Below are 115,343 nucleotides of genomic sequence, written 5' to 3' on the forward strand. Positions count from 1 at the left end.
GGGCCCCCCCCCCGCGGGGGCCCGCCCGGGGCGGCGGCGCCCCCCCCCGCCCCCCGGGGCCCCCCCCCCCCCGTCTGTCGTCCGACTCGGCCCCCGTGACGCGACCGCGGCCGTTTGTCGTCCCCGCCTCGGACCTCCGAGTAGTGCCCGTGGCCGTCGGCCGGCGGCTCAGCCCTCTGTGACATGACCGCGGCTGCCCGCAGTGCCGACCCAGCTCTCCGTGCCGTGTCCTCGGCTGCTCGCAGTGTCGGCTCAGCTCTCCGTGCCGTGTCCTCGGCTGCTCGCAGTGTCGGCTCAGCTCTCCGTGCCGTGTCTGCGGCTGCCCGCCGCTCCGCTCAGACCTCCGCCGGTACCTGCGGTCGCAGCAGGACCGGCAACCGGGTCGTACGCGGCTTCGCCGGGACCTCGGCGACGGCCCGGGGCAGCGCCTGATCCACGCCGTGCACCACGGACAGATGCCGGTCCGCCCGGCTGAACGCCGTGTACACCCAGGGCCGGCTGAGAGCCTGCGCCGCGTCCCCGGGCAGCACCACGACCACCGCGGGCCACCGCGCCCCGACGGCCTGGTGCGCGGTCAGCGCCCACCCGTGCCGCACGGACTGCTCCACCCGCTCCTTCGGTACGACGACGGGGCCGCCGGCACACGTCAGACGCAGCCCCTCGGCGTCGGCGTTCACCACCTGACCGGGGACCGTACGGCCCGGGGCGGGCGAGTACGCGATCCGGTCGCCGGGGTCGAAGCCGCCGAAGCGGCCGGGGCCCGGGTTGAGCCGTTCCTTCAGCGCCACGTTGAGGGCACGGGTGCCGGCCGCGCCGCCGTGCCCCGGTGTGATCACCACCGTCTGCTCGGCCGGGACGCCGATCACCCGCGGCACCGAGTCGGCGACGAGCTGCACGGTCCGGTGCACGGCCTCGCCGGCGTCCCGCACCGGCACGATCACGACCTCCTTGCCGGGGGCCTCCACCTGGTTCAGCTCGCCGATGCCGATGCCCGAGACCAGCTCGCCCACGGGACCGGGGTCCGGCCGCCGCGAGACGATGTGGGGGCAGGCCCGCGCCGCGAGCAGATCGGCGAAGACCCGCCCCGGGCCCGCCGACCACAGCACCGCCGGATCCCCGGCCAGCACCAGCCGCGCGCCGTCCGGCAGCGACTCGGTGAGCAGGGCCCCGGTCTCGACGTCGAGTTGCGGCGCGTCGAGTACGACGAGGAGATCCAGGTCCAGGGCGCCGTCCGCGTCCCGCCCGGGCCCTTCGGCACCCGACAGGAGCCCGGCGACGGTGGCCGCGCGGGGGGCGTCACCCGGCTCGGTGTTTTCCGGCTCGCCGGACGAGGTGTTCCCTGATTCCGTGGACCGCGTCAGCAGCGAGGTGAACCGCTCCCGCCCGACCGGACTGTGGGCGGCGGCCCAGACGCGCAGCCCGAAGCCCGCCGCCGCGCGCAGCAGTGCCGCCGGTTCTTCGAGGGACGCCTCCCCGCCGGTGTGGAGCACCAGGCCGTGCCCCGCGACCGCGCGGATCAGCTCGCCGGTGGACCCCTTGGCGGCACCGGCCAGCTCCCACTCCGCCGCCGAACCGTCCTCCTTCGGCATCGAGTTGATGATTCTGGCCAGCCCGTCGGCGAGGCTCTCCTCGGCGAGCGCGTACCGCTCCAGGCCGATCAGCACCCGCACCGGACGTTCCTCGGCCACCGAGTCCTCGTCGTCGGCGTCGTCCGTGCGCTGCACCGGGACCGCGGGCTCGTCCAACGCGTCCTGGAACACCAGCACTTCACCCTCCGCGATGGCGCTCTGCGTCGCCGCGTCCGGGTCGGGCACACCTTGCTTGGCCAGCGCGGCCGTCAACGTCGCGGCCTCCAGGGCCGTGTGCCCGGCCAGGGCCGCCTGCTCCAGGAGCCAGCCGATGACCGCCCGGCCCCGGCGCTCGTCGTCCGGCGCGCACTCGGCGCCGAGCAGGGCCCGCGCGAACCCGTCGGCCTGCTCGGGCCGTACACCCGGGACGCGCAGCAACTGCCAAGGATCCTCGCGGAGTTGTTCGTCCGCGATCTCACCGAGCACCTCCGCGACCTGGGCCGCGAGCGTCTCGGGCGCGCCGCCCTCGGCCAGCACCCGCCGTACGGACTCGACGGTCTCGGTCGCGGGGGCGCCGGGCGCGACCGCGACGGGCTGGGGGCGCCGCACCGCCTCCGGGGCGGCTGACGGGCGTGGGGCGGGCTCCGGCTCGGCGAAGGGGGTGAGCACGGGTTTCTCGCCGCTCTCCACGGCCCGTACCGCCGCGAGCAGTTCGGCGGCCGTCCCGCTGAGCTTGGTCCCGGCCACGATGGGCCCGGCCTTCTCCGCCTTCCGCCGCTCGATCCGCTCCCGCTCCAGCCGCTGCGCGAGCAACTCGGCGGCGGCCTCGGACAGTTCGGGGGCGGCAGCCGCGGTCTCACCGGTGCCTTCGGTGCCTTCAGCGCTCTCGGTGCCCTCCGCGTCCGCGTCCCCGGCACCCTCGCCGGCGTCCGTGCCCGTGTCCTCGGCGGCATCCGCCACGGTGCCCTGTATGGCCTCCGTGCCCTCGGCCGGCGAGGTCTCCGTGGTCTCCGGGTCCGTGCTCACAGCGTGCTCCAGTCGTGATCGGGATAGCGGTGCAGAGGCGCCGACACATCGTCGAGCGCTCGGCAGATCTCGTCAGGAAGACTAAGCGCCTCCACTGACAACGCGGCCGTGAGCTGCTGCGCGTTGCGCGCGCCGACGATCGGGGCGGCCACCCCGGGCCGGTCGCGGACCCAGGCGAGGGCGACCTGGAGGGGCGTCACGGCGAGCCCGTCCGCGGCCGTCGTCACGGCGTCCACGATGCGGGTCGCCGTGTCGTCGAGGTAGGGCGCGACGAAGGGCGCCATGTGTGCGGAGGCGCCGCGCGAGTCGGCCGGGGTCGCGTGCCGGTACTTGCCGGTGAGGACCCCGCGCCCGAGCGGCGAGGAGGGCAGCAGCCCGATGCCCAGGTCGAGCGCGGCCGGCAGCACCTCGCGCTCCACGCCCCGCTGCAACAGCGAGTACTCCAGCTGCGTGCTCGCCAGCCGCGTCCGCGTGCCCGGCGCCGCCAGCTGCCAGGTCGCCGCCTTGGCCAGCTGCCAGCCGCAGTAGTTGGAGACGCCGGCATACCGCGCCCGCCCGCTGCCGACCGCCAGGTCGAGGGCCTGGAGGGTCTCCTCCAGCGGGGTGAACGGGTCGAAGGCGTGGATGTGCCACACGTCGACGTAGTCCGTGCCGAGGCGGGCCAGCGAGGCGTCCAGCGCGGCGAGCAGATGGCCGCGCGAGCCGTCGAAGCGGCGGTCGGGGTCGGGTACGCTCCCCGCCTTCGTCGAGATGACCAGATCCCGGCGCGGCACGAGCCCCTCTATGAGCCGGCCGAGCAGATACTCGGCCTCGCCGTCGCCGTACACGTCCGCCGTGTCGACGAGGGTGCCGCCGGCCTCCCAGAACGCCTTCAGGAGGTCCGCGGCGTCATGCTCGTCGGTGTCGCGCCCCCACGTGAGGGTGCCGAGTCCGATCCGGGACACACGAAGGCCGGTACGGCCGAGATGCCTCTGCTCCATGAACGCCGAGATTACTGGCCTGAACCTGCGGTGTGGGGGCCTGTGGACAACCGATTCGCACGATGATCCACAGTGGGTCGCGCGGCACGCTCCGTGACCACTCACCGGCACCCCTCCTGTCCACCCGGACCGCCTCGCGCTAGGGTCGGCACAACAGCGACGTTACTGATGGGTAAGGGGTCTGCCATGCAGCTCGGGATCAACCTCGGCTACTGGGGTGCCGGAATGGACGGCGACAATCTGGCCGTGGCCCAGGAGGCCGACCGCCTCGGCTACGCCGTGTGCTGGGCCGCCGAGGCCTACGGTTCCGACGCGGCCACCGTGCTCACCTGGGTCGCCGCGCAGACCGAGCGCATCGACGTCGGCTCGGCCATCTTCCAGATCCCGGCCCGCCAGCCCGCGATGACCGCGATGACCGCCGCGACCCTCGACTCCCTCTCCGGGGGCCGCTTCCGCCTCGGCCTCGGCGTCTCGGGCCCGCAGGTCTCCGAGGGCTGGTACGGGGTCAAGTTCGACAAGCCGCTGGCACGCACGCGTGAGTACGTCGAGATCGTACGGAAGGCGATGACCCGGGAGCGGCTGTCGTACGACGGCGAGCACTGGACGCTGCCGCTGCCCGGCGGCCCGGGCAAGCCCCTCAAGCTGACCGTGCACCCGGAGCGCGAGCACATCCCGCTGTACATCGCGGCGATCGGCCCGAAGAACCTGGAGCAGACCGGCGAGATCGCCGACGGCGCGCTGCTGATCTTCCCGTCCGCCGAGCACCTGGAGGACACCGCCGTCAGGCACCTGCGGGCCGGGCGCGAGAAGGCCGGCAAGACACTCGAAGGCTTCGACATCGTCCCGACGGTCCCGCTCGCCCTCGGCGAGGACAAGGACGTCGAGAAGCTCGCCGACACCTTCCGGCCGTACACCGCGCTCTACGTCGGCGGGATGGGCAGCCGGCAGCAGAACTTCTACAACAAGCAGGCCCGGCGCATGGGCTTCGAGGAGGCGGCGACCGAGATCCAGGACAAGTACCTGGCCGGCGACAAGGACGGCGCCGCCGCCGCCATCCCGCACGACCTGATCGACAAGACGACGCTGCTGGGCTCCGTGGACCGCATCGCGGACCGGATGAAGGAGTACGCGGCGGCCGGTGTCACCACCCTGACGCTCGCCCCCGCGGGCTGGACCCTGGAGGAGCGGATCGCCGCGCTCCGCGCCGGAACCGAGGCCCTGGAGCGCGCGGGACTCGCGTAACGGGACCGCGCCGTACGGAGGTTTTCTACGGCCGTGGTGGGGGCTCGGGGGGTCTTCCCCGCCACGGCCGTCACGGGGAACAACGCGCGGCGGCCCGTGCGGTTACGCCCCCGTCGCGACATCGGCAGTCCTCCTTTTGGCGGAGTTGTCCGCTCACCGTCCAGGACGTCGTCACCTAGCTGGTTCGCGCAGGCCCTACAGCCAGCCGCGCCGCTTGAACGTCCGGTACAACGCCACCTCCAGGGCGGCCATCAGCAGGATCACCGCCGGATACCCCCACAGCCAGTGCAGCTCCGGCATGTGGTCGAAGTTCATGCCGTAGACGCCCGCGATCATCGTGGGGACCGCGGCCATGGCCGCCCACCCGGAGATCTTCCGCATGTCGTCGTTCTGGCGGACACTGGTCTGCGCGAGATGCGCCGACAGGACGTCCGAGACCAGCCGGTCCAGGCCCTCCACGGACTCGTTGACCTTCATCAGGTGGTCGTTCACGTCCCGGAAGAACGGCCGTGCCTTGTCGTGCACGAACGGCACCCGGTCTCCGGCGGGGCCGACGCCCGCGAGCCGGGCCAGCGGCTGCGCGAGCGGTCCGGTGGCCCGGCGGAACTCCAGGATCTGCCGCTTGAAGGTGTAGATCCGCGACGCCGTGGTCCGCGAGCCGCCGCCGGCCGGCGAGAACACCGCCGCCTCCAGCTCCTCCAGGTCGGTCTGCAACTCGCCCGCCACGTCCACGTAGTGGTCGACCACCGCGTCCGCGATCGAGTACAGCACCGCCGTGGGCCCGTGCCGCAGTACCTCCGGCTCCTCCTCAAGACGGTGCCGTACGGCCGCCAGAGGGGCCTCCTCGCCGTGCCGGACGGTCACCACGAAGGAGTCGCCCACGAAGACCATGACCTCGCCGGAGGTGACCACGTCGTCGTCCGCCTCGTAGCCCACCGGCTTGAGGACCATGAACAGCGAGTCGTCGTAGACCTCCAGCTTGGGCCGCTGATGCGCGGTCAGGGCGTCCTCGACGGCCAGCGGGTGCAGGGCGAACTCCTGGGTGACCTTGTCGAACTCCTTCTCCGTGGGCTCGTAGAGGCCGATCCAGACGAAGGCGTCGCCCACCCGCCGGCAGTGGTCCAGGCCGTCGGAGAAGTCGCCGGGCCCCTCCGTCCGGCGTCCGTCACGGTAGATGGCGTAGTCGACGATCACGGTGCGTATTCTCCCGCCGTCCGGCAGAAGCCGCACCTTGGCGTGCGCCTACCCTTGGCGGCATGCCCACGTTGATCCTTGTCCGGCACGGACGTTCGACCGCCAACACCGGGGGAGTGCTCGCAGGCTGGACACCCGGCGTCGCCCTCGACGAGCGCGGCAACGCCCAGGCCGCCGCGCTCCCCGGACGGCTCGCCGCGCTCCCGATCGCCGAGGTCGTCACCAGCCCCCTGCAACGCTGCCGGGAGACCCTCCAGCCCCTCCTCGACGCCCGCCCCGACCTGCGGCCGCACACCGAGGAGCGGATCGGGGAGTGCCACTACGGCGACTGGTCCGGCCGCAAGCTCGCCGAACTCATGGACGAGCCCCTGATGGAGGTCGTCCAGACGCACCCGTCGGCCGCCGCATTCCCCGGCGGCGAGTCGATGCGGTCGATGCAGACCCGCGCGGCCGAGGCCGTACGCGAGTGGAACGCGCGCGTGGAGCGCGATCACGGCGCCGACGCCCTCTATGTCATGTGTTCGCACGGCGACATCATCAAGTCCCTTGTCGCGGACGCACTCGGACTTCATCTGGACCTCTTCCAGCGGATCTCCGTAGAACCGTGTTCCATCACCGCGATCCGTTACACCCGTCTCAGGCCCTTTCTCGTACGGCTCGGGGACACCGGCGATCTCGCCTCCCTGGCACCGCGCGAGGAGCCCCCGGGCGACGAGGCCACGGTCGGGGGCGGCGCGGGCGCACCGTGATCGTCGGCCGCAGTAGGGTGAAGCGGTCGCAGTAGCGCCGCACTTGTCAGCAGTCGATTCCAATGGAGACAGGACGTGTCCCGTCAGGTGTTCCTCTACGACCCGCCGGACCGCTTCGTAGCCGGTACGGTCGGTCTGCCCGGGCGCCGTACGTTCTTCCTCCAGGCCGCCGCAGGCCCTCGGGTGACCAGCGTGGCCCTGGAGAAGACACAGGTCGCCGCGCTCGCCGAGCGCATGGACGAGCTTCTGGACGAGGTCGTACGCCGCAGCGGCGGCAACGCGGCCGTCCCCGCCGTCACCCCCACCGAGATCTCCGACACCCGCCCGCTGGAGACCCCCGTCGAGGAGGAGTTCCGCGTCGGCACGATGGCGCTCGCCTGGGACGGTGAGGAACAGCGCATGATCGTCGAGGCGCAGGCCCTCGTCGAACTCGACGCCGACACCGACGAGGACCTCGCCGAGGCCGAGGAGCGACTGCTCCAGGACGAGGAGAACGGACCCCCGATGCTGCGGGTCCGCCTCACCGGCGCCCAGGCCCGCGCCTTCGCCAAGCGGGCCCTCGACGTCGTCAACGCCGGCCGGCCCCCGTGCCCGCTGTGCAGCCTCCCGCTCGACCCGGAAGGACACGTATGTCCGCGCCAGAACGGATACCGCCGCGGAGCGTGACCACGGCCGAGCTGCTCGCCAAGGGTGAGTTGACAGTGCGCGGACGCATCCGCGAGGCGTCGAACGCGGTGCTGTACTGCTCCGTGGCGTACGAGGGCCGCGAGGCGTCCTGCGTGTACAAGCCCATTGCCGGGGAGCGGCCCCTGTGGGACTTCCCCGACGGCAACCTGGCCCAGCGCGAGGTCGCCGCCTACGAGGTGTCCGAGGCGACCGGCTGGGGCCTCGTGCCGACCACCGTGCTGCGCGACGGGCCGTACGGCGAGGGCATGTGCCAGCTGTGGATCGAGGCGGCGGCCGAGTCCGAGCTGCTGGCCCTGATCGACGCGGAGGAGCCCGAAGCGGGCTGGAAGGCCATCGGGTTCGCCGAGGTCGCCGAGGGGAAGACCGCCCTCCTGGTGCACGCCGACGACGAGCGGCTGCGCCGGCTCGCCGTCCTCGACGCCGTCATCAACAACGCCGACCGCAAGGGCGGCCATCTGCTGCCCGCCGACGAGGGGCGCCTGTACGGCATCGACCACGGCGTCACCTTCAACGCCGAGAACAAGCTGCGCACCCTTCTGTGGGGCTGGGCGGGGGAGCCGCTCACTCCGGAGGCCGTCGACGTCCTCCAGGGGCTCAGGGAGGCGCTGGGGGCCGGTGGCGGGCTCGCCGCGAGGCTCGCCGAGCTGATCACCGCCGTGGAACTGGGTGCCACGCGCGCGCGTGTCGACGCGTTGCTGGAGTCCGGGAAGCATCCCGAGCCGAGCGGGGAGTGGCCGGCCATTCCGTGGCCACCGGTGTAGCGGCACACCGGCCGGAACCGCGCAAGAGCGCCTTCCCGGTCATCCGGCCTGGTCCGGTTCGTATGCGGAACATCCGTCCGGTTACGCTCATGACATGTATGCCTGGCCCGCTTCTGAGGTCCCCGCCCTTCCCGGCAAGGGCCGCGACCTCCGGATCCACGACACCGCGACCGGCGGTCTGGTCACCCCTGACACCGGTCCCGTCGCCCGTATCTACGTGTGCGGCATCACGCCGTACGACGCCACCCACATGGGGCACGCGGCGACCTACAACGCGTTCGACCTCGTGCAGCGCGTGTGGCTCGACACCAAGCGGCAGGTTCACTACGTCCAGAACGTGACCGACGTCGACGACCCGCTCCTGGAGCGCGCCGAGCGGGACAACGTCGACTGGGTGGCCCTCGCCGAGAAGGAGACGGCGCTCTTCCGCGAGGACATGACCGCCCTGCGCATGCTGCCCCCGAAGCACTACATCGGCGCGGTCGAGGCGATACCCGGCATCGTGCCGCTCGTCGAGCGCCTCAGGGACGCCGGTGCCGCCTACGAACTCGAAGGCGACGTCTACTTCTCCGTCGGGTCGGACCCGAACTTCGGCAAGGTCTCGAACCTCGACGCCGCCGCGATGCGACTGCTGTCCGCCGAGCGCGGCGGCGACCCGGACCGCCCGGGCAAGAAGAACCCGCTCGACCCGATGCTCTGGATGGCCGCCCGCGAGGGCGAACCGAGCTGGGACGGCGGCTCGCTGGGCCAAGGGCGCCCCGGCTGGCACATCGAGTGCGTGGCCATCGCCCTGGACCACCTTGGCATGGGCTTCGACGTGCAGGGCGGCGGCTCCGACCTCGCCTTCCCGCACCACGAGATGGGCGCCTCGCACGCCCAGGTGCTGACCGGCGAGTTCCCCATGGCCAAGGCCTACGTCCACGCCGGCATGGTCGCCCTGCACGGCGAGAAGATGTCGAAGTCCAAGGGCAACCTGGTCTTCGTCTCCGCGCTGCGCCGCGCGGGCGTCGACCCGGCCGCCATCCGGCTCGCCCTGCTCGCCCACCACTACCGCGCCGACTGGGAGTGGACCGACGGGGTGCTGGAGGACGCCGTCGCCCGGCTCGGCCGCTGGCGTGCCGCCGTCTCCCGCCCCGACGGCCCGTCCGCCCTGAAGCTCGTCGAGGAGATGCGCGAAGCCCTCGCGAACGACCTGGACGCCCCGGCCGCGCTCGCCGCGGTCGACCGCTGGGCGGCCGTCCAGCAGGACCGGGGCGGCAGCGACGAGGGCGCCCCCGGCGTCGTCTCGCGCGCGGTGGACGCCCTGTTGGGCGTGGCGCTCTAGCAACGGCGGACAGCACAGGGGCGGTTCCTCTCCGGTGAGAGGAACCGCCCCTGTTCCACGCCCTGTTGACCGACGGACTCACTCCTCGGAGGAGTCCTCGTCGTCCGCCTCGGGCCCGGCCTCGGGCTCCGTGTCCGGCTTCGCGGGCCTCGTCGGCTTCGTACGGCCGCCGGGGTTGTCGCGCAGATACGACGCGCTGTCACTCCCGTCCGCCGTGGCGTGCCCACCCGGCGACGGACTGCCGCCGCCGTCCCTGCGTCGGAGATAGCGCTCGAACTCGCGGGCGATCGCCTCGCCCGACGCCTCCGGCAGCTCCGCGGTGTCTCGGGCCTCCTCCAGCGTCTGCACGTACTCGGCGACCTCGCTGTCCTCGGCGGCCAGTTGGTCCACGCCGACCTGCCAGGCACGCGCGTCCTCGGGCAGCTCGCCCAGCGGGATGCGCACGTCGATCAGGTCCTCCAGGCGGTTCAGCAGCGCCAGGGTGGCCTTCGGGTTGGGCGGCTGCGACACGTAGTGCGGCACCGCCGCCCACAGCGAGACGGCCGGTACGCCCGCGTGCGTGCACGCCTCCTGGAGGATGCCGACGATCCCGGTGGGACCCTCGTACTTCGTCTCCTCCAGGTCCATCCGCTGGGCCAGGTCCGCGTCGGACGTGGTCCCGCTGATCGGCACCGGACGTGTGTGCGGGGTGTCACCGAGCAGCGCGCCCAGGATCACCACCAGCTCCACGCCCAGCTCGTGCGCGAAGCCCAGCAGTTCGTTGCAGAACGAGCGCCAGCGCATGGACGGTTCGATACCTCGGACGAGTACGAGATCGCGCGGCTTCTCGCCGCCGACCCGGACCACCGAGAGGCGGGTCGTGGGCCAGGTGATCTTCCGCACCCCGGCGTCCATCCACACCGTGGGCCGGTTCACCTGGAAGTCGTAGTAGTCCTCGGCGTCGAGCGCCGCGAACACCTCGCCCTTCCACTCCCTGTCCAGATGCGCGACCGCGGTGGAGGCGGCGTCGCCGGCGTCGTTCCAGCCCTCGAACGCGGCCACCATCACTGGGTCGATCAGCTCGGGAACCCCCTCCAGCTCGATCACCCAGCGCCTCCTTCCGATCTGCCCTCGCGTACGCCCCAACCTTACGGCGTCCGACGGGGGCGCCCGCAGCCCCCTTGCACGGGGGAGTGACCCCATGCCTGCCCCGTCCGAGAGGCTCGAACACACAAGATCGCCAACCTGTGCGGGCCCATCCCGGCCGGTCACTCCTCCGATGGATCAGCGGGCCGGTCCGCTCGATCACAGGGTCGAACGCAGCCACTGCTCCACACTCGCGATGTGCACCGTCGCCCACGACCGCGCCGCCTCCGCGTCCCGGTCGCGCAGCGCGCCCAGGATCGCCCGGTGCTCGTGCAGGGTCCGGCTCACCGCGTCCTCCTGTGTCAGGCCGCGCCAGATCCGGGCCCGCGTGGTCGGCCCGGACAGACCGTCGAGCAGCGAGCAGAGCACCGAGTTGCCGGAACTCTGCACGATGCCCCGGTGGAACTCCAGGTCGCACGCGACCAGTTCCTCCACCGAGGGCGCCCCGCCCAGCGCGTCCAACTGCGCGGAGAGCGCGTCCAGTTGCTGCTCGCTGATCCGCAGGGCCGCCATCGCCGTCGCCGCGGGCTCCAGAATCCGCCGTACGGCCAGGAATTCCAGCACCGTGTCGTCGCGGTGGAAGTCCACGACGAAACTCAGCGCCTCCAGCAGGAGTTGCGGATCGAGACTCGTGACGTACGTGCCGTCGCCCTGCCGCACATCCAGGATGCGGATCAGTGACAGGGCGCGCACGGCCTCCCGCAGGGAGTTGCGGGACAGGCCCAGTTCCGCGGCGAGTTCGCTCTCCTTCGGCAGCCGGTCCCCGGGACGCAGCGCGCCGGAGACGATCATTCCCTTGATTTTCTCGATCGCCTCATCGGTGACTGCCATGGCCGGCCTCCCTGTTGCTCAGACATCCGATGTATCAGGCACATTATGAGGGTTCAGTGGGCTGAACGGGAGTGGAAATCCACAGCTCAGGCAAGTGATTCGAGCTCCGCGACCACCGCTTGCTCGTCCAGCGTGCCGAGTGTCCGGTTCCGCATCAGCACCCGGCCGTCCACGACCGTGTCCCGCACGTCCGCCGAGTGCGCGGCGTACGCGAGCGTCGACCACGGGTCGTGCAGGGGCCGCAGATGCGGCGCGCCCAGGTCGAGCACGATCAGATCGGCCCGCTTGCCGACTTCCAGAGACCCCAGGTGCTCCCCGAGCCCCAACGCCCGCGCGCCCTCGATCGTCGCCATCCGTACGGCCTGCTCGGCACCGACCGCCGTCGGGTCGCCGCCCGCCTTGTGCACGAGCGCGGCCTGTCGTACGGCGCCCAGCACATCCAGCGAGTTGGAGCTGACGGCCCCGTCCGTGCCGAGACCGACGGTCACGCCCGCGCTCAGCAGCCGCGGCACCGGCGCGATCCCGCAGCCCAACTTCAGGTTCGACACCGGACAGTGGGCCACCGACGTGCCCGTGCGGGCAAGGGCCGCGATCTCGGGACCGGTGAGATCCACGGCGTGCGCGAGCAGCAGATCGGGACCCAGCAGCCCCAGTGAGTCGAGCAACTCCACCGGCCGTTTGCCGTACTTGACCTCGACGGTGGCGACCTCGGTCGGGTTCTCCGCCGCGTGGATGTGCAGCAGCGCGCCGAACTCCCGTGCCAGGGCGGCGATGTCGACGAGCTGGTCGGGGGCCAGGGTGTAGGTCGAGTGCGCGAAGAGGATCGGACGCCGGCCGGGGCGTGCCTCGCCCCGCGCCGCCAAGTCCCGTCGCGCCCAGTCCAGTCGGTCCTCGTACGCGATGCCGTCCGGCGGCTCCGGTACGTCCATGAAGGTGGGCCCGGTGTGCAGCCGCCAGCCCGCCTCACGGGCCGCCTGCTCGGCCGCCTCGTGGAACCAGTACATGTCGAGCGCCGAGGTCACCCCGGCCCGCACGCTCTCCGCCACCGCGAGCCGTACCGCCGCCGCCACGTTCCTCGGCGCCAGCAGCTCGGCCTCCCACTTCAACACCCGCTCCAGGAAGCCCTGGAGCGTCACGTCGTCGGCGCGACCGCGCAGCAGCGTCATCGCGAGATGCGTGTGCGTGTTGATGAGTCCGGGCAGGACGAGACAGCCCTCGGCGTCAATGGACTCGTCGGCCGTGAACCGTGCTGTCAGTTCCTCGGCGGGTCCCACGGCGACGATCTCGCCCTCGTGGACGGCAACCGCCCCGTCCCGTACGACAGTTCCGGTCTCGTCGACGGTGAGCACGTCACCGCCGTGCACCAACAGGTCGATGCTCATGCCGCGAACTCCCCGGATTCCTCCGCCAGCAGCCGCAGCGCCTCCAGCGAGACCACCGCGCCCCGCTCGACACCGGCCGCCACGACGTCCCGGTGCGGGTCGTACCCGCCGGTGGTCTCCGCGTCGACGAGTTCATCGGCGTTGGCACCGTCGACGACCAGCACCCCACCCGCGACCAGACCGCGCAGCGAGGCCGTCACCAGCAGCGCCGACAGCTCCATCTCGATCGCCGCGAGCCCGGCACCGTCGTAGGAGAAGAGCGGGATCAGTCCGGGCTGGAAGGCCGCCCGGGTCCAGACGATGCCCCGGTGGTGCGGGGCGCCGGCCTCGCGGGCCGCGCGCTGGAGGGCGAGGACCGCCTCGGGGGCGGCGACGGCCGGGTACTCCGGCGGGAGGAGCTGCTGGGTGACACCGTCGTCCCGTACGGCCGCCTCGGCGATCACCAGGTCGCCGTCGCCGATGCCAGGCTTCATCGCGCCCGCAGTGCCGAAGCGCAGGAAGGTGCGGACCCCCGCGTCCGCCAGTTCCTGGAAGAGCAGGATCGCACCCGGTCCGCCCACCCCGTGCGAGGCGACGACGACCGGCAGGCCCTTCCAACTCCCGCTGAACACACGGTATTCGCGGTGGTGGGACACCTCCTCGGCACCGTCGAGCAGCGCGGCGACGGCGGCGGCGCGCGCCGGGTCGCCGACGACGACCGCGTGCGCCGGAAGCCCGGTTCTCGGTATGCGGGTGATGGGCAGCAGGTCCTGCGTCATGTGGTGGCTCCGGAAGGGGAGTTGACGGTACGGCGACGGCGGCGGGCCGTCGAGAGGAAGAGGGCGACGAGGGTCACGACGTACGGCGCGGCGTCGGTGGCCTGTTGGGGCAGGCCGACGCCCTGGAGGCGGAAGCCGGCGGCCTCGGCGAGACCGAAGAGCAGCGCGGCGAGCAGCACGCCGACGGGTGCCGCGCGGCCGAGCATGACCGCGACGACCGCGATCCAGCCCCGGCCCGCCGTCATGTTCTCGGAGAACAACGTGACGTTGCCGAGCGCGAGTTGGGCCCCCGCGAGCCCGCACAGGACACCGGAGACCAGCACCGCCGCGTACTTGTACTTCGCCGGGCTCACCCCGAGCGTCGCCGCCGCGTCCGGTGCCTCACCGACCCCGCGCAGCCTGAGCCCCCACACATGCCGGGACAGCATCAGCGCGGCCACCGCGACCGCGACGAACGCGAGATACGCGAGCGGGGTGAAGCCACCGACCAACGGCAGCCCGGCGAGTGACGGATCGTCGAAAGTGCCCTGCACACCGAAGACCGTACGCAGCAGGAAGCTGGTCAGGCCAACTGCCAGGAGATTCATGGCGATTCCGAGAACCACCGCGTCCCCGCGCAGAGTCACCGCGCCCACGGCGAGGATCAACGAATACGCGGCTGCCGCGAGGGCCGCCGCGAGCACGCCGAGCCAGGCGCTGCCCGTGAACCAGCTCGTGGCCACCGCGGTGAAGCAGCCCATCAGCATCATGCCTTCGAGGCCGATGTTGAAGACCCCCGCGCGTTCGCAGAGGGCACCGCCGAGCGCGGCCAGCAGGATCGGGGTCAGCGCGCGCAGCGCCGACATCAGCAGATCGGAGTCGAAGAACATCACGCGGCCCCGCTTTCCTGAGTACGCCTGCTGAACCACTTCGTCGGGAAGCGCAGTCGCGCCGCCAGGAACACGATCACGATGGCCTGGAGCACCTGTGTCAGCTCGCGCGGCACCTCGGTCGTCCGCTCCATCGCGAGACCGCCGACCGCGAGGACGGCGAAGAAGAAGGACGCGATGACTGTCCCGAGCGGCGCGGCGGCTGCCAGCAGTGCCGCTGTCAGACCCGTCCAGGTGTAGCCGGGCGCGGTCAGCGAGCCGTCGACGAAGCGGTACGGGAAGCTCAACACCCCTATGGCGCCCACGAGTCCGGCCAGCGCGCCCGAGACGGACATCAACTTGAGCGTCAGGCCCCGGCGTTCGACGCCCGCGTAGGCGGCGAAACGGGAGTTGAGGCCGGTCATGCGGATCTCGTAGCCGAACGCCGTGCGCTTGTCCGTGAACCAGTACGCGGCTGCCGCGAGCACCACCAGGATCAGTCCGATGGTGACCGTCGAGTCGCCGAACGCGGGCAGTGCCACTCCGTCCGGCATCGCCCGGGTCTGGGGGAGGCTGGAGCCGGGTTCCTTGAGGGGGTAGCGCGCCAGGTAGGAGGCGAGCGACACCGCCGGGTAGCTCAGCAACAGGCTGCTGACCAGGAGCGGAACACCGAGGCGGTTCTCGCACAGGGCGGCCAGCGCGGCGTACGAGGCGCCCACCGCCATGCTCGCGAGCAGCGCCAGTGCGACGGTGAGCGGTGCCGGCAGCGGGGAGTAGAGGCCGGTCACGGCCGCCGTGATGCCGCCGAGGACCATCTGTCCGTCGCCGCCGAGGTTGATCAGCCCGGCGCGCAGCGGGATCGCCAGCGCGAGCGCCATGCCGAGCACGCTGGTGCCGGTGCTCAGCGTGGAGCCGATGCCGTCCGCGCCGAGCGAGCCGGTGAGGACGGCGCCGTAGGCCGTGACGGGGTCCGCGCCGGTGCCGAGGAGGAACAGGGCGCCGATGACCAGGCCCGCGAGCACGGAGAAGGTGATGGGGGAGCGCAGGGCGCCCGATATACGTGTGCGTGTCATGTCAGTCGACGGCCTCCGCCGGCGCCGCGGCCCCGCCTGCCATGGCGAGTCCCAGTGCCCGTTCGTCCGCCTCGTCCTTCGTGTACGTCGCCGTGACCCGGCCCTCGTACATGACCAGGACCCGGTCCGCGAGGCCCCGGATCTCGCTCAGTTCGGCGGAGACGAGGAGGACGGCGTGACCGGCGTCGCGGTAGGCGACGATCTGGTCGTGGATGTTCTGGATGGCGCCGATGTCGACCCCGCGCGTGGGCTGCTCGACGAGCAACAGCGGTGCCTCATGGGCGAGTTCGCGGCCGATCAGCAGCTTCTGCAGATTGCCGCCGGACAGTGCGGAAGCCGGTACCTCGGGGGTGGCCGCCTTGATGCCGAACCGCTCGATCAGCCGCCCGGCGTGGGCGCGTACGGACGCGGGCGGCAGAAGTCCCTTGGTGGACAGGGACGTTCGGTGATGGCCCATCGCGAGGTTGTCCGCGACGGACGCCGCCGGTGCCGTACCGACCGCGTGCCGGTCCTCGGGGACGTAGGCGAGGCCCCGCGCGCGGCGCTCGGTGGCCGAGGCGTGGGTGATGTCCTGTCCCTTGAGACTGACCTGTCCGGATGCGACCGGCCGTAGCCCGGCCAGGGCCTCGATCAGCTCGCTCTGGCCGTTGCCCGCGACGCCCGCGATCCCGACGATCTCCCCGGCGTGGACAGCGAGTCCTACATGGTGGACGGAGTCCGTGGTGAGGTTCTTCACGTCGAGGACCACGTCACCGGGTGTCCCGGGCGCGTGGACGCGGTCCAGGTCGACCGCGCGGCCGGTCATCGCGGCGGCGATCTCGTCGGCGGAGGTCTCCGCGGTGACCAGGCGGGCGACCACCCGGCCGTCCCGCAGCACGGTCACGTTGTCGCTGCCTTCGAGGACCTCGCGCAGCTTGTGCGTGACAAGGATCACCGTACGACCCTGCGCCGCCAGCGACTTGAGCACCGCGAACAGGGCGTCCGCCTCGGCCGGTGTCAGCACGGCGGTCGGCTCGTCGAGGATCAGCGTGCGGGCGCCGCGGTGCAGCAGCTTCAGGATCTCCACGCGCTGGCGCAGCCCGACCGGCAGGTCGCCGACCCGGGCGTCCGGATCGACGGCGAGCCCGTGCTCCTCGGCCAGCTCACGCACCCGGCGGCGGGCCGCGGCCCGGTCCACCAGGCCGAAGCGGCGCGGCTCGGCGGCGTAGACGACGTTCTCCGCGACCGTCAGCGAGTCGAACAGCTTGAAGCTCTGGTGGACCATGCCGAGCCCGGCGGCCATCGCCGCGCTGGGGTCGCCGAACGTGACCTCGCGCCCGTCGATCCGGATCGACCCGGCGTCGGCGCGCTCCATGCCGTAGAGGATCGCCATGAGGGTGGACTTGCCGGCGCCGTTCTCGCCCATCAGGGCGTGGATCTCGCCCCGGTGGACGGTCAGGCCGACGGAGTCGTTGGCGAGCGTGCCGGGGAACCGCTTGGTGATTCCCCGGAGCTCGACAGCGACTTCGGTACTAGCCGGCCGCGGGGTCATCGACCTTCAGCTCTCCGGACACGATCTGGTCGCGCAGCGCCTTGACCTTCGCGAGGACGTCCTTGTGCTGGGCGATCACGCACTTCGACGAGTCGACACCCGCCTCCAGACCGGTGAGGCTGATGCCGCCCTCCTTCAGGCCGTACGACACCGAGGTGCCCGTCCTGCCCGCGAGGACCTGCTCGACGCCCTTCTCCACGGCGACGTCCGTCTTCTTGATCACGTTGTCGACGACCGTGCCGGGGGAGGAGACGCACTGGTTGACGTCGACGCCGTACGCGAACGCGCCCTTGGCCTTCGCGGCCTCGAAGACGCCGTAGTTGCCGGCCGCCGCTGCCGCCATGATCTGGTCGGTGCCCTTGGAGAGCAGGGAGTTGGCCTGCTCCTTGGCGCGCGCCGAGTCGTCGAACGGGGACTGGCCGCCGACGAAGCGCGTCGACGCGGACGTCTTGGCGGCGACCTTCTTGGCGCCGGCCGCGAACGGGTCGCTGTAGCGGCGGAACTGGGGAGTGTCGAGCACGTCCACCGCGCCGACCTTGCCGCTCTTGCTGAGCAGCCCGGCCTCGGCGCCCGCGAGGTAGACACCCTCGTGCTCACGGAACACAGCGCAGGTGACGTTCGTGAACGTCTTCGTCGTGCACGCGTCGATCATCAGGAACTGCTGCTTGGGGTGCGCCTTGGCCTGCTGCGCGACGATGTCGGCGAACTCGAAGCCGACCAGCACGATCACGTCCGGGCTTGCGTCCACGGCGGCCTGCACGTTCTGCTGCTGGGACGCGGTGTCCGTGGACTCGTAGACCTTCTCGGTCCCGTTGTGCGTCTTCGCGGCGGCCTTCACACCGGTGACGGCGAGCTTCAGGAACTCGTTCTGCCCGATCGCGTCCGGCGTGACCAGCGTGAACGACTTCCCGCTGCTGCCGCTCGCGCTGTCCGAGGCGTCGGTCTTCGCGGCGGCGTTGCAGGCGGTGGCGGCGGTGACCATGAGCGTGGTGACGGCGACGAGCTGCACGGTACGACGTGATCTGCGGAGCATGAGGACCTTCCGGGGCTACGGCAAGGCGCGCTCCGGCGGGAGCGCGTGCGACCAGATGGTGAGACGAGAGGAGACAGGGGCGGACGCGAGAGGGACAGGTCAGCGTCGACAGCAGTCGCTCGCGCAGCGGCCGTGATCGAGGAAACGGCGCATCGTCAACAGCACACGTCCTCCTTCGTCTCGGCCTTCGGGCTGCGGGTGCTGGACTTTAACATTCGTTTTGAGACACCTGCTCGACTGTCTCGAACTGTGGTTCTCCAAGGTCATGTACGGTGTCCGACACCATCGGAACAGCAGGAGTGTCCCGTTATGTCCCAGGAATTGCGTGCGGTCGACTGGACCGGAAGCGGTCTCGCGCTGATCGACCAGACCCTCCTCCCGCACCGCAACGAGACGATGACCGTCCACGATGTGGACACCCTGGTCGACGCGATCCAGCGCCTCGTGGTGCGCGGCGCGCCCGCGATCGGAGCGGCCGGCGCATACGGCGTCGCGCTCGCGGTCATCGAGGGCGAGCGGGAGGGCTGGACCGAGGCCGAGGTACGTTCGGCGGTCGCCCGCGTCCGCGAGGCCCGGCCCACCGCGGTCAACCTCATGGTCTGCGTGGACCGGGTCATGACCCGCTTCGGCGAAGGACTCGACGCGGTGCTCGAAGAGGCCGCCGCCGTCCAGCGCGAGGACGTCGCCGCCAACCGCGCGATGGGCGCGTTCGGCGCGGACTGGCTGGTCCAGAAGGTGGGCGTGGAGCGGCCGTTGAGGCTTCTGACGCACTGCAACACGGGCGCGCTGGCCACGGCAGGCTGGGGCACGGCACTCGGAGTCATCCGCGAACTGCACGCGCGTGGCCTGGTGGAGGTCGTCTACGCCGATGAGACGCGCCCCCTCCTTCAGGGATCGCGCCTGACGGCTTGGGAGTTGGTCCAGGAGGGCATCCCGCACTACGTCCAGGCCGACGGCGCCGCCGCCGGCACCATCCTGCGCGGCGAGGTCGACGCGGCCATCGTCGGCGCCGACCGCATCGCGGCCAACGGCGACACCGCGAACAAGGTCGGCACGGTGGGCGTCGCCCTGGCCTGCGCGGACGCCGGCATCCCGTTCCTGGTGGCGGCCCCGACGACCACGGTCGACCTCTCCACCAAGACCGGCGACGAGATCCACATCGAACTCCGCGGCGAGGCCGAGGTGTTGGAGTGGGCGGGGGTAAGGACGGCTCCGGCGGAGTCGCGCGGCCACAACCCCGCGTTCGATGTGACCCCGGGCCGCTTGGTGACCGGACTGGTCACGGAGCGGGGCGTGTTGGAAGTCTCGGCAGGCGAACTCCCGGCCGACCACTTGAAGTAGGCAAGCACCCGCGCCCCTGTTTTTAGGGGCGCGGGGAACTGCGCGACCAGCCCCCACCGGACCCGCGGTTCGAGCAGAGAGCTCAGCCCTGCGTCAGTTCCAACTCCAGCAGCCACTCCACCACTTCAGTGTGATGCCGCGCCTGACGAGGATCCGCCCCCCACACATACAACCCGTGCCCGGCGACGACAACGGCCGGCATCCGAGGATCCCGAGCCGCCTCCAGCCGATCCCCCAACACCTTCATGTCCTGGCTGTTGGCGATGACAGGCAAGGTCACCTCGACATCATGCGCAGGCTGACCGACACCCTTGAGCATCTCGACGTCCTTGAACACGATCCCGCCCGGCGCACGCCGCCCCATGGCGACGGACGCCACGGTGTGCACATGGACAACCGCCCCCGCACCGGTCAACGCGGCGACACGGGCGTGGAGTTCGGCCTCGGCGGACGGCTTGCCACCACGAACGGCGGCACCCTTCGAGTCCACCAACACCACATCGTCCGGAGTCAGTTCACCCTTGTCGTGCCCGCTGGCCGTCACCGCCAGCCGCAGGGGATCCCGGCCCACCACCACGGACAAGTTGCCGGAGGTCCCCCGCATCCAGCCGAACGAGGCGAAACGGGCGGACTCGGCGGCGAGTTGAGCCCCCGCCCCCCTCAGGCCGAGGTCACTGATCTCGCTGGTCACGTGGTGCTCCTTGAACTGGTGATGTCGATCTCGTCGAACGCCCCCGCCTGCGCGTGGTCGCCGACACCTTGCTCGAAATACGGCTCTCCCGGCCGCCGTACACCCACCGCGTGCCAGCCCGCGGCGACGGCCGCGTCCAGCTCGCCGGGCCGGTCGGAGAGGAAGAGTAGCCGGGACGGCTCGATGCCGGTCGCCGCCGCGATACGGCGGTACGACTCCGGTTCCTGCTTGGGCCCGGCGTTCTCCGTGTCGTAGAGCCCGGAGACGAGCGGCAGCAGATCGCCCTCGGGGCTGGACGTGAACCACGCCCGCTGCGCGGCCACAGAGCCGGACGAGTAGACGTACAGGCGCAGGCCCGCCGAGTGCCAGGCGCGCAGGGCCGGTACGACGTCGTCGTAGAAGTGCGAGACGAGGTCGCCGCGGGCGAAGCCCTCGGACCAGATGATGCCCTGGAGGGTCTTGAGGGGGGTGGCCTTGCGGTCCTCGTCGAGCCAGGAGTTGAGGGTCTTCTCGATCTGTACGGCGTCCGCGTCCGGGTCGCCGGTCAGCTCGCGGACCTGTGCGATCGCCCGGGACACGGCCGGATCGTCGGCCCGCCCGGTGAGCAGCGCGGCGAAGCGCGAGCGGGAGTACGGGTACAGCACGTCGACGACGAAACCCGTGGCGCTCGTGGTGCCCTCGATGTCGAGCACCACGGCGTCCACGTCGAACGGCGAACTCACGCGGCGGCCTTGTCCCGCTGGTAGCCCGCGTCGATCGTGTCGTAGTCGGGGAAGCGCGAGGCGATCGTCGAGCCGGTGAAGTTGCCGACCCAGCCGTCCTCCTCGTGGAAGAAGCGGATCGCGGTGAACGCGGGCCTGGTGCCCATGTCGAACCAGTGGGTGGTGCCGCGCGGCACGCCCAGCAGGTCGCCCTTCTCGCAGTAGACGGCGTGCACTTCGCCGTTGACGTGCAGGTAGAAGATGCCGGAGCCGGAGACGAAGAAGCGGACCTCGTCATCGTCGTCGTGCGTGTGCTCCTGGAGGAACTTCGCGCGGGCGCCCGCCGCCTTCGCCGGGTACTCCGGGTCGTCGCTGGGGTGCAGGCCGAGGACGTCGACGGTGGTGAAGCCCTCCTCGGCGTTCAGCTTGTCGATCTCCGGGCCGTAGGCGGCGAAGACGGTGTCGCTGTCGGCGTCGGCCGGGACGTCCTCGCGGATCGGCCACTGCTCGTAGCGCACACCGAGGGGGGCGAGCGCGGCGGCGATCTCGACGGGGTCGGCGGTGCGGCGCACGAGGGCCTCGGGGCCGGACTCGGACCAGGTGGTGAGCAGGGTCATGGGAGCAACTCCGGAAAGTGGGAGGGATGTCCGAATATCGAGACGGGCATCGGGCGGGCGGGAAGGAGAAGCGGAGGCGGCGGGGCGACGGCGGCGGCGAGCGGGTCAGCCGGGACAGCGTGCGTCGGGACAGCACCGTGTGCAGGTCATACATGGTGTCGTCGCGCGAAGTGTCGTCATCGGGGCCTCACTGTGCCGGGTCGGGAGCCGGTTCCTCGATGGTAACCGCCGCCGGTGAACGGACCCGGTGTGACGTAGTCGTTGTCTCACCTGCTGAGAAACCGCTTCCACCCCTTTGACCAATGGCCGAAATCATTCTCATGATCTGTTTATGAAGACGCTGCTGCTCGTGCGGCGGCTGTACGTGGACTTGCTCCGGTCGACCACAGCCAGCTGTCGCTGACCACATCCGGAGCCCCGCGAGCCCTTGGTGCCGCGGCCCACCACCCGTTCCGCGGTGGCTGATTCCCTTTCCCGTGCTCCGGGTCACGCATGCCCCCTTTCGTCCCTTCCGTACCACCTTGCACCTGGAGCTCCTCATGTCCCGCATTCGCGTCCCCCTCGCCGCGCTCTCACTCGCGTCCGTCTCCGCCCTCCTCCTCGCGGGCTGCTCCCAGTCCGGCGACGCGTCGAAGAGCACGGCCGACACCGCCGCCTCGGCCTCGGCCGCCACCGGCAAGAAGCCGGCGCCCTTCAGCAAGGGCACGGTCAAGGTGGCGCTCGTGCGGCAGAGCGGCGCCGGCGACTACTTCGAGCAGTGGGGCAACGGCGCCAAGGCGCAGGCCAAGGCCCTCGGCATCGACCTGACCGTGTACGACGCACAGGCCGACAACGCCAAGCAGGCCACCGACCTGTCCTCGGCGATCAACTCCGGCGCGCAGGCGATCATCGTCGACCACGGCTTCCCGTCCACGATCCAGCCCGAGATCGACCAGGCGGTGAAGAAGGGCATCAAGGTCGTCGTCTACGACGTCGACCAGACCAACAAGGCGGTCATCAGCACCGAGCAGGACGACGCGAGCATGGCGCAGGCCGTCCTCGACGTGATGGCCAAGACCGTCGGCAAGAACGCCAAGGTCGGCTACGTCAACGTCGCCGGCTACGCGGCCCTCGACAAGCGCGACTCCGTCTGGAAGTCCACGGTCGACGCCAACGGCTGGAAGCAGCAGTTCAAGGTCGGCAAGGTCACCGACTCCACGGCCACCGACAACGTTCCCCTGGTCTCCGCCGCGCTCACCCAGCACTCCGACGTGACGGGCGTCTTCGCCCCCTACGACGAACTGGCCAAGGGCACCGTCCTCGCCGTCCAGAACAAGAAGCTCCAGGACAAGGTGAAGGTCTTCGGCGCGGACGTCTCCAACGCCGACATCCAGAACATGACCGCCGCGAACAGCCCGTGGGTCGCCACGGCGGGCACGGACCCGTCGGCGGTCGGCGCGGCAGTCGTCCGTACGGCCGCCCTGGAGCTGGCCGGTCAGCTGAACAAGACCTCGGTCGACTTCCCGGCCGTCGCCATCACCCAGGACTTCCTGCGCAAGAACAAGATCGCGAACATGGACCAGCTGCGCGCGGCCCTGCCCGCCCTGAACCTGTCCAAGGTGAGCACCGCGGACTGGATCCCCAATGTCGCCCACTGACACGGCGGTCGACGCCGCGGTCTCTCTCCGCGACGTCAGCATGGCCTTCGGCGGCAAGACGGTGCTGGCCTCCGTCTCGCTCGACATCGCACCGGGCAGCGTGGTCGCGCTGCTCGGCGCGAACGGCGCCGGCAAGTCCACGCTGATCAAGATCCTGTCGGGCGTGCACACGGACCACGGCGGGGAGGTGCGGGTCGCCGGGGAGCCCGCAGCTCTCCAATCCCCGCTCGCCGCCCGGCAGTTGGGCATCCAGACGGTCCACCAGCGGATCGGTGAGGGCATCGTGCCCGGCCTGTCCGTCGCCGAGAACCTGGTCTTCGAGGAGCTGGCGCAGAAGCGCGGCAACCCGTTCCTGAACGGCCGCCGCGTCCTGGCCCGCGCCCGCGAGATCCAGGCCGCGCTCGAACTCGACTGGAGCGACGCCGTGTTGCGCCGCGACGTCACCGAGCTCGGCATCTCCGACCGCCAGTTGCTCATCCTCGCCCGCGCCCTCGCCACCCGCCCCCGGCTGCTCATCCTCGACGAACCCACCTCCGCCCTCTCCGCCGCCGAGGCGGAGCGGCTGTTCGCCCTCGTCGAGAGGATGCGCGACGACGGCATCGCGGTCCTCTACGTCTCCCACCGCCTCGGCGAGATCGACGCCCTCGCCGACCGCCTGGTCGTCCTGCGGGACGGCCGTCTCACCGAGGACCAGGTCAAGCCCTTCGACTGGGACAGCGCCCTGCGCGCGATGCTCGCCCAGGCCCACGAGGTGACGACGGCCCGCCCGCAGCGCACGGGCGAGCACGGCGACCCGGTCCTCACCCTGCACGGCGTCCACCTCTTCGAGGGCCGGGCGCCCCTGGACCTCGACCTCCGCGCCGGTGAAGTCACCGGTGTCGTAGGCCTGTTGGGCGCAGGCAAGACCGAGCTCGCCCGCGGCCTGTTCGGCGCCGAGCCCTTCGCCACCGGCACGGTCGCCCTCGACGGCAAGCCCTACGCGCCCCGCCGCCCGGCCGACGCGATCCGCGCCGGCGTCCACCTCGTCCCCGAGGACCGGCACGCCGACGCGCTCGTCCCCGGCTGGTCGGTGGCGCAGAACATCTCGCTGCCGTTCCTCAAGTCCCTGTCCCGGGCCGGACTCGTGAACACGGCCAGGGAGGACGCCCTCGGCCGCGAGACCATCGACGCCCTCGGTGTCGTCGCCCGCGACGAACACAGCACGGTCGAGGAACTCTCCGGCGGCAACCAGCAGAAGGTCGTCGTCGGCCGCTGGCTCGCGCACACCCCGCGCGTCCTCATCCTGGACGAGCCGTTCCGAGGCGTGGACATCGGCGCCCGCCGCGACATCGGCCGCCGCGCCCGCGCCCTCGCCACCGAAGGCGCGGCCGTCCTCGTCCTCTCCGCCGACGTGGACGAGGTCCTGGAGGTCGCCGACCGGGTCGTGGTGCTGTCGGCCGGTGAGGTGCACCTCGACGCGTACGGCGAAGCCGCGGAACGCGACCGCGTGATCCAGACCATCTCGGCGTCCGTGTGACCCCGGCCCACTCAGGAAGTACGCCATGACCACCACCCAGAGCCCCGAGACCGCACCGAAGGCGGCGGGCCGTCCCGCCGTCTCCACCGCCGTGCTCGTCCAGAACGCCGTCATCAAGTACGGCTTCATCTTCGTCACGGTCGTGCTCTTCCTGTACTTCGCGCTGACCGAGGGCTCCTTCCGCGAGTCGGCGACCCTGCTCGACACCCTCCGGTACGTCTCCGTCGCCGCGATCCTCGGCCTCGGGGTCACCCTCACCATGGCCGTCGGCGGAATGGACATGTCCGTCGGCGCGGTCGCCGGGCTCGGTGTCACCGTCGCGGCGAAGACGATGGTGACGTACAACCAGGTCGGCACGGTCGCGATCCTCGCCGTCATCGCGGCGGGCGCGCTGGCCGGACTCCTCAACGCCCTGCTGATCGTGGTCATGAAGATCCCCGACATGCTGGCCACCCTCGGCACCATGTTCGTCATCCAGGGCACCAAACTCATCCTGGTCGACGGCCAGTCCATCTCCGCCGGCATGACCCAGTCCGACGGCACGACCGCCCCCGGCAAGTTCACCGACGGCTTCCTGCGTATCGACCGCGGCACCCTCCTCGGCATCCCCATCTCGGTGGTGATCTTCGGCGCGCTGACGGTCATCGCCTGGGTGTTCCTGGCCCGCACCCGCTGGGGCCGCGTGCTGTACGCCATCGGCGCCAACCCCGAGGCCTCCCGTCTGGCGGGCATCCGCGTCGGCGCGTACCGGGCCCTCGCCTACGTCCTCTCCGGCGTCCTGGCTTCGATCGGCGGCCTGATCCTGGCGTCCCGGATCGGACAGGGCGACGTGAGCGCCGGTACCTCGCAGCTGCTGGAGGCGGTCGCCGTGGCACTGGTCGGCACCTCGGTGCTGGGCCGGGGCCGCCCGAACGTCTGGGGCACGGCCCTCGGTGCCGTCCTCATCGGCATCATCACCACCGGCCTGACCATCAAGGGCCTGCCGTACTACACCCAGGACGTCGTCGAGGGCGCGGTCCTCATCCTCGCCCTGGTCTTCAGCTTCACCCTGTCCAAGCGCCGCACCGCATAAGGAAGTTCGAGGAGTTCGTACGATGGGCTACCGCATCCTGGAGACCGACGACATCCCGGCGTACCTGCACGAGCGCGGCCACTGGGCGGACGTGACCGACATCCACGTCCGTGAGGTGTCGGACGGCAACATGAACCGGGTGTTCCTCGCGTCGAACGCCGACGGCAGCCACAGCCTCGCCGTCAAGCAGGCGCTGCCGTGGGTGCGGGTGGCCGGCCCCTCCTGGCCGATGAGCCCCGAGCGCGCCGACGCCGAGGCACGCGCGTACGAGCAGGTAGCCCGCGTCGCCCCCGACAAGATCCCGGCGATCCACGGCTACGACGCCGACAACTACGCCCTCGTCATGGAGGACATGTCCGACCTGGAGGTCCTGCGCACGGTCCTCAACGAGGGCGCGTCCTACGGCCCGGACACCTCGGCGCGGATCGGCGAGTTCGTCGCCCAACTCGCCTTCGCGACCAGCGACTTCGGCATGGCGTCCGCCGACCGCAAGGCGCTGATCGCGGCCTCGGTGAGCCCCGAGCTGTGCGAGATCACCGAGGACGTGGTGCTGTCCGAGCCGTACATCGAGCACGAACACAACCACTGGCTCCCGGAGTTGGCCGACCTTGCCGCTTCCTTCCGTGCCGACGCCCGCCTGCGCACCGAGGTCGCCGACCTCCGTTACACGTTCATGACCAGCGCGCAGGCCCTGCTCCACGGCGATCTGCACACCGGCAGTGTCATGGTCGGCGAGCGCGAAGGCACCCCGGTGGTACGGGTCTTCGACCCCGAGTTCTCCTTCGTCGGCCCGATCGGCTACGACCTCGGGCTGTACTGGGCCAACGTGCTGGTGTCGGAGGAACGGGCGCGCGCACTGGGCACGTTGTCCGACCACGGCGACCAACTCGGTTTGTCCTGGACGGCGTTCGAGACGGAGTTCCGCCGCCTGTGGCCTTCGAGGGTCGACACCTTCTTCGACGACGCGTACCTGGACCGCTTCCTGCGCAAGGTCTGGACGGAGTCACTGGGTTACGCAGGCACGGAAATCATCCGCAGAATCATCGGCTTCGCCCACCTGACGGACCTGACGACGTTGCCGGATCCAGTCCCGGCGTCCCGACGGTCACTGCTGCTGGGCCGCGAACTGATCGTGCGGCGTGGGGAGTTGAGCAACGTGGACGCTGTAGGAGCGGTAGTAGAGGCGCCCTGAAGGGGCGCGGGGAACTGCGCGACCAGCCCCCACAAACCCGCAGACGACATACAACGCATACGGCAAGCGAAAGGGGCGGCTCCTCCACCAAGGAACCGCCCCTTCAGCGTCGTACCGCCTACTTCTTGTCGAGCAGGTCCTGGACCTTCGCCCGGACCTCGTCCGTGGCCAGACCCCGGATCGTCAGGGTCGTGCGGCGGCGCAGGACGTCGTCCTGGGTCTCGGCCCACTCGTGGTCGCGGGCGTAGACGACCTGGGCCCAGATCTCGGGGGCGTCGGGGTGGACGCGCTGGCCCAACTCCGGGTTCTCGTTGGCCAGTCGGGCGATGTCGAAGGCCAACGAGCCGTAGTGCGTGGCCAGGTGCTTGGCCGTGTCGGCCGCCATGCGCGGGCCCGGCGCCGGGTTGTCGACGAGGAGACGGTGGGCGACCGCGCGCGGGTTGGCGACACCCGGCAGCGGGAGCTTCTTCGGGAGGGAGGAGATCGGCTCGAAGTCCTCGCCGAGGGGACGGCCGGGCAGCGCCTCCAGCTTCTGCATGACCGTACGGCCGATGTGCCGGAACGTCGTCCACTTGCCGCCCGCGACGGACAGCATGCCGCCCTTGCCCTCGGTCACCACCGTCTCGCGCTTGGCCTTCGCGGTGCTGCCGGGGCCGCCGGGCAGCACACGCAGACCGGCGAAGGAGTACGTGATCAGGTCACGGGAGAGCTGCTGGTCCCGGACGGAGAACGCGGCCTCGTCCAGGATCTGGGATATGTCCTTCTCGGTGACCGCGACGTCCGCCGGGTCGCCCTCGTACTCCTCGTCGGTGGTGCCGAGGAGCAGCATGTCCTCCCAGGGGAGGGCGAAGGTGATGCGGTACTTGTCGATGGGGGTCGCCAGTGCGGCCTTCCAGGGTGCCGTCCGCTTCAGGACCAGGTGCGCGCCCTTGGACAGGCGGATGGACGGCGCCGCGTTCGGGTCCTCCATCTTGCGCAGGTGGTCGACCCACGGGCCGGTCGCGTTGAGCACCAGGCGGGCGCTCACACCGAACTCGTCGCCGGAGGTCGTGTCGCGCAGCTCCGCGCCGGTCACCCGGCCCTGGGTGAAGCGCAGGCCGGTGACCGCGGCGTGGTTGAGGACGACCGCGCCCGCCTCGACGGCCGCGCGGACCGTCATCAGCGCCATGCGCGCGTCGTTCATCTGGTCGTCGCCGTACACGGCGACGGCCTTGAGGTTCTGGGTGCGCAGCTCGGGCACGTCCTGCGCCGCCTTGGCGGGGGACAGGAGGTGGCCGACGCCGTCGCCGAACGCGGAGAGCGCGGAGTAGGCGAAGACGCCCGCCCCGAGCTTCGCCGCACCGTGCGGACCGCCCTTGTACACGGGGAGGTAGAACGTGAGCGGGTTCGCCAGGTGGGGGGCCACCTGGCGGGACACCGCACGGCGTTCGAAGTGGTTCTCCGCCACCAGCTTCACCGCGCCGGTCTGCAGATAGCGCAGACCGCCGTGGAGGAGCTTGGAGGAGGCGGAAGAGGTGGCACCGGCGAAGTCGCCGGCGTCGACCAGGGCCACCCGCAGCCCGGACTGCGCGGCGTGCCAGGCGGTGGAGATGCCCAGGATGCCGCCGCCGATGACGAGGAGGTCGTACGTCGCCTTGGAGAGCTGCTCCCGGGTCTCGGCCCGGCTCGGGTTCGAGCCGGAGGCCGGGTGCGTACCGAGGGCAGGCACGGACTGCAGGGTGGACTTAACGGTCATGTGGGGTTCTTACTCCTCGTCCTCGAGCCAGCCCATGGTCCGCTCGACGGCCTTGAGCCAGCTCTTGTACTCACGGTCGCGCTTCTCCGCGGCCATGTTGGGGGTCCACTCGGCGGCCCGGCGCCAGTTGGCACGCAGGTCGTCGGTGCTGGTCCAGAAGCCGACGGCGAGACCGGCGGCGTAGGCGGCGCCGAGGCAGGTGGTCTCGGCGACCATCGGGCGCACCACGGGGGCGTCCACGAAGTCGGAGAGCGTCTGCATCAGCAGGTTGTTGGAGGTCATGCCGCCGTCGACCTTGATCGCCGCGAGCTCGACGCCGGAGTCCTTCGTCATGGCGTCGGTGATCTCACGGGTCTGCCAGGCCGTGGCCTCCAGGACGGCGCGCGCGAGGTGCGCCTTGGTGACGTACCGGGTCAGACCGGCGATCACACCGCGGGCGTCGGAGCGCCAGTACGGGGCGAACAGACCGGAGAAGGCCGGCACGAAGTAGGCGCCGCCGTTGTCCTCGACCGTGAGCGCGAGCGTCTCGATCTCGGCGGCGGTGGAGATGAGGCCCATCTGGTCGCGCATCCACTGCACCAGCGAACCGGTGACGGCGATCGAGCCTTCGAGGGCGTAGACCGCCTTCTGGTCGCCGATGCGGTAGCCGACCGTGGTGAGCAGGCCGTTGTACGAGTTGACCGGCTTCTCGCCGGTGTTCATCAGCAGGAAGGTGCCGGTGCCGTACGTCGACTTGGCCTCGCCCTCGGCGAAACAGGTCTGGCCGAACAGGGCCGCCTGCTGGTCGCCGAGCGCGGAGGCGACCGGGATGCCGCCGAGCACGTCGCCGAGACGGCCGCCGGTGACCTCGCCGTAGACCTCGGCGGAGGAACGGATCTCGGGCAGCATGTTCAGCGGGACGCCGATGGACTCGGCGATCTTCTCGTCCCACTCCATGGTGTGCAGGTTCATCAGCATGGTGCGGGAGGCGTTGGTGACGTCGGTGACGTGCTTGCCGCCGTTCACACCGCCGGTCAGGTTCCAGATGACCCAGCTGTCCATGGTGCCGAAGAGGATGTCGCCCGCCTCGGCACGCTCCCGCAGGCCCTCGACGTTGTCGAGCAGCCAGCGGGCCTTCGGTCCTGCGAAGTACGAGGCGAGGGGGAGGCCCGTCTCGCGGCGGAAGCGGTCCTGGCCGACGTTGCGGCCCAGCTCCTTGCAGAGCGCGTCGGTGCGGGTGTCCTGCCAGACGATGGCGTTGTGGACGGGCTCACCGGTGTTCTTGTCCCACAGCAGCGTGGTCTCGCGCTGGTTGGTGATGCCGATGGCCTTGATGTCGTCGCGGGTGATGCCGGCCTTCTCGATGGCGGAGGCGACGACTTCCTGGACGTTGGTCCAGATCTCGGTGGCGTTGTGCTCGACCCAGCCCGGCTTCGGGAAGATCTGCTCGTGCTCCTTCTGGTCGACGGAGACGATACGGCCGTCCCGGTCGAAGACGATGCAGCGGCTGGAGGTCGTGCCCTGGTCGATGGCCGCGATGAACGGTCCGGCGGTGTGCGCGTCGGTCACTGTGTGCTCCTGAGGGGTTCCGTGGTCATGAGGACTGGTTCTACTGCTGCTTCAGTGCTCGGAGGTCCGGTTCTCATCCGGTTCTAAGCAAAGGCGACGTTGTAGAGTCCCGCAGCGATCGCGCCGCCGATCAGCGGACCGACCACCGGGATCCAGGCGTAGCTCCAGTCGGAGCCGCCCTTGTTGGGCAGCGGCAGGAGCGAGTGCACGATGCGCGGGCCCAGGTCACGGGCCGGGTTGATCGCGTAGCCGGTCGGGCCGCCGAGCGACAGACCGATGGCGACGACCACGAACGAGGTGATCAGGGCGCCCAGGACGCCGAGGCCGTTGCCCTTGTCGTTCAGACCCTGCGTCAGGATGGCGAGGATCAGGACGACGGTGCCGATGATCTCGGTGGCGAGGTTCTGCACCACGTTCCGGATCTCGGGGCCGGTGGAGAAGATGCCCAGGACGGGTCCCGCGCCCTTCTCCTGAGCCTCCACGGACTTGGCCGCCGGGTCGCCGACGATGTCCTTGTCCGTGAGGTGGGCCTGGAACTGGCCGTAGTAGGCCACCCAGACCAGGGTCGCGCCGATCATGGCGCCGAGCAGCTGCCCGGCCCAGTAGATCGGGACGTTGTCCCAGCCACCGTCCTTGATCGCGAGTGCGAGTGTCACGGCCGGGTTGAGGTGGGCACCGGAGAGCGGTGCCGAGATGTACACGGCCGTCATGACGGCGAAACCCCACCCGAAGGCGATGGCGAGCCAGCCGGCGGCACGGGCCTTTGAGGCCTTCAGCGTGACGGCGGCGCAGACGCCACCGCCCAGCAGGATGAGTACGGCGGTACCTATGGTCTCGCCGATGAAGATGTCGGAGCTGGACACCCGCGACTCCTTTGTCCTTCGTCCAGGGAAGCCGAACCCCGGGTCCCGCCGGGGGTTCGTGCGCCCTCGGGGGTGAGAGCGATGCCGGCCTTTGGCGTTGCCACACTCTAGCGCGTATTGCCGGTAGGTGTTCGACAATGCCGACCGATGGACGGGAGTCTTGCTCCGGGGTTACGGGCGCGTCAAGAGTGCTGTTATCGAAAACACGATCGTTATTGATTGCTGTGGGCTATCGATCCCGCGGTCGATGCGGACGGCTGTCAGGCGGACACCGTGTGTGGTGATTTGGCGTTTTAGCCGACTTTGTCACTCAGGGTACGACTGATACCTGAACGTCCGCATGACGTCCCGGTGGGTTCCCCCTGTGAATCCGCTGAGCTCAGAACCGCCCGGCGCCGAGATCCCGCGACACCGCGCGGGCGCAGTCCCGTACCGCGGCGATCAGCTCGGGGCGCAGCTCGCCCTCCCGGCACAGCCGCTCCACGGCCCCGGTGATCCCGACCGCGCCGACCGGCATGCGCCGCCGGTCGTGGATGGGCGCGGCGATCGACGCGACGCCCTCCCAGGTCTCCTCGACGTCGGCCGCGTATCCACGCGCGCGCGTGACGTCGAGGATGTGCTCGAAGTCGGCCAGGTCGGACACCGTGCGCTCGGTGAAGGGCTTGCGGTCGGCCTCCAGGGCCTCGCTGTGCGCGACCGGGTCGTAGGCCGACAGCACCTTGCCCAGAGCCGTGGAGTGGAGCGGCTGCATGGCGCCGATCTCCAGGACCTGCCGGCTGTCGTCGGGGCGGAAGACGTGGTGCACGATCAGGACGCCCTGCTGGTGCAGGACGCCCAGGTGCACGCTCTCGCCGCTGGAGCGGGCCAGGTCGTCCGTCCACACCAGGGCGCGGGCCCGCAGCTCGTGGACGTCGAGATAGGTGGTGCCCAGGCGCAGCAGTTCGGCGCCCAGCTGATAGCGCCCGGAGGCGTCGTCCTGCTCGACGAAGCCCTCCTGCTGGAGGGTGCGCAGGATGCCGTGGGCCGTGCCCTTGGCGAGACCCAGCGACGAGGCGATGTCCGAGAGGCCGAGCCGTCGCTCGCCGCCCGCGAGCAGGCGCAGCATCGCGGCCGCCCGTTCGAGCGACTGGATGTTCCGTGCCATCGCCGTACTGCCTCCGTCCCGTTCGACCGTCGACGCGCGACGTCGCTGCCGCCGTTCGGCAATGTCGAACACTACCGGTCCATGCCGACCTCTCGCTAATGGTCGGTCAATACCTGTTACGTCATCCGTTACGTCGTCCGTCGCGAGAACCTAGACGGCGTCGACCCGCCCGTCACCCCGGTCCGCCTCATGGACGTTCCGACATCCTCCCGCCCCGCCCCGTTACCCTGGCGACGTGCACGCTCCCCGGGGAGTTCCGTGAGAGGTTCCCGGGGAAGCCGCAGAAGCCGACAGCCGTCGCACTCCAGGGAGCCCCTTCATGGCCTCGTCGCCACTGACCCCTTCTGCCGACAGCCGGACCCGTGTGTCCGCGCTCCGAGAGGCACTCGCCACCCGTGTGGTGGTCGCCGACGGAGCCATGGGCACCATGCTCCAGGCGCAGGAGCCCACGCTCGACGACTTCGAGAATCTCGAAGGCTGCAACGAGATCCTGAACATCACCCGCCCGGACATCGTCCGTTCGGTCCACGAGGAGTACTTCGGCGCGGGTGTCGACTGCGTCGAGACGAACACCTTCGGCGCCAACCACTCCGCGATGGCCGAGTACGACATCGCCGACCGCGTCTACGAACTCTCCGAGTCCGGCGCCCGCATCGCCCGCGAGACCGCCGACGACTTCGGCGCCCGCGACGGCCGCCAGCGCTGGGTCCTCGGCTCCATCGGCCCCGGCACCAAGCTGCCCACCCTCGGCCACATCGGCTACGCCACCCTCCGCGACGGCTTCCAGGCGAACGCCGAGGGCCTCCTCGCGGGCGGCGCCGACGCCCTGATCGTCGAGACCACCCAGGACCTCCTCCAGACCAAGTCGTCGATCCTGGGCGCCCGTCGCGCCATGGAGGCGACCGGCGTCGACGTCCCCCTGCTGGTCTCCATGGCCTTCGAGACCACCGGCACCATGCTCCTCGGCTCCGAGATCGGCGCCGCGCTCACCGCGCTGGAACCCCTCGGCATCGACATGATCGGCCTGAACTGCTCGACCGGCCCCGCCGAGATGAGCGAGCACCTGCGCTATCTGGCCCGCCACTCCCGCACCCCGCTGCTGTGCATGCCGAACGCGGGCCTGCCCATCCTCACCAAGGACGGCGCCCACTTCCCGCTCGACCCGGAGGGCCTGGCCGACGCGCAGGAGCACTTCGTCCGCGACTACGGCCTGAACCTGGTCGGCGGCTGCTGCGGCACCACCCCCGAGCACCTGCGCCAGCTCGTCGAGCGGGTCCGCGAGGCCACGCCCACCGAGCGTCACCCGCAGCCCGAGCCGGGTGCCGCCTCCCTCTACCAGACGGTCCCGTTCCGCCAGGACACCGCCTACATGGCGATCGGCGAGCGCACCAACGCCAACGGCTCGAAGAAGTTCCGCGAGGCCATGCTGGACGCCCGCTGGGACGACTGCGTGGAGATGGCCCGCGACCAGATCCGCGAGGGCGCCCACATGCTGGACCTCTGCGTGGACTACGTGGGCCGCGACGGCGTCGCCGACATGGAGGAACTGGCCGGCCGCTTCGCCACCGCCTCCACGCTGCCCATCGTCCTGGACTCCACCGAAGTCCCGGTCATCCGGGCCGGGTTGGAGAAGCTCGGTGGACGCGCGGTCATCAACTCCGTCAACTACGAGGACGGCGACGGCCCCGAGTCCCGCTTCGCGAAGGTCACCAGGCTGGCGCAGGAGCACGGCGCCGCGCTCATCGCCCTGACCATCGACGAGGAGGGCCAGGCCCGCACCCCGGAGCACAAGGTCGCCATCGCCGAGCGGCTCATCGAGGACCTCACGACGAACTGGGGCATCCACGAGTCGGACATCCTCATCGACACCCTGACCTTCACCATCTGCACCGGCCAGGAGGAGTCCCGCGGCGACGGCGTCGCCACCATCGAGGCCATCCGCCGCCTCAAGGCCCGCCACCCGGACGTCCAGACCACGCTCGGCCTCTCCAACATCTCCTTCGGCCTCAACCCGGCCGCCCGCGTCCTGCTCAACTCCGTCTTCCTCGACGAGTGCGTCAAGGCGGGCCTCGACTCGGCGATCGTGCACGCCTCGAAGATCCTCCCGATCGCCCGCTTCACCGAGGAAGAGGTCCAGACGGCCCTCGACCTGGTCTACGACCGCCGCCGCGAGGGCTACGACCCGCTCCAGAAGCTGATGGCCCTCTTCGAGGGCGCCACCACCAAGTCCCGGACGGCGGGCCGCGCCGAGGAGCTGGCCGCCCTCCCGCTGGACGAGCGGCTCAAGCGGCGGATCATCGACGGCGAGAAGAACGGCCTGGAGACCGACCTCGCCGAGGCGTTGCAGACCCGCCCCGCCCTGGACATCGTCAACGAGACGCTCCTGGACGGCATGAAGGTCGTCGGCGAACTGTTCGGCTCCGGACAGATGCAGCTGCCGTTCGTGCTCCAGTCCGCCGAGGTCATGAAGACCGCGGTCGCCTATCTGGAGCCGCACATGGAGAAGTCGGACGCCGAGGGCAAGGGCACCATCGTGCTTGCCACCGTGCGCGGCGACGTCCATGACATCGGCAAGAACCTCGTCGACATCATCCTGTCCAACAACGGCTACAACGTCGTCAACCTCGGCATCAAGCAGCCGGTCTCCGCGATCCTGGAAGCCGCCGAGGAGCACCGCGCCGACGTCATCGGCATGTCGGGTCTCCTGGTCAAGTCCACGGTGATCATGAAGGAGAACCTCCAGGAGCTCAACCAGCGCAAGATGGCCGCCGACTACCCGGTCATCCTCGGCGGCGCCGCCCTCACGAGGGCGTACGTCGAGCAGGACCTGCACGAGATCTACGAGGGCGAAGTCCGCTACGCCCGCGACGCGTTCGAGGGCCTGCGCCTCATGGACGCCCTGATCGGCGTCAAGCGGGGCGTGCCCGGCGCGAAGCTGCCCGAGCTCAAGCAGCGCCGGGTACGGGCGACGACGGCCGTCACAGAGGCCGAGGAGCGCCCCGAGGAGGGCCACGTCCGCTCCGACGTGGCCGTCGACAACCCGATCCCGACTCCGCCGTTCCGCGGCACCCGGGTCATCAAGGGCATCCAGCTCAAGGAGTACGCGTCCTGGCTCGACGAGGGCGCCCTCTTCAAGGGCCAGTGGGGCCTCAAGCAGGCCCGCACGGGCGACGGACCGACGTACGAGGAACTGGTCGAGACCGAGGGCCGCCCCCGGCTGCGCGGGCTGCTGGACCGGCTCCAGACCGACAACCTCCTCGAAGCGGCCGTCGTCTACGGCTACTTCCCCTGCGTGTCCAAGGACGACGACCTGATCGTCCTCGACGACCAGGGCAACGAGCGCACCCGGTTCACCTTCCCGCGCCAGCGCCGGGGCCGCCGCCTCTGTCTGGCCGACTTCTTCCGCCCGGAGGAGTCCGGCGAGACCGACGTCGTCGGCTTCCAGATCGTCACCGTCGGCAACCGCATCGGCGAGGAGACCGCCAAGCTCTTCGAGGCCAACTCCTACCGCGACTACCTCGAACTGCACGGCCTGTCCGTCCAGTTGGCCGAGGCCCTCGCCGAGTACTGGCACGCGCGCGTGCGTGCCGAGCTGGGTTTCGCCGGCGAGGACCCCGCCGACGTCGAGGACATGTTCGCCCTCAAGTACCGGGGCGCCCGCTTCTCCCTCGGCTACGGCGCCTGCCCCGACCTGGAGGACCGCGCCAAGATCGCCGACCTGCTGGAGCCCGAGCGCATCGGCGTCCACCTGTCCGAGGAGTTCCAGCTGCACCCGGAGCAGTCCACGGACGCGATCGTCATCCACCACCCCGAGGCGAAGTACTTCAACGCACGTTGATCGGATAAGTCGTACACTGGTCGGTCCACCGCAGGCCGGTCGCCCTTGTTGGTATCAGGGGCGGCCGGCCTGATCGTCCCTCAAGGAGGTGCGCCAGGATGACCAGCACGGTCCCCGCGCTCGGAACCCGTACGGCCGAAGGCTCAGCACTGCAGGCCGTACTCCTCGACATGGACGGCACCCTGGTGGACACCGAGGGGTTCTGGTGGGACGTCGAGGTCGAGGTCTTCGCCGCCCTCGGACACACCCTCGACGACTCCTGGCGCCATGTCGTGGTCGGCGGCCCCATGACCCGCAGCGCCGGGTTCCTGATCGAGGCGACCGGAGCCGACATCACCCTCGCCGAGCTGTCCGTCCTGCTCAACGCGGGCTTCGAGGACCGCATCGGGCGGGCCCTGCCGCTGATGCCGGGCGCCGCCAGACTCCTGGCCGAACTCTCGGAGTACGAGATCCCCACGGCCCTGGTCTCCGCCTCGCACCGGCGCATCATCGACCGCGTCCTGGCCGCGCTCGGCCCCCAGCACTTCGCGCTGACGATCGCCGGCGACGAGGTGGCGCGCACCAAGCCGTACCCCGACCCGTATCTGCTCGCCGCCGCCGGACTCGGCGTCGACCCGGCCCGCTGCGCGGTCGTCGAGGACACCGCGACCGGTGTCGCGGCGGCGGAGGCGGCGGGCTGCCTGGTGGTGGCCGTGCCGTCCGTGGCCCCCATCGCCCCGGCCGCCCGGCGCACCGTCGTGACCTCCCTGGAAGTCGTCGACCTGGCATTTCTGCGGGGACTGATGGCGGACTGATGACGGAAATGCGCCAGGTGTTCACCGAGCGTGCAAAGTCCAATGGGAAAGGAATTCGGACTTGGTCGACGGGTCGAATTCCGGTACTCACCAACCGAGTTGACGCATGTGAGGTTCACCACGTGCAGGAGGGTCGACATCGCGGTCACCCTGTGCTGTTCACCCCATTTCTGAGGCCGATCACGCACCCTTGTGTCCCGATTGGTGAAACGCTGCACTAATCCTTCCCTCGGCGGGTTTTCGGTGCGTCCGCACCCGGTTCCGCTGCGTGATGGGAACTCGACTACGGTGACTGCGGACCCCTGTGCAGGTGCGGACTAATCTCGACCCGAGAACATCGCCCTTGCCCCCGTGATCGGCAACACCACCCCATGTATGCCGGGTACACGGAATCGAAACAGCTCTGGAGAAACTCGAGCATGAACCGCAAGACTTTGGTGCTGCCGGCCGTCGCCGGCCTGCTCGTGCCGGTGCTCGCCGCCTGTGGCGGTTCCGGCAGCGGCAGTTCCAGCGGCGATGCGATAGTCGTCGGCACCACGGACCGGTTCGAGGCGACGAAGGACGCTCCGGCGCCGCTCGACCCCGCCTACGCCTACGACGTCGGCACCTGGAACATCCTGCGCCAGACCATACAAACGCTGATGATCCAGCCCAAGGGCGAGGGCGACCCGGTGCCCGAGGCCGCCGAGAAGTGCGGCTTCACCGACACCGGCAACGAGCGCTACGCCTGCACCCTGCGCGACGGCCTGAAGTTCGCCAACGGCAACAAGATCACCGCGCAAGATGTGAAGTACTCCATCGACCGCGCGATGCGCATCAAGGCCGACAGCGGTGTGTTCGCCCTGCTGTCCACCGTCGACACCGTCGAGACCCAGGGCGACCGCGAGGTCATCTTCCACCTCAAGACGGCCGACGCCACCTTCCCGTACAAGCTGTCCACTCCCGTCGCCGGCATCGTGAACCCGGACGACTACGAGAAGGGCAAGCTGCGCGACGGCTTCGAGGTGGACGGCTCCGGCCCGTACACCCTCTCGGTCAACAAGAAGGGCGACGCGATCACGACGGCCACCTTCACCAAGAACCCCAATTACAAGGGGACTTTGAAGGTGAACAACAGCAAGGTCGAGATGCGTTCGTTCGACGACGCCACCGCCATGGGCACCGCCCTGAGCAAGGGTGACATCGACGTCATGACGCGCACCATGTCGCCTGAGCAGATCGAGAAGCTCGGCGCCGACACGGGCGGCAACGTCGACCTCGTCGAGATGCCCGGCCTCGAGATCCGCTATCTGGCCTTCAACACCGCCGCGGCGACCGTCAAGACGAAGGCCGTACGCGAGGCGATGGCCCAGGTCATCGACCGCGGCGAACTCGTCTCCAAGGTCTACGGCACCGAGGCCGAGCCGCTCTACTCCCTGGTCCCGGCGACCATCACCGGTCACTCGAACTCGTTCTTCAACAAGTACGGCGACCCGAGCGTCACCAAGGCCAAGACCCTGATGACCAAGGCCGGCATCACCACCCCGGTGAAGCTGACCCTGCACTACACCACGGACCACTACGGCCCGGCCACCAAGGACGAGTTCGAGCAGCTCCAGAAGCAGCTCAACGCCAGCGGCCTGTTCGACGTCTCCATCAAGGGCACGCCCTGGTCGACGTTCCGCCAGGCCGAGCAGAAGGGCCAGTACGACGTCTACGGGATGGGCTGGTTCCCCGACTTCCCCGACGCCGACAACTACCTCGCGCCCTTCCTCGACAAGGACAACACCCTCGGCTCGCCGTACGCCAACACCGAGATCATCGACACGCTGATCCCGGAGTCCCGCCGTGAGGCCGACCGGCTCGCCGCCTCCAAGAGCCTCACGACCATCCAGGACATCGTCGCCAGGGACGTCCCGATCATCCCGCTGTGGCAGGGCAAGCAGTACGTCGCCGCCCGCAACGACGTCACGGGCACCGCGTACGTGCTCAACTCCTCCTCGACCCTCCAGCTCTGGGAGCTGGGCCGAGGCGTCGGCAACTGACAGCCCCGTGTGCCCGGGGCCGGGACGCACAGCCCCGGGCTTCGAAGCGACAACGACAAGGCACACGCAGTGAACAAGCTTTACCAGTGGCCAGTCCTGCCGATCGCGGCGGGGCTGGCCTCCGGCCTGTTGACCGGTTGCGGCACCCAGACGGGCGGCTCCTCGGGCACCGGCTCCTCCGTGGTCATGGGAATGTCCGACGACGTCCTGGCCACCGACCCCGCCTCCGGCTACGACCCCGGCTCCTGGCTGTTGTTCAACAACGTCTTCCAGTCGCTGCTCAGCTTCCCCAAGGGCGGCACCGAACCGCAGCCGGAGGCCGCCAAGGAGTGCTCCTTCACGGACACCCGGGCCAAGGTCTACCGCTGCACCCTCAAGGACGGCCTGAAGTTCAGCAACGGTGACGCGCTCACCTCGAAGGACGTCAAGTTCTCCTTCGACCGCATGCTGAAGATCAACGACCCCGCCGGTCCCGCGATCATGTTCCCCATGCTCGACAAGGTCGAGACCCCGGACGCGAAGACCGTCGTCTTCCGGCTCAACACGTCCGACGCCACCTTCCCGAGCAAGCTCGCCTCCGGCGCCGGCTCGATCGTCGACCACACGCAGTACGACGCCGACGGGCTGCGCGAGGACGGCCGGGCGGTCGGCTCGGGGCCGTACACCCTCGACTCGTACGGCGAGGACGAGGCCGTCTTCTCGGTCAACGACGCCTACAAGGGCACCGCCGAGGTCAAGAACTCCGGCGTCACCCTCAAGTTCTTCCACGGCGACCAGACCGCCCTGAAGACGGCCCTCCTCGACGACAGGATCGACATCGCCTACCGGGGCCTGACCGCCACCGACATCGCGGACATCGAGAACTCCGACGACAGCGACGGCGTCGAGATCGTCGAGGGCACCGGCGCCGAGGTCCAGCACCTCGTCTTCAACATGGACGACCCGGTCGCCGGACAACGCGGCGTCCGCAAGGCCATCGCCCACCTCCTCGACCGCGAAGCCCTCATCCGGGACGTCTACAAGGACACGGCGACCGCCCTGTACTCGATCATCCCGGCCGGCATCGCCGGACACACCACGTCCTTCTTCGACACCTACGGCGACCGCCCCTCCAAGGCCAAGGCACAGGCAGCACTGGAGGCCGACGGCATCACCGACAAGGTGAGACTGACCCTCTGGTCCACCCCGTCCCGCTACGGCCCGGCCACCGACCGGGAGTTGAAGGCCATCGCGGGCCAGCTCAACGCCAGCGGCCTGTTCGACGCCGACGTGAAGTCCGTGGCCTACAGCCAGTACGAGAAGGACATCGCCAAGGGCAAGTACGGCGTCTATGTGAAGGGCTGGGTGCCCGACTACCCGGACGCCGACAACTTCACCGCCCCCTTCTTCGGCAAGGGCAACGTGCTGAGCAACAACTACACCAACAACACGATCACCGACACGCTCATCCCCAGGACCGCCGCCCAGAGCGACCGCGGCGTCACCGACACCGACTACGGCAAGCTCCAGGACATCGTCGCCGACGAACTGCCCGTCCTCCCGGTCTGGCAGGCCAAGCAGTACGCCGTCACCCGAGACAACGTCTACGGCCTCGAGTACTGCCTGGACGCCTCGACGGTCTTCCGCTTCTGGGAACTCAGCAAGGGCTGACCCGAGCCGCACACACGAAGAGGGCGCCCCTGTCAGGAAGGGGCGCCCTCTTCTGCATATTTCACATGTCCTGGGGTCTGCCTACTGCGCGCCGGGGCGCACCAGCCCGCTCTCGTACGCGTACACCGCGGCCTGCACCCGGTCGCGCAGGCCCAGCTTGGTCAGTACATGCCCCACATGCGTCTTGACGGTGGTCTCGCTGACGAAGAGATCGGCGGCGATCTCGGCGTTCGACAACCCGCGCGCCACCAGCTTCAGTACCTCGACCTCGCGCTCGGTCAGCGTGTGCAGGGCGTCCGGGACCGGCTCGTCACCGGACGGCAGATGACCGGCGTACTTGTCGAGCAGCCGCCGCGTGATGCTCGGCGCGAGCATGGCCTCACCGGCGGCCACGACCCGGATCGCCTGCACCAGTTCGTTCGCCGGCGCGTCCTTCAGCAGGAACCCACTGGCACCGGCCCGCAACGCCTCCACCACGTACTCGTCGAGGTCGAAGGTGGTCAGCACCAGCACCTTCGCCGGCCCGTCCCGCCCGGGACCGGTGATCTGCCGGGTCGCCTCCACCCCGTCCATCCGCGGCATACGGATGTCCATCAGCACCACATCGGGCTGCAGAGCCCGCACCTGGTCGAGCGCCTGCAGCCCGTCACCGGCCTCACCGACGACGGCCAGATCCTGCTCCGCCTCCAGAATCATCCGGAACCCGGTGCGCAGCAGCGGCTGGTCATCGACAAGTAGGACGCGGATGGCCACGTGAGTCTCCTTCGCTAGCCCGGCCCCATTCTGCCCTGCCGCACCCTCACCGACTCGACCGGCCTGACGGGGGAGGTGGGGCGGCTCGGATTGGTGGCGGGCGTAGGGCGTCCGGCGGGAGCACCGGGTGCCTGTGTCTGTGTCTGCGGCCGGGGCGACGACAGGAGGGGCGTCAGGTGCGGTCGGTCGTTCTCTGGACAGGAACTTGTCGGATGTCCTGAGGGAGGGTGCGGGAGACGCAGCATCGGCTGCCCCGGGTAGGCGGCGAAACCGCAACCGTCGGCTGCCGCCCCGCCGCCCCGCCGCCCCGCCGCCCCGCCGCCCTGCCGCCCTGCCGCCCTGCCCACCGGAAACTCCGCCTGCTGCCACCGCCCGCTGCGGAAGCATCGCCTGATGCCCCTCCGGACCCCGCGCGGCAATTCAGTCCGTCACCCCTGCCCCCTTGGCCGAGACGTCGTGCGGTGCCACTGACCCCCTGGCAGCAATACCGCCCCCCACATCCGCACCCTCCGCTGAGACCCCGCCCCCCGCAAAAACGCCGTCGGCACCCCGCACCGGCAGCGGATACGGCGGGGGAGTGCCCCCGAACTCCGGGCACACCGCCTGGTGGTCGCACCAGCCGCACAGCTTCGTCGGACGCGGACGCCACTCGCCCGTCTCCGTGGCCAGCCGGATCGCCTCCCAGAGCGCCAGCAGCTTGCGTTCGACCCGCTCCAGGTCCGCGAGGACGGGGTCGTACGTCACCACGTCCCCACTGCCGAGATACACCAACTGGAGCCGCCGCGGGACGACTTGCTTCAGCCGCCAGACCACCAGCGCGTAGAACTTCATCTGGAACAGCGCGCCCTCCGCGTACTCCGGCCGCGGCGCCTTGCCCGTCTTGTAGTCGACGATCCGCACATCGCCCGTGGGAGCCACATCGACCCGGTCGATGATCCCGCGCAGCTTCAGTCCCGAATCCAGCTCGGCCTCGACGAACATCTCGCGCTCGGCGGGCTCCAGCCGCGTCGGATCCTCCAGGGAGAACCAGCGCTCGACCAGTCTCTCCGCCTCCCCGAGCCAGCGCGTCAGCCGCTCGCCCTCCGGATCGTCGGCGAACAGCTCCACGACCTCCGGCCTCGACTCCCGCAACCGGTCCCACTGCCCGGGAATCAGCGACTTGGCGCGCGGCGCCGTACGCTCCGCCGCCGGCGCGTCGAAGAGCCGCTCGAGCACCGAGTGCACCAGGGTCCCCCTGGTCGCGGCCTCGCTGGGCTTCTCCGGCAGCCGGTCGATCACCCGGAACCGGTACAGCAACGGGCACTGCATGAAGTCGCTCGCACGCGAGGGCGACAGCGAGGCAGGCGCTATGGCGACGCGCTCGACCACGCCCGCCGTCCCCGTCTCCACCGTCACGTCCGCGGCCGGCCCCGCCGCCGCGCCCTCGTCGCCGGACACCCCTGCGACACCCTCGGTACTGGTCTCCATGCCCACAGACCTTACGGCCCGCCACTGACAGTGACCCGATCCCGGCGGACGCGGTCGCGACAGCTGGGGAAACGCGGGGGGTGCCGGGGCGGAACGCGTCGCGACCGCCGCATACCATCGACCCGAGACCCTCCGCCCGGCTGGCGCGGAGGACGCTTCGAACGAGGGGACACCGTGGACGAGAGCGGCGGGAGCGGTCAGCCGCGGTCCGGCACCAACGAGCCGACCGAGCACGCCACGGGCGCCACGACCCCGGCCGCCGACCCCGGCACCCCCGAACCGAAACACGCCGACTCCGACCGGCCGGGGCCCGGGACATCCGCCCAGGCACCCGAGGACCGGAAGGACACGAGCACGTCGCCCGAGGAGCGCGAGGGTGCCGGCGTCGTACCCGAGTCCCACGAGGAGGCGAGCACGTCGCTCGAACACCCCACGCGCGACGGCGACGCGGAGCCGGGCACGAGGTCGGTGCCGGCCGCGGACGACCGTACGGAGTCGGGATCGCCCGCTGAGCCCGCCGAGCCCGCCGAGTCGGTCAAGTCCGCCGAGGACGGCGACGCGGAGCCGGAGACGCCGTCGAGGCCCTCCGCGCCCACCCCGCACGACCGCACGGACACCGGCACCGCGCACGACCCCACTCCGACGCCCTCGGCACCCGCCCCCCCGGCGCTCACCCGCCTGAACGGTGAGCCGAAATCCGGCGGTGCGCCCACGGGCGGCGACCACGACGCCGACCGCGCCCCCAGTCACCCCCACCACCCCTACGCGCACACCGACCCCGGCGCCCGGACCGGAACCGACGCCACCACCCCCCGCACCGACCCCGCCATCGCCAAGGGCCGCCCCCCGCACCGCCCCAAAGAACCCGGCGGCGGCCTCCTCATGGGCCGCCCCTTCGGCGTGCCCGTCTACGTGGCCCCCAGCTGGTTCCTCGTCGCCGCGCTCATCACCTGGGTGTTCGGCGGCCAGCTCGACCGCGTCCTGCCCGAACTCGGCGCCGCCCGCTACCTCGTGTCCCTGTTCTTCGCGGTCGCCTTCTACGCCTCCGTGCTGGTGCACGAACTCGCGCACACCGTCGCCGCACTCCGCTTCAAACTCCCGGTCCGCCGTATCCAGTTGCAGTTCTTCGGCGGGGTCTCCGAGATCGAGAAGGAGGCCGAGACCCCCGGCAGGGAGTTCGTGCTGGCCTTCGTCGGCCCGCTGCTCTCGCTGATCCTCTCCGGGATCTTCTACCTGGCCATGCTGCCGGTCGAACCCGGTACCGTGCCCGGTGTGCTGCTGGCCGGCCTGATGGTCTCCAACCTCATCGTGGCCGCCTTCAACCTCCTGCCCGGCCTGCCCCTCGACGGCGGCCGGATGCTCCGCGCCGTCGTCTGGAAGATCACCGGCAGGCCCATGAGCGGCACCATCGCCGCCGCCTGGGTCGGCCGCGCCCTCGCCGTCTCCGTCCTGATCGGCCTCCCGCTGCTCACCCAGACCGGCGCCCTCGGTACCAACACCGAGGACATCAACGGCATGGACACGGTCACGGACGCCCTCCTGGCCGCGATCCTCGCCGCGATCATCTGGACCGGCGCCGGCAACAGCCTCCGCATGGCCCGGCTGCGCGAACACCTCCCGGAACTCCGCGCCCGCAACCTCACCCGCCGCGCGGTACCCGTCGAGACCAGCACCCCCCTCTCCGAGGCCCTGCGCCGGGCCAACGCCGCCGGCGCCCGCGCCCTGGTCGTCGTCGACGCCGACGGCCAGCCCCTCTCCCTCGTCCGCGAGGCCGCCATCGTCAACGTCCCCGAACACCGCCGCCCCTGGGTCTCCGTCAGCGGCCTCGCCCAGGACCTCACCGACGGCATGCGCGTCTCCGCGGAGCTGGCCGGCGAGGACCTCCTCGACGCCCTCCGGGCCACCCCCGCCACCGAGTACCTCGTCGTCGAGGAGACCGGCGAGATCTACGGCGTCCTGTCCGCCGCGGACGTGGAGCGGGCGTTCGTGAAGGCCATGGCACGCCCCAACTGAGGCACGCGCGCGTGGTCGGCGGACCCCGCAAACGCCGGTAGGCTGGTCACATGTCCGAACCGACCGGTGCCGCCCGCAGGCGCGGGCCCTTCAAGGTCGGGGACCAGGTTCAGCTGACCGACCCCAAGGGCCGCCACTACACGTTCACGCTCGAAGCGGGGAAGAACTTCCACACCCACAAGGGTTCCTTCCCGCACGACGAGCTGATCGGCGCACCCGAGGGCAGCGTTGTCCGCACCACCGGAAACGTCGCCTACCTCGCGCTGCGCCCCCTGCTCCCCGACTACGTCCTGTCCATGCCCCGCGGCGCCGCCGTGGTCTACCCCAAGGACGCGGGGCAGATCCTGTCCTTCGCGGACATCTTCCCCGGCGCCCGCGTCGTGGAAGCGGGCGTCGGCTCCGGCTCGCTCAGCAGCTTCCTGCTCCGCGCCATCGGCGACCAGGGCATGCTGCACTCCTACGAGCGCCGCGAGGACTTCGCCGAGATCGCCCGGCAGAACGTGGAGCGCTACTTCGGCGAACCGCACCCCGCCTGGCAGCTCACCGTCGGCGACCTCCAGGACAACCTGTCCGACACCGACGTTGACCGCGTCATCCTCGACATGCTCGCCCCCTGGGAGTGCCTGGAGGCCGTCTCCAAGGCGCTCGTCCCCGGCGGCATCCTGTGCTGCTACGTCGCGACCACCACCCAGCTCGCGCGGACCGTCGAGTCCATCCGCGAGATCGGTTCCTTCAATGAGCCGACCGCCTGGGAGACGATGCTCCGCAACTGGCACGTCGAGGGCCTGGCCGTCCGCCCCGACCACCGGATGATCGGCCACACCGGCTTCCTCCTCACCGCCCGCCGTCTCGCAGACGGCGTCGAGCCCCCCACGCGCCGCCGCCGCCCCGCCAAGGGCGCCTACGGCGACGACTACACCGGCCCGAACGCCGAAGGCGGCGCCGCCGGCCGCTGATCCCGCTCCATGGCGGCCCTGTGCCGCACTCAACGCACGAACGCCGTGGCCGAGTTCCCGGAAGACCTCCGGAACCCGGCCACGGCGTCTTTCTTCTGACATACCGCCACCGTCGGATTCCCGCGCGGCCAAGCGACTGTGCGACCCTGCGAACGAACTGCCGACCCCGCCGTTCCCCCGCACTGTGCCGTGTGGCACCATGCAGGCCACCCCCACCGGCACAGCCCTCACAGGAGACACTCCTAGTGCAGCACTCCGCCGTCCCGGAACTGGAACTGGCACACATGAACACCCGGCCCATCCACTGGGTCGCCACCGCCACGGCACTCGCCGGCGTCGTGGCACTCTCCTCGGTCCTGCAGCCCGACTCCGCGCGCGCCGCCCAGGCCTCCGGCCCCCAGGCGAAGTCCGCGCCCGCCGCCTCCGCACCCGCGACCACGGGCGTCGACTTCCCCATCCAGTGCGGCACCCTGAAGGCCATCGTGCAGAAGAAGGCCACCGGGGACCTCGACGGCGACGGCAGGCCCGAGACGGTCGCCGTGGTCCACTGCGACGCCGGCATGGGCACCCCGCCCGACGGCGTCTACGTCCTCACCCAGGCGGCCAATGCCGACAAGCCGCGCGTGGTCGCCACCCTGGTCGCCCCGAAGACCCGGGAGACGGTCACCGACTTCGCCGTACGCGACGGAGCCGTACTCGCCACGCTCCTCGGCTACTCCACCGAGGACGTGCCCAGTTGCTGCCCCGACGTCAAGGAGACCGCCAAGTGGCAGTGGAAGGACGGCGAGTTCGTCCGCTCCACGCCGGGCAACACCCAGAGCATCTGACGAACAGCCAGCCTCAGGCCGCGTCCGGTCCGTACACCTCGACCCGGTCTGCGACCCGGCGCACATGAATGCAGTCGCCCGGACACTCCTTCGCGGAGTCCACGACATCGACCAGCAACGGCAGCGGTACGAGCGTGGTGGCGCCCTTGTCCTGGAGCAGCTCGTCGTCCGGGCTCTTCACATAGGCCAGACCGTCGATGTCCAGCTCGAAGACCTCGGGGGCGTACTGGGCGCAGATGCCGTCGCCGGTACAGAGATCCTGGTCGATCCAGACCTCCAGCGCCTCGCCGTCGGCCGCGGCCTCGTCCTGCACGGTGATGTCTCCTGATTCCGCCGGGTGTTGAACACCTCGACCCTACCTCCGGCCGCCCGGACGACCTTTCTCCGCGATCTCAGGTTTCCCGGCGCCCGATGACGGACACTGTCCGCATGGACACTCTCAGTCAGGGGCACATTGGCCGGTTTCCGCCGGGCGTCGAACCCGCCCGCACGGCAACTCACGTCCGTCGTGAAGGGTTTTGACCAACCCGGCCTTGGAACAGTCCGCTTCTGAATCACGTTGAGTGGGTATCCACACGGCGTGAGGGAGAGCGCAGGGTGACCGACGACACACCTTGACAGTCTTTGTGATCTAGGGGTTTCAATCGACACCCACCCAGGTAGGGTCTGGAAGCGTCCAGCTCCCCTTGGAGGAGGTGAGGACCGTGGCAGCCCACGACGACGACATGAACCGCGGCATCCGCCCGGGACGAGGGTCCGACGACCCGTCCGGGCAGATTGCCTACCTTGAGCAGGAGATCGCCGTCCTGCGACGTAAGCTCGCCGACTCTCCGCGACACACGAGGATTCTCGAAGAGCGGATCGTCGAGCTGCAGACCAATCTGGCCGGGGTTTCCGCCCAGAACGAGCGACTCGCCAACACGCTCCGTGAGGCCCGCGACCAGATCGTGGCCCTCAAGGAAGAAGTCGACCGGCTCGCACAGCCGCCGGCCGGCTTCGGTGTCTTCCTCGTGGCCAACGAGGACGGCACCGCGGACATCTTCACCGGCGGTCGCAAACTGCGGGTGAACGTCAGCCCAAGCGTGGATCTCGAAGAGCTCCGCCGCGGCCAGGAAGTAATGCTCAACGAAGCGCTCAACGTGGTCGAGGCCATGGAGTACGAGCGCGTCGGCGACATCGTCACCCTCAAGGAGATCCTGGAGGACGGCGAACGCGCCCTCGTGGTGGGGCACACCGACGAGGAGCGGGTGGTGCGGCTCGCCGAGCCGCTGCTGGACATCACCATCCGCCCCGGCGACGCCCTGCTGCTCGAACCCCGATCCGGCTACGTCTACGAGATCGTCCCGAAGAGCGAGGTCGAGGAACTCGTCCTCGAAGAGGTACCCGACATCGGCTACGAGCAGATCGGCGGTCTGGGCGGCCAGATCGAGATGATCCGCGACGCGGTCGAACTGCCGTACCTCTACCCCGACCTCTTCAAGGAGCACGAACTGCGGCCGCCCAAGGGCGTCCTGCTGTACGGGCCTCCCGGATGCGGTAAGACGCTCATCGCCAAGGCCGTCGCCAACTCGCTGGCCAAAAAGGTCGCCGAGGTCACCGGACAGGCCACCGGCAAGAGCTTCTTCCTCAACATCAAGGGCCCCGAGCTCCTGAACAAGTACGTCGGCGAGACCGAGCGGCAGATCCGCCTCGTCTTCCAGCGTGCCCGTGAGAAGGCCAGCGAGGGCACACCCGTCATCGTCTTCTTCGACGAGATGGAATCCCTCTTCCGCACCCGCGGATCCGGTGTCAGCTCGGACGTGGAGAACACCATCGTCCCCCAGCTGCTCGCCGAGATCGACGGCGTGGAAGGCCTGCAGAACGTGGTCGTCATCGGCGCCTCGAACCGCGAGGACATGATCGACCCCGCCATCCTGCGCCCCGGCCGCCTGGACGTGAAGATCAAGATCGAGCGTCCCGACGCCGAGGCCGCCAAGGACATCTTCGGCAAGTACCTCACCGAGCGCCTCCCGCTCCACCCCGACGACGTCGGCGAGCACGGCGGCGACAAGACCACCACCGTCCAGAGCATGATCCAGACGGCCGTGGAACACATGTACACGGAATCCGAGGAGAACCGCTTCCTGGAGGTCACCTACGCCAACGGTGACAAGGAAGTCCTCTACTTCAAGGACTTCAACTCCGGCGCCATGATCGAGAACATCGTGGGCCGGGCCAAGAAGATGGCCATCAAGGACTTCCTCGACCACAAGCAGAAGGGCATCCGCGTCTCGCACCTCCTCCAGGCGTGCGTGGACGAGTTCAAGGAGAACGAGGACCTGCCCAACACCACCAACCCCGACGACTGGGCCCGGATCTCCGGAAAGAAGGGCGAACGGATCGTCTACATCCGTACGCTCATCACCGGAAAGCAGGGTGCCGACACCGGACGCTCCATCGACACGGTGGCGAACACCGGTCAGTACCTGTAAAAAACAGGGCGGCTGCGGGTGCCCACGGCGGGTACCCGCAGCCGACTGCTTTTCAGGCCATGACCGCTACTAGGGGCGCGCGAGGCAATGACGCAAATGATCTCCCCACCAGCGCAAAGCCGTTCTAGGCTCTTCGGTACCGCCGAGTCGCGCAGTGCGGGGACGGGCACCGCACACGCACCGGAGCGCCAGCGGTACTTGAGCGGTGCCCCCGACCGAGGGCGCCGCCGGGCAAGGAGGGCCGCATGACCGTACGGCGAGTAATGGGCATCGAGACGGAGTACGGGATCTCCGTCCCCGGCCACCCCAACGCCAATGCCATGCTCACCTCGTCCCAGATCGTCAACGCCTACGCGGCGGCGATGCACCGGGCCCGGCGGGCCCGCTGGGACTTCGAGGAGGAGAATCCGCTGCGGGACGCGCGAGGCTTCGACCTCGCCCGGGAGGCCGCCGACTCCAGCCAGCTCACCGACGAGGACATCGGCCTCGCCAATGTCATCCTCACCAACGGCGCACGGCTCTACGTCGACCACGCGCACCCGGAGTACAGCTCCCCCGAGGTCACCAACCCCATGGACGCCGTCCTGTGGGACAAGGCCGGCGAGCGCATCATGGCGGAGGCCGCGGAGCGTGCGGCCCAACTCCCGGGCGCCCAGCCGATCCACCTCTACAAGAACAACACCGACAACAAGGGCGCCTCCTACGGCACGCACGAGAACTACCTGATGAAGCGGGAGACCCCCTTCTCGGACATCGTGCGCCATCTGACGCCGTTCTTCGTCTCCCGTCAGGTCGTCACCGGAGCGGGCCGCGTCGGCATCGGCCAGGACGGGCACGAGCACGGCTTCCAGCTCAGCCAGCGCGCCGACTACTTCGAGGTCGAGGTCGGCCTGGAGACCACCCTCAAGCGCCCGATCATCAACACCCGCGACGAACCGCACGCGGACGCCGAGAAGTACCGCCGCCTGCACGTGATCATCGGCGACGCGAACCTCTCCGAGATCTCGACCTACCTCAAACTGGGCACGACAGCCCTGGTCCTCTCCATGATCGAGGACGGCTTCATCGCGGTGGACCTGGCCGTGGACCAACCCGTCCGCACCCTCCACCAGGTCTCCCACGACCCGACCCTCAAGCGCCTGGTCACTCTCCGCAGCGGCCGGACCCTCACCGCGGTCCAGCTGCAGATGGAGTACTACGAGCTGTCCCGCAAGTACGTCGAGGAGCGCTACGGCTCCGACGCGGACGATCAGACCAAGGACGTCCTGGCCCGCTGGGAGGACACGCTCAACCGGCTGGAGAACGACCCGATGAGCCTGGCCGGCGAACTGGACTGGGTCGCCAAACGGGAGCTCATGGAGGGCTACCGGCGCCGCGACGGCCTCGACTGGGACGCGGCCCGGCTGCACCTGGTCGACCTCCAGTACGCGGACGTGCGGGCCGAGAAGGGCCTCTACAACCGCCTGGTGGCCCGCGGCCGCATCAAGCGGCTGCTGGACGAGGACACGGTCGAGCGGGCGCGTACGACGCCGCCGGAGGACACGCGCGCGTACTTCCGCGGACGCTGCCTGGAGCAGTACGCCGACGACGTCGCGGCGGCCTCCTGGGACTCCGTGATCTTCGACCTCCCGGGCCGGGACTCGCTCCAGCGGGTCCCAACCCTGGAACCGCTTCGCGGAACGCGTAATCACGTCAAGGAGCTCCTTGACCGCTGCCGTACGGCGGAAGACCTGGTCAGGGTCCTGTCGGGCGGCTGACAGGACCCTCGGATACCCGGTGCCGGACAGGGTGGAATGTCCGGTGGCCGGGAATCATCGAGGTGGCCGCCGTACGTTGTAGGAACTGCGGGGCCGATGTCGGACCCTGCTTGTAGGGTCTGATCAAGAACGTCGAACCGAGCGGGGTGAGGGTTATGGCGACCAAGGACACCGGCGGCGGACAGCAGAAGGCGACGCGCTCCACGGAGGAGGTCGAGGAACAGGCCGAGGAAGCGCAGGCGACCGACGACCTCAAGGAGCGCCACGAGAAGCTGAGCGACGATGTCGACTCGGTTCTGGACGAGATCGACGACGTCCTCGAAGAGAACGCCGAGGACTTCGTGCGCTCCTTCGTTCAGAAGGGCGGCCAGTAGGCTGCTCTGTCCTTCGATTCGAAGGTGAACGGGGTGGCGTGGTGGCAGGCGAGTCGAAGATGAAGTGCTGCGTGCGGTGCGGCGAGACCACGCCGCACGCAGTCTTCGCATCCGGGCGCACGAATCGCGTGCGATTCGGGGAGAGCCGGCCGCGCTCGGAGCAGGGTGGGAATCCCTCCGCCGTTCATGTGGATCACTGCCACGAGACGGGTAGGGTCCGTTGCGTACTGTGCTTCAACTGCAATTCGGCCATCGGCAAGTTGGGAGATGATCCCGACGCTGTTCGTCGGGCTGCCGCCTACTTGGAAGGATCCTCGTGGAAGCCAACACTCGTAGCACCGGGCGTCTACCAGCTGCCTTCCTGACGCCTGGGTCGTCGTCCTTCATGGACTTCCTCGCCGACCACCAGCCGGGGATGCTCCCGGGCAACCGGCAACTGCCGCCCACCCAGGGCGTCATCGAGGCCCCGCACGGCACGACGATCGTCGCTGTCACGTTCCCCGGTGGCGTGGTGCTCGCCGGTGACCGGCGGGCCACCATGGGCAATGTCATCGCGCAGCGGGACATCGAGAAGGTGTTCCCCGCCGACGAGTACTCGGCCGTCGGCATCGCCGGCACCGCCGGACTCGCCGTGGAGATGGTCAAGCTCTTCCAGCTGGAGCTGGAGCACTTCGAGAAGGTCGAAGGCGCCCAACTCTCCCTGGAGGGCAAGGCGAACCGACTGTCCACGATGATCCGTTCCAACCTCGGCATGGCCATGCAGGGCCTCGCCGTGGTCCCCCTCTTCGCCGGTTTCGACGTGGACCGCGGCATCGGCCGCATCTTCTCCTACGACGTGACGGGCGGCCGTTCCCAGGAGCTCGGCTACGCGGCCACCGGATCCGGTTCGGTGTTCGCGCGGGGCGCCATGAAGAAGCTCTTCCACGACCAGCTGACCGAGAGCGAGGCCACGACCCTCGTGGTCCAGGCCCTCTACGACGCGGCTGACGACGACTCGGCGACCGGTGGTCCCGACGTCGCCCGCCGGATCTACCCGATCGTCACCGTGATCACCGAGGACGGCTTCCGCCGGCTCACCGACGACGAGTCCTCCGAGATCGCCCGCTCGATCCTGGAGCGGCGACTGCAGCAGCCCGACGGCCCGCGCGCCGCGCTGCTCTGACCCGGGACCCGTTCTCATTCAAGGTGATCCACTGACTTCGACGGAACTTTAAAGAGAGGGACGGATACCGGTGTCGACGCCGTTCTATGTCTCACCCCAGCAGGCGATGGCCGACCGGGCGGAGTACGCCCGCAAGGGCATCGCCCGTGGCCGCAGCCTGGTCGTACTGCAGTTCGCCGACGGCATCGTCTTCGTCGGCGAGAACCCGTCCCGTGCGCTGCACAAGTTCAGCGAGATCTACGACCGGATCGGGTTCGCGGCCGCCGGAAAGTACAACGAGTACGAGAACCTGCGGATCGGCGGCGTCAGGTACGCCGACATGCGCGGTTACACCTACGACCGTGCGGACGTGACCGCCCGCGGTCTCGCCAACGTCTACGCCCAGACGCTCGGCACGATCTTCTCCAGCGCGGCCGAGAAGCCGTACGAAGTGGAGCTGGTCGTCGCGGAGGTCGGGGACACGCCGGACGGCGATCAGATCTACCGGCTGCCGCACGACGGTTCGATCGTGGACGAGCACGGCTCGGTCGCGGTCGGTGGCAACGCCGAGACGATCAGCACCTATCTGGACCAGCGGCACCGCGACGGGATGACCCTGGCGGAGGCGCTCAAGCTGGCGGTGCAGTCCCTGTCCCGTGACACGAACGGCACGGAGCGGGAGATCCCCGCCGAGCGCCTGGAGGTCGCGGTCCTGGACCGTACGCGCCCGCAGGCCCGCAAGTTCAAGCGCATCGTCGGCCGTCAGCTCTCCCGCCTGCTGGAGGGCGAGGCCGCGGACACCTCGTCCGACGGTGACGACCCCGACGACGAGAAGTGAGTCGGCCTCGATCAGGTCTGTTGTGTGCCCCGGCCGGTAACCGGCCGGGGCACACGTCGTAGCAGGCGCTTCAGGAGGCGCTCGGTGGCGCTGTGGACCCTCGTACGACCAGTTCGACGGGGATGTCCCCCTCCTCCGGTACGCGGCCGTCCAGGACGGCCAGGAGGGCGCGCATGCCGTGCTCCCCGAAGAGCTCGGCGTTCAGGCGGACCGTGGTCAGTTCCGGGTCGATGGCGGTGGCCAGGGCGAGGTCGTCCAGGCCGGTGATCGACACGTCCTCGGGGATGCGCAGGCCCAGACGGCGGGCGGCCTTGTAGGCGCCGGCGGCGAGTTTGTCGTCGTCGCAGACCAGGGCGGTGGGCCGGGGGCCGGGGACGGAGAGCGCGGCCTCGGCGGCGGCCAGGGCGCCCTCGATCGAGATGGGGGCCCGGGTCGTACGGACCGTCGTGCCGTCGACCGCGCCCACCCGTGCGGCGAGTTCACGCGCGCGTACCTCGAAGGTCCAGGAGGGTACGTCGGCGGCGAGGTGCAGGAAGCGGCGGTGGCCCAGGGCCAGCAGGTGGTCGGCGACCTGGCGGACGCCGTCGGCGATGTCCAGGTTGACGGTGGCCGCGCCGAGGCTGCCCTTGGGGTCGCTGTCGAGCATGACCAGGGGGAGTTGGTCGCCGCGGATCGCGGTGAGGGCGTCGGCGGCCATGGAGGAGGCGATCACGCCGTCCAGGGCGGCCTGTGCGGAGGCGAAGGGGTCCCGGGCGGGGCCGATGCCCTCGGGCGAGGGGTAGAGGACCACGCCGAAGCCGTGTTCGGCGGCGACCCGGGCGGCCCCGGTGTAGACGCCGGCGAAGAACTCCGTCGTCAGGGCGGGCACCACGAGCAGGACGGTACGGGTGCGGCCCAGGCGGAGGTTGCGGGCGGCGAGGTTGGGGCGGTAGCCCAGGTCGCGTGCGGCCTCACGGACGCGTTCGGCGGTCGTCTCCGAGACCCGGCCGCGCCACTTGTCGCCCAGCACCAGCGAGACCGCGGCCTGGGAGACCCCGGCCGCCTGCGCGACGTCGCGGCTCGTGGGGCGGGTGCTGCCTGCTGCCACCGTCGACCTGCTCCTTCGTAGGGACTTCGTGGAGGACCGCGGGGGACTCCGTATGGACGCGCGAACAGCGCACATGGTACGTATGACAGGAGACGTTATACGTAAAACCTCATGCGTGACGGTGAGGGGGAGGGCGGGAGACGGCCGTGGGATATCTGGAGATCCTCAGGGCGAGGCACGCCACCCGGCTGCTGGTGGGCACGCTGGTCGGCCGGCTGCCGAACGCCACCGCCGCGATCGCGATCGTGCTGTTCATCCGCGCCGAGGGCGGCACCTACAGCCTCGCCGGGGCGCTGGCGGCCGTCTACGGCGTCTCCAACGCCGTCGGACAGCCCCTCCTCGGGCGGCTGGTGGACGTCCACGGACAGCCGCGTGTGCAGCTGCCCGCCGCGGTCCTGTCGGCGCTCGCGATGGCCGTCTTCGCCCTCGGCGGCACCGATCCGCTGCCCCTCGCCTACGTCGCCGTGGCCGCCGCCGGTCTCTTCGCGCCACCCCTGGAGGGCGGTCTGCGGGCGCTGTGGCCGGCCGTGCTGCGCCGGGAGGACCAGGTGCACACCGCGTACGCCATGGACGCGGTGGCCCAGGAAGTCATGTTCACCGTGGGGCCGTTGCTCGTGACGGTGTTCGTGTCGCTGTGGTCCGCCCCGGTGGCGCTGCTCGTGCTCAACGTCATAGGAGTGCTGGGCGCCCTCTCCGTAGTCGTGTCGCCCCCCTCGCGCGCGTGGCGGTCGGCTCCGCGCGAGGCGCACTGGCTGGGCGCCCTGCGCTCGCCCGGACTGCTCGCGTTGCTGGGCGCGTTCCTGTTCGTCGGGATCGCGATGGGGTCCATCACGGTCGCGTCCGTGCCGTACGCGGACGACCACGGCGGTGACGTGGTGTACGGCTGGATGATGGCCGCGATCGGGCTGGGTGCGCTGCTCGGCGGCGCCGTCTACGGGGCGCGGCAGTGGAGCGGCGTGCCCGAGCGCCGACTGCGGGTCCTGGTGGGGCTGCTGGCGGTGTGTTACGTGCCGCTGACGCTCATGCCGGGCGCGGTCGCCATGGTGCTGCTCACCGTGCTCGCCGGGGTGTTCCTCGCGCCCGCCCTCGCCTGCGCCTTCATCATCGTCGACCGGCACGCGCCCAAGGGCACGGTCACCGAGGCCTTCTCGTGGCTCGTGACGACGTTCACCGTGGGCGCGTCGGTCGGAACGGGCGTCGCGGGCCCGGTCGTACAGGCCGGTGGGGCCCTGTGGGGGTTCGCCGTGCCGGGCGTCGCGGGGGGTGTGTCGCTGCTGGTCCTGCTGGCCACCGGGCGGGTCCTCGCAGCTCCCGCCGGGGGTGCGGTCGTTGCGGCTTCATCGGAAAATGATCCAAACCGTGCCGTCGAACCCCGTTTCAGCACAGGGGATCGGGCGTAATGTTCAGTCATGGACCGCCGCATTTTCGGGCTGGAGAACGAGTACGGCGTCACGTGTACGTTCAGGGGACAGCGGCGTCTGTCTCCCGACGAAGTGGCTCGGTACCTCTTCCGCCGTGTCGTGTCATGGGGCCGCAGCAGCAATGTCTTTCTGCGAAACGGCGCCCGGCTCTATCTCGACGTGGGCTCACATCCGGAATACGCGACCCCCGAATGTGACAACGTGACCGAACTGGTCACCCACGACAAAGCCGGCGAGCGCATTCTCGAAGGACTCCTGGTGGACGCCGAACGACGCCTGCACGAGGAGGGAATCGCGGGCGACGTCTACCTCTTCAAGAACAACACCGACTCGGCGGGCAACTCGTACGGCTGCCACGAGAACTACCTGGTGGCACGGCACGGCGAGTTCTCCCGGCTCGCGGACATCCTCATCCCCTTCCTGGTCACGCGTCAGCTTCTGTGCGGCGCGGGCAAGGTTCTGCAGACCCCGCGCGGCGCCGTGTACTGCGTCAGCCAGCGCGCCGAACACATCTGGGAGGGCGTCTCCTCGGCGACGACGCGTTCCCGGCCCATCATCAACACCCGTGACGAACCGCACGCGGACGCCGAGCGCTACCGCCGGCTCCACGTCATCGTGGGCGACTCGAACATGTCCGAGACGACCATGCTGCTCAAGGTCGGTGCCACCGACCTGGTGCTGCGCATGATCGAGGCGGGCACGGTGATGCGCGACCTGACCCTGGAGAACCCGATCCGGGCGATCCGCGAGGTCAGCCACGACATCACGGGCCGGCGCAAGGTGCGTCTGGCCAGTGGACGCGAGGCCTCCGCGATCGAGGTGCAGCGCGAGTACTACGAGAAGGCCGTGGACTTCGTCGACCGCCGCGGCATCCGCACCGGCACCGTCGAGCAGGTCCTCGAACTGTGGGGCCGCACCCTCGACGCGATCGAGGCCGAGGACCTCGACCGGATCGGCACCGAGATCGACTGGGTCATGAAGTACCAGCTGATCGAGCGGTACCGGGCCAAGCACAACATGACGATGTCCCACCCGCGGGTCGCGCAGATCGACCTCGCCTACCACGACATCCACCGTCGCCGAGGGCTCTACTACCTCCTGGAGAGGAAGGGCCAAGCCGCCCGGATCTGCAACGACTTGAAGATCTTCGAGGGCAAGTCCGTTCCGCCGCAGACCACTCGGGCCCGGCTGCGCGGCGACTTCATCCGCAGGGCTCAGGAACAGCGGCGGGACTTCACCGTCGACTGGGTCCATCTCAAGCTCAACGACCAGGCGCAGCGCACCGTGTTGTGCAAGGACCCGTTCCGTTCCGTGGACGACCGGGTGGAGAAACTGATCGCCGGAATGTAGGCGAAAGCGTCCGGATACCGACGTCCGGATACATATTCGGTACGCCACACGGGCCCCGTACGTTTCACGTACGGGGCCCGTGCCACGCCGTAGAGTTGCGCGCACGCCATCAACAAGATCGACCGATACGAGGCCTTCACCGTGCGCCGACGCTCCCTTCTCATCGCTGTTCCCGCAGGACTCGTGACGCTCGCGGGGTGCGGTGACAGCGATTCCTCCTCAAGCAAGGCCAGCGCGTCGCCGTCGCCCTCGCCGTCCGCCTCCGCCACGACCGCCCCGCCGCCGAAGGTCGTGGACGGTCCGGTGCCGGCGATCACCGCGGGCACGAAGTTCGACGAGAAGCCGACCGTCGCCAAGGGCACCGGTGATCCGTCGAAGGACCTCGCCGTGAAGACGGTCATCGCGGGCAGCGGCAAGGCCGTAGCGGAAGGCGACTTCGTCAAGGTCAACTACCTGGGCCAGATCTGGTCGTCGGCCAAGGTCTTCGACAACTCCTACGACCGCAAGACCCCGTTGGTCATCCAGCTCGCCCAGGGCAGCATCATCGACGGCTGGCGCTACGGCCTCGCGGGCCGGAAGGTCGGCAGCCGCGTCGAGATGGCCATCCCGCCGACCTGGGGGTACGGCACGACGGGCAACAGCCAGGCGGGCATCAAGGGCACCGACACGCTCGTCTTCGTGATCGACGTACAGGACTCCTTCAACACCAAGAGCTCAGCCAAGGGCACGACCGTCGCGCAGTCCGACGCCGCGCTGCCCAAGGTCGGCACGAACACCGACGGCAAGGCACCCTCGGTCACCGTCCCGAAGGCGGACCCGCCGAAGAAGCTCGTGTCGACCTACGTCCTAGAGGGCGACGGCGCCGCCGTCAAGGCGTCCCAGACGATCCTGTGCCAGTTCAAGGGCGTGGTCTGGAGCACCGGCAAGGAGTTCGAATCGACGTACTCCCAGGGCCGGTTGAGCCAGTTCGCGATCTCGCAGATGGAGTCGGTCGTCAAGGGCCTGGCCCAGGGTGTCACCGGCAAGAAGGTCGGCAGCCGCGTCATGATCGTCGCGCCCCCGGACCTGGCCTACGGCGACACCCCGCCGACCGGCGGCACCATCAAGAAGGGCGAGACCCTGGTGTTCTCGGTCGACATCCTGGCGGCGATGTAGTCCCCGCGGCCGAAGGGCGTCCCGGCGCACCACTCCTGCCGGGATGCGAGACTGTCCGAGTTGCCTTGTCGTACACAAGCAGGAGCTAGAGACGTGAGCATCGAGAAGCCCGAGATCGACTTCCCGGAGGGCGCACCCCCGGCCGACCTGGAGATCAAGGACCTTTGGGAGGGTGAGGGCGAGGTCGCGAAGTCGGGCCAGAACGTCACCGTCCACTACGTGGGCGTGGCCTTCAGCACCGGCGAGGAGTTCGACGCCAGCTGGAACCGCGGCACCCCGTTCAAGTTCCCGCTCGGTGGCGGCCGTGTCATCAAGGGCTGGGACCAGGGCGTGCAGGGCATGAAGGTCGGCGGCCGTCGCCAGCTGACCATCCCGGCGCACCTCGCCTACGGCAACCAGAGCCCGACCCCGGCGATCAAGCCGGGCGAGACCCTGATTTTCGTGGTCGACCTCGTCGCCGTCTGATCACCGGATCCGACCGGACCCGATCACCTGGGGCCCATGCCTGCTCGGGCATGGGCCCTCGGCTTTTGCCGGGCCCTCGTGGGGCGGTACGGTCATCGTTCGTAAGTACAGAGGAAGGCGAAGGGCGTCGATGGCCATTGCCAAGGCCGAGCGGCTGATGAACCTCGCGCTGTGTCTGCTCGGGACGCGGCGGCCGCTCAGCAAGCGTGAGCTGCGGGAATCCATCGAGGCCTACCTGGAAGCCGGGTCCGACGACTCCTTCAACCGGATGTTCGAGCGCGACAAGGACGATCTGCGCGAACTCGGGCTCGTCATCGAGACGGTGGAGAACCTGGACGGCGAGGTCGGCTATCTCGCCCGCCGCGACAGCAACCGCCTCCCGCCCATCACGCTCGACGCCGAGGAGGCCGCCGCGCTCGGTCTCGCCGCCAAGGTGTGGCAACAGGCCCGCCTCGCCGGCGCCGCCAGCGGCGCCCTGCAGAAGCTGCGCGCGGCCGGAATGCCCGAGGACCTCGACCCGTACGAGCCGCACGGCGCCCTGGAGCCGCGCATTCCGGTGCACGAGGCGTCGTTCGAACCGCTGATGCTGGCCTGCCGCGACCGGCGGCCCGTCGTGTTCGAGTACCGCAAGGCCACCGCCGCCCGGCCCGAGACCCGGAGCGTCGAGCCGTGGGCTCTTGAGTGCTGGCGCGGCCACTGGTACCTGGCCGGCTGGGACCGGGACCGCGGGGCCGAGCGGGTCTTCCGGCTCTCCCGGATCACCGGCAGAGTGCGGTCGCGCAACGGCCGGTTCACCGCGGACATCCCCGATGTCGTGACCGTGCGCGAGACCGTCGCGAGCTGGGCGGGGGAGACCGCCGACCGCTCCGCGCTGATCCGGCTGCGCACGGGCTCCGGATACCCCCTGCGGGCGAAAGCCGCGGCGGTTCGGGAACTCGGGGACGGCTGGGACGAGTTGGAGATTCCGTACGGCCACGGACTGGACGCCTGGCTGGTGGAGTTCGGGCCCGATGTCGTCGTCCTGGAGCCCGCCGAGCTGCGGGCCGACGTGGTGGACCGGCTGCGTGCCGTGGCCAAGGGCTGAGGGGGAGCGGAAGAGAACTGTGGCAGGCAAACCGGTCAGGCCCGTCAACGCCATCGACCAGACCCGGCGGATGCTCTCCCTGGTGACCTATCTGAAGGAGCGCCCCGGAGCCCGTATCGAGGACGTGGCCCGTGCCTTCGGGATCACCGAGGACGAGCTGGTCTCCGACCTCGACATCCTGCCCATGTGCGGGACCAGCTTCCGCGGCGGCGACCTGCTCGACATCGACACCGACGGCGACCGTATCTGGTGGCACAACCCGGACGACGTCGCCGAGCCGCTCCGGCTGGCCGCCGACGAGGCGACCGCGCTCCTGGTCGCCGCCCGTGCCGTATCGACGCTGCCGGGCCTGCGCGAGAGCGACCGGCAGGCCCTGCTGCGGGCCAACGCCAAGCTGGAGGCGGCGGCCGGTGAGGCGGCCGGTGCCAGCGCACGCCTTTCGGTGACCTTCGAGTCCGAGGGCGGTGTCTTCGCCGACGTCGACCGGGCGATCTCCGAGCGCCGGCGCCTGTGGATCCGCTACTACTCACCCGCGCGCGACGAGCTGAGCGAGCGCGAGATCGACCCCATCCGCCTGGTCAGCGTCGGGCACACGTACGTGGAGGCCTGGTGCCGGCGCTCCGAGGCGCGCCGCACCTTCCGGCTCGACCGGGTCGCCGAGATCAAGATCCTCGACGAGCCGTCCGCACCGCCCGAGATCGAGCTGCGGGACCTGTCGGAGGCGCTGGTGCAGCCCGCCGCCGAGGATCCGGAGGTCGTCGTGGAGGTCGGACCGGGCGGGCGCTGGGTGGCGGAGTACTACCCGCACGACAGTGCCGATGAGCTTCCCGACGGCGGGCTGCGTATTACCTTGCGCACCCCCGACCCGACGTCCCTGCGACGCCTGGCCCTGCGGCTCGGGCGCGACGGCCGGATCGTCTCGCCGGGCGACCTCGCCGACAGCGCCCGCCGGGCGGCCCGGGAGGCACTGGCGGCGTACGACGGACCGCAGGGTGTTGTTGACGCAGTGCACGGTGTTGACGAGAGGCAGGAGCAGGGGCTGTGAGCGAGTCGACGATGTCGGGTGTCCCCGGTGGTCCGGAGATGACGGTGGCCGCGGCGTTCGCCGGGATGAAGAGCGTGGTCCCCGTGATGTTCAGAGCGGGCTGCCCGGACTGCCGGGGCAACTTCGAACTGGCGGCGAGCGCCCTGCGTCTCGCCATCGGCGCCACCAGCCGCACCACCTTCTACTCCTTCACCTGCCCCGACTGCGGCGCCGCGGTCCGCAAGCCCGCGGGCGAGCGGATCGTCGAGCTGCTCACCGGCGGCGGGGTCAGGACCCTGCGGCTGACATCCGTCGTCTAGCAGGGTCTAGGCTCGGCCCCATGTTCTGGGCGATGGTCGCGGTAGCTGTGGGTTTCCTGGGTCTCGCCGTGCTCGGCGTGCTCGCCGTCCGGGTCTTCCTGGAGGCGCAGCGACTCGGACGCCAGGTCACGGACGCCGCCCGGCGCATCAACAGGGCGGCAGAGGACCTGGAGCGGGCGGCCGTGGCGACGGCCCGTTCCGTCGACGCACTGTGAGTCACGTGTGCGCGAGGTGTGAGTTGCGCGCCTGATGCGCTTCGCGTCACTTTGCCCTGTCACGTTGTCGGTGGAGGCGGGTACGCTGCTGATCGCGGTCCGGATAACGAGGCCCGGAGCGCGGACCGGGAGTACGCACGGGGATTGCCTCACGTTTACCCCTGAGCGTTACGATCGCTGGCAGCACGAAGGTCGGACAGATGTCCGACCGATCGGACAGCACCCCACCCCAGCCGCCTCGGTGAGAAGGTAAAGACTTATGTTCGGAAGGCTCGGAGCTCCCGAGATCATTCTCATCCTCGTCGTCATCGTGCTCCTGTTCGGCGCGAAGAAGCTTCCGGACATGGCCCGCTCGCTCGGCAAGTCCGCCCGCATCCTCAAGAGCGAGGCCAAGGCGATGAAGGAAGAGGGCAACAGCACCCCCGCCGGCCCGCCGAACACCGACGAGCCCGCGCAGCGCACCATCCAGGCGGCCCCCGGCGACGTGACCAGCTCGCGCCCCGTCACCGAGCCGTCGGACACGACCAAGCGCTGACGCAGGGCCGGGACGCCCCCGGCCTGCCGCACGAGATGAGGACGTGGGTTGCCCAAGTCTGCCCGCAAGAAGGAGAAGGACCCCGAGGGGCGGATGCCCCTCGCGGACCATCTGCGTGAGCTGCGCAACCGGCTCGCGAAGGCGATGCTCGCCATCATCGTGGTGACCTGCGTGGCCGCCTTCTTCTACAACGACATCGTCAACATCATCACCAAGCCGGTGCTGCACTCCGTCGGTTGCACCCAGAACTTCGAGCAGCTGTCGAAGGCGGCCGACAAGTCCCAGCCGTGCGCGCAGATCACGATAAACGGTCTGCTGACGCCGTTCACGCTGGCGTTGAAGGTGTCCCTGATGGCCGGCGTCGTACTGGCCTCCCCGGTCTGGCTGTACCAGCTGTGGGGCTTCGTCGCCCCGGGCCTGCACAAGAACGAGAAGAAGTACGCGCTCTCCTTCGTCGGCACCGGCGTCCCGCTGTTCCTCGGCGGCGCCTACTTCGCCTACAAGGTGCTGCCCACCACGGCGCAGGTCCTGATCGGCTTCACGCCCAAGGACGTCAACAACCTGCTGCCGCTGGACGACCTGCTCGACCTGGTGACGCGCATGGTGCTCGTCTTCGGCCTCTCCTTCGAGCTGCCGCTGCTGCTGATCATGCTCAACCTCACGGGTGCGCTGACGGGCACGCGGATGCTCGGCTGGTGGCGGGGCATGATCCTCGGCATCACGGTCTTCGCGGCCGTCGCCACCCCCAGCACCGACCCGCTGACCATGCTGGCGCTGGCCGGGCCGATCTGGGTGCTGTACTTCGGCGCGGTCCTGTTCTCCCTGCTCAACGACCGGCGCAAGCGCCGCCGCGAGGCGGAGGGACCGGACGACGACGAGGCCTCCGACCTGGACCTCACCCCCGACGACATCGGCGAGGTCGAAGCCGTCTCGGCCAACCGGGCAGCCCTGCCCGAGCAGACCGGCGGAACAGGATCGGACCGGGTCAACGGGTATGACGACGTGACCTGATCCCCTCCCGATCTCCGCCGAGACCGGCCGTTCCCGCAGTGCGGGCGGCCGGTCTCCGCATGTGCGGGGCCCATGGGAACGGATAATGATCGTCCTGTTGTCAGTGGCGCCCGGTACGCTCGAAAGCACGATGACAGAGGACCTCTCCCCGGCCGAGCGGTACGCGGCAGCCCGCCTGCGGGCAGCCGAGCAGGCCACCGCGCTCGCGGACTTCCGCGAGATGTACGACTTCGGTCTCGACCCCTTCCAGATCGAGGCCTGCCAGGCGCTCGAAGCGGGGAAGGGCGTCCTGGTCGCGGCGCCCACCGGCTCCGGCAAGACGATCGTCGGCGAGTTCGCCGTCCACCTCGCCCTCCAGCAGGGCAAGAAGTGCTTCTACACGACCCCCATCAAGGCACTGTCGAACCAGAAGTACGCCGACCTGTGCCGCCGTTACGGCGCGGACAAGGTCGGCCTGCTCACCGGCGACAACAGCGTCAACTCCGAGGCACCGGTGGTCGTCATGACCACCGAGGTCCTGCGGAACATGCTGTACGCCGGTTCACAGACCCTCCTCGGCCTCGGCCATGTGGTCATGGACGAGGTGCACTACCTCTCCGACCGCTTCCGCGGTGCCGTATGGGAAGAGGTGATCATCCACCTCCCCGAGTCGGTGACCCTGGTCTCGCTGTCGGCGACGGTGTCGAACGCGGAGGAGTTCGGCGACTGGCTCGACACCGTCCGCGGCCACACCGAGGTGATCGTCTCCGAGCACCGGCCGGTCCCGCTGTTCCAGCACGTGCTCGCCGGGCGGCGGATGTACGACCTTTTCGAGGAGGGCGAGGGCAACAAGAAGGCCGTCAACCCCGACCTCACGCGCCTGGCGCGCATGGAGGCCCAGCGCCCGTCCTACCAGGACCGCAGACGCGGCCGGGCCATGCGCGAGGCCGACCGGGAGCGCGACCGACGGCAGCGCTCGCGGGTGTGGACACCGGGCCGCCCCGAGGTCATCGAGCGGCTGGACGCCGAGGACCTGCTGCCCGCCATCACGTTCATCTTCAGCCGTGCCGCCTGCGAGGCCGCCGTACAGCAGTGTCTGTACGCCGGGCTGCGGCTCAACGACGACGACGCGCGGGAGAGGGTGCGCGCTCTCGTCGAGGAGCGGACGGCGTCGATCCCGTCCGAGGACCTGCATGTCCTCGGGTACTACGAGTGGCTGGAAGGCCTGGAGCGCGGTATCGCGGCCCACCACGCGGGCATGCTGCCGACGTTCAAGGAGGTCGTCGAGGAGCTGTTCCTGCGCGGCCTCGTGAAGGCCGTGTTCGCCACGGAGACCCTGGCGCTCGGCATCAACATGCCCGCGCGCTCGGTGGTGTTGGAGAAGCTCGTCAAGTGGAACGGCGAGCAGCACGCCGACATCACCCCCGGTGAGTACACCCAGTTGACCGGTCGGGCCGGTCGTCGCGGTATCGACGTCGAGGGCCACGCCGTCGTGCTGTGGCAGCGCGGGATCAGCCCCGAGCACCTCGCGGGACTGGCCGGCACGCGCACGTATCCGCTGCGCTCCAGCTTCAAGCCGTCGTACAACATGGCGGTCAACCTCGTCGACCAGTTCGGGCGGCACCGGTCGCGCGAGCTGCTGGAGACCTCCTTCGCGCAGTTCCAGGCGGACAAGTCCGTCGTCGGGATCTCGCGGCAGGTGCAGCGCAACGAGGAGGGCCTGGAGGGCTACAAGGACTCCATGACCTGCCACCTGGGCGACTTCGACGACTACATGCGGCTGCGCCGCGAGCTCAAGGACCGCGAGACCGAGCTGGCCCGGCAGGGCGTGGCGCTACGGCGCGCCGAGTCCGCCGTCGCCCTGGAGAAGCTCAAGCCGGGAGACATCATCCACGTCCCGACCGGCAAGTACGCCGGTCTGGCACTGGTACTGGACCCGGGACTGCCCGCCGGGCGGTCCAACGGCCATCGCGGCTTCGAGCAGCACGACGGGCCGCGTCCGCTCGTCCTCACGGCCGAACGGCAGGTCAAGCGGCTCGCGTCGATGGACTTCCCGGTGCCCGTCGAGGCGTTGGACCGGATGCGGATCCCGAAGACCTTCAACGCCCGTTCCCCGCAGTCCCGTCGGGACCTGGCCTCCGCACTGCGCACCAAGGCCGGGCACATTCCGCCGGAGCGCGCCCGCAAGCAGCGGTCGCAGGCCGCCGACGACCGGGAGATCGCGCAGTTGCGTACGGCGATCCGGGCGCACCCCTGTCATGGCTGCACCGACCGTGAGGACCACGCCCGTTGGGCCGAGCGGTACCACCGGCTCCAGCGGGACACCACGCAGCTGGAGCGGCGGATCGAGGGGCGGACCAACACGATCGCCCGCACCTTCGACCGGATCGTCGCGCTGCTGACCGAGCTGGACTATCTGCGCGGCGACGAGGTCACCGAGCACGGCAAGCGGCTGGCCCGGCTGTACGGCGAGCTCGATCTGCTGGCCAGTGAGTGTCTGCGGGAGGGTGTCTGGGAGGGGCTCGCCCCTGCCGAACTCGCCGCGTGCGTCTCGGCGTTGGTGTTCGAGGCGCGGGTCAGTGACGATGCGGCGACGCCGAAGGTGCCCTCCGGCAAGGCCAAGGCCGCGCTGGGTGAGATGGTGCGGATCTGGGGGCGTCTTGACGCCCTTGAGGAGGACTTCCGGATCACTCAGACCGAGGGGGTCGGGCAGCGGGAGCCGGATCTCGGGTTTGCCTGGGCCGCGTATATGTGGGCCAGTGGGAAGGGGTTGGACGAGGTCCTTCGGGAGGTGGAGATGCCGGCCGGGGACTTTGTTCGGTGGTGCAAGCAGGTGATTGATGTGTTGGGGCAGATCTCGGCTGCGGCGCCAGTTTCCGGTGGGGAGGCGTCCTCGACCGTGGCCAAGAACGCGCGTAAGGCGGTTGAGTTGTTGCTGCGGGGAGTGGTGGCCTACTCGTCTGTGGGGTGACGGTTCGTTGGCGGGTGCGGGTGTGTGGGGGCTGGTCGCGCAGTTCCCCGCGCCCCTGGGGAGTTGGCCTCGCGCCTCTTTAAGAGCCCAGGTACGGTCGCCAGCCGCCGTAGGTTGTGATGTCCTCGGCGTTTTCCAGTGCCGCCGGCTCGCAGAGGAAGCCCGGGATGCTTGTGCCGTCTGCCAGTTGCACGCTGCCCAGTGTCATGGGGCGGGGGAGTGCTGCCAGCAAGCGGCCCAGTCCCTCCGCCGGTAGGCGCCACACCTCCGTCTCGATCTCTGCGCCGCCCTCTCCCACATGCACAAGGCCCGGCTTCGGCGGAGTCGTAGCGAGGGCGTGCAAGCGGTACACCGGGGCCGTTGTTGTCGTGCGGTCCAAACGGGCGCCCAGGGACAGGAGTTGGGGGTTCAGGGGCTGGCCCGTCAAGTGGGCTCCTACGACTGCCAGTTGGACCGATGGCTCCAGGTCGCGTGCGATGCGGGCCAGGCGGTCGTCCGTGAACGTCGGGCCGATCAGCATGACGCCGAAGGGCAGCCCGTTCACCTTGCCCGAAGGGACGGCCACCGCCGCCAGGTCGAAGAGGTTCGTGGAGTTGGTGAAGCGGCCCAGGCGGGCGTTTGCGCCCAGCGGGTCGGCCGCCACCTCGGCCAGGGTGGGGTGGCCCGGGGTCGTCGGGAGCAACAGGGCGTCCGCGTCGGCCAGTTCGGAGAGGGCCTGGGTGCGCAGGGCCGTCAGGTGGTCCTGGTCGGTGTACAGCTGGTGGGCCGGGAGGTCGCGGGCTCGGGTGATGATGCCGGTGACCGTGGCGTCCAGGTCCGCCGCGCCGTCTGCGATCGCCTTGTCGACAAAGCTCCCTACCGCCGTATAGCGCTCGGCCACGAACGCCCCCTGGTAGAGCATCGCCGCCGCTTCGGTGAAGGGGGTGAGGTCGAGGGTGCGGATCTCGGCGCCCGCGCTCCTGAGCTGCTCCACCGCCGCTTCGTAGGCCTCCGCCCAGCCCTCGTCCAGTTCGCCCAACTGGTCCCGTGGCGGGACCGCGATGCGCCAGGGGCCGGGGGCTCGCTGGGGGAGGGGCGGGAGGTCGCGGGCCGACGGGGAGGCCATGAAGGACAGGGCCTGCTCGGCCTCGGGGAGCGTGCGGGCGAAGACCGTCACGCAGTCGATCGAGGCGCAGGCCGGGACCACGCCCGCCGTCGGGACCAGGCCCCGGGTGGGCTTGAGGCCGACGATGCCGTTGAATGCGGCGGGGACCCGGCCCGAGCCCGCCGTGTCGGTGCCGAGGGCGAAGTCGACGATGCCCAGGGCCACGGCCACGGCCGAACCGGCGCTGGAGCCGCCGCTGATCCGCGCCGGGTCGTGGGCGTTGCGGACCGCGCCGTACGGGGAGCGGGTGCCGACCAGGCCCGTGGCGAACTGGTCGAGGTTCGTGCTGCCGAGGACGATCGCGCCCGCCGCGCGGAGACGGGCGACGACCGGGGCGTCGGCCTCCGGCTCGTAGGCGTACGACGGGCAGCCCGCCGTCGTCGGAAGGCCATGGACGTCTATGTTGCCCTTGGCCGCGAACAGGCGCCCGGCTAGGGGGAGTTGCTCGCCCGCCGTCACTCGATCGGCTATGGCCCGCGCCTCGGACTCGACCTCTGCCTGCGGGCGCAGGTCGATCCAGATCTCGGGGCGGGCCACCGCCTCGATGCGGGCGTAGGCGGCGCGGACTCGGGACACGATGGTCGACATCTCTCGGTGCTCCTTGCGGTTCGGCGTGAGGTTCAGCTTGCGGGGGCGAGGACGAGCAACGCCGTGCCCGCTTCGACCTGGTCGCCGGGCCTGGCCAGGATCTCGGTCACCACGCCGGCCATCGGGGCGTGGACCCTGGACTCCATCTTCATCGCCTCCAGGGCCAGGAGGGGTTGGCCGACTGTCACCTCGTCGCCCGGCTCCACGTTCAACTGCCATACGGACGCGGCGAATTCGGCCTCCACCAGGCGTCCGCCCGTCGGGACCGTCACCTCGGCCTGCGGGGGTGCCGGGGCGGCTGCCGCCTCCGCCCGGGTGAACTCGCCCGCCGCCTCCCAGGCATCGCGTTCCGCGCCGAACGCGGTCTGCTGCCGGGACCTGAACTCCGCGATGGACTCGGCGTTCTCGGTGAGGAACGCCTCGTACTCGGCGAGCGAGAACGTGCCCTCCTCGATGCGGGGGACGAAGCGGCCGGAGGTGATGTCTGCCCGGAGGTCGAGGAGTTCGTCCGGCTCCACCGGGTACCACTTGATGCGGTCGAAGAAGCGAAGGAGCCAGGGGGAGCCCTGCTCGAACGCGCCGCGCTGCTGCCAGCCCGACCACACCTGGGTCGTACGGCCCACGAACTGGTAGCCGCCGGGGCCCTCCATGCCGTAGATGCAGAGGTACGCGCCGCCGATGCCGACCGAGTTCTCGGCCGTCCAGGTGCGGGCCGGGTTGTACTTCGTCGTCACCAGGCGGTGGCGGGGGTCAAGGGGCGTCGCCACGGGGGCGCCCAAGTAGACGTCACCCAGGCCGAGTACGAGGTATTCGGCGTCGAAGACCGTGCCGTAGACGTCGTCGACCGAGTCAAGGCCGTTGACGCGGCGGATGAACTCGATGTTCCAGGGGCACCAGGGGGCGTCGTCGCGGACGCCGGCCATGTAGCGGGCGATGGCCTCGCGGGTCGCCGGGTCGTCCCAGGAGAGGGGGAGGTGGACCGTGCGGGAGGGGACGATCAGTTGGTCGGTGGGTGGCAATGCCTCCGCTGTCTCCCTTACGGCGGCGAGGAGTTCGTGTTGGGGCAGGCGGCTCGGGTCCGTCTGGATCTGGAGGGAGCGGATGCCGGGGGTGAGGTCCGTGACGCCTTCGAAGTCGGCCTCCGCGACCGCCTCCATGAGGGCGTGGACCCGCATGCGTTGGGCCAGGTCCAGCTGCATGGGGCCGAATTCGACGAGCAGGTTGTCGTCGCCGCTGCGGCGGAACGTGACGTCTCCGTCCCTGGCCAGGATTCCGCCGTCCACGATGTCGGGGCGGAGGGAGCCGTCGACGTTCACCGGGACGAAGCGGACCGTGTCGCCCGGCCTGAACTGGCCCAGTTTCCAGCGCTCTTGGCTGATGACCGTCGCCGGGCAGACGAAGCCGCCGAGGGACGGGCCGTCCGGGCCGAGCAGTACCGGCATGTCGCCCGTGTAGTCGACGGCGCCGACCGAGTACGGGGTGTCGTGGATGTTGGACGGGTGCAGGCCTGCCTCGCCGCCGTCGGTGCGTGCCCAGCGGGGCTTCGGGCCCACCAGCCGGACACCCGTGCGCGCCGAGTTGAAGTGGACCTTCCAGTCGGCCGCGTAGAAGTCGCGGATGTCGTCCTCGGTGAAGAACTCCGGTGCCGCGTGCGGGCCTTCGACCGCCGCCACCTCCCATACGGCGCCGAAGGCCGGCCGGTCGGCGGCGGGTACGGGTGTGCCCTGGGCGACCGTGCCGCCGTGCAGGACGTCACCGGTGCGCAGGGCCCGGCCGCCGTGTCCGCCGAAGCGGCCCAGGGTGAAGGTGCTCGCGCTGCCGAGGAAGGCGGGCACGTCCAGGCCGCCCGCGAACAACACGTAGGTCCGCAGGCCGTGTTCGGCCGGGGCGCCGATCTCCAGGACCGCGCCCGAGGGCACGGTGATCGGCTCCCACTGGGGGACCGGGGTGCCGTCCACGGTCACCGGTGCCGGGGCGCCGGTCACACACACGGTGGTGGCGTGGGTGAACCTCAACGTCGGTCCCTGGAGGGTGCATTCGAGGCCGGGGGTGCCGTCCTCGTTGCCGAGCGCGCGGTTGCCGAGGCGGAAGGAGAGGTCGTCCATCGGGCCGCACGGGGGCACGCCGACCTGCCAGTAGCCGGTGCGCCCCGGCCAGTCCTGGACCGTGGTGAGGGTGCCGCCCGCGATGATCTCGATGCGGGCAGTGGGGTCGGTGACATCGGCGAGGGTCGCCGTGGAGTGGGTGGCCGTACGGAAGTCCGGCTCCGCCAGCGCCGCCCGGACCAGGCCCAGGTTGGTCTCGATGCCGTCCACGCGGGTGCGGGCCAGCGCCTCGTCGAGCCGCTGGAGCGCGTGGGCGCGGTCGGAGCCGTACGCGATGACCTTCGCGAGCATCGGGTCGTACGACGTCGTCACCTCGGTGCCGGTCTCCACCCAGCCGTCGACGCGCACGCCGGACGGGAACTCGACCCGGGTCAACAGGCCCGCGCTGGGCCGGTGTTCGCGGGACGGGTCCTCGGCGTAGACGCGGGCCTCGACGGCGTGGCCGCGCGGGCTGCCCGGGTCCTGGACGACGTCCCGCTCGCCGCGGGCCAGGCGCAGCATCCAGGCGACGAGGTCGACGCCGTAGATCTCCTCGGTGACCGGATGTTCCACCTGGAGACGGGTGTTGACCTCCAGGAAGTAGGCCTCCTCGCGTCCGGCGTCGTAGACGAACTCGACCGTGCCGGCGGAGCGGTAGCCGACCGAGGCGCACAAGTCGCGGGCGCTGGCGGCGAGTTGGGCGCGCACGGCGTCGGGGAGTCCCGGTGCCGGGGCCTCCTCCACCACCTTCTGGTTGCGGCGCTGGAGGGAGCAGTCGCGGTCGCCGAAGGCGACGACCCTGCCGTCGCCGTCGCCGAAGACCTGCACCTCTACATGGCGGGCGTGCTCGACGAGGCGTTCCAGGAAGACTCCGGCCGAGGAGAAGGAGGCGGCGGCGACGCGCTGCACCCGCTCCCAGGCCTCGGTCAGTTCGTCGGCGGAGCGACATGCCGACATGCCGATGCCGCCGCCTCCGCCGGTCGCCTTGAGCATGACGGGGTAGCCGATCAGCGCGGCTTGGGCGAGTGCCTTGTCCAGGTCCGCCAACAGGCCGGTGCCCGGCGCCAGTTGGACTCCGGCCGCCTCGGCCGCCGCCCGTGCGGTGTGCTTGGCGCCGAACAGCTCCAGCTGTGCGGGCGTCGGGCCCACGAACACGATTCCGGCGTCCTCGCAGCGGCGGGCGAAGGCCGCGTCCTCGGAGAGGAAGCCGTAGCCGGGGTGGATCGCGCCCGCGCCGGTGTCCTTGGCCGCCTTGAGGACCAGGTCGGCGTCCAGGTAGGACTCTTTGGCCGGCGCCGGGCCGAGCCGTACCGCCTCGTCGGCGAGCCGTACGTGCGGGGCCGAGCGGTCGGCGTCGGAGTACACGGCGACCGTGCGCAGGCCGAGTTCGCGGGCCGTGCGGATGATGCGGACGGCGATCTCGCCCCGGTTGGCGATCAGCAGCGTGTCGAAGGTCATGCGGCATCCCCTTGGGAGACGGCCTCAACGATCGTCATCTCCACGGCCGTCGGCTCGAAGCCGTTGCAAGGGTTGTTGATCTGGGGGCAGTTGGAGACCAGGACCAGGACGTCGCGTTCGGCGCGCAGGGTCAGTTTCAGACCTGGCGCGGAGAGGCCGTCGACGATGCCGAGGGTGCCGTCCTTCTCGACCGGCACGTTCATGTACCAGTTGATGTTGGAGACCAGGTCGCGCTTGCCGAGGCCGTAACGGGCGCCCTCCGCGAGGAAGTTGTCCACGCACGCGTGCTGCGACCAGGTGTGGTGGCCGTAGCGCAGGGTGTTGGACTCCTTGGAGCATGCTCCGCCGACCGTGTCGTGCCGGCCGACCTCGTCGGCGGTGACGGTCATCAGCGGGGTGTGCTCGTTGGACATCAGCACGCTGCCGGTGGTGAGGAAGAGGTTGCCCTGGGCGTGGATGGTGTCGGGGGCGCTGTAGCGGACCGACGTGTCGTGGGCGTCGTAGACGAGGCAGTCGACTGCCTGGTTGCCGTGCAGGTCGGTGATGGTGAGTGTCTCGCCCGTCCGTACGACGGCGGACCACGCGGCGCGGGCGGGAACGACGGTCGTGCTCATGCGAGCCCCCTTGCGGCAAGGAATTCCGTGGTGTTGAGGAAGGCGCGGCGGCCCTCGGGCGTGGCCTCCCACAGCGGGTCGCCCGGCTTGGTGGCCTCGGCGCGCCAGGCGAGCACCTCCAGCGGGGTGCTGACGTAGTCGTCGCGCGGATCGACCGGATGGGGCACGTTCGCGATCAGTACGGTCACGTCCTGCTCGGTGCGCAGGGTCACGCTGCCGCCGGGACCGGTCGAGCCGGTGAAGCCGAGGGAGCCGTCGTCGCGGACCTCGACGCCCTGGAAGAAGGAGAGGGACGGGGGCAGGTCGCGGGGCTCCAGGCCGTTCTTGGCGGCGGCCAGCTTGAACAGCTCGCGGCCGGCGGGGGAGTCGGACTGCGGGGTGCCGTCGCCGTAGCGCTCGGTGTTGCGGACGAGGGTGGAGGTGCCGCACAGGGCGTCGTGGCGGCCGGAGGTGTCGGCGACGAGGGAGGCGAGGACGCGGCCCTGGTCGGAGAGGAGGAGCTGGCCCTCGCCGAGGTAGGCGTTCCACTGGACCTTGACCGTGTCGGCGACGTTCAGGCGCTCCCAGGGGCGGTCGGCCGCGTACAGGAGCAGGTGGGCACAGGCGTCGCCGCGCAGGTCGGTCAGGCGGAGTTCCGTGCCGCGGGCCAGGACGCGGTGCGTGTAGTTGCCGCCCGCGACCGTCTCGGCCCACACCAGGTGGCCCGCCTCGCAGGGCGGGGCCGGCCAGTCGCCGGCCGGGACGACGGGCATGGCCTCGGCGCGCCTGCCCTCCTGGGATCGGGCATGGGCGCGGGCTCCGTAAGTGGTCGCTGTCGCCATCGCGGGGGACCTCCGGCTGCGGGAACATCTCGGGCGTACGACATTTCTGTCGCTCGACAGAAATTAGGAGGTGGTCGGGTCGCCGGGGTTGCCCGGATGTTGCCGGTCGGTTACCGAGCCCTCACGAAGATCACCGGGCGTTCGCCGTGCGGGGTCGTGTGCGAGGATCGAACGCATGGGGACACCAGGTGCACAGGGGGGCCGCCGGGTCGGCAGGCCCCGGGCCGATCAGCGGCCGGACAGCGGACTGTCCCCGCGTGCCGAACTCCTCGCCGCCGCGGCGGAGTTGTTCACCACCCGCGGTTACGCGGCCACCACCACCCGGGCCGTCGCGGAGCGCGCGGGCATGCGGCAGGCGTCCATGTACCACTACGTCTCCGGCAAGGAGGAGCTGCTCGCGGACCTCCTGGAGTCCACGGTCACACCCTCGTTGGCCTGCGCCCGGCAGCTCCTCGCGGACGACGCCACCCCGGCCGAGGACCGGCTCTGGGAGCTGTGCCGCACCGACGTCGAGCTGCTGTGCGGCGGCTCGCACAACCTCGGCGGGCTCTATCTGCTGCCCGAGGTGCGCGCCGAGCGTTTCGCCGGCTTCCACGCCGTACGCGCCGAACTCAAGGACGCCTACCGGCAGTTGCTCGCCGCGACCGCTGCGGGCGGGGCGCTCGTGAAGAGCGAGCTGGAGCTGCGTACGGATCTGCTGTTCGGGCTGATCGAGGGCGTCATCCTCGTGCACCGCTCCGACCCCGAACGCCCCGTGTCCGCCTTCGCCGAGGCGACGGCCGACGCCGCGCTGCGCATCGCCGGAATCTGATCCGGAACAGAGGCTTCACTCGTTACGGTGAGTGATTTTCGTATGCCCAAGCGCCGTTACTCATCGTGTGCGAATGAAGCCGCAGCGTATAAATGGGCTGAGGGTACTCCTGTCGCGTGTCCCTTTTCAGAGGCTTGCTGAATATGACACAGCGATGATCCGGTCGGACTAAGCTCGCCCGCAGCGCACCGAGTTGGGCTGTATTCGTGCGCTTGTTCCCAAACATGCAAAAGATACAGAAGCTCCCCCCGGAATCCCCCCATCCCCCCAGCCGACCTGTCTCAGAGGGCATACATGGTGAGTGTTCAATCGCCTCCCGGTGGCCGTGAACTTCCCTACGCGCGCGTGCTGTTGCCGCCTGCCATAGTGATGGCCGCGGCGACCGGGGCCGCCGTCGCCCTGGTGGCGGGGCCTGCCCGGATCGCCGTCGGCTGGTGCGGTGTCGTGGCCACACTCCTGGTGATCGCGACGGCGGCCGAAGCGGTACGCCGCGGACGCAACCTGCGGGACCTGCGCGCCGAGCACGACCGTCACACCGCGTATCTGGAACGGCGGCTCGCCGACCAGACCCAGGAGATGGTCCGGCTCGGCAAGGAGATCCTGCCCGCCACGCTCTACCGGCTCAGCAGTGGAGAATCCCCCGTAGAGGTGATTCGCCAAGTCGTCGACAGCGATCCCGAGTGGCGGCAACTTCCCGGTCCGCAGCGCGACTTGCTGAAGACCGTGCTCAGGATCGTCGAGCGCGAGGAGAACATGCGTGACTCCGCGCAGCGCTCCTTCGTCAGCATCGCCCGCCGCGTCCAGGCCATCGTCCACCAACAGGCCAAGGAACTCCGGGAGATGGAGGAGGACCACGGCCGCAACCCCGAGGTCTTCGACGACCTCCTGCGCATCGACCACGGCACCGCGCTGATCGGCCGTCTCGCCGACTCCATCTCGGTGCTCGGCGGTGGCCGCCCCGGCCGCCAGTGGCCCGAACCGGTGCCGCTGTACAGCGTGTTGCGCGGCGCCATGTCCCGCATCCTGGAGTACCGGCGCATCGAGCTGCACTCCATCGCCAAGGTCAACATCCGCGGCATCTCCGTCGAGCCGGTCATCCACGCGGCGGCCGAACTCCTCGACAACGCCACCCGCTACTCGCCCCCGCAGACCAAGGTGCACGTCACCGCCGTGGAGGTGCAGACCGGTGTCGCCATCGAGATCGAGGACGGCGGCGTCAGCCTCAGCGAGGAGTCACGGGCCCGCGCCGAGGGCATGCTGGAGCGCGCCAAGGCCGGCACCGACCTCCAGGACCTCGGCGAGAGCCCGCGTCTGGGCCTCGCCGTCGTCGGCCGGCTCTGCGCGACGTACAACATGCAGATCTCGCTGCGCGCCTCGGCCTACGGCGGCGTCCGCGCCGTCCTCATCGTGCCCAGCGAGATGCTCACCCCCGGTACCGCACCCGGACTCGCGCACGGCATCGGCGCCACCGCCCTGCCCAAGGCGGAACTCGGCGCGGTCGACGGCCCCAAGCGCACCGTCAAACGACGGCGCCCCACCAGCCCGCGCATCCCGGCCTCGGTGAGCATGGAGGACGAGATTCCCGAGGTCACCGAGTGGACGGCGGGCGGCCTGCCGCAGCGCCGCAGCCGGGTCAAGATCCCGCTCGCCCAGCGGTACGCCGAACAGGCCGCCGCCGAGCGTGCCGAGGCCGCCGCCCGGGAGGCCCGCGCCGCCTGGGGGGCACCCGAGCCCGAGCCGGAGCAGAAGGACGAACCCGAACCGGGCCTGTGGGTCGAGGCGTTCATGGAAGGCCTCAAGGGTGACCCGGACCCGAACGCCTTCATCCAGAAGACCGAGCCGGCCCGTATCGAGGCCGACGACGAGGGGGACCTCAAGTGATCCAGCAGCGAGCCAACTTCGACTGGATGCTCAAGGATCTCGCCGACGGCGTGCCCGGCATCCAGCAGATCGTGGTCCTCTCCGCCGACGGACTGCGCATCGCCCGCTACGGCGGCGACCCCGACGCAGCCGACCGCGTCGCCGCGGCCTGCGCCGGACTGCAGAGCTTGGCGGGCGCCGTCGCCTCCGAGATCCCGGGCAGCGACGGCCGGATGAAGATGGTCATCATCGAGATCAACGGCGGCTACTTCTACCTGATGGCCGCGGGCGCCAACGCCTACCTGGCCGTCCTGTCCGACGTGGTCGCCGAACCCGGCCTGATGAGCAACCGCATGCGCGACCTCGTCGTCAGAATCGGCGCCCACCTCACCAGCCCGCCGAGGCGCAACGGGCAGACCGTATGACTCCTCCGCAACGCCGGCGGCGACATCCCAAGGAAGGACCGCCGCCCGAACCCGGCAAGAAACAGGGCGAAGGGAAGATCCCGGAGCGGCTGTACGTGCTCACCGGCGCGGCCGAGGACGGCGACCGCGCCGAACTGGACCTGGTCACGCTGATCGTGGCCCGCTCCGACGCGCCGCAGTCCGCGACCCCCGAGCAGGCGGCCCTGCTCCGGCTCTGTATCGCCCCCCTGTCCGTGGCCGAGCTGTCGGCCTATCTCAACCTGCCGTACAGCGTGGTGACCGTCCTGCTCACCGAGCTGCTGACGGCCGAACTGGTGCAGGCGCGCGCCCCGATCGTCCGCCAGGCGCTCCCCGACCGTTCCCTCCTCGAAGCGGTGATGCATGGACTTCAAAAGCTCTGACACCATCACGGGGCCACGGACCGAGGACCATCTCCCGCACACGGCCCAGGCCGCGGTGAAGATCGTGATCGTCGGCGGCTTCGGGGTCGGCAAGACGACCATGGTCGGTTCGGTCAGCGAGATCAGGCCGCTGACCACCGAGGAGACCATGACCCAGGCCGGCGTCGGCGTCGACGACGACTACGGCTCCGAGAGCAAGACGGCCACCACCGTCGCCATGGACTTCGGCCGCATCAGCATCACCGACCAGCTGGTGCTGTACCTCTTCGGCACCCCCGGCCAGGAACGCTTCTGGTTCCTGTGGAACGGCCTCTTCGAGGGCGCGCTCGGCGCGGTGGTGCTGATCGACACCCGCCGCCTCGAAGTCAGCTTCGACGTCATAGGACGACTGGAGGAGCGCGGCGTGCCGTTCGTCATCGCCGTCAACTCCTTCCCGGACGGCCCCCGTTACCCGGTCGAGGACCTGCGGACGGCGCTCGACCTGGCCCCGGACATCCCCATCGTCGAGTGCGACGCGCGCCGCCGCGCCTCCAGCCGGGACGTCCTGATGACCCTGATGCGCTTCCTGCATGCGCTGGAGATGGCGAAGGCCCCCACGTGAGCCCCGCAAGCCCCGCACATGTCCGCGTTCCCGGCTTCGTTCGCACCGCTCGATCCGGGGACCCCGCCCCTGACAAGACACCGGATCCACTTCAGCCTCGGAGCGATCATCGTGACGCCTGAACCCCTCTCTCCGGCCGGTACGGACGACCACCGGGCCGCCCCGCCCCCCGGCTGCCCCGCGCACGCCATCGGCCCCGGCGGGCTGCGTCGGCTGTACGGCCCCGGGGCGGAGAACCTGGGAGCCGTGTACGAGGAACTCCGCGAGGAGCACGGCCCCGTGGCCCCCGCGCTGCTGCACGAGGACGTGCCGGTCTGGGTGGTGCTCGGCCACAGCGAGAACCTCCAGATGGTGAGCACACCCACGCAGTTCTGCAAGAACAACCGCCTGTGGGGCCCCATGCGGGACGGGACGGTCAAACCCGACCACCCGCTCATGCCGCACTTCGCCTGGCAGCCCATCTGCGCCCACGCCGAGGGCGAGGAGCACGTGCGACTGCGCGGCGCGGTCACCACCGCCATGTCGACCATCGACCACCGGGGCGTCCGCCGCCACATCAACCGTGCGACCCAGCACCTCGTCAACCAGTTCTGCGAGGAGGGCAGGGCCGACCTGGTCGGCCAGTACGCCGAGCACCTGCCCATGGCGGTGATGTGCGAGATCCTCGGCATGGCCGACGAGTACAACGACCGGATGGTGCACGCCGCCCGCGACATGCTCAAGGGCACCGAGACCTCCATCGCCAGCAACGCGTACGTCATGGACGCCCTGATGCGGCTCACCGCCCGTCGCCGGGCCGCACCCGAGGACGACTTCACCAGCCACCTGATCAACAGCCCGGCGCGGCTCGACGACGAGGAGGTCGGCCAGCACCTGCGCGTCGTCCTGATGGCCGCCTACGAGGCCACGACCAACCTCCTCGCCAACGTCCTGCGGCTGGTGCTGACCGACCCGGGTTTCCGCGCCCAGCTCAACGGAGGCCAGATGACCGTGCCGCAGGCGGTCGAGCAGTCCCTGTGGGACGAGCCGCCGTTCAGCACCGTGTTCGCCTACTTCGCCAAGCGGGACACCGAGCTGGGCGGCCAGCGCATCCGCAAGGGCGACGGCCTCCTCCTGGGCATCGCGCCGGGCAACGTCGATCCGCGCGTCCGCCCCGACCTGTCGGCCAACATGATGGGCAACCGCTCGCACCTCGCCTTCAGCGGCGGCCCGCACGAGTGCCCCGGCCAGGACATCGGCCGTGCCATCGCCGACGTGGGCGTCGACGCGTTGCTGTCCCGCCTCCCCGACGTCCGACTCGACTGCGAGGAGGACGAGTTGCGCTGGCGGGAGTCCATCTCCAACCGCCACCTGGTGGAACTGCCGGTGCGCTTCGAGCCGAAGTCCCAGCAGGACGTGGAGGCGAAGCCCGGCCACGCGCCCGTCCCGGTGCAGCGCGCGGACTGGCACATCGGCACCGTGCGGCCCGAGCCGGCCGTCGCCGCCCCGGAACCCCGGCCGACGGCGCCGGCGGTGCCTGCGGCGCCGGTACCCGGGCAACCGGCTCGCCCGATGGGTGCCTGGCGCCGCTTCCTGCTCTGGTGGCGCGGCTACTGACCGGCCCAGTCGCCGTAGGAGTTCCACGCTTCGAGAGCGCGCGCACTCCGGAACCTGTGCTCCGTTCCCGTGACCGGATCGGTGAACTCCAGCGCCCGGGCCACCAGTTGGAGCGGTCGCCGGAAATCACCGTCCGGCACGGGGTCGGTCACCACGGGATACAGCGGATCGCCGAGAATGGGCACGCCCAACGCGCTCATGTGGACCCGCAGTTGATGTGTCTGCCCGGTACTGGGCACGAGCCGGTACCGGGCGAGATCACCGCGCCGCTCGGCCGACTCGACCCGGCTGACCGCGTTCACCTCGCCCTCGACCTGCCGCGCGGCCAGCACGCCCCGCTCCTTCAGGATGCGGGAGCGCACGGTCGTCGGGAGGGGCAGCCCGGAGGCGTAGGGGGCGACGGCCTCGTACTCCTTTCGCACCCGCTTCTCCCGGAACAGCGCCTGATACGCGCCCCGTTCCTCGGGCCGCACCGTGAACAGCACCAGCCCGGCGGTGAGTCGGTCGAGCCGGTGCGCGGCGCCGAGGGCCGGGATGTCCAACTCCCTGCGGAGCCTGGCCAGTGCCGTCTCGACGACATGGCTGCCGCGCGGGGTGGTGGCGAGGAAGTGCGGTTTGTCGACGACGACGATGTGCTCGTCCCGGTGCACGACCTCCAGCGGGAACGGCACCGGCACCTCGTCGGGCAGGTCCCGGTGGAACCACACGAACATGCCCGGTGCGTACGGCGTGTCGGGGGCCACGGCCCGTCCGTCGGCCCCGACGAACCTCCCCGCGCCGAACATCCCGTCCACGACGCCGGCACCCGCGCCGGACAGCCGCTCCACCAGGTAGGCGCGAACGGTGGCCCACGGACCCTCCGCGGGCAGGCGCACCCGCACCGGATCCACTCCGTGCAGCTGCGGCAGGGGAGGGGGCGGGATCCGTGGCTTGCGTCTCATCACCGTCAAGCCTACGGGCCCCGGGGAAAGCCGCTGATCAGCTCGCGTCCGGGGGCAGCGCCACGGCGATCCGACGCCGGCCCCGGCCCGTCATCCGGCGCGACGGTGCGACCACACGAGGTGGTGAGCCGTATTCTCCTCGCCGCCGGCGAATACGGAGTCGAGCCATTCGTTTGTCGGCTTCTCGCCGAAAAGCCGCCTGAGTTCGCGGGCCATCGGCGGAGCCAGCGGGAATCGCTCTCCATACCGGCGTTCCTGGTACCGGTCCTGAATCTGCACGAAGAGGAAACCGCTGCGGCCGAAATGAACCAATGGCTCGGGTGCGCCGGTGAAGACCAGATCGTCGATGAGGTCGAGGTAGATGGACCGGTAGCTGGCCTTCCTTTTCTCCGACCGGTGGCCATTCGACGTCGGCTGGTGATTGTCCACCGAGTAGATGCCGAGCATCGACTTGCACAGGTCCATGGAGAGGCAGTCGCACACGGCGCTGTCCATGAGCCAGGGGAAGGAAACCGGACCCGTACCGCTGTTCCGGGCAACCATGATGGCGGTTCCATATGCGTTTCCGGTATTCCCGCGGAATATGACACCGTCCCACATGCTCGGCGAATTCCTCAGCTCGTCGTGGAGTCCGACGTGTGCGTCTCCCGGGCGGAAGTCCATCTTCTCCGCGTACTGCGCGATGGACTGCCTGATCAGGGACAGCAGCGCGTGGACCGCGTCGTGCCCCCAGCCGGCCGCGTCCATGGCCCGCGCCAGATCGCGTACGGAGCGTCCGTACATGCGGAAGCGGCCGTTGACCAGGTCGAGCGGCGGTACGCAGATGTCGTCGAGGATGGTGGCGAAGGCGATGTAGTGGAGCCCCAGCGGATCCGCGCCGTACTGGTCACCGCACCAGCACGCCATCCACTGGATGGTGTCCCGGCAGGCGCGTGACACCGTGTCGGCGGCGCTGGCGTCACGCTTCTTCGTCCAGTCGGCATAGTGTTCCGGGGCCGCGCTCAGTCGTCCCCCGGACGTGTCCCACCGCTCCAGCACCTTGTCCAGCAACGGCCACACATTGATCCGGTGGGACTGCGAGACCGGGCCCACGTAGCCCCCCGCGCCCATCACGGTGTACAGGTGAGCGGTCTGCTTGTTGTAGCGGGACCTCGTGGTCGCGGGACGGAAGGCTGTCACGGGTTCTCGTGGGTAGTGCAGGTACGTGCATGCCGTACCGCGAGGGCAATTCGGTCCGCACCACATTTCGTGCGAGAGATGCAGCAGTTCCTGAATGCCCCGTGCTTCTGACATATGCGCCAGGGCCTCCTGTGCGCTGCCCTGCCAGGCGAGCATGTCCGGGGATACTGCCGCCACTTCGACGCACCTTGATGCCATGACCACGAGCCTCCGCAAGAACATCCCACTTCTGGCTTGAATCCCAAGCGTGCGCGCGGTGTCGATCCCAGAGAAGGAGCGAGTAGGAGCGTACGACGGCATACGAGGGGCGCACTTGGTTGAAATGTTGTCATGTGTAGCATCGATACGAAAGAGTCGGGTCCCTTTCGGTCACGGCTGTGGGAGTGAACTGGTGGGAAACGGGCGGGAGTTGTCCCCGCGGGGGCGGGAAGTGGCGTCCCTCCCGCGCCGGGCCGCGGGCCTTCGCCGGCGCCCGGCGCGGAGACCGCCTATCGCTGCGCCCGCCTCCACCGGTACAGGGCCCCGATCCCCACGGTGGCCAGAAGGAACAGGACCGTGAACCACTGGAAGTACCAGTGCCCGCCCGCCGGGTCGTACACCGCGGCCCGCGGCCACGCCAGGTTGACGGTCATGACGAGGCCGTAGAGAAGGGCCAGGGCGTTGACCGGCACCCCCCACCGCCCCAGGGAGAATAGGCGGGCGCCCGTCTCGTCCGTGCCGTCCGTCGTGAACTCGCCGCGCACGCGGCGGAGCAGGAGCGGGCCCGTCACCATCGCGTACGCCAGGTACAGCATCACGATGCAGGTGGTGCCGATGGCCAGGAAGGCGTCCGGGGAGGCGAAGTTGAGGAGGAGCAGGGCCGCCGCGAGGACGCCTACGACGATGGCGGGGGCGCTGGGCATGCCGGTGCGGGGGTTGACCTTGGACAGGCGCCCGGAGAACGGGAGTTGGCCGTCGCGGGCCATGGAGAAGAGCATGCGGCAGGCCGCCGTCTGGATGGCGAGGGTCGCGACCGCGATCGCCACCACCACGTCGGCCAGCAGGGCCTTGCCCACCCCGTCGCCGAGGCGGCTCGTCAGGACGTAGCTCAGGCCGTCGACGCCCAGGTGCCCGTCGGTCAGGCTGGGGGCGGCGAGCAGGCCGCCGAGGATGATCAGGCCGCCGAGCAGGCCCGCGGCGGTGAGCGCGGTGAGGATCGTGCGGGGCGCGGTGCGGCGCGGGTTGTGGGTCTCCTCGCTCATCTCGCCGGCGCTGTCGAAGCCGATCATCACGTACGCCGCCGTGAAGGAGCCGACCAGCAGCGCGCCGAGGAGTCCGCCCTCCAGGCTGCCGGTCGTGTGGAAGGTGATGGTCGGCGTGCGCTTCGAGTGGGTCAGCAGCAGGACGACGATCAGGATCGCGCCGATGATCTCCGCCGTCACTCCGACCCGGTTGATCACCGACATCACGCGGTTGTCGAGGATGTTCACCAGTGTCGTCAGGACCAGCAGGATCACGCCCAGGACCGCCGCGTTGGCCGCGCCGTCCGGTGAGGTGGGCGTGGGGTCGGTGCCCACCAGCTGGAAGCCCGACCAGATCGCCGGCAGCACCATCTGGAGCGCGAGCGCCGCCGCGGCCACCACCACGATCTGGCCGATCACCATGATCCAGCCGGCGAACCAGCCGAAGGTCGCGTTCGAGAGACGCGAGGACCACTGGTAGATCGCGCCCGAGATCGGATAGCGCGCGGCCAGCTCCGCGAAGCACGCGGCCACCAGCAGCTGGCCGGCCAGCACCACCGGCCAGGCCCAGAAGAAGACCGGGCCGCCGAACGCGTACCCGAAGGCGAAGAACTGGAAGACGGTGGTCAGTACGGAGATGAAGGAGAACCCGGCCGCGAACGACGCGTACCGGCCGAGGCTGCGATGCAGCTCCTGGCGGTAGCCGAACTCCGCGAGGGAGCCGTCGTCGGGGGAGCGGGGCGGATCGGGGCGAACGTCGGAGGGGGTGGTTGTGGCCACGGCGGCACCTGCCTTCGGCGCGAATTCCTGTCGGGTGACAGAAATTAGGGAGAGGCTGTTTCGGCCACGTCACCGCGCCGTGTCCGGTGCGGGCCTAAGTTCTCACGCTCTTGCCATGGCATCAGGAACGCGATACATCGTGTGTGTTGACGCTTGCCTCGGACTCGCGATATGTTCGGTCACGGATATTCGGATACGAGGTGCGGACGGAGGTGGTGACCCCGATGACCGGGAAGCGTCGCAAGCTGAGCAATCCGCTGGCCCTGGCCGTGCTGGTCACCCTCTGGCAGAAGCCCATGCATCCGTACGAGATCGCCCAGACCCTGCGCCGCCAGGGCAAGGACACCAGCACGAAGATCAACTACGGCTCGCTCTACACGGTCGTGCAGAACCTGGAGAAGCACGGCTTCGTCGAGGTCGCCGACATAGAGCGGAAGGGCAACCGCCCCGAGCGCACGGTCTACGGCCTGACCGAGACCGGCCGCGAGGAGATGGCCGAGTGGCTGTCCGAGCTGCTGGCCCGCCCGGTCAAGGAGTACCCGATCTTCGAGACCGCCCTGTCCCTGCTCGGCGCCCTGCCACCCGACGAGGTGGTGACGCTCCTGGAGGAGCGGGTGAAGAACCTGGACGTGCGGGCGGCGAGCGAGCGCGGCGCGCTGGAGAAGCTGTACGAGTCGGTGCCCCGGCTGTTCCTGGTGGAGACCGAGTACCAATTGCACATGGTCGAGGCGCAGGCCGACTGGGTCCGCGGCTTCCTGGAGGAGATCAGGAAGGGCTCGATGCCCGGCGTCGAAGGATGGCGCCACTTCCACGAGACGGGGGAGCTGCCACCGGAGTTCACCTAGACGAGAAGAACCCCGACCGGGCTGTTGCAGCAGCCCCGCCGGGGTCTCGAACCCCGAACTGACCCGCCGTGCGGCAGAGCCAGGCGATCGAGGTGCGGCACACCCAGGATAGCCCGGCGCTCTTCACGCGGATCAGTCGTGCCCTTGCACACATCCGCCCACACAGGGAGAGCAGTCGTCATGAGTGGTACCCGTGCGCCCGCGGTCGAGGCGCGTCAGCTGATCAAGACCTATCCCGGCGACGTCACCGCCCTCAACGGCATGGACGTCACCGTCGAACCCGGCACCGTCTTCGGCCTCCTCGGCCCGAACGGCGCCGGCAAGTCCACCACCGTCAAGATCCTCACCACCCTGGCCCGCCCCGACTCGGGCACGGCCACCGTCGCGGGCCACGACGTCCTGCGCCACCCCGACCGGGTCCGCCGCGCGATCGGCGTGGTCGCCCAGAACTCCGGCGCCGACCCGACGGCGACCGGCCGCGAGAACCTCCAACTCCAGGGCAGGCTCTACGGCTTGAAGGGCGCCGCCCTCACGAGGCGGGTGGACGAACTCCTCGACCGCTTCACCCTCGCCGACGCCGCCAAGCGCCCGGTCAAGGGCTACTCCGGCGGAATGAGGCGCCGCCTGGACGTGGCGCTCGGCCTGGTGCACCGGCCCGAGGTGCTGTTCCTCGACGAGCCCACCACCGGCCTCGACCCGGAGGCCCGCACGGCGATGTGGGACGAGATCGGCCGGCTGGCCGGGGAGGAGGGCCTGACCATCCTGCTCACCACGCACTACCTCGAAGAGGCCGACCGGCTCGCCGAACGCATCGCGATCGTCGACCGCGGCCGGGTCGTCGTGGAGGGCACCCCCGACTCCCTCAAGGGCGAACTCCGCGGCGACGCCGTCCACTTGGAGCTGCGCGAAGCGCTCGGCGACGCCGGTCGTACGCTCCTGCGGAGCACCCTCGTCGGACTGCCGGGCGTGCACGAGGTGCTGGTCGACGGGCGCCGGGTCAGTGCCCGCGCCGACGACGGAGCGACCGCGATGCCCGTACTGCTGGCAGCGTTCGAGCGCGTCGGCGTCGGGGTCGCCGCCGCGACCGTCGCCCGTCCGTCGCTCGACGACGTCTACCTCCGTTACGCCGGCCGCCGCTACTCCGAGGCCGACTCCAACGGCACCGAGCAGCTTGCCGTCGCCCTCGCCGGAGGTGCGCGATGAGTGCAGCCGTATCCCAGACCTGGTACATGACGCAGCGTCAACTCATGGTGTTCGCACGGCAGCCCGCCTTCGCGGTCATCACCCTCGTCCAGCCGGTGATCTGGCTGTTCCTGTTCGGCAACCTCTTCAAGAAGGTCATCGAACTCGGTGGCTTCGGCACCACCTCGTACCTGGACTACCTCGTCCCCGGCGTGGTCGCGATGAGCGCCCTCAGCTCCAACATGTGGGCGGGCATGGGCACGTTGGAGGAGATCCAGCGCGGCACCCTCAACCGCTTCCTGACCACCCCGGTCAGCCGAGCCGCGCTGATGAACGGCAACGTCGTCAACAACGGCCTGGTGACCGCGTTCCAGTCGGTGATCATCGTGCTGCTGGGACTGCTCGGCGGCGCCGACTACCCCGGCGGCATCGGCGGCATCGCGATCCTGGTCGTAGCCTCCGTGCTGCTCGGCACCATCTTCGGGGCACTCTCCAACGCGCTCGGCATGCTGGTGCGCGAGCGGGAATCCATCATCGGCATCAACACCTTCCTGCTCCTACCGCTGACCTTCCTGTCCAGCGCCTTCATGGCACCGTCCCAAATGCCCTCCTGGATGCGCCACACCGCCGACTTCAACCCACTCAACTGGGCGATGGTGGCGGGCCGTTCGGCGCTGTCCGAGCATCCCGACTGGGGCGACGTACTCAGCCGGGGCGGCGCGCTGCTGGGGCTGGCGGTGGTGGCGGTCTGGCTGTCGATCCGCACGTTCAGGTCATACCAACGGTCGGTATAGCGCCCCGAAAGGGGCGCGGGGCTGTGTCGATATGCGGCTCCGCCGCGTGGGCGCGACCAGCCACGACCGTGCCGCACTCACCAACGGCCCGTCGTGGCACCCCCAGTGGAGCGCTTACGCGGCAACGCCTTCCTGCTCCGCCTCGATCTTCGCGTTCCACTCCCGCTTCGACGCCTGCCACCCGTCCTCGTTGTGCCCGAGCCGCCAGTAGCCGGAGATCGACAGATCCTCGCGCGGAATCGCCAACTCGACCCGCAGCAGGGCGCGCAGGTCCTTCACGAAGGCGGCCTCGCCGTGCACGAACGCGTGGATCCGGCCGTCGGGGAACTCCAGTGCCCGTACGGCCTCGGCGAGCGCCTCGCCGACGGGACGGTCCCCGCGGTGCAGCCAGACGACCTCGATGTCGGAGTCGATCTTCTGCTCCTCCTCGGGGCCGGAGACCTCCACGAAGGCGTGTGCCGTGGCGCCCTCGGGCAGCGACTCCAGGGTGCGGGCGATCGCGGGCAGCGCGCTCTCGTCGCCGACGAGCAGATGCCAGTCGGCGCCCGCGTCGGGGGCGTAGGCGCCGCCGGGGCCCATGAAGTGGACGGTCTCGCCGGGCTGGACGCGGGTGGCCCACGGCCCGGCGAGGCCCTCGTCGCCGTGGATGACGAAGTCCAGGGTGAGTTCGAGGTGTTCGGGGTTCCAGGCGCGCACGGTGTAGGTGCGGGTCACCGGCCACTGCTCGCGGGGGAACTCCTCGCGGATGCGCTCCATGTCGAAGGGCTCGGGGTAGGTCGCGCCCCCGGCCGGGAACAGCAGTTTCACGTAGTGGTCGGTGCAGGTGTCCGCCGAGAACTCGGCCAGACCCTCGCCACCGAGCACCACGCGCTGCATGTGGGGAGTCAGGCGTTCGGTGCGGACGACCTGCGCGGAGTAGGGCTTTCGCGGCTTCCGTGCCGGACGTTCTGCCATGACGGCCTCCCGGGTTCCCATGCTTAGGCTTACCTAAGTTAGCACTACATCCTCTGTGAAAGGCAAGAAAGCAAGGGCAAGAACAATGCTTACGCGCCCAGCGTGGTGAGCAGTCGGGTCAATGATCCGCCCAGCCCCCAGCGCTCCGCCAGTGCGCCCACCAGCTCCGGATCACGCGGGGCGTGCGGCAGCGTCGGGTCGACATCCGGCAGCGGTACGTCGTCCGCGACCCGTACGACCTTGGGCGCGACCGCGACGTACGGCCGCGACTCGTCGAGGCGCTTGCGCTGCGAGGGGGTCAGCTTCGACTTGGGGTCGTCGATCGCCGCCATGATCCCGGGCACGTCACCGAACTCGGCGAGCAGTTTCGCCGCCGTCTTCTCGCCGATGCCCGGCACCCCCGGCAGACCGTCGCTGGGGTCGCCGCGCAGCAGCGCCAGATCCGCGTACCCCCGGCCGTCGACTCCGTACTTCTCGCGCAGCACCGCCTCGTCCGTGAGTTGCAGCATGCCGACGCCCTTGAGGGGATACAGCACCCGGATCCCGCGGGCGTCGTCGACGAGCTGGTACAGGTCGCGGTCGCCGGTGACGATGTCCACCGGGCCCTTGGCGTGCGCGGTGAACGTGCCGATCACGTCGTCGGCCTCGTACGGCTCGACGCCCACGCGCGCGATGCCGACCGCGTCGAGGACCGCCTCGATGATCGGCACCTGCGGGGAGAGCGTGTCCGGCACCTCCTCCGTGTCCGGGCCGCTCTCGCGCACCTCGGCGACGCGGTGCGCCTTGTAGGTGGGGATCAGGTCGACCCGCCACTGCGGCCGCCAGTCCGCGTCCATGCACGCCACCAGCTGCTCGGGACGGTGGTCCTTGACCAGCCGGTCGATGAAGTCGAGCAGCCCGCGCACGGCGTTCACCGGCGTCCCGTCCGGTGCCTTCACGGACTCCGGGACGCCGAAGTAGGCGCGGAAGTAGAGCGAGGCGGTGTCGAGAAGCATCAGTCGTCCGGTCACGTCACGCATCATGCCGCACCGCGCGGACGGTCAGGTGTCGGCGCGGGACGAAAGCGAGAGCAGCCCACCGGGCAGCCGCTGGCGCACCGGCGATCTCCAGCACTCCAGCAGGCACCAGCAGGCACCAGCAGGATCGTCACCCACCCCGGCATCGGCACCACGGCCCGCTCCTTGTCGCCCGGAGTGGTGAACACGGCAGGCGGCCCGATCGGCACCCAGGAGTGACGGGCCGGCGCCCCACGGCAACCCCCGTCCAGCACGGAAAGGATCCGGCCAACCACATAGCGCTACGAAGCCCCGTGATCGGGCCCGAGCGGCGAGCGGGAACACGGGCGTCCGTGCGCGCATTGAACGGAAAGGAGCATTTGTCGCACCGGCCGACCCTCGCCGACCCGCAAGGCCAACCGATCCACTGGCGCGAAACATGGGGTCCGATCGCACGCTGTGTGACGTGGATGTGACAGGCGCATGAAACGGTTTGCCGAACATGCGTAGGGTGCAGAGAACTCATCAGACGCGGTTTCAGAAGTAGCCGCGGAAGCGGCCACGGACCGACGAGCGAAGGAGGGAGCCGGAGCGATGGGCGACCACAAAGAACAGCCCCTTCGGGTGGGCGCGGCCGTACGGCGGCGCCGCCGCGCGCTGTCGCTGACCCTCGCCGTCGTGGCCGAACGCAGCGGCCTGTCGGTGCCCTTCCTGAGCCAGGTCGAGAACGACCGCGCGCGCCCCAGCCGCAGCTCCCTGGAGAAGGTGGCCGACGCCCTGCGCACCACGGCCGTCGAACTCCTCGCCGCCGCCGACCCCGCGTGCAGCGTCGACGTCGTCCGCGCGGAGGACGCCGAGCCGGCCGTCGAACCCCGGATGCGTTCCCTGGTGCGGGGCCACCACCAGCTGCACGCCTCGGAGTTCACCGGCGACCACGACGCCGGACGCGAATTCCAGCACCGCAACGACGAGTTGATGTACGTCGCGGACGGCGCCGTCGAGATCGAGGCGGAGGGCCGCGCGTACCGCCTCGTCCGCGGCGACACCATGTACCTCACCGGAGGCGTCCGGCACCGCTGGCGCGCGACCGTGCCGGACACCCGGGTGGTCGTCGTCGCGGTGGCCGAGCACATCGAGGCGGTCCAGGACCGCCCACGCTGATGCGCGTCGTCTCCCTCGTCCCGTCCCTGACCGAGGCGATCGCCGTGTCGGCGCCGGGAGTTCTGGTCGGCGCGACCGACTGGTGCAGCCACCCGCCCGGCCTCGACGTCACCCGCGTCGGCGGCACCAAGAACCCGAAACTCGACCCGATCCTCGCCCTCGCTCCCGACCTCGTGATCGCCAACGAGGAGGAGAACCGCGCGCCGGACCTGACGGCCTTGCGGGAGGCGGGTGTTGAGGTCCTGGTCACCGAAGTGCGTGACGTCCCGCAGGCGTTCCGCGAACTGGCCCGGGTTCTCGACGCGTGCGGAGCGCCGCCACGACCGCGCTGGCTGGACGAGGCCGAGCGGGCATGGGCGGAACTCCCGGCCCCCGAAAGCCGATTGACCGCCGTCGTCCCCGTCTGGCGCCGCCCCTGGATGGTGCTGGGCCGGGACACCTTCGCGGGCGATGCGCTGTCCCGGCTGGGAGTGGAGAACGTGTACGCGGATCACGGCGAGCGCTATCCGCGGGCCGCGATCGAGGAGTTGCGGGCGAAGGTCCCCGACCTGGTGGTCCTCCCGGACGAGCCGTACCGCTTCACGCCCGAGGACGGACCGGAGGCCTTCCCGGGACTGCCGTGCGCGCTCGTCGGCGGCAGGCACCTCACGTGGTACGGGCCGTCACTGGCCGAAGCGCCACGGGTGCTGGGCGCGGCCCTGCGAGCAGCTCGCCGCTGACCAGCCCGCGTGCCGTGTGCACGGCGGCGGTGGCCCAGGCGGCGACCAGTACGCCGTAGAGGACGATCGCGAGCCCGTCGCAGACGGCGAGGCCGGTGTGGCGGGACAGGGACTCGGCGCCGGTGACGCAGGTGCCGACCGGGAAGGTGAACGCCCACCAGGTCATCGCGAAGCCCATGCCCCGGCGGCGGGCGTGTACGACGTGTGCGGTGGCGAAGCCGAACCAGAGCAGGGCGAAGCCCATGACGGGGACGCCGTAGAGGACGGCGAGGAGGCTGAAGCCGTGGGCGTACGGGGCAGGTACGACACCGGGGGCGAAGTCCGCGAACTTGCCGACGGCGGTGGTGGACTGACCCAGCGGACCCAGCACGAGGAAGAGCGTCGGGGTGAGCGTGAGCGGCATGGGTCCGCCGGCGACGAGCCGGGCGAAGACCAGCGGCAGCATCAACAGGGTGGCCAGCAGGCTCAGCCCGAACATCGCGAAGCACGCGAGGAGCAGGGTCTCCCGGGGCTGTCCGGGCGGCAGGTGGGGCACGAGGAGCGGTCCGAGGGCGGCGGACACCATGGGCGCGACGACGGGCAGCAGCCACACGGGGGTCGCCTGGGACGGGTGCACGTGATGCCGTACGGCCATCAGGTACGGGACGGCGACGGCGGCCGTGAGCCCGACGACCGTACCGGCCCCGAACAGCACGGCGTCGAGTACGACCGCCGCCCGCATCCCGATCCAGTCCTGGCCGACGACCAGGGCACCGCCGCCCACCGCCGACAGGGCCATCGCGAGGCAGCCGTAGAACGGGGCCGTCGCCGGGTCGTGGAGGTGGGCGCGGGCCTGGTCGCGGTGGTGGGTCCAGTGCAGGGTGCGGGCGGCGAGCAGGGCCAGGAGCATCGCGAGGGAGAGGGCCCAGACGGCGGTGCAGGCCGTGCGCAGGCCCGGGAGGTCGCCGGGGAGCCCGGCGCCGGCCGTGGCGACGACGGCGGTGCCCATGACGGAGGCGTACCAGTTGGGTCCGAGGTGACGAACGGCGGTGACCATGCCTTCACCGTCTCGCGGGCTGAGACATGCGACCAGGGAGTATGGGTCTATGGGGACATAAACTGGATTTATGAGCAGCGGCAAGAAGGATGATCAGCCGGAGGGGTCGATAGCGCACCGGGTGCCGGACCTGGGCGCGCTGGAACTGCTCCTCGCGGTGGCACGGCTCGGCAGCCTCGGCGGCGCGGCCCGCGAACTGGGCATCACCCAGCCGGCGGCCAGCAGCCGTATCCGCTCCATGGAACGACAACTCGGCGTAGCCCTGGTGGACCGCTCGCCCCGCGGCTCACGACTCACCGACGCCGGAGCCCTGGTCACCGACTGGGCCCGCCGGGTCGTCGAGGCCGCCGCGGCCTTCGACGCGGGCGCCCAGGCGCTACGACACCGTCGTGACTCCCGGCTCCGCGTCGCCGCCAGCATGACCATCGCCGAGTACCTCCTCCCCGGCTGGCTCCTCGCCCTGCGCTCCCAACGCCCCGACACGGCCGTCTCGTTGCTGGCCGGCAACTCGGCGACGGTCGCGGAACGGCTGCTGTCCGACGAGGCGGACCTCGGCTTCGTGGAGGGCCTGTCGGTCCCGCCCGGCCTCGACTCGACGGTCATCGCCCACGACCACCTGATCGTCGTCACGGCCCCCACCCACCCATGGGCCCGCCGCCGACGCCCTGTCCCGGCACAGGAGTTGGCGTCCACACCACTGATCCTCCGCGAGAAGGGCTCAGGAACAAGGCAGGTGCTGGACGCGGCCCTGGGCGGCCTCGCCCGCCCTCTCATCGAGTTGTCCTCCACCACGGCGGTCAAGGCGTCGGCGGTGAGCGGAGCGGGGCCGGCGGTGCTGAGCGAACTCGCGGTGGGAGAGGAACTGTCGATGCGACGCCTGGTCCGGATACCGGTCGAAGGAGTCTCCCTGGCCCGTGACTTGAGGGCGGTATGGCCCACGGGGCATCGCCCCACGGGACCGGCTCGGGAGCTACTGTCACTGACGCGGGCTTAGCGCCCCGTCCCGGGGCCTATGCCCACCCACCACCCGACTCGACAGGTCGACAGGCGTGGCGCCTCCCCCCAGCCCGTCCGGCGTTTGAGGACGAGGCCGTTCAGGCCGAAGCGGGGGGCTGGGGGCGGCAGCCCCCAGGGAGGGGACGGGTAGGGGCGCCGGGGGCGAAAACCCTTGGCGCGCGCCCGCCCCACTTGCGCACCATAACCGCCATGACCCCCACCGCCCCGCCCGCCAAAGGCATCCGCACCCCCTGGGAAGCCCTGCCCGTCCACCTCCACGAGGCGGTGGCACACATGCTCGGCTCACCCGTGGTCCACGCCGTCACGCAGCCCGGCGGCTTCTCCCCGGGCACGGCCGCCCGTGTGCGGACCGCCGACGGCACCCGCGCCTTCGTCAAGGCGGTCAGTGCCGAGGTCAACCCCCACAGCCCGGCCCTCCATCGCACGGAGGCCCGCAACGCCGCAGCCCTCCCGCCCACGGTCCCCGCTCCCCGCCTCCTCGGCACCCACGACGACGGCACCTGGGTGGCCCTGGTCTTCGAGGAGGTGGCCGGCCGGCAGCCCCATGTGCCCTGGCGGGAGGCCGAGTTGGAGCGGGTGCTGCGTGCCGTGGAGCAGCTGAGCCGCGCGCTCACGCCGTCACCCGTGGACGCTCCGACCGCGGCCGAAAGCCTCGGCGGCACCTTCGCCGGCTGGCAGCGTCTGCTCGACGGCGACGCGGGCTACGCGGGCGACGCGGGCGACGCGGGCGACGTCACGGGACGACTCGACCCGTGGACGGTCGCGCACCTTCCCGAACTCGCCGAACTCGCCGCCCCCTGGCCCGAGTTCGTCACCGGTGACACCCTCGCGCATGCCGACCTGCGCGCCGACAACATGCTGCTCACGGAGGACGGCGGGGTGGTCTTCGTCGACTGGCCGCACGCGGTCCGGGCCGCGCCCTGGTTCGACCTGCTGGTCATGCTCCCGTGTGTCCGGGCCCAAGGCGGCCCGGATCCCGAGGAGTTGTTCACTCGGCATCCCCTGGCCGAGGACGCGGATCCCTCCGGCGTCACCGCCACCCTGGCGGCCCTCACCGGTTTCTTCCTCGCGCACTCGCTCCGGCCGTCACCGCCGGGCCTGCCCACCCTGCGCGCGTTCCAGCGGGCCCAGGGCGACGCGGCCCTGGGGTGGCTCAGGAAGCGGTTGGGGCAGTGGGAGACGGCGCCGTAGCGGCCGTCGCCGCTTCCACCAGCGCCCGCATCACCCGCAGGTCCTCACCCATCTCGGGATGCCACTGCACCCCCAACACCCAGTCGGCGGACGGAAGTTCGACCGCCTCCGGGGTCCCGTCCCCGGCCCACGCCGACACGGCCAGGCCCGCGCCCAGGACGTCCACGGCCTGGTGGTGGAACGTCGGTACGGATGTCTCCTCCGGTACGGCGGACGCGTACAGCGTTCCCGGTACCGGCTTGACCGCGTGCCGCCCGAACACTCCCGGCACCTCCGCGTGCCCGTCGATGTGCTGGACGAGGGTGCCGCCGAGGGCGACGTTCAGCAGTTGCATTCCCCGGCAGATGCCCAGCAACGGCACACCCGCCGTCAACGCGGCCTCGATCAGGGCGAGTTCCCAGGCGTCGCGGGCGAGAGCGGGCGGGCCGGTGCGGGGGTCGCGCTGCGCGCCGTAGCGGACCGGCTCCACGTCGGGGCCGCCCGCGATCACCAGGCCGTCGAGGCGCGCGACGGTCGCCGCGGCGTGCCCGGGGGCGTCCGGCGGCAGCATCGCGGCGAGGCCGCCCGCGCGCTGGACGAGCCGCGGGTAGCCGGCCGGCAGCAGCGCCGCCTCCAGCTCCCAGTTGCCCCAGTGGGCGCCGGTCTCCAGGTATGTACTGATGCCGATCAGCGGCCTGCCCGCCATGCACTCCTCCGACCGAAAAGCGACTCGAATGGACTTGATGGGAACCATTGAACTACTTCACCGGTCACGTGAACTACCCCACCGGTCACGCCAGGAACCCCCGCAGCAGCGCCGCCGTCCCCGCGCAGTGCTCCCGCATCATCTCCCGCGCCCCGTCCGCGTCCCCGTCCAGCACCGCCTCCACCAGCGCGATGTGCTGCCGCTGCGAGTGCTCCAGGTTGCGGACGAGGAGGGGGATGCAGTCGAGAAGGTCGTTCACCGTGGCCCGTACCGCCGCGTACTGCGCGGTCAGGGTCGGTGAACCGCACAGCTCGGCCAGGGTGAGGTGGAGCAGCGTGTCCAGGCGGCGGTAGTCGGCGAGCGGGGCGTCGTGCGTGCGGGCGAGGGCGTCCCGCAGCCGTCCCGCCTGTTCGGCGGTCAGGCCGTGCGTCGCGCACAGGCCCGTCGCGCCGACCTCCAGCACCTCCCGGAAACGGAGTACGTCCTCGATGTCGACGACGCTGATCCGCCGCCGCAGTTCGTCCTCGCCGCCGGCGTCCGACTTCGGCAGGACGAACGTCCCGCCGTAGCGTCCGCGCCGGGACTCCACCAGACCCTGGTCCTGCAGTACCTTCAGAACCTCGCGCAGCGTCACCCGACTGATCCCGAGCCGCTCGGCCAGCTCCCGCTCGGCCGGCAACCGTTCGCCCCCCGGCACCAGACCCAGCCGTACGACCTGCAGTATCTGTTCCAGCGCCTCTTCGAAGCCGTTGCCCGCCCGCACCGGCCGCAGTACCGGGGTCAACCGGTCCTCAAGCCCGTTCTCCGCATCCAGCGACATATGGCGGCACCCCCTTCCCAAGCAATGGTTCTCCGCAATACCTTATGGCTTCCGGCTGACCGTAGAAGCCGAAGGAGGCTTTCCCGTGGCAGACCGCACACCCCCACTGAGCGTCGAGGAACTCCAACGACTCGTCGCCAGTGGTGAGATCGACACTGTTGTCCTGGCCTTCCCCGACATGCAAGGGCGGCTCCAGGGCAAGCGGTTCGCCGCCCACTTCTTCCTGGACGACGTACTCCAGCACGGCACCGAGGGCTGCAACTACCTCCTCGCCGTCGACACCGAGATGAACACGGTCGACGGCTACGCCATGTCCTCCTGGGAGCGCGGTTACGGCGACTTCGCCATGCACCCGGACCTGTCCACCCTCCGCCGTGTGCCCTGGAACGCCGGCACCGCCATGCTCATCGCCGACCTCGCCTGGAACGACGGATCGCCGGTGGTCGCCGCGCCCCGCCAGATCCTGCGCCGCCAGCTGGAGCGCCTCGCCGAGCACGGTTTCACCGCGCAGGTCGGTACGGAGCTGGAGTTCATCGTGTTCAAGGACACGTACGAACAGGCCTGGGACGCCAACTACAGAGGCCTCACCCCGGCCAACCAGTACAACATCGACTACTCGGTCCTCGGGACCGGGCGCATCGAGCCGCTGCTCCGCCGTATCCGCAACGAAATGGCCGCCGCGGGCCTGACCGTCGAGTCCGCCAAGGGCGAGTGCAACCCCGGCCAGCACGAGATCGCCTTCCGCTACGACGACGCCCTCGTCACCTGCGACCAGCACGCCGTCTACAAGACCGGCGCCAAGGAGATCGCCTCGCAGGAGGGCGTCTCGCTCACCTTCATGGCGAAGTACAACGAGCGCGAGGGCAACTCCTGCCACATCCACCTCTCGCTCGGCGACGGCGACGGCGGCAACGCCATGGCGGGGTCCGCGGACGACCCCGGCGGCATGTCCGAGGTCATGCGGTACTTCCTCGCCGGGCAGCTCGCCGCGCTCCGCGACTTCTCGCTGCTCTACGCCCCGAACATCAACTCGTACAAGCGGTTCCAGCCGGGCTCGTTCGCGCCGACCGCCGTCGCCTGGGGGTACGACAACCGCACCTGCGCGCTGCGGGTCGTCGGCCACGGCCGCTCGATGCGCTTCGAGAACCGGCTGCCCGGCGGGGACGTGAATCCCCATCTCGCGGTGGCGGGGCTCGTCGCGGCCGGGCTCTACGGCATCGAGCACAAGCTGGAGCTGCCGGACGCCTGCGCGGGCAACGCCTACAGCGGCGACTACGCGCACGTCCCCACCAATCTCCGCGAGGCCGCCGAGCTGTGGGAGAACAGCCCGATCGCCAAGGCCGCCTTCGGCGACGAGGTCGTCGCGCACTACCGCAACATGGCACGCGTCGAACTGGAAGCCTTCGACGCCGCCGTCACCGACTGGGAGCTGCGTCGCTCCTTCGAACGTCTGTGAGGACCCCCTTGCCCGCCGACGACCGTCTGTGAGGACCCCCTTGCCTGCCGAGCACCCGCTGGAAGTACTCAACCCCGCCACCGAGGAGGTCGTCGCCACCGTCCCGGCCGCCACCGCGGCCGACGTGGACGCCGCCGTCGTACGCGCCGCGCGGGCCCAGGCGAAGTGGGCCGCGCTCCCGCCCGCCGACCGCGCCCGCCTGCTGCGCCGGTTCGCGACCGCCGTCGACGAACACCTCGAAGAACTCGCCCGGTTGGAGGTGCGCGAGGCCGGGCACACGGTCGGCAACGCCCGCTGGGAGGCCGGCAACGTCCGTGATCTGCTCGACTACGCGGCCGGGGGAGTGGAGCGGCTGACGGGTCGTCACATCCCGGTCGCGGGCGGCCTCGACATCACGATCCTCGAACCGCTGGGCGTGGTCGGCGTGATCGCGCCCTGGAACTTCCCCATGCCGATCGCCGCCTGGGGCACCGCACCGGCGCTCGCGGCGGGCAACGCGGTCATCCTCAAGCCCGCCGAGACGACCCCGCTGACCGCGCTCCGGCTGGCCGAACTCGCCCTGGAGGCAGGCCTTCCCGAGGATCTCTTCCAGGTGCTGCCCGGCCACGGCCCGGTCGCGGGCACCGCGCTCGTCGAGCACCCCGGTGTCGCGAAAATCGTGTTCACGGGGTCGACGGCCGTGGGCAAACAGGTGTTGGCGAAGGGCTCGGCGCTCCTCAAGCGCGTCACCCTCGAACTCGGCGGCAAGAGCCCCAACATCGTCTTCGCCGACGCCGACCTCGAAGCCGCCGCGGCAGCCGCCCCCATGTCCTTCCTGGACAACTCCGGCCAGGACTGCTGCGCCCGCACCCGCATCCTCGTCCAGCGCGGCGTCTACGACCGCTTCCTGGAACTCCTGACCCCCGCGATCGAGGGAGTGACGGTCGGCGACCCGGCCGACGAGACGACGGACATGGGCCCGCTGATCTCCAAGGTCCAACTGGAGCGCGTCCGTTCGTACGTCACGGACGACCTCGACGGCATCCGCGGCAAGGCCCCCGAGGGCCCCGGCTTCTGGTTCCCGCCCACCGTCCTCACCGGCGTCGACCCGCACGCACGCGTGGCCGTCGAGGAGGTCTTCGGACCCGTCGCCGTAGTGCTCCCCTTCGAGGACGAGGCGGACGCGATCCGCCTGGCCAACGCCACCGACTACGGCCTCTCCGGCTCCATCTGGACCCGTGACGTCGGCCGCGCCCTGCGCGTCTCGGGGGCCGTCCGGGCCGGCAACCTGTCCGTCAACTCCCATTCCAGCGTCCGCTATTGGACCCCCTTCGGCGGTTTCAAGCAGTCGGGGATCGGCCGCGAACTCGGCCCGGACGCGCTCACCGCCTTCACCGAAACCAAGAACGTCTTCATCAGCACGGAGGGCCCCGCACAGTGACCTCAGAGATTGTTTGCCGGCGTCTCGTCGGCCGTACCGCCGTCATCACCGGAGCCGGCAGCGGCATCGGCCTCGCCACCGCGCGCCGGCTCGCCTCCGAGGGGGCCAACGTCGTCTGCGGCGACATCGACGAGACCCACGGCAAGGCAGCGGCCGACGAGGTCGGCGGGCTGTTCGTGAAGGTCGACGTCACCGACCCGGAGCAGGTCGAGGCGCTCTTCAAGGCCGCCTTCGACACCTACGGCAGCGTCGACATCGCCTTCAACAACGCGGGCATCTCCCCGCCCGACGACGACTCCATCCTCGACACCGGCCTGGAGGCCTGGAAGCGCGTCCAGGACGTCAACCTCACCTCCGTGTACCTGTGCTGCAAGGCCGCCATCCCGTACATGCGCCGCCAGGGCCGGGGCTCCATCATCAACACGGCGTCCTTCGTGGCGCGGATGGGCGCGGCGACCTCGCAGATCTCGTACACGGCGTCCAAGGGCGGCGTCCTCGCCATGTCCCGTGAACTGGGCGTGCAGTTCGCCCGCGAGGGCATCCGCGTCAACGCCCTCTGCCCGGGCCCGGTGAACACCCCCCTCCTCCAGGAACTGTTCGCCAAGGACCCCGAGCGCGCCGCGCGCCGCCTGGTCCACATCCCGGTCGGCCGTTTCGCCGAGGCGACCGAGATCGCCGCCGCGGTCGCCTTCCTGGCCAGCGACGACTCGTCCTTCGTCAACGCCGCCGACTTCCTGGTGGACGGCGGCATCTCGGGCGCGTACGTCACGCCCCTGTAGTAAATAACGGATAAGAAGCAGCCAAAACGGTACGGTCCACGCGTATGCGACACCTTCTCGCGTGGACCCTGGCAGCGGTCGCCGCCCTGGCGACCGCGCCCACCGCCCCCGTACCGACCGCAACCCGCCCGAACTGCCCTCGCCTGTCCGCCAGTTGGTACGGCGACGACCGTGCCCGCCTCCAGCGGGTGATCTGCTCACGGAGGGGCGGCGACCACCCGGTGGCCGTCTTCGACTGGGACAACACGGTCACCAAGAACGACGTCACCGACGCCACCCTCGCCTGGGCCCTGCGACACGACAAGCTCCTCCGCCCGGCCCGCTGGACCGACACGAGCGAGTGGCTGACGCCCACGGCCGACAGTGCCCTGACCAAGGCCTGCGGCACGGCGGTCCCGCCGGGTGCCCCCCTCCCGACCACCACCAACTCCCGCTGCACGGACGAGATCGCCGAGATCCGCGAGACCGGCACGACGACGACCGGCGCCCCCGCCTTCGCCGGCACCTGGAACCACCGCCGCACGGTCCCGCAGTACGCCTGGGTACCCCAGCTCTTCACGGGCCGCACCCCCGCCGAACTAGCGTCCTACGCCCGAGCGGCCCGCCGCGAAGCCCTCGCGGCCCCCATCGGCGCGACCCAACTCCTCGGCACCCACACCGTCCAGGCCTACGTCCGCTACTACGACCAGCAGCGCGACCTGATCCACACCCTCCAACGGGCCGGATTCGACGTCTACATCGTCTCGGCCGGCGCCGAACCGATCACCGAGGTCTGGTCCCAGGGCGTGGGCATCGACGCGCTCCACACCATCGCGATCCGCTCCCTCCTCGACCACCGGGGCCGCATCACCCCGTGGAACACGGGCTGCGGAGACATCCCGGCGACCCGCGGCGAGGCGATCCCGTACATCGACGGCAAACGCTGCTGGATCAACCAGGAGATCTACGGCGTCCAGGGCAACGCGGCCTGGAAGCGGGCGAGTTGGCGGCACCGCCCGGCGATCGCGGGCGGCGACGCCGACACCGACGTGACGTTCGTCGGGGACGCGACCGGCGCCCATCTCGTCGTCAACCGGAACAAGGCCGAGCTGATGTGCCGGGCGTACGACGACGAGGACGGGCGCTGGCTGGTCACGCCGATGTTCATCGACCCGCTCCCGCGCAGACCCGACCCCTACCCGTGCTCGACGACGGCCCGCACGGCGCCGGACGGCACCCACAACCCCCTTCTGCGGGAGGACGGTTCGCCGGTGCCCGACCAACAGGACGCGGTCTACTGACAGTTGCCCTGCTCGCCGCCTACAGGAAGGTGTGGCCCTCGCCGCGATAGGTCGGGACGGTCGCCGTCACCGTGTCGCCCTCGATCAGGTGCAACACGTCGAACCGCTCGCACAGTTCACCGGCCTTGGCGTGCCGGAACCACACCTTGTCGCCGATGAGCAGGTCGTCGGCCGGCGGGCCCAGCAGCGGCGTCTGGACCTCGCCGGGGCCCTCCATGGGGTCGTAGCGCAGGCCCTCCGGGAGGTACGGCACCGGGAGCCGGTCGGAGCCGGGGGCGCCGGAGGCGGGGTAGCCGCCGCCGAGGACCGTGACGACGCCGACGCCCGGGCGCCGTACGACGGGCTGGGCGAAGAGGGCGGCCGGACGGCCGGTGAACGACGTGTAGTTGTCGAAGAGGCGCGGCACGTACAGACCGGAACCGGCCGCGATCTCGGTCACCGAGTCCTCGGCGGCGGTGTACTGCACACTGCCGGTGCCGCCGCCGTTGACGAACTCCAGGTCGGGCACCACGGCCCGCACGGCCCGCACCACTTCGGCGCGCCGCTCGGCGAGTTCGCGCTTGGCGGTGGCCTGCATCAGCCGGATGGCGCGGGAGCGGAGGGGCCGCCCCGCGACGGAGTCGCCGACGCCGGCGATGTGGCCCTCGTAGGCCATGATCCCGACGACCTTGAAGCCGGGACGGCGGGACACCGTCCGTGCGATGTCGGCGAGTTGGGCGGGGGAGCGCAGCGGCGAGCGGAGCGCGCCGACGCGGACCCGGCCGCCGAGCATCCGCAGCGAGGTGTCCAACTCCAGGCAGACGCGCACGACTTCGGTGCCGCCGTCGCGTGAGTCGTCGATGAGCTTGAGCTGTGCCGGGTCGTCGATCATCACGGTGACGGCGGAGGCGAGCTTGGGGTCGTTGGCCAGTTCGCCGAAGGCGGCGCGGTCGGCGGAGGGGTAGGCGAGGAGGACGTCGTCGAAGCCGGAGCGGGCGAGCCAGAGGGACTCGGCCAGGGTGAAGGACATCAGGCCCGCGAAGCCGTCCCTGGCCAGCACCCGTTCGAGCAGGGTTCGGCAGCGGACGGACTTGCTCGCGACACGGACCGGCTTGCCGCCGGCCCGGCGGACGAGGTCGTCCGCGTTGGCATCGAAGGCATCCAGGTCGACGATCGCGACGGGGGCGTCGAGGTGGGCGGTGGCCCGGTCGTAACGGGCCCGGTCGGCGGCGCGCGCAGTCATGAACGCAGCCTGCCAGACAGGATTACCGCAGGGTAGGGGGACGTTCCGGGCAGATGCCCCGGGGGCGCGGACTGGTTCCCGTTCGAGCGGGGGCAACCCGTAGAGTGACGCGCACGCACGGAGGAAACGCCGCCGGTCGTTCGACCGCGCCCGGGATGGCGGTCCGCCGCTGCGGGTATGCGTGCCCGGGACGACTTTGAATTTGTGTGCGTGCCGGGTGAGAGCGGGGTGGACATCGGCCCGTATACGAGCGAAGGGCAGGAGTACACCGGCCCGCATACGAACAAACGGTGGCCCGGGTACGAGGAAACGGGGGGTGCATGAGCACGGAAGCGCGACGCGCCCCCGTACCGCCGCACCCGACGAACCTGACGAACTCGGCGGACGGGCCGTCGTCGGACGACGTAACAGGCGAGGACTTGGACCAACCGCATTCCGGCTCGACGGGTAGTTCGGATTCCGCTTCGGATTCTGCTTCGGGACCCGTTTCGGGGTCGACGTCGACGCCCGCTTCGGGGACGCACGGGCCGGGGGACCGGCCGACTGCGCGGGATGCGCAGGGTGCCGCGAGCCGGCCGATTGCGCCGAACAGGCCTGGTACGCCGGGTACGCCGAACAGGCCTGGTACGCCGGGTACTTCGTCTGCGCCGGCCGCGTCGAACGCGTGGAGCGCGCAAGGATCGCCGGGTGCGCTGGGTGCCCCGGCGAACGGTGGTCCGGCGGCCCGGCGGCCCGCTTCCGGGGCCGCCTGGGGTTCCGCCGCAGTCCCGGGAACCGGCCGAGGACCGTCCGCAACGGGTCCTGACGTGCCACCGCGCGGGACGGGTTCCGGTACGGCGTCGCCCAGGAGCGAGACCGACGGCTTCGGTACGGCGTCGGCCGGAAGGGGGAGCGGCGGATTCGGTACGGCATCCTGGGGCGGCGACGACCTCCCCGGTGAGGCGTGGTGGGACGGCGGAGACCCCAGACGTACGACACCGCAGCCCAAGGGGACCGACGCCCGCACCGTGTCGTCCTGGGGTAACGGTTCCGACGGGCGTGCCGTGCCTCCGGGTAACAGCCGTGATTCCCGCACGGCGCCTCGGGGTAACGGCCCTGACGCTCGCACGGCGCCTTCTGGCAACGCCTCCGGTCCCCGGACAGCGCCTTCCGGCAACGGCTCCGGTCCCCGGACCGTGCCTTCCGGCAACGGCCCTGACGCCCGTACCGAGTATCGGAACAGCGGGTTCGATGCCCGTACCGCGTCTCAGAACGGCGGCTCCGGCGCTGGTAACGGGTCTCAGAACGGCGGGTCCGGCGCTCGTAACGGGTCTCAGAACAATGGCTCCGGCGCCCGTTCCGCGTCTCAGAACGGCGGGTCCGACGCCCGTAGCGGTTCTGCTCCCGGTTCTGCTTCCGCCTCCTCCGGCAGCCGGCCGCGCTTCCCTGGTCTGCGGCCCTTCTCGCCCCGTGCCACCGACCCCGTGAGCCCACCGCCTCCGCCGGCCTCGGCACGCTTCCCGGACACACCGCCCGCGCCCGGCGGCGACACGCGTCGCGCGAACCCCGATGGACCGGGCGCCGTGCCACCCCGCCCACCCCACCGCCCCACGGCAGCGGCAGCGGCAGCGGCAGCGGCAGCGGCAGCGCCGGATGGTGGCGAAGCACAGCGGGAGACCAAGCCTGCCCCGCTGCACTCGGAGGGTGAGGTTCCGGGTCGGCCGTCGTCCGAGCGGCGGCGTTACGTCCCGACGCGTCCGGGGACGACTGCCGGTTCCGCTAAGCCGGCGGGTCCCGTAGGTGAGGCCCCGCGTCAAGCATCCGACCCGCTGCACTCGGAGGGTGAGGTTCCGCGTCGGCCGTTGTCCGAGCGGCGGCGTTACGTCCCGACGCGTCCGGGGACGACTGCCGGATCCGTCACCCCGCCGGGTCCCGCAGGTGAGGCCCAGGGCGCTGCATCCGACCGGCCGCGTCAGGACTCTCCCCGTCCGGCGACGCCTCCCGGCTCGGCGACACCTCCCCGCCGTCCTGAAGCCGAGCCCCCGGGCCAGTCGCCCGATCGCCCCCGCCCGGCAACACCTCCGACCTCGACCCCCGCCGCCACCCCACCCCGCCCGGCGACCGAGCCCCCACACCCGGCGCCCGATCGCCAACGCCACACCCCTGACCCCGAACCCCCCTCGGACAGCACCACTCCGCTTCGGCCGGCCGGTCCCTGGCGAGGTGAGTCGTTCGGGGATCCGACGGGCGGTGCGCCCAGCCGGGGTGTGTGGTCGCCGTCCGGTGCCGGTGCGCCTTATCCCACCGGTCCTACCAATCCCTCCAGTCCCCCCGGTTCCTCCAGTTCCTCCGGCACTCGCGCTTCCGATGCCGAACCCGCCGGGCACACCCCGTCTGGACTTGGCTCCGCCCCGCACGGTTCCGTCGTCGACGACATCGGTACCGACACCGGCGCCTGGTCCCCCTCCGCCCCCGGCACCCCGACGCGCCCCGCGTCCGAGATGCCGCGCCCCGGGGTCAACTCGGTCCCCGATCCCGCCTTTTCCTGGAGCGCGCCCGTAAACCCCGGTAGCGGGCGGCCAGTTGTGTCGTTCGGAGAGCCCGAGGGGTACGACGAAAGGGTGCGGGCGCGGCCGTTGGGGGCGCGGATACGGTCCCGTACCGCCGCTGTCGCCGTCTGTGTCGTGCTCGGTCTCGGGCTCATCGGCGGTGCGGTGACCGGGAGTTGGCTCACCGGGGGCGACGGGGCCGACGGCGGTGCGAGTACCTTCGCCGCCGCCGGACAGTTGTGGCACAGCGTGCCCGTCGACCAGCTGTTCCCGCCCACCGTGCAGGGACAGGGCGCGGGCCCCGGCGGCGCCGACCGTACCTGGACCCGGATCGCCGTGGCCCCGGACACCGGCTGCGCGGGCGCCTTCGACCCGCTCCTGCGCGACGTCCTCGCCCCCGTCGGCTGCCAACGGCTCCTGCGCGCCACCTACATCGACGCCACCCAGAGCTACGTCACCACCGTCGGCCTCCTCTTCACCAAGGCCGACAGCGCCGCGATGACCGCCCTCTCCACCCGCTTCAAGAACGAGAACCTCGGCAACCGGACCGACCTCATGCCCCGCCCGTACGCAGCGAAGGGCACCCTCGCCGCCGCCTTCGGCGACAAACAGCGCGCCTCGTGGACCGTCTCCGTCCTCACCGACGCCCCCGTCGTCGTCTACGCCGTCTCCGGCTGGGCGGACGGCCGTACCGTCGACGCACCGGAGCCCGCCGACGAAGCCGTCACCTCCGGTGGCACCACGGCCCCCGCCCAGGCGGGTCTCGGCAACGAGGCGCAGGGCCTCGCCGACCGTGTCGAGCGCGGCCTCCGCAAGACCGCCGACTCCCCGTCAGGGACCTCAGGGACCTCAGGGACGTCGGACACCTCCAAGCCCTCGAAGACTTCGGAGGAGTCCTCATGAGCATGAGCGCCATGACCCGACGGGCCGGTCTGCTGAGCGTCGCCCTCGCCGCCTCCCTCGCCCTCGTGCCGTCCACCGTCGCGCACGCGGACGGCATACGTGCCCAGGAGTGGGCCCTGGACGCGATGCACACCCAGGAGGCCTGGCAGACCACCAAGGGCAAGGGCATCACCGTCGCCGTCCTGGACACCGGCGTCGAGGCCGACCACCCCGACCTCGTCGGCAACGTCCTCGCCGGCAAGGACATGGTCGGCTTCGGGGCGAAGCCCGGTGACCGGGCCTGGGCCCGCCACGGCACCGCCATGGCCGGCATCATCGCGGGCCACGGACACGGCCCCGGCGACGACGACGGCGTCATCGGCGTCGCCCCGGAGGCCAAGATCCTCCCCGTCCGCGTGATCCTCGAAGACGGCGACTCCGCCCGCGGCAAGGCCCGCACCACCCGGGGCAACGCCCTTGCGGACGGCATCCGTTGGGCCGCCGACCACGGTGCCGACGTCATCAACCTCTCCCTCGGCGACGACTCCGCCTCCGCACACCCCGAGCCCGCCGAGGACGAGGCGGTGCAGTACGCCCTGAAGAAGGGCGTCGCCGTCATCGCCTCGGCCGGCAACGGCGGCGAGAAGGGCGACCACGTCTCCTACCCGGCCGCCTACCCGGGCGTGATCGCCGCGACCGCCGTGGACCGCTTCGGCACCCGCGCCTCCTTCTCCACCCGCCGCTGGTACGCCACGGTCAGCGCCCCCGGCGTCAACGTCGTCATCGCCGACCCCGACCACAAGTACTACGAGGGGTGGGGGACCAGCGCCGCGTCCGCCTTCGTGTCGGGCGCGGTGGCCCTCATCAAGGCGGCCCACCCGGGACTGACCCCGGCCCAGATCAAGAAGCTCCTGGAGGACACCGCCCGCAACCCCCCGGTCGGCGGTCGCGACGACTCCCGCGGTTTCGGCTTCATCGACCCCGCCGCCGCCATCAAGGCCGCCGCCCGCCTCAAGCCGACCGGCCTGCGCTCCGCCGCCTACGGCAAGGAGTACTTCGGCTCCGGCCCGGACGCGGCCGAGACCGACAGCGACACGTCCGACTGGGCGGGCCCCCTCGCGGGCAGCGTCGGCGGAGTCCTGCTCGTCGCGGCGGTCGTCCTGTGGCGCGGCCGACGCAGGCGGCACGAGGGCTTCTAGAGCCTCGGCGTTGTTCTGAGTCACGGCGTTGCTTCCAGAGCCCCGGTGTTGCTTCCAGGGCCCCGGAACGGACGAGTGGTCAGTCGGTCGCGGTCGCGGACGCGGAGGCCGACGTGGACGAGCCGCTCGCCGCGAACGCCGCGACCCCCGCCTTCGCCGCCGCCTCGATCAGCGAGATCCCCTTGGCCTGTGTCGTGCTCCCCTTGGACAGCACGGCGATCAGGTACTCATGGCCGTCCGTGCCCGTCACCCGTCCGATGCTGTTCACGTCCCACAGCCCGGTCGTACTCCGCGCCAGCCAGCCGTTCTTCAGCTTCCACTGCGAACCGTCGGCCGCGGCCGACACCCCCCACTGCTGGTCGGCCTCTATCTGCCCCATCAGCCCCTGGATGTACGACCGCGAGGCCGAGCTCAGCTTCGAGTCGTCCCCGAAGACCTGCTGGAGCAGGGTGAGCTGGTCGGCGGCCGTGGTCTGGGTCAGCCCCCACAGCGGGCCGTCGCCACCCGTGGTGCCCGTGAGCCCGAACGTCTTGTTCGCCGCGTCCAGCCCGTCCGCCTCGCCGATGAGGTCCCACAGCGCCGACGCCGAGTCGTTGTCGCTGTTCTCGATCATCGTGGTGGCGTACGACTCCTCGGTCGCCGTCAACTGCCGGTCCGCGTCCTGAGCCTGGAGGAGCAGCGTCGCCAGGATGTCGACCTTCACGATGCTCGCCGTGTCGAAGGCGGCGCCGCCGTACGTGGCGCTCTCGCCGGAGTCCACGTCGAGCACGGCGACGGACACCCTCTGGTCGCCGGCCGGGGTCACCGACGTCATGGCCTTGGCCAGCAGCGCGTCGTAGTCGACCGTCGGCTGTGTCACAGGTTCCACCGTCGCCTCCCCACTGCCCGACGCCGAGGCCGACGGCGCCGCCGACGAGGATACGGGGCCGGTGTGCGCCTGGGCCTTCACATAGACGGTTCCCGCCGCCGTAGCGCCCACGACGGCCACGGAGGCGAGGGCGGTGCAGAGGAGCGGACGGCGCCGGGAGGAACGCGCGCGGTGGTTGCGGCGGGCGGCTCTGGAGGACTCCATGCCCGCGATCGTGGGGGCGGCGACTGTGCGGACCGTGAGACGGAAGTTAGAGGTCTGTCAACGCTGTCTGAGAAAGGTGTGAGTTCGGTGACCACGGCGTTTCAGGACCCGCACAAGCCCAGCAGCATCCCCCCGATAGGGTCGGTCACCGTGGCGAACAAGAACATTCCCGACTCCGGCTACTCCGACGACGACGGCTCGGCCGATCCCCGGCTGAGCGCGGCGCTCGCCGCCTGGGCCGAGGACCGCGCCGCCGTGGGTCCCGTCCTGGAGGCCCTCAAGGGCGCCCGGCTGCTCGTGCCCGTGGTGGCCGTGCTGGGCGAGGTGGAGGAGGACGAGAACGGGCTGCGCCGGGAGAAGACCAGCGACATGGCCGTACCCACCCTCAAGGCCGGCGGTCGCACCGCGCTGCCCGCCTTCACGTCCACCGAGTCGCTGGCCCGCTGGGACCCGGCGGCCCGGCCCGTGGCCGTACCGCTGCATCAGGCGCTGCAGGCCGCCGTGCACGAGAAGGCGGACACGATCGTGCTGGACCTGGCCGGTCCTGTGCCGTACGAACTGAGCGGGTCAGCGCTGCTCGCGGTGGCGGAGGGGCGGACGACCGCCGATCCGCTCACCGACCCGGCGGTCGTCGAGGCGGTACGGGCCGCGGTCGCCGCCGAGCCCGCCGTGCTCCGCGCCCACCTCGGACCGGGGCAGGCCGACGGCACCCTCGCCCTCGTGCTCGACCCGTCGGCGCCCGCCGCCGAGTCCGCCCGCGCGGTGGCCCGGCGCCTGGCCGACGACGAGACGCTGAGGGCCCGCCTGGTGCGCGGCCTCGACCTGGCACTGCTGCCGGCCGGGACGACGCCTCCGGGCGAGCCCCTGTACGTACGAGGATGAACTAGCCGTAGATCGGGCCCGTGTACTTCTCGCCCGGGCCCTGGCCCGGCTCGTCGCGGACGAGGGACGCCTCGCGGAAGGCCAGCTGCAGGGACTTCAGGCCGTCGCGCAGCGGGGCCGCGTGGAACGAGCTGATCTCGGTCGCGCTCGCGTCGAGGAGGCCGGCCAGGGCGGTGACCAGCTTGCGGGCCTCGTCCAGGTCCTTGTACTTGTCGCCCTCGTCGGTCAGACCGAGCTTCACGGCGGCGGCGCTCATCAGGTTGACGGCGACCGTCACGATCACCTCGACCGCCGGGACCTCCGCGATGTCGCGGGCCATGGCGTCGAAGTCGGGGGCGTCAACATCGGGGGACTCGGAAGGCGTGTCACTCATGCCCCACACGATAGGGCCCGGTGTACGGCGGTTCGCACCACCCCCGGGGAGCTGCTAACCTTGTGTGATGACCGGCCAGGCACTGCTGTGCCCGGCCAACAAGTGGAGGCTCCGATCTCCCACCTGACTGTCCGCACGGACGGCGGGTCACCCCGGTCAGGCGGTCACCATCGTTCCGTACGGACGATGGAGTCGCCCGAAAGCGCGCCCCGCGATCATCGCGGCGGTGCTCCGGCAGTGTTTTGGAGCCCCGTCTTGTGATCGTCCGGGGCATTTTTCATGTTCCGGCGCGGTTGGGTCTGTCTACCAAAGACAAACGCGGCCGTCCGCCAGATGGCCGTGTGGTGCTAACCGAGGAGGATCCATCAGCACCGAGCCCCGTATCAACGACCGGATTCGCGTTCCCGAGGTGCGACTTGTCGGTCCGAGCGGCGAGCAGGTCGGGATTGTTCCGCTTGCCAAGGCCCTTGAGCTCGCGCAGGAGTACGACCTCGACCTGGTCGAGGTGGCGGCGAACGCTCGTCCGCCGGTCTGCAAGCTCATGGACTACGGGAAGTTCAAGTACGAGTCGGCCATGAAGGCCCGTGAGGCGCGCAAGAACCAGGCGCACACGGTCATCAAGGAAATGAAGCTCCGGCCGAAGATCGACCCGCACGACTACGACACCAAAAAGGGTCACGTCGTCCGGTTCCTGAAGCAGGGCGACAAGGTCAAGATCACGATCATGTTCCGTGGTCGCGAGCAGTCCCGGCCCGAGCTGGGCTACCGACTGCTGCAGCGGCTCGCCACGGACGTCGAGGACCTCGGGTTCATCGAGTCGAACCCGAAGCAGGACGGCCGAAACATGATCATGGTTCTCGGTCCGCACAAGAAGAAGACCGAGGCGATGGCCGAGGCCCGCGAGGCCCAGGCGGCCCGCAAGGCCGAAGCGAAGGCCAACCCGGGCAAGTCGCAGAACGCCGCGGAGTCCGACTTCGAAGGCGAAGACATCGAAGGCGCAGTCATCGGAGACGAGGACATCGCTGACGAGGACGTCGTCGACGAGGCCGAGACCGTCGAGGCCCCGGCCGAGGCTCGCGCCGACGCCTGATCCCCGGACGCCAGTCCAGGGATGTAACCGATACAAGAGCGACGCTCCACCTGTGCCCGGTTTCACGACCGGGCACCGGAGCGCCACCGACGAGGAGATAACGGCGCTATGCCGAAGAACAAGTCGCACAGCGGTGCCAGCAAGCGCTTCAAGATCACCGGCTCCGGCAAGGTGCTCCGCGAGCGTGCCGGCAAGCGCCACCTGCTCGAGCACAAGTCGTCCCGTGTGACGCGTCGCCTCGCCGGCAACGCCGAGATGGCCCCGGGCGACGCCAAGAAGATCAAGAAGCTTCTCGGCAAGTGACGTACGCGGCGCTCGCCCTGAGTGCCGTACGTCTGGACCGGGACCCCATCGATTCCGGGCCGTGTGAGTCCCACCACGGCCCCGCTACAAGGAGTTAAACAAGTGGCACGCGTCAAGCGGGCAGTCAACGCCCACAAGAAGCGCCGGGCGATCCTCGAAGCGGCCTCCGGCTACCGCGGTCAGCGTTCGCGTCTGTACCGCAAGGCCAAGGAGCAGGTCACCCACTCGCTGGTCTACAACTACAACGACCGCAAGAAGCGCAAGGGCGACTTCCGTCGGCTGTGGATCCAGCGCATCAACGCCGCTGCCCGCGCCAACGGCATCACCTACAACCGCTTCATCCAGGGTCTGAACGCGGCGAACATCGAGGTCGACCGCAAGATCCTCGCGGAGCTGGCTGTCAACGACGCCGGTGCGTTCGCCGCGCTGGTCGAGGTTGCTCAGAAGGCGCTGCCGAGCGACGTCAACGCGCCCAAGGCCGCGTGACGCTGCGCTGGCTTTAGCCGTGAGTTGAAGGACCCGCAGGTTTTCAGGCCTGCGGGTTCTTTGCTGTCAACCCCGGTCCGGTAGTTGGTCGGGTGCGGGTCGTCCGTGGCTGGTCGCGCAGTTCCCCGCGCCCCTTAGGGAAATACCCTTGTCCTGAGATTTGAAGGTGAACCAGAGTATGTCCCCGTCCGGCCCTGAACTCATTTCTCCCCGGTCTGTCCGCGTCGCCGCCGCCCGGCGTCTCGCGCGGCGGAACTTCCGGAGCAAGGAGCGGCTGTTTCTGGCCGAGGGGCCGCAAGCCGTGCGCGAAGCCGCCGGGTACAAGGACACGCTTGTCGAGTTGTTCGCCACCGTCGAAGCCGCGGAGCGGTACGCCGACATCGTCGGTGAGGCCCGTGACGCCGGTGCGCGGGTGCATCTCGCGGACGAGCAGGTCATCGCCGATATCTCGACCACCGTCACGCCGCAGGGGCTGGTCGGGGTCTGTCGGTTCCTCGACACCCCGTTCGAGGAGATCCTCCGCGCCCGGCCCAGGCTCGTGGCCGTACTGGCGAACGTGCGCGACCCCGGGAACGCCGGCACCGTCCTGCGCTGCGCCGACGCCGCCGGTGCCGAGGCCGTCGTACTGACCGACGCCTCTGTCGATCTCTACAACCCCAAGGCCGTACGGGCGTCCGTGGGCTCCCTGTTCCATCTGCCCGTCGCCGTCGGAGTGCCCGTCGAGCAGGCCGTGGCCGGGCTCAAGGGCATCGGGGTGCGGATCCTCGCCGCCGACGGGGCCGGGACCGACGATCTCGACGACGAGCTGGACCAGGGCACCATGGGCGGGCCCACCGCGTGGGTGTTCGGGAACGAGGCGTGGGGGCTTCCGGAGGAGACGCGCGCACTGGCGGACGCCGTCGTGCGGGTTCCGATCCACGGGAAGGCCGAGAGTCTGAACCTGGCCACCGCCGCCGCCGTATGTCTGTATGCGTCTGCCCGTGCACAGCGCGCCTCCGGAGGGTGCCGCTCTGTCACCGACAGCTAGTAGGGTGACCAGCTCGGGGGCCACCTGCGCCGTATGAGAAGAGGTGGGGTACGGGGATGACTGTCGGCACGAGCAGTGCGCCGGGAGCACGGGGTGTGCCCCGGCCGTCCGCGGCCCGGCACGACGACCTCACCGGCCTCGGCGTCGATCCCGACGAACTGCCCGACGGCCTGGTGATCGCCGACGAGCACGGCCGGGTCGTCTGCTTCAACACGGCCGCCGAGCGCATCACCGCCGTCCGCGCCGCCGACGCCCTCGGACAGCGACTGGAGAAGGCCCTCCCCTTAGAGGACCTGGAAGGCCGCCGCTGGTGGCAGCTGACCGATCCCTACGGCGGACTCGCCATCCGGGTACGGCAGCCCGAGCGCAACCTGCTGCTGCCGGGCGGCCACGAGGTCCTCGTCACGGCACGCTATGTGCGTACGGAACCCCTCGGCCCGGTCCGCCGCGTCGTCGTCTCCCTGCGCGACACCGAGGCCCGGCGCCGCACCGAGCGCAGCCACGCCGAGCTGATCGCGACGGTCGCCCACGAGCTGCGCTCGCCGCTCACCTCCGTCAAGGGTTTCACCGCCACCCTGCTCGCCAAGTGGGAACGCTTCACCGACGACCAGAAGCGGCTGATGCTGGAGACCGTCGACGCCGACGCCAACCGCGTCACCCGGCTCATCGCCGAGCTGCTCGACATCTCCCGCATCGACTCCGGACGGCTCGAACTGCGGCGCCAGCCCGTCGACATGGGCGCCGCCGTCGGCCGCCACATCCAGGCCTACGTCGCCGCGGGACAGACCGCCGGCCGGTTCCTGCTCCGCGTCGAACAGCCGCTGCCCGACCTGTGGGCCGACCCCGACAAGGTCGACCAGGTCCTCAGCAACCTGCTGGAAAATGCGGTGCGCCACGGCGAGGGAACCGTCACCATTGACGTCACGGCCTCGGCGTCCCCCCGCGAGGGGGAGGAAACCGGCACATCGGTGACGGTGAGCGACGAGGGCCCAGGCATCCCGGAGGAGTCCATGAACCGCGTCTTCACCCGCTTCTGGCGGGGCAGCAAGCGCGGCGGCACCGGCCTTGGCCTGTACATCGTCAAGGGCATCGTCGAAGCCCACGGCGGCACCATCACGGTCGGCCGCGCCCCGGGCGGCGGCGCCGAGTTCCGATTTACGTTGCCCGTGGGCACCCCGGCGTATCTGCAGTAGCGCCGACCGAGGACCCACGGGCGCGTCTCCACACTTCACCCCCGTTAGACTCGGCCTCTGGCACCTTTGCGTCCCTCGATCGATGTGGACGATTCGTCTCCGAGTCGTCGACGGGGACCATCCGCCAGCCAACCGGAAGCACGGGAAGAGATGTCGGCACCGAATAAGTCGTACGACCCTGTAGAGGTCGAGGCCTTGAAACCGGAAGAGATCGAGCGCATGCGGGACGAGGCGCTCGCCGCCTTCGCCGCCGCCGGTGACCTCGACGCGCTCCAGGAGGCCAAGGTCGCCCACACCGGCGGCACCTCCCCGCTCGCCCTCGCCAACCGCGAGATCGGCGCCCTGCCCCCGCACGCCAAGGCAGCCGCCGGCAAGCTGGTCGGTCAGGCCCGCGGCGCGGTGAACAAGGCCCTCGCCACCCGCCAGGCCGAGCTGGAGGCCGACCGCGACGCCCGCGTCCTGGTCGAGGAGGCGGTGGACGTCACGCTGCCGTACGACCGCGTACCGGCCGGCGCCCGGCACCCGCTGACCACGTTCATGGAACGGGTCGCGGACGTCTTCGTGTCCATGGGCTACGAGATCGCCGAGGGCCCCGAGGTCGAGGCGGAGTGGTTCAACTTCGACGCCCTGAACTTCACCCCGGACCACCCGGCCCGGCAGATGCAGGACACCTTCTTCGTCCAGGGCCCCAAGGCTGTATCTGACAGCGGCTCCGCCGCGGGCTCGGGCGACGAGTCCGGTGTCGTCCTGCGCACGCACACCTCGCCCGTGCAGGCCCGCGCCATGCTGGACCGCGAGCCGCCGGTCTACATCGTGTGCCCCGGCCGCGTGTACCGCACGGACGAGCTGGACGCCACGCACACCCCGGTCTTCCACCAGATCGAGCTCCTCGCCATCGACGAGGGCCTCACCATGGCCGACCTCAAGGGCACCCTGGACCACATGGTCCAGTCGCTCTTCGGCGCGGAGATGAAGACCCGGCTGCGGCCGAACTACTTCCCCTTCACCGAGCCGTCCGCCGAGATGGACATGCTCTGCTACGTCTGCAAGGGCGAGTCCGTCGGCAACCCCGACCGCCCCTGCCGCACCTGCTCCTCCGAGGGCTGGATCGAGCTGGGCGGCTGCGGCATGGTCAACCCCCGCGTCCTCGTCGCCTGCGGGGTGGACCCGGAGAAGTACAGCGGATTCGCCTTCGGGTTCGGCATCGAGCGGATGCTGATGTTCCGCCACAACGTCGAAGACATGCGAGACATGGTCGAGGGTGACGTCCGGTTCACCCGGCCGTTCGGGATGGAGATCTGATGCGGGTCCCGCTTTCTTGGCTGCGGGAGTACGTCGACCTGCCGGCGACGGAGACCGGCCGCGACGTCCAGGCCAAGCTCATTTCGGTCGGCCTGGAGGTCGAGACCGTCGAGCAGATCGGCGACGGCCTCAAGGGTCCCCTCGTCGTCGGCAAGGTCCTCACCATCGAGGAGCTGACGGAGTTCAAGAAGCCCATCCGCTTCTGCACCGTCGACGTCGGCCAGGCCAACGGCACCGGTGAGCCCCAGGAGATCGTCTGCGGCGCCCGCAACTTCGCCGTCGGCGACAAGGTCGTCGTGGTCCTCCCGGGCGCGGTCCTGCCCGGCGGCTTCGCGATCGCCGCGCGCAAGACCTACGGCAAGACCTCGCACGGCATGATCTGCTCCGGCGACGAGCTGGGCATGGGCGACGACGGCTCCCACGGCATCATCGTCCTGCCGCCCGAGCACGAGGTCGGCACCGACGCGATCGAGCTGCTCCAGCTCGTCGACGAGGTCCTCGACATCGCCGTCACGCCCGACCGCGGCTACGCCCTGTCGATCCGCGGCGTCGCCCGCGAGACCGCCATCGCCTACGGCCTCCCGCTGCGCGACCCGGCCCTGCTCGACGTGCCGCAGCCGAACGCCTTCGGCTACCCGGTGCGGATCGCCGACCCGATGGGCTGCGACCGCTTCACCGCCCGCACGGTGACCGGCCTCGACCCCGAGGCCCGCTCCCCGCTCTGGCTGACCCGCCGCCTCCAGAAGGCCGGCATGCGCCCGATCTCGCTCGCCGTCGACATCACCAACTACGTGATGCTGGAACTGGGCCAGCCCCTGCACGCCTACGACCGCACCCGCGTCCAGGGTCCGATCGGCGTGCGCCGGGCCGAGCAGGGCGAGAAGCTCACCACCCTCGACGGCGTCACGCGCACGCTGGACGCCCAGGACCTGGTGATCACCGACGACCGCGGACCCATCGGCCTCGCGGGCGTCATGGGCGGCGCGAACACGGAGATCGACGACACCGAGAACACCACCACCGAGGTCGTCGTCGAGGCCGCCCACTTCGACGCGCTCTCCATCTCGCGCACGGCCCGCCGCCACAAGCTGGCCTCCGAGGCGTCCAAGCGCTTCGAGCGCGGCGTCGACCCGCAGGCCGCGTCGGCCGCCGCCCAGCGCACGGTCGACCTCCTGGTCCTCCTCGCGGGCGGCACGGCGGACGCGGGCGTCACCGAGGTCATCGCCCCGTCGGCACCCCACACCATCACGATCCCGGCCAACCACCCGGACAAGGTGGCGGGCGTCGACTACGGCCGCGAGACGGTCGTACGGCGTCTCCAGCAGGTCGGCTGCGACGTGTACGGGCAGGACGAGCTGATCGTCACCGTCCCGTCCTGGCGCCCCGACCTCACCGACCCGAACGACCTGGCCGAAGAGGTCATCCGCCTGGAGGGCTACGAGAACCTGCCCTCCACGCTCCCCAAGCCCCCCGCGGGCCGGGGCCTCACCGACCGCCAGCGCCTGCACCGCCGGGTCGGCCGCGCGCTGGCCGGTGCCGGTTACGTGGAGGCGCCGAACTACCCCTTCGTCGGCGAGCACGTCTTCGACCAGTTCGGCCTGGCCGCCGACGACCCGAACCGCAAGGTCGTCAAGCTGGTCAACCCGCTCTCCGACGAGGAGCCCGCGCTCCGTACGACGCTGCTGCCGGGGCTGTTGGGTGCGCTGCGGCGCAACGACGGCCGTGGCGCGCATGATCTCGCGTTGTTCGAGACGGGCCTGGTCTTCCACCCGCGTGAGGAGCTCAAGGTCGCGGTCCGGCTGCCTGTCGACCGGCGTCCCACCGACGAGGAGATCGCCTCCCTCACCGAGGCGCTCCCCGCCCAGCCCCGGCACGCCGCGGTCGTCCTCACGGGAGCCCGCGAGCAGGCCGGCTGGTGGGGCAAGGGCCGTCCGTCCGACTGGGCCGACGCGGTCGAGGCGGCGCGGGTGCTCGCACGTGAGGCCGGTACGGAACTCGTTGTGCGGGGCGGGCAGTACGGGCCCTGGCACCCCGGTCGCTGCGCGGAACTCGCGGTTGTCGTCGAGGGTGTTGAGCAAGTCATCGGATACGCGGGGGAGTTGCACCCCGGTGTACTGAAGACGCTGGGTCTGCCCGCGCGTACCAGTGCGATGGAACTTGACCTGGATGTGCTGGAGTCGGCGTCCGCAGGGGTTCCCAAGGGGCCGAAGATCTCCACGTTCCCCGTTGCCACGCAGGATGTCGCGCTGGTCGTCGATGTCTCGGTGCCGCATGCGGATGTCGAGGGTGCGTTGCGCGAGGGTGCCGGTGAACTGCTGGAGTCCATCCGGCTGTTCGACGTGTACGAGAACGCTGCGCAGCTTGGCGAGGGCAAGAAGTCGCTGGCGTATGCGTTGCGGTTCCGGGCGGCTGACCGGACGTTGACTGTGGATGAGGCGTCTGCGGCTCGGGATACGGCGGTTTCGCTTGCCGGTGAGCGAGTCGGGGCGGTGCTTCGCGGCTGAGGGGTGGGGGGCTGCGGTGGGTTGCCGGGTGCGCGTTCGTTCTGGCTGGTCGCGCAGTTCCCCCCGCCCCTAGGAAAAGGGGCGCTTCCCCTGGCCTGTGTTTTTTCCGGGCTCTACCTGCATAAATGCGGGTGTCTCATGTCACCTCACTCGTTCGGGTGAGAAGTTCGGGTGATCCGGCCCGATCGGGGCATGCGGTCGACAGAATCGGACCGGCCTTTCGGGGTCGGTCCGATTGCGCTGTCGGGGCCTATTTGGGGGGCCACAGGCATGATCCGCATCAAGGCTGGGGTTCCCCGCAGGCCGCGCCCGAGGCCGCGCGCCCGGAGTCCACTGCGCCGGGCGCTCGCCCTCGGGCTGCCCACGGTCTGGGGCGCCATAGCGATCACCTACAAACTGGCCTGCCCGCTCGCCCAGGAGAACGGCCTCGGTGCCCGCATCGTCACCAGCGCCGTGTTCTTCGCGGTCGGCACCGGTCTCGTCGTCCAGGTCCGCCGCTCGCTGCTCCGCGAACTCCGGCAGATCCGCCAGATCGCGGGCGCCGCCCAGAACGCGCTGCTGCGCCCGCTGCCACCCCGCCTCGACGGCCTGAACATCGCCGCCGCCCAACTCTCCGCCGAGCGGGGTGCGGTGGTCGGCGGTGACCTGTACGAGGTGGTCGCCACCGAGTACGGCGTCCGGGTCGTGATGGGTGACGTGCGCGGCCACGGCATCACCGCGATCGGCACGGTCGC

The 115,343-nt window shown here is 70.4% G+C and carries 97 protein-coding genes and 2 pseudogenes (1 of these 99 cut by a window edge); 62 read left to right on the forward strand and 37 right to left on the reverse strand.

Annotation, left to right across the window (positions count from 1 at the left end):
- Positions 1-335: 335 nt before the first annotated feature.
- Together ACIQBL_RS43535 and ACIQBL_RS43540 are read right to left on the reverse strand one after the other, a co-directional pair.
- On the reverse strand, positions 336-2,594 hold the full coding sequence (locus tag ACIQBL_RS43535) for a helix-hairpin-helix domain-containing protein (protein WP_401953299.1): 2,259 nt from the start codon (positions 2,592-2,594) through the stop codon (positions 336-338).
- Entirely contained in the window at positions 2,591-3,574 is a 984-nt protein-coding gene (locus ACIQBL_RS43540; RefSeq protein WP_401953302.1) for an aldo/keto reductase, read from the reverse strand. The genes ACIQBL_RS43535 and ACIQBL_RS43540 overlap by 4 nt, the downstream gene beginning before the upstream one ends.
- Before the next feature lie 186 nt (positions 3,575-3,760).
- On the opposite strand from ACIQBL_RS43540, the gene ACIQBL_RS43545 reads away from it, so the two are divergent.
- On the forward strand, positions 3,761-4,816 hold the full coding sequence (locus tag ACIQBL_RS43545) for an LLM class F420-dependent oxidoreductase (RefSeq protein WP_359608322.1): 1,056 nt from the start codon (positions 3,761-3,763) through the stop codon (positions 4,814-4,816).
- Between the two features lie 195 nt (positions 4,817-5,011).
- On the opposite strand, the gene corA is transcribed toward ACIQBL_RS43545, so the two are convergent.
- Positions 5,012-6,010, reverse strand: coding sequence for a magnesium/cobalt transporter CorA (gene corA, locus ACIQBL_RS43550; RefSeq protein WP_401953305.1), 999 nt, complete (start codon positions 6,008-6,010; stop codon positions 5,012-5,014).
- A gap of 62 nt (positions 6,011-6,072) precedes the next feature.
- Here corA and ACIQBL_RS43555 point away from each other — a divergent pair, with 62 nt between their 5' ends.
- The 4 genes from ACIQBL_RS43555 to mshC all read left to right on the forward strand — a co-directional run bounded on the left by ACIQBL_RS43555 (position 6,073) and on the right by mshC (position 9,531).
- A complete protein-coding gene (locus tag ACIQBL_RS43555) occupies positions 6,073-6,759 on the forward strand; it encodes a histidine phosphatase family protein (RefSeq protein WP_401953308.1) in 687 nt (228 codons plus the stop codon).
- Between the two features lie 75 nt (positions 6,760-6,834).
- Positions 6,835-7,425, forward strand: coding sequence for a DUF3090 domain-containing protein (locus ACIQBL_RS43560; RefSeq protein ID WP_401953311.1), 591 nt, complete (start codon positions 6,835-6,837; stop codon positions 7,423-7,425).
- On the forward strand, positions 7,389-8,207 hold the full coding sequence (locus ACIQBL_RS43565) for an SCO1664 family protein (protein WP_401953314.1): 819 nt from the start codon (positions 7,389-7,391) through the stop codon (positions 8,205-8,207). The genes ACIQBL_RS43560 and ACIQBL_RS43565 overlap by 37 nt, the downstream gene beginning before the upstream one ends.
- A 94-nt stretch (positions 8,208-8,301) precedes the next feature.
- A complete protein-coding gene (gene mshC, locus ACIQBL_RS43570; RefSeq protein ID WP_401953316.1) occupies positions 8,302-9,531 on the forward strand; it encodes a cysteine--1-D-myo-inosityl 2-amino-2-deoxy-alpha-D-glucopyranoside ligase in 1,230 nt (409 codons plus the stop codon).
- A 78-nt stretch (positions 9,532-9,609) separates the two neighbouring features.
- On the opposite strand, the gene ACIQBL_RS43575 is transcribed toward mshC, so the two are convergent.
- From ACIQBL_RS43575 to ACIQBL_RS43610, 8 genes are all read right to left on the reverse strand, one after another.
- Entirely contained in the window at positions 9,610-10,617 is a 1,008-nt protein-coding gene (locus ACIQBL_RS43575; RefSeq protein WP_401953319.1) for a PAC2 family protein, read from the reverse strand.
- A gap of 198 nt (positions 10,618-10,815) precedes the next feature.
- On the reverse strand, positions 10,816-11,487 hold the full coding sequence (locus ACIQBL_RS43580) for a FadR/GntR family transcriptional regulator (protein ID WP_401953321.1): 672 nt from the start codon (positions 11,485-11,487) through the stop codon (positions 10,816-10,818).
- An 86-nt stretch (positions 11,488-11,573) separates the two neighbouring features.
- Positions 11,574-12,869, reverse strand: a complete 1,296-nt coding sequence (locus tag ACIQBL_RS43585; RefSeq protein WP_401953324.1) for an amidohydrolase — start codon at positions 12,867-12,869, stop codon at positions 11,574-11,576.
- Positions 12,866-13,627 carry a nucleoside phosphorylase gene (locus ACIQBL_RS43590; protein WP_401953327.1) on the reverse strand — a complete coding sequence of 254 codons (762 nt, stop codon included), beginning with the start codon at positions 13,625-13,627 and terminating at the stop codon, positions 12,866-12,868. Before ACIQBL_RS43590 ends, ACIQBL_RS43585 begins: the two co-directional genes overlap by 4 nt.
- A complete protein-coding gene (locus ACIQBL_RS43595) occupies positions 13,624-14,496 on the reverse strand; it encodes an ABC transporter permease (protein WP_401953330.1) in 873 nt (290 codons plus the stop codon). The genes ACIQBL_RS43590 and ACIQBL_RS43595 overlap by 4 nt, the downstream gene beginning before the upstream one ends.
- Complete coding sequence (locus tag ACIQBL_RS43600) at positions 14,496-15,548, reverse strand: ABC transporter permease (RefSeq protein ID WP_401953333.1); 1,053 nt, start codon at positions 15,546-15,548, stop codon at positions 14,496-14,498. Before ACIQBL_RS43600 ends, ACIQBL_RS43595 begins: the two co-directional genes overlap by 1 nt.
- Before the next feature lies 1 nt (position 15,549).
- Complete coding sequence (locus ACIQBL_RS43605) at positions 15,550-17,079, reverse strand: ABC transporter ATP-binding protein (protein ID WP_401953336.1); 1,530 nt, start codon at positions 17,077-17,079, stop codon at positions 15,550-15,552.
- Positions 17,060-18,112, reverse strand: coding sequence for a BMP family ABC transporter substrate-binding protein (locus ACIQBL_RS43610; RefSeq protein ID WP_401953339.1), 1,053 nt, complete (start codon positions 18,110-18,112; stop codon positions 17,060-17,062). The genes ACIQBL_RS43605 and ACIQBL_RS43610 overlap by 20 nt, the downstream gene beginning before the upstream one ends.
- Positions 18,113-18,421: 309 nt before the next feature.
- Here ACIQBL_RS43610 and mtnA point away from each other — a divergent pair, with 309 nt between their 5' ends.
- The gene (gene mtnA / locus ACIQBL_RS43615) at positions 18,422-19,453 is read left to right on the forward strand and encodes an S-methyl-5-thioribose-1-phosphate isomerase (RefSeq protein WP_401953342.1); all 1,032 of its coding nucleotides are present in this window, start codon (positions 18,422-18,424) and stop codon (positions 19,451-19,453) included.
- An 82-nt stretch (positions 19,454-19,535) separates the two neighbouring features.
- Here mtnA and mtnB read toward each other — a convergent pair whose 3' ends face one another.
- The 3 genes from mtnB to ACIQBL_RS43630 are packed head-to-tail and all read right to left on the reverse strand — an operon-like array spanning position 19,536 to position 21,462.
- Positions 19,536-20,144, reverse strand: coding sequence for a methylthioribulose 1-phosphate dehydratase (gene mtnB, locus ACIQBL_RS43620; RefSeq protein ID WP_401953346.1), 609 nt, complete (start codon positions 20,142-20,144; stop codon positions 19,536-19,538).
- A complete protein-coding gene (mtnC, locus tag ACIQBL_RS43625; RefSeq protein WP_401953349.1) occupies positions 20,141-20,866 on the reverse strand; it encodes an acireductone synthase in 726 nt (241 codons plus the stop codon). Before mtnC ends, mtnB begins: the two co-directional genes overlap by 4 nt.
- A complete protein-coding gene (locus ACIQBL_RS43630) occupies positions 20,863-21,462 on the reverse strand; it encodes a 1,2-dihydroxy-3-keto-5-methylthiopentene dioxygenase (protein WP_401953352.1) in 600 nt (199 codons plus the stop codon). Before ACIQBL_RS43630 ends, mtnC begins: the two co-directional genes overlap by 4 nt.
- 539 nt (positions 21,463-22,001) lie before the next feature.
- On the opposite strand from ACIQBL_RS43630, the gene ACIQBL_RS43635 reads away from it, so the two are divergent.
- From ACIQBL_RS43635 to mtnK, 4 genes are read left to right on the forward strand one after another with little or no spacing between them, the layout of a single operon-like run.
- The gene (locus ACIQBL_RS43635) at positions 22,002-23,099 is read left to right on the forward strand and encodes a substrate-binding domain-containing protein (protein ID WP_401953355.1); all 1,098 of its coding nucleotides are present in this window, start codon (positions 22,002-22,004) and stop codon (positions 23,097-23,099) included.
- Positions 23,086-24,615, forward strand: a complete 1,530-nt coding sequence (locus tag ACIQBL_RS43640) for a sugar ABC transporter ATP-binding protein (protein ID WP_401953357.1) — start codon at positions 23,086-23,088, stop codon at positions 24,613-24,615. Before ACIQBL_RS43635 ends, ACIQBL_RS43640 begins: the two co-directional genes overlap by 14 nt.
- 25 nt (positions 24,616-24,640) lie before the next feature.
- Complete coding sequence (locus tag ACIQBL_RS43645; RefSeq protein ID WP_401953360.1) at positions 24,641-25,687, forward strand: ABC transporter permease; 1,047 nt, start codon at positions 24,641-24,643, stop codon at positions 25,685-25,687.
- 22 nt (positions 25,688-25,709) lie between these two features.
- The gene (gene mtnK, locus ACIQBL_RS43650; protein WP_401953363.1) at positions 25,710-26,879 is read left to right on the forward strand and encodes an S-methyl-5-thioribose kinase; all 1,170 of its coding nucleotides are present in this window, start codon (positions 25,710-25,712) and stop codon (positions 26,877-26,879) included.
- Between the two features lie 118 nt (positions 26,880-26,997).
- Here the strand turns inward: mtnK and ACIQBL_RS43655 are convergent, their stop codons facing one another.
- The 4 genes from ACIQBL_RS43655 to ACIQBL_RS43670 all read right to left on the reverse strand — a co-directional run bounded on the left by ACIQBL_RS43655 (position 26,998) and on the right by ACIQBL_RS43670 (position 32,169).
- A complete protein-coding gene (locus tag ACIQBL_RS43655; protein ID WP_401953366.1) occupies positions 26,998-28,614 on the reverse strand; it encodes an FAD-dependent oxidoreductase in 1,617 nt (538 codons plus the stop codon).
- A 9-nt stretch (positions 28,615-28,623) separates the two neighbouring features.
- Entirely contained in the window at positions 28,624-30,162 is a 1,539-nt protein-coding gene (gene glpK / locus ACIQBL_RS43660; protein WP_401953369.1) for a glycerol kinase GlpK, read from the reverse strand.
- Positions 30,163-30,245: 83 nt separating this feature from the next.
- Positions 30,246-31,025, reverse strand: a complete 780-nt coding sequence (locus ACIQBL_RS43665; protein ID WP_401953372.1) for an MIP/aquaporin family protein — start codon at positions 31,023-31,025, stop codon at positions 30,246-30,248.
- 379 nt (positions 31,026-31,404) lie between these two features.
- Positions 31,405-32,169, reverse strand: a complete 765-nt coding sequence (locus ACIQBL_RS43670) for an IclR family transcriptional regulator (protein ID WP_401953375.1) — start codon at positions 32,167-32,169, stop codon at positions 31,405-31,407.
- A 319-nt stretch (positions 32,170-32,488) separates the two neighbouring features.
- On the opposite strand from ACIQBL_RS43670, the gene metH reads away from it, so the two are divergent.
- The 4 genes from metH (at position 32,489) to ACIQBL_RS43690 (ending at position 40,475) form a co-directional block, all read left to right on the forward strand.
- On the forward strand, positions 32,489-36,007 hold the full coding sequence (gene metH / locus ACIQBL_RS43675; RefSeq protein WP_401953378.1) for a methionine synthase: 3,519 nt from the start codon (positions 32,489-32,491) through the stop codon (positions 36,005-36,007).
- A gap of 98 nt (positions 36,008-36,105) precedes the next feature.
- Positions 36,106-36,801 (forward strand): HAD family hydrolase, encoded by a 696-nt coding sequence (locus ACIQBL_RS43680; protein WP_401953380.1) that lies wholly within the window; start codon positions 36,106-36,108, stop codon positions 36,799-36,801.
- A gap of 419 nt (positions 36,802-37,220) precedes the next feature.
- On the forward strand, positions 37,221-38,825 hold the full coding sequence (locus ACIQBL_RS43685; RefSeq protein ID WP_401953383.1) for an ABC transporter substrate-binding protein: 1,605 nt from the start codon (positions 37,221-37,223) through the stop codon (positions 38,823-38,825).
- A 69-nt stretch (positions 38,826-38,894) separates the two neighbouring features.
- Positions 38,895-40,475 carry an ABC transporter substrate-binding protein gene (locus ACIQBL_RS43690; protein WP_401953385.1) on the forward strand — a complete coding sequence of 527 codons (1,581 nt, stop codon included), beginning with the start codon at positions 38,895-38,897 and terminating at the stop codon, positions 40,473-40,475.
- A gap of 81 nt (positions 40,476-40,556) precedes the next feature.
- Here the strand turns inward: ACIQBL_RS43690 and ACIQBL_RS43695 are convergent, their stop codons facing one another.
- Both ACIQBL_RS43695 and ACIQBL_RS43700 read right to left on the reverse strand, forming a co-directional pair.
- A complete protein-coding gene (locus tag ACIQBL_RS43695) occupies positions 40,557-41,228 on the reverse strand; it encodes a response regulator transcription factor (protein WP_019066105.1) in 672 nt (223 codons plus the stop codon).
- 420 nt (positions 41,229-41,648) lie between these two features.
- A complete protein-coding gene (locus ACIQBL_RS43700; protein WP_401953388.1) occupies positions 41,649-42,695 on the reverse strand; it encodes a RecB family exonuclease in 1,047 nt (348 codons plus the stop codon).
- A 174-nt stretch (positions 42,696-42,869) separates the two neighbouring features.
- On the opposite strand from ACIQBL_RS43700, the gene ACIQBL_RS43705 reads away from it, so the two are divergent.
- From ACIQBL_RS43705 to ACIQBL_RS43715, 3 genes are all read left to right on the forward strand, one after another.
- Positions 42,870-44,708: a site-2 protease family protein gene (locus tag ACIQBL_RS43705; RefSeq protein WP_401953390.1), complete on the forward strand. Its 1,839-nt coding sequence runs from the start codon at positions 42,870-42,872 to the stop codon at positions 44,706-44,708.
- A 50-nt stretch (positions 44,709-44,758) separates the two neighbouring features.
- Positions 44,759-45,664 carry a tRNA (adenine-N1)-methyltransferase gene (locus ACIQBL_RS43710; protein ID WP_401953392.1) on the forward strand — a complete coding sequence of 302 codons (906 nt, stop codon included), beginning with the start codon at positions 44,759-44,761 and terminating at the stop codon, positions 45,662-45,664.
- A gap of 245 nt (positions 45,665-45,909) precedes the next feature.
- Positions 45,910-46,491 (forward strand): hypothetical protein, encoded by a 582-nt coding sequence (locus ACIQBL_RS43715; protein ID WP_401953394.1) that lies wholly within the window; start codon positions 45,910-45,912, stop codon positions 46,489-46,491.
- Between the two features lie 13 nt (positions 46,492-46,504).
- Here the strand turns inward: ACIQBL_RS43715 and ACIQBL_RS43720 are convergent, their stop codons facing one another.
- The gene (locus tag ACIQBL_RS43720; protein ID WP_328686559.1) at positions 46,505-46,810 is read right to left on the reverse strand and encodes a ferredoxin; all 306 of its coding nucleotides are present in this window, start codon (positions 46,808-46,810) and stop codon (positions 46,505-46,507) included.
- 385 nt (positions 46,811-47,195) lie between these two features.
- On the opposite strand from ACIQBL_RS43720, the gene arc reads away from it, so the two are divergent.
- The 6 genes and pseudogenes from arc (at position 47,196) to prcA (ending at position 53,072) form a co-directional block, all read left to right on the forward strand.
- A complete protein-coding gene (gene arc / locus ACIQBL_RS43725; protein WP_401953397.1) occupies positions 47,196-48,962 on the forward strand; it encodes a proteasome ATPase in 1,767 nt (588 codons plus the stop codon).
- Between the two features lie 245 nt (positions 48,963-49,207).
- A complete protein-coding gene (dop, locus tag ACIQBL_RS43730) occupies positions 49,208-50,719 on the forward strand; it encodes a depupylase/deamidase Dop (protein ID WP_401953399.1) in 1,512 nt (503 codons plus the stop codon).
- A gap of 155 nt (positions 50,720-50,874) precedes the next feature.
- The gene (locus tag ACIQBL_RS43735; protein ID WP_019066113.1) at positions 50,875-51,093 is read left to right on the forward strand and encodes a ubiquitin-like protein Pup; all 219 of its coding nucleotides are present in this window, start codon (positions 50,875-50,877) and stop codon (positions 51,091-51,093) included.
- Between the two features lie 179 nt (positions 51,094-51,272).
- Positions 51,273-51,458, forward strand: a pseudogene (locus ACIQBL_RS43740) (endonuclease domain-containing protein); the annotation flags it as partial.
- Positions 51,410-52,255, forward strand: coding sequence for a proteasome subunit beta (gene prcB / locus ACIQBL_RS43745; protein WP_401953402.1), 846 nt, complete (start codon positions 51,410-51,412; stop codon positions 52,253-52,255). The pseudogene ACIQBL_RS43740 and the gene prcB, both read left to right, overlap by 49 nt.
- 70 nt (positions 52,256-52,325) lie before the next feature.
- On the forward strand, positions 52,326-53,072 hold the full coding sequence (prcA, locus tag ACIQBL_RS43750) for a proteasome subunit alpha (protein ID WP_401953405.1): 747 nt from the start codon (positions 52,326-52,328) through the stop codon (positions 53,070-53,072).
- A 70-nt stretch (positions 53,073-53,142) separates the two neighbouring features.
- Here the strand turns inward: prcA and ACIQBL_RS43755 are convergent, their stop codons facing one another.
- Positions 53,143-54,159 (reverse strand): LacI family DNA-binding transcriptional regulator, encoded by a 1,017-nt coding sequence (locus ACIQBL_RS43755; protein ID WP_401953408.1) that lies wholly within the window; start codon positions 54,157-54,159, stop codon positions 53,143-53,145.
- Between the two features lie 146 nt (positions 54,160-54,305).
- Between ACIQBL_RS43755 and ACIQBL_RS43760 the strand changes: the two genes are divergently transcribed.
- The 11 genes from ACIQBL_RS43760 (at position 54,306) to ACIQBL_RS43810 (ending at position 65,689) form a co-directional block, all read left to right on the forward strand.
- Complete coding sequence (locus ACIQBL_RS43760) at positions 54,306-55,559, forward strand: MFS transporter (protein ID WP_401953410.1); 1,254 nt, start codon at positions 54,306-54,308, stop codon at positions 55,557-55,559.
- A 9-nt stretch (positions 55,560-55,568) separates the two neighbouring features.
- Entirely contained in the window at positions 55,569-56,930 is a 1,362-nt protein-coding gene (pafA, locus tag ACIQBL_RS43765; RefSeq protein WP_043681683.1) for a Pup--protein ligase, read from the forward strand.
- Positions 56,931-57,071: 141 nt separating this feature from the next.
- Positions 57,072-58,085, forward strand: coding sequence for an FKBP-type peptidyl-prolyl cis-trans isomerase (locus tag ACIQBL_RS43770; RefSeq protein WP_401953413.1), 1,014 nt, complete (start codon positions 57,072-57,074; stop codon positions 58,083-58,085).
- 93 nt (positions 58,086-58,178) lie between these two features.
- Positions 58,179-58,550 carry an FKBP-type peptidyl-prolyl cis-trans isomerase gene (locus ACIQBL_RS43775; protein WP_200715030.1) on the forward strand — a complete coding sequence of 124 codons (372 nt, stop codon included), beginning with the start codon at positions 58,179-58,181 and terminating at the stop codon, positions 58,548-58,550.
- Between the two features lie 130 nt (positions 58,551-58,680).
- A complete protein-coding gene (locus ACIQBL_RS43780; protein WP_401953416.1) occupies positions 58,681-59,634 on the forward strand; it encodes a helix-turn-helix transcriptional regulator in 954 nt (317 codons plus the stop codon).
- A 19-nt stretch (positions 59,635-59,653) separates the two neighbouring features.
- On the forward strand, positions 59,654-60,679 hold the full coding sequence (locus tag ACIQBL_RS43785) for a helix-turn-helix transcriptional regulator (RefSeq protein WP_401953418.1): 1,026 nt from the start codon (positions 59,654-59,656) through the stop codon (positions 60,677-60,679).
- Positions 60,676-60,978, forward strand: a complete 303-nt coding sequence (locus ACIQBL_RS43790) for a hypothetical protein (protein ID WP_401953420.1) — start codon at positions 60,676-60,678, stop codon at positions 60,976-60,978. Before ACIQBL_RS43785 ends, ACIQBL_RS43790 begins: the two co-directional genes overlap by 4 nt.
- Positions 60,979-60,998: 20 nt before the next feature.
- Positions 60,999-61,193 carry a hypothetical protein gene (locus ACIQBL_RS43795; RefSeq protein ID WP_401953423.1) on the forward strand — a complete coding sequence of 65 codons (195 nt, stop codon included), beginning with the start codon at positions 60,999-61,001 and terminating at the stop codon, positions 61,191-61,193.
- 259 nt (positions 61,194-61,452) lie between these two features.
- Positions 61,453-61,728, forward strand: a complete 276-nt coding sequence (gene tatA, locus ACIQBL_RS43800; protein WP_401953426.1) for a Sec-independent protein translocase subunit TatA — start codon at positions 61,453-61,455, stop codon at positions 61,726-61,728.
- A gap of 48 nt (positions 61,729-61,776) precedes the next feature.
- Positions 61,777-62,739 (forward strand): twin-arginine translocase subunit TatC, encoded by a 963-nt coding sequence (gene tatC, locus ACIQBL_RS43805; protein ID WP_401953429.1) that lies wholly within the window; start codon positions 61,777-61,779, stop codon positions 62,737-62,739.
- An 85-nt stretch (positions 62,740-62,824) separates the two neighbouring features.
- The gene (locus tag ACIQBL_RS43810) at positions 62,825-65,689 is read left to right on the forward strand and encodes a DEAD/DEAH box helicase (protein ID WP_401953431.1); all 2,865 of its coding nucleotides are present in this window, start codon (positions 62,825-62,827) and stop codon (positions 65,687-65,689) included.
- Between the two features lie 79 nt (positions 65,690-65,768).
- On the opposite strand, the gene atzF is transcribed toward ACIQBL_RS43810, so the two are convergent.
- Genes atzF through ACIQBL_RS43830 form a run of 4 tightly spaced genes read right to left on the reverse strand, consistent with a single transcriptional unit; the run spans position 65,769 to position 72,398 of the window.
- Positions 65,769-67,457, reverse strand: a complete 1,689-nt coding sequence (gene atzF, locus ACIQBL_RS43815) for an allophanate hydrolase (protein WP_401953597.1) — start codon at positions 67,455-67,457, stop codon at positions 65,769-65,771.
- Positions 67,454-70,963, reverse strand: a complete 3,510-nt coding sequence (locus tag ACIQBL_RS43820; protein ID WP_401953434.1) for a 5-oxoprolinase/urea amidolyase family protein — start codon at positions 70,961-70,963, stop codon at positions 67,454-67,456. Before ACIQBL_RS43820 ends, atzF begins: the two co-directional genes overlap by 4 nt.
- Positions 70,960-71,577: an urea amidolyase associated protein UAAP2 gene (locus tag ACIQBL_RS43825; protein ID WP_401953436.1), complete on the reverse strand. Its 618-nt coding sequence runs from the start codon at positions 71,575-71,577 to the stop codon at positions 70,960-70,962. Before ACIQBL_RS43825 ends, ACIQBL_RS43820 begins: the two co-directional genes overlap by 4 nt.
- Positions 71,574-72,398 (reverse strand): urea amidolyase associated protein UAAP1, encoded by an 825-nt coding sequence (locus ACIQBL_RS43830; protein ID WP_401953438.1) that lies wholly within the window; start codon positions 72,396-72,398, stop codon positions 71,574-71,576. Before ACIQBL_RS43830 ends, ACIQBL_RS43825 begins: the two co-directional genes overlap by 4 nt.
- Before the next feature lie 175 nt (positions 72,399-72,573).
- On the opposite strand from ACIQBL_RS43830, the gene ACIQBL_RS43835 reads away from it, so the two are divergent.
- From ACIQBL_RS43835 to ACIQBL_RS43860, 6 genes are all read left to right on the forward strand, one after another.
- The gene (locus ACIQBL_RS43835; RefSeq protein WP_401953441.1) at positions 72,574-73,209 is read left to right on the forward strand and encodes a TetR/AcrR family transcriptional regulator; all 636 of its coding nucleotides are present in this window, start codon (positions 72,574-72,576) and stop codon (positions 73,207-73,209) included.
- 294 nt (positions 73,210-73,503) lie between these two features.
- Positions 73,504-75,090: a sensor histidine kinase gene (locus ACIQBL_RS43840; protein WP_401953443.1), complete on the forward strand. Its 1,587-nt coding sequence runs from the start codon at positions 73,504-73,506 to the stop codon at positions 75,088-75,090.
- Positions 75,087-75,494 carry a roadblock/LC7 domain-containing protein gene (locus ACIQBL_RS43845; RefSeq protein ID WP_019066134.1) on the forward strand — a complete coding sequence of 136 codons (408 nt, stop codon included), beginning with the start codon at positions 75,087-75,089 and terminating at the stop codon, positions 75,492-75,494. The genes ACIQBL_RS43840 and ACIQBL_RS43845 overlap by 4 nt, the downstream gene beginning before the upstream one ends.
- Positions 75,491-75,895 (forward strand): DUF742 domain-containing protein, encoded by a 405-nt coding sequence (locus ACIQBL_RS43850; protein ID WP_401953446.1) that lies wholly within the window; start codon positions 75,491-75,493, stop codon positions 75,893-75,895. The genes ACIQBL_RS43845 and ACIQBL_RS43850 overlap by 4 nt, the downstream gene beginning before the upstream one ends.
- Positions 75,876-76,496 carry a GTP-binding protein gene (locus ACIQBL_RS43855; protein WP_401953449.1) on the forward strand — a complete coding sequence of 207 codons (621 nt, stop codon included), beginning with the start codon at positions 75,876-75,878 and terminating at the stop codon, positions 76,494-76,496. The genes ACIQBL_RS43850 and ACIQBL_RS43855 overlap by 20 nt, the downstream gene beginning before the upstream one ends.
- Positions 76,497-76,607: 111 nt before the next feature.
- Positions 76,608-78,092 (forward strand): cytochrome P450, encoded by a 1,485-nt coding sequence (locus ACIQBL_RS43860; protein WP_401953452.1) that lies wholly within the window; start codon positions 76,608-76,610, stop codon positions 78,090-78,092.
- On the opposite strand, the gene ACIQBL_RS43865 is transcribed toward ACIQBL_RS43860, so the two are convergent.
- The 3 genes from ACIQBL_RS43865 to ACIQBL_RS43875 form a co-directional block, all read right to left on the reverse strand.
- Entirely contained in the window at positions 78,086-79,033 is a 948-nt protein-coding gene (locus ACIQBL_RS43865) for an RluA family pseudouridine synthase (RefSeq protein WP_401953455.1), read from the reverse strand. The two genes, ACIQBL_RS43860 and ACIQBL_RS43865, sit on opposite strands and share 7 nt — an antisense overlap.
- Positions 79,034-79,123: 90 nt before the next feature.
- Positions 79,124-80,368: a hypothetical protein gene (locus ACIQBL_RS43870; RefSeq protein ID WP_401953457.1), complete on the reverse strand. Its 1,245-nt coding sequence runs from the start codon at positions 80,366-80,368 to the stop codon at positions 79,124-79,126.
- Positions 80,369-80,700: 332 nt separating this feature from the next.
- Entirely contained in the window at positions 80,701-82,212 is a 1,512-nt protein-coding gene (locus ACIQBL_RS43875; protein WP_401953460.1) for an amino acid permease, read from the reverse strand.
- 224 nt (positions 82,213-82,436) lie between these two features.
- Between ACIQBL_RS43875 and ACIQBL_RS43880 the strand changes: the two genes are divergently transcribed.
- The 3 genes from ACIQBL_RS43880 (at position 82,437) to ACIQBL_RS43890 (ending at position 85,033) form a co-directional block, all read left to right on the forward strand.
- On the forward strand, positions 82,437-83,057 hold the full coding sequence (locus tag ACIQBL_RS43880; protein WP_401953463.1) for a PadR family transcriptional regulator: 621 nt from the start codon (positions 82,437-82,439) through the stop codon (positions 83,055-83,057).
- 180 nt (positions 83,058-83,237) lie between these two features.
- Positions 83,238-84,260 carry an ATP-binding cassette domain-containing protein gene (locus tag ACIQBL_RS43885; RefSeq protein ID WP_401953466.1) on the forward strand — a complete coding sequence of 341 codons (1,023 nt, stop codon included), beginning with the start codon at positions 83,238-83,240 and terminating at the stop codon, positions 84,258-84,260.
- On the forward strand, positions 84,257-85,033 hold the full coding sequence (locus tag ACIQBL_RS43890; protein ID WP_401953469.1) for an ABC transporter permease: 777 nt from the start codon (positions 84,257-84,259) through the stop codon (positions 85,031-85,033). The genes ACIQBL_RS43885 and ACIQBL_RS43890 overlap by 4 nt, the downstream gene beginning before the upstream one ends.
- Positions 85,034-85,147: 114 nt before the next feature.
- Here the strand turns inward: ACIQBL_RS43890 and ACIQBL_RS43895 are convergent, their stop codons facing one another.
- Together ACIQBL_RS43895 and ACIQBL_RS43900 are read right to left on the reverse strand one after the other, a co-directional pair.
- Positions 85,148-85,987, reverse strand: coding sequence for a siderophore-interacting protein (locus ACIQBL_RS43895; protein WP_401953472.1), 840 nt, complete (start codon positions 85,985-85,987; stop codon positions 85,148-85,150).
- An 89-nt stretch (positions 85,988-86,076) separates the two neighbouring features.
- The gene (locus ACIQBL_RS43900; protein WP_401953600.1) at positions 86,077-87,006 is read right to left on the reverse strand and encodes a 5'-3' exonuclease H3TH domain-containing protein; all 930 of its coding nucleotides are present in this window, start codon (positions 87,004-87,006) and stop codon (positions 86,077-86,079) included.
- Between the two features lie 570 nt (positions 87,007-87,576).
- Here ACIQBL_RS43900 and ACIQBL_RS43905 point away from each other — a divergent pair.
- Both ACIQBL_RS43905 and ACIQBL_RS43910 read left to right on the forward strand, forming a co-directional pair.
- Positions 87,577-88,143 (forward strand): helix-turn-helix domain-containing protein, encoded by a 567-nt coding sequence (locus tag ACIQBL_RS43905; RefSeq protein WP_401953475.1) that lies wholly within the window; start codon positions 87,577-87,579, stop codon positions 88,141-88,143.
- On the forward strand, positions 88,143-88,862 hold the full coding sequence (locus tag ACIQBL_RS43910; protein ID WP_401953478.1) for a helical backbone metal receptor: 720 nt from the start codon (positions 88,143-88,145) through the stop codon (positions 88,860-88,862). Before ACIQBL_RS43905 ends, ACIQBL_RS43910 begins: the two co-directional genes overlap by 1 nt.
- On the opposite strand, the gene ACIQBL_RS43915 is transcribed toward ACIQBL_RS43910, so the two are convergent.
- A complete protein-coding gene (locus ACIQBL_RS43915) occupies positions 88,789-89,898 on the reverse strand; it encodes a TDT family transporter (protein WP_401953481.1) in 1,110 nt (369 codons plus the stop codon). The genes ACIQBL_RS43910 and ACIQBL_RS43915 overlap by 74 nt on opposite strands.
- Before the next feature lie 70 nt (positions 89,899-89,968).
- Between ACIQBL_RS43915 and ACIQBL_RS43920 the strand changes: the two genes are divergently transcribed.
- Both ACIQBL_RS43920 and ACIQBL_RS43925 read left to right on the forward strand, forming a co-directional pair.
- On the forward strand, positions 89,969-90,892 hold the full coding sequence (locus ACIQBL_RS43920; RefSeq protein WP_401953483.1) for a LysR family transcriptional regulator: 924 nt from the start codon (positions 89,969-89,971) through the stop codon (positions 90,890-90,892).
- Positions 90,893-91,104: 212 nt separating this feature from the next.
- Positions 91,105-92,106, forward strand: a complete 1,002-nt coding sequence (locus ACIQBL_RS43925) for a phosphotransferase (RefSeq protein ID WP_401953485.1) — start codon at positions 91,105-91,107, stop codon at positions 92,104-92,106.
- Here ACIQBL_RS43925 and ACIQBL_RS43930 read toward each other — a convergent pair.
- Both ACIQBL_RS43930 and ACIQBL_RS43935 read right to left on the reverse strand, forming a co-directional pair.
- Positions 92,069-92,791, reverse strand: a complete 723-nt coding sequence (locus ACIQBL_RS43930) for a gamma-glutamyl-gamma-aminobutyrate hydrolase family protein (RefSeq protein ID WP_401953488.1) — start codon at positions 92,789-92,791, stop codon at positions 92,069-92,071. The genes ACIQBL_RS43925 and ACIQBL_RS43930 overlap by 38 nt on opposite strands.
- An 85-nt stretch (positions 92,792-92,876) precedes the next feature.
- Positions 92,877-93,611 carry a FadR/GntR family transcriptional regulator gene (locus ACIQBL_RS43935; RefSeq protein ID WP_401953491.1) on the reverse strand — a complete coding sequence of 245 codons (735 nt, stop codon included), beginning with the start codon at positions 93,609-93,611 and terminating at the stop codon, positions 92,877-92,879.
- Positions 93,612-93,696: 85 nt separating this feature from the next.
- On the opposite strand from ACIQBL_RS43935, the gene ACIQBL_RS43940 reads away from it, so the two are divergent.
- From ACIQBL_RS43940 to ACIQBL_RS43955, 4 genes are read left to right on the forward strand one after another with little or no spacing between them, the layout of a single operon-like run.
- Positions 93,697-95,067, forward strand: coding sequence for a glutamine synthetase family protein (locus ACIQBL_RS43940; protein WP_401953493.1), 1,371 nt, complete (start codon positions 93,697-93,699; stop codon positions 95,065-95,067).
- 40 nt (positions 95,068-95,107) lie between these two features.
- A complete protein-coding gene (locus tag ACIQBL_RS43945; protein WP_401953496.1) occupies positions 95,108-96,487 on the forward strand; it encodes an aldehyde dehydrogenase family protein in 1,380 nt (459 codons plus the stop codon).
- A complete protein-coding gene (locus ACIQBL_RS43950; protein WP_401953499.1) occupies positions 96,484-97,266 on the forward strand; it encodes a 3-oxoacyl-ACP reductase in 783 nt (260 codons plus the stop codon). Before ACIQBL_RS43945 ends, ACIQBL_RS43950 begins: the two co-directional genes overlap by 4 nt.
- A 44-nt stretch (positions 97,267-97,310) precedes the next feature.
- Positions 97,311-98,546 (forward strand): haloacid dehalogenase-like hydrolase, encoded by a 1,236-nt coding sequence (locus ACIQBL_RS43955; RefSeq protein ID WP_401953501.1) that lies wholly within the window; start codon positions 97,311-97,313, stop codon positions 98,544-98,546.
- A gap of 19 nt (positions 98,547-98,565) precedes the next feature.
- On the opposite strand, the gene ACIQBL_RS43960 is transcribed toward ACIQBL_RS43955, so the two are convergent.
- Positions 98,566-99,768 (reverse strand): amino acid deaminase/aldolase, encoded by a 1,203-nt coding sequence (locus tag ACIQBL_RS43960; RefSeq protein WP_401953504.1) that lies wholly within the window; start codon positions 99,766-99,768, stop codon positions 98,566-98,568.
- Positions 99,769-102,332: 2,564 nt separating this feature from the next.
- On the opposite strand from ACIQBL_RS43960, the gene ACIQBL_RS43965 reads away from it, so the two are divergent.
- Together ACIQBL_RS43965 and mycP are read left to right on the forward strand one after the other, a co-directional pair.
- Positions 102,333-103,199 (forward strand): hypothetical protein, encoded by an 867-nt coding sequence (locus tag ACIQBL_RS43965; protein ID WP_401953507.1) that lies wholly within the window; start codon positions 102,333-102,335, stop codon positions 103,197-103,199.
- A 2-nt stretch (positions 103,200-103,201) separates the two neighbouring features.
- Positions 103,202-104,377: a type VII secretion-associated serine protease mycosin gene (gene mycP / locus ACIQBL_RS43970; protein WP_401953509.1), complete on the forward strand. Its 1,176-nt coding sequence runs from the start codon at positions 103,202-103,204 to the stop codon at positions 104,375-104,377.
- Between the two features lie 79 nt (positions 104,378-104,456).
- Here mycP and ACIQBL_RS43975 read toward each other — a convergent pair whose 3' ends face one another.
- Positions 104,457-105,449: a serine hydrolase gene (locus tag ACIQBL_RS43975; protein WP_401953511.1), complete on the reverse strand. Its 993-nt coding sequence runs from the start codon at positions 105,447-105,449 to the stop codon at positions 104,457-104,459.
- Between the two features lie 150 nt (positions 105,450-105,599).
- Here ACIQBL_RS43975 and ACIQBL_RS43980 point away from each other — a divergent pair, with 150 nt between their 5' ends.
- Positions 105,600-106,331, forward strand: a complete 732-nt coding sequence (locus ACIQBL_RS43980) for an SseB family protein (RefSeq protein ID WP_401953603.1) — start codon at positions 105,600-105,602, stop codon at positions 106,329-106,331.
- Position 106,332: 1 nt separating this feature from the next.
- Here ACIQBL_RS43980 and ACIQBL_RS43985 read toward each other — a convergent pair whose 3' ends face one another.
- Entirely contained in the window at positions 106,333-106,704 is a 372-nt protein-coding gene (locus ACIQBL_RS43985; RefSeq protein ID WP_401953513.1) for a DUF1844 domain-containing protein, read from the reverse strand.
- Between the two features lie 339 nt (positions 106,705-107,043).
- Between ACIQBL_RS43985 and infC the strand changes: the two are divergent.
- The 8 genes and pseudogenes from infC to ACIQBL_RS44025 all read left to right on the forward strand — a co-directional run.
- Positions 107,044-107,794: pseudogene (gene infC, locus ACIQBL_RS43990) on the forward strand (translation initiation factor IF-3).
- Positions 107,795-107,902: 108 nt separating this feature from the next.
- Positions 107,903-108,097 carry a 50S ribosomal protein L35 gene (gene rpmI, locus ACIQBL_RS43995; protein WP_077964850.1) on the forward strand — a complete coding sequence of 65 codons (195 nt, stop codon included), beginning with the start codon at positions 107,903-107,905 and terminating at the stop codon, positions 108,095-108,097.
- Positions 108,098-108,199: 102 nt separating this feature from the next.
- Positions 108,200-108,583, forward strand: a complete 384-nt coding sequence (gene rplT, locus ACIQBL_RS44000) for a 50S ribosomal protein L20 (protein ID WP_019066261.1) — start codon at positions 108,200-108,202, stop codon at positions 108,581-108,583.
- A 178-nt stretch (positions 108,584-108,761) separates the two neighbouring features.
- Positions 108,762-109,610, forward strand: a complete 849-nt coding sequence (locus ACIQBL_RS44005; RefSeq protein ID WP_401953516.1) for a TrmH family RNA methyltransferase — start codon at positions 108,762-108,764, stop codon at positions 109,608-109,610.
- Positions 109,611-109,666: 56 nt separating this feature from the next.
- Positions 109,667-110,803, forward strand: a complete 1,137-nt coding sequence (locus tag ACIQBL_RS44010) for an ATP-binding protein (RefSeq protein ID WP_401953519.1) — start codon at positions 109,667-109,669, stop codon at positions 110,801-110,803.
- Between the two features lie 150 nt (positions 110,804-110,953).
- Entirely contained in the window at positions 110,954-112,105 is a 1,152-nt protein-coding gene (gene pheS, locus ACIQBL_RS44015) for a phenylalanine--tRNA ligase subunit alpha (RefSeq protein ID WP_401953522.1), read from the forward strand.
- Positions 112,105-114,609 (forward strand): phenylalanine--tRNA ligase subunit beta, encoded by a 2,505-nt coding sequence (pheT, locus tag ACIQBL_RS44020; RefSeq protein WP_401953524.1) that lies wholly within the window; start codon positions 112,105-112,107, stop codon positions 114,607-114,609. The genes pheS and pheT overlap by 1 nt, the downstream gene beginning before the upstream one ends.
- A 270-nt stretch (positions 114,610-114,879) precedes the next feature.
- On the forward strand, positions 114,880-115,343 hold the 5' portion of the coding sequence (locus ACIQBL_RS44025; RefSeq protein WP_401953526.1) for a PP2C family protein-serine/threonine phosphatase. 652 nt of this gene lie beyond the right edge of the window; only the first 464 of its 1,116 coding nucleotides appear in the window; it begins with the start codon at positions 114,880-114,882; its stop codon lies beyond the right edge, outside the window.

The organism is Streptomyces sp. NPDC088350 (genome assembly GCF_044753545.1).
In the GTDB taxonomy this organism is placed as follows: domain Bacteria; phylum Actinomycetota; class Actinomycetes; order Streptomycetales; family Streptomycetaceae; genus Streptomyces.

Excerpts from the sequence above, each read along its gene's own strand:
- ACIQBL_RS43540 (WP_401953302.1), bottom strand. The coding sequence starts at position 3,574 with ATGGAGCAGAGGCATCTCGGCCGTACCGGCCTTCGTGTGTCCCGGATC.
- ACIQBL_RS43545 (WP_359608322.1), top strand. The coding sequence starts at position 3,761 with ATGCAGCTCGGGATCAACCTCGGCTACTGGGGTGCCGGAATGGACGGC.
- ACIQBL_RS43555 (WP_401953308.1), top strand. The coding sequence starts at position 6,073 with ATGCCCACGTTGATCCTTGTCCGGCACGGACGTTCGACCGCCAACACC.
- ACIQBL_RS43565 (WP_401953314.1), top strand. The coding sequence starts at position 7,389 with ATGTCCGCGCCAGAACGGATACCGCCGCGGAGCGTGACCACGGCCGAG.
- mshC (WP_401953316.1), top strand. The coding sequence starts at position 8,302 with ATGTATGCCTGGCCCGCTTCTGAGGTCCCCGCCCTTCCCGGCAAGGGC.
- ACIQBL_RS43580 (WP_401953321.1), bottom strand. The coding sequence starts at position 11,487 with ATGGCAGTCACCGATGAGGCGATCGAGAAAATCAAGGGAATGATCGTC.
- ACIQBL_RS43585 (WP_401953324.1), bottom strand. The coding sequence starts at position 12,869 with ATGAGCATCGACCTGTTGGTGCACGGCGGTGACGTGCTCACCGTCGAC.
- ACIQBL_RS43590 (WP_401953327.1), bottom strand. The coding sequence starts at position 13,627 with ATGACGCAGGACCTGCTGCCCATCACCCGCATACCGAGAACCGGGCTT.
- ACIQBL_RS43595 (WP_401953330.1), bottom strand. The coding sequence starts at position 14,496 with ATGTTCTTCGACTCCGATCTGCTGATGTCGGCGCTGCGCGCGCTGACC.
- ACIQBL_RS43600 (WP_401953333.1), bottom strand. The coding sequence starts at position 15,548 with ATGACACGCACACGTATATCGGGCGCCCTGCGCTCCCCCATCACCTTC.
- ACIQBL_RS43605 (WP_401953336.1), bottom strand. The coding sequence starts at position 17,079 with ATGACCCCGCGGCCGGCTAGTACCGAAGTCGCTGTCGAGCTCCGGGGA.
- ACIQBL_RS43610 (WP_401953339.1), bottom strand. The coding sequence starts at position 18,112 with ATGCTCCGCAGATCACGTCGTACCGTGCAGCTCGTCGCCGTCACCACG.
- mtnA (WP_401953342.1), top strand. The coding sequence starts at position 18,422 with ATGTCCCAGGAATTGCGTGCGGTCGACTGGACCGGAAGCGGTCTCGCG.
- ACIQBL_RS43630 (WP_401953352.1), bottom strand. The coding sequence starts at position 21,462 with ATGACCCTGCTCACCACCTGGTCCGAGTCCGGCCCCGAGGCCCTCGTG.
- ACIQBL_RS43635 (WP_401953355.1), top strand. The coding sequence starts at position 22,002 with ATGTCCCGCATTCGCGTCCCCCTCGCCGCGCTCTCACTCGCGTCCGTC.
- ACIQBL_RS43640 (WP_401953357.1), top strand. The coding sequence starts at position 23,086 with ATGTCGCCCACTGACACGGCGGTCGACGCCGCGGTCTCTCTCCGCGAC.
- ACIQBL_RS43645 (WP_401953360.1), top strand. The coding sequence starts at position 24,641 with ATGACCACCACCCAGAGCCCCGAGACCGCACCGAAGGCGGCGGGCCGT.
- mtnK (WP_401953363.1), top strand. The coding sequence starts at position 25,710 with ATGGGCTACCGCATCCTGGAGACCGACGACATCCCGGCGTACCTGCAC.
- ACIQBL_RS43655 (WP_401953366.1), bottom strand. The coding sequence starts at position 28,614 with ATGACCGTTAAGTCCACCCTGCAGTCCGTGCCTGCCCTCGGTACGCAC.
- ACIQBL_RS43670 (WP_401953375.1), bottom strand. The coding sequence starts at position 32,169 with ATGGCACGGAACATCCAGTCGCTCGAACGGGCGGCCGCGATGCTGCGC.
- metH (WP_401953378.1), top strand. The coding sequence starts at position 32,489 with ATGGCCTCGTCGCCACTGACCCCTTCTGCCGACAGCCGGACCCGTGTG.
- ACIQBL_RS43680 (WP_401953380.1), top strand. The coding sequence starts at position 36,106 with ATGACCAGCACGGTCCCCGCGCTCGGAACCCGTACGGCCGAAGGCTCA.
- ACIQBL_RS43685 (WP_401953383.1), top strand. The coding sequence starts at position 37,221 with ATGAACCGCAAGACTTTGGTGCTGCCGGCCGTCGCCGGCCTGCTCGTG.
- ACIQBL_RS43700 (WP_401953388.1), bottom strand. The coding sequence starts at position 42,695 with ATGGAGACCAGTACCGAGGGTGTCGCAGGGGTGTCCGGCGACGAGGGC.
- ACIQBL_RS43710 (WP_401953392.1), top strand. The coding sequence starts at position 44,759 with ATGTCCGAACCGACCGGTGCCGCCCGCAGGCGCGGGCCCTTCAAGGTC.
- dop (WP_401953399.1), top strand. The coding sequence starts at position 49,208 with ATGACCGTACGGCGAGTAATGGGCATCGAGACGGAGTACGGGATCTCC.
- ACIQBL_RS43735 (WP_019066113.1), top strand. The coding sequence starts at position 50,875 with ATGGCGACCAAGGACACCGGCGGCGGACAGCAGAAGGCGACGCGCTCC.
- pafA (WP_043681683.1), top strand. The coding sequence starts at position 55,569 with ATGGACCGCCGCATTTTCGGGCTGGAGAACGAGTACGGCGTCACGTGT.
- ACIQBL_RS43780 (WP_401953416.1), top strand. The coding sequence starts at position 58,681 with ATGGCCATTGCCAAGGCCGAGCGGCTGATGAACCTCGCGCTGTGTCTG.
- ACIQBL_RS43795 (WP_401953423.1), top strand. The coding sequence starts at position 60,999 with ATGTTCTGGGCGATGGTCGCGGTAGCTGTGGGTTTCCTGGGTCTCGCC.
- tatA (WP_401953426.1), top strand. The coding sequence starts at position 61,453 with ATGTTCGGAAGGCTCGGAGCTCCCGAGATCATTCTCATCCTCGTCGTC.
- ACIQBL_RS43810 (WP_401953431.1), top strand. The coding sequence starts at position 62,825 with ATGATCGTCCTGTTGTCAGTGGCGCCCGGTACGCTCGAAAGCACGATG.
- ACIQBL_RS43820 (WP_401953434.1), bottom strand. The coding sequence starts at position 70,963 with ATGACCTTCGACACGCTGCTGATCGCCAACCGGGGCGAGATCGCCGTC.
- ACIQBL_RS43825 (WP_401953436.1), bottom strand. The coding sequence starts at position 71,577 with ATGAGCACGACCGTCGTTCCCGCCCGCGCCGCGTGGTCCGCCGTCGTA.
- ACIQBL_RS43830 (WP_401953438.1), bottom strand. The coding sequence starts at position 72,398 with ATGGCGACAGCGACCACTTACGGAGCCCGCGCCCATGCCCGATCCCAG.
- ACIQBL_RS43835 (WP_401953441.1), top strand. The coding sequence starts at position 72,574 with ATGGGGACACCAGGTGCACAGGGGGGCCGCCGGGTCGGCAGGCCCCGG.
- ACIQBL_RS43840 (WP_401953443.1), top strand. The coding sequence starts at position 73,504 with ATGGTGAGTGTTCAATCGCCTCCCGGTGGCCGTGAACTTCCCTACGCG.
- ACIQBL_RS43850 (WP_401953446.1), top strand. The coding sequence starts at position 75,491 with ATGACTCCTCCGCAACGCCGGCGGCGACATCCCAAGGAAGGACCGCCG.
- ACIQBL_RS43855 (WP_401953449.1), top strand. The coding sequence starts at position 75,876 with ATGGACTTCAAAAGCTCTGACACCATCACGGGGCCACGGACCGAGGAC.
- ACIQBL_RS43865 (WP_401953455.1), bottom strand. The coding sequence starts at position 79,033 with ATGAGACGCAAGCCACGGATCCCGCCCCCTCCCCTGCCGCAGCTGCAC.
- ACIQBL_RS43870 (WP_401953457.1), bottom strand. The coding sequence starts at position 80,368 with ATGCTCGCCTGGCAGGGCAGCGCACAGGAGGCCCTGGCGCATATGTCA.
- ACIQBL_RS43880 (WP_401953463.1), top strand. The coding sequence starts at position 82,437 with ATGACCGGGAAGCGTCGCAAGCTGAGCAATCCGCTGGCCCTGGCCGTG.
- ACIQBL_RS43885 (WP_401953466.1), top strand. The coding sequence starts at position 83,238 with ATGAGTGGTACCCGTGCGCCCGCGGTCGAGGCGCGTCAGCTGATCAAG.
- ACIQBL_RS43890 (WP_401953469.1), top strand. The coding sequence starts at position 84,257 with ATGAGTGCAGCCGTATCCCAGACCTGGTACATGACGCAGCGTCAACTC.
- ACIQBL_RS43895 (WP_401953472.1), bottom strand. The coding sequence starts at position 85,987 with ATGGCAGAACGTCCGGCACGGAAGCCGCGAAAGCCCTACTCCGCGCAG.
- ACIQBL_RS43900 (WP_401953600.1), bottom strand. The coding sequence starts at position 87,006 with ATGCGTGACGTGACCGGACGACTGATGCTTCTCGACACCGCCTCGCTC.
- ACIQBL_RS43905 (WP_401953475.1), top strand. The coding sequence starts at position 87,577 with ATGGGCGACCACAAAGAACAGCCCCTTCGGGTGGGCGCGGCCGTACGG.
- ACIQBL_RS43910 (WP_401953478.1), top strand. The coding sequence starts at position 88,143 with ATGCGCGTCGTCTCCCTCGTCCCGTCCCTGACCGAGGCGATCGCCGTG.
- ACIQBL_RS43915 (WP_401953481.1), bottom strand. The coding sequence starts at position 89,898 with ATGGTCACCGCCGTTCGTCACCTCGGACCCAACTGGTACGCCTCCGTC.
- ACIQBL_RS43920 (WP_401953483.1), top strand. The coding sequence starts at position 89,969 with ATGAGCAGCGGCAAGAAGGATGATCAGCCGGAGGGGTCGATAGCGCAC.
- ACIQBL_RS43925 (WP_401953485.1), top strand. The coding sequence starts at position 91,105 with ATGACCCCCACCGCCCCGCCCGCCAAAGGCATCCGCACCCCCTGGGAA.
- ACIQBL_RS43930 (WP_401953488.1), bottom strand. The coding sequence starts at position 92,791 with ATGGCGGGCAGGCCGCTGATCGGCATCAGTACATACCTGGAGACCGGC.
- ACIQBL_RS43935 (WP_401953491.1), bottom strand. The coding sequence starts at position 93,611 with ATGTCGCTGGATGCGGAGAACGGGCTTGAGGACCGGTTGACCCCGGTA.
- ACIQBL_RS43955 (WP_401953501.1), top strand. The coding sequence starts at position 97,311 with ATGCGACACCTTCTCGCGTGGACCCTGGCAGCGGTCGCCGCCCTGGCG.
- ACIQBL_RS43960 (WP_401953504.1), bottom strand. The coding sequence starts at position 99,768 with ATGACTGCGCGCGCCGCCGACCGGGCCCGTTACGACCGGGCCACCGCC.
- mycP (WP_401953509.1), top strand. The coding sequence starts at position 103,202 with ATGAGCGCCATGACCCGACGGGCCGGTCTGCTGAGCGTCGCCCTCGCC.
- ACIQBL_RS43975 (WP_401953511.1), bottom strand. The coding sequence starts at position 105,449 with ATGGAGTCCTCCAGAGCCGCCCGCCGCAACCACCGCGCGCGTTCCTCC.
- ACIQBL_RS43985 (WP_401953513.1), bottom strand. The coding sequence starts at position 106,704 with ATGAGTGACACGCCTTCCGAGTCCCCCGATGTTGACGCCCCCGACTTC.
- rpmI (WP_077964850.1), top strand. The coding sequence starts at position 107,903 with ATGCCGAAGAACAAGTCGCACAGCGGTGCCAGCAAGCGCTTCAAGATC.
- ACIQBL_RS44005 (WP_401953516.1), top strand. The coding sequence starts at position 108,762 with ATGTCCCCGTCCGGCCCTGAACTCATTTCTCCCCGGTCTGTCCGCGTC.
- ACIQBL_RS44010 (WP_401953519.1), top strand. The coding sequence starts at position 109,667 with ATGACTGTCGGCACGAGCAGTGCGCCGGGAGCACGGGGTGTGCCCCGG.
- pheS (WP_401953522.1), top strand. The coding sequence starts at position 110,954 with ATGTCGGCACCGAATAAGTCGTACGACCCTGTAGAGGTCGAGGCCTTG.
- pheT (WP_401953524.1), top strand. The coding sequence starts at position 112,105 with ATGCGGGTCCCGCTTTCTTGGCTGCGGGAGTACGTCGACCTGCCGGCG.